This window comes from Pseudidiomarina sp. WS423, from assembly GCF_050750165.1.
Taxonomy (GTDB): domain Bacteria; phylum Pseudomonadota; class Gammaproteobacteria; order Enterobacterales; family Alteromonadaceae; genus Pseudidiomarina; species Pseudidiomarina fusca.
On record NZ_JBOJLN010000004.1, the window covers coordinates 1 to 115,343 of the forward strand.

General features: G+C 47.3%; 108 protein-coding genes and 1 pseudogene (1 of these 109 running past the window's edge). 67 read left to right on the forward strand and 42 right to left on the reverse strand.

The annotated features are described in order from the left end of the window. Nucleotides 1–150: pseudogene (locus ACQ661_RS05370) on the reverse strand (flagellin FliC); the annotation flags it as partial. Between the two features lie 206 nt (nucleotides 151–356). On the opposite strand from ACQ661_RS05370, the gene ACQ661_RS05375 reads away from it, so the two are divergent. From ACQ661_RS05375 to ACQ661_RS05455, 17 genes are all read left to right on the forward strand, one after another. Next, the gene (locus tag ACQ661_RS05375) at nucleotides 357–2,063 is read left to right on the forward strand and encodes an HD domain-containing phosphohydrolase (protein WP_431667854.1); all 1,707 of its coding nucleotides are present in this window, start codon (nucleotides 357–359) and stop codon (nucleotides 2,061–2,063) included. 116 nt (nucleotides 2,064–2,179) lie between these two features. Further along, entirely contained in the window at nucleotides 2,180–3,553 is a 1,374-nt protein-coding gene (gene fliD / locus ACQ661_RS05380; RefSeq protein ID WP_431667855.1) for a flagellar filament capping protein FliD, read from the forward strand. 15 nt (nucleotides 3,554–3,568) lie between these two features. Then, complete coding sequence (gene fliS / locus ACQ661_RS05385; protein ID WP_313932779.1) at nucleotides 3,569–3,967, forward strand: flagellar export chaperone FliS; 399 nt, start codon at nucleotides 3,569–3,571, stop codon at nucleotides 3,965–3,967. A 62-nt stretch (nucleotides 3,968–4,029) separates the two neighbouring features. Further along, nucleotides 4,030–4,332 carry a flagellar protein FliT gene (locus ACQ661_RS05390; RefSeq protein ID WP_162014506.1) on the forward strand — a complete coding sequence of 101 codons (303 nt, stop codon included), beginning with the start codon at nucleotides 4,030–4,032 and terminating at the stop codon, nucleotides 4,330–4,332. After that, nucleotides 4,329–5,135 (forward strand): flagellar hook-length control protein FliK, encoded by an 807-nt coding sequence (locus ACQ661_RS05395; protein ID WP_431667856.1) that lies wholly within the window; start codon nucleotides 4,329–4,331, stop codon nucleotides 5,133–5,135. Before ACQ661_RS05390 ends, ACQ661_RS05395 begins: the two co-directional genes overlap by 4 nt. Then, a complete protein-coding gene (locus ACQ661_RS05400; RefSeq protein ID WP_153826530.1) occupies nucleotides 5,125–5,418 on the forward strand; it encodes an EscU/YscU/HrcU family type III secretion system export apparatus switch protein in 294 nt (97 codons plus the stop codon). Before ACQ661_RS05395 ends, ACQ661_RS05400 begins: the two co-directional genes overlap by 11 nt. 126 nt (nucleotides 5,419–5,544) lie before the next feature. Continuing rightward, nucleotides 5,545–5,844 carry a flagellar transcriptional regulator FlhD gene (locus tag ACQ661_RS05405; RefSeq protein ID WP_153826531.1) on the forward strand — a complete coding sequence of 100 codons (300 nt, stop codon included), beginning with the start codon at nucleotides 5,545–5,547 and terminating at the stop codon, nucleotides 5,842–5,844. 9 nt (nucleotides 5,845–5,853) lie between these two features. After that, nucleotides 5,854–6,399 (forward strand): flagellar transcriptional regulator FlhC, encoded by a 546-nt coding sequence (flhC, locus tag ACQ661_RS05410; protein ID WP_162014507.1) that lies wholly within the window; start codon nucleotides 5,854–5,856, stop codon nucleotides 6,397–6,399. 56 nt (nucleotides 6,400–6,455) lie between these two features. Then, a complete protein-coding gene (gene motA, locus ACQ661_RS05415) occupies nucleotides 6,456–7,322 on the forward strand; it encodes a flagellar motor stator protein MotA (RefSeq protein ID WP_162014508.1) in 867 nt (288 codons plus the stop codon). Beyond that, nucleotides 7,322–8,269: a flagellar motor protein MotB gene (gene motB, locus ACQ661_RS05420; protein ID WP_431667857.1), complete on the forward strand. Its 948-nt coding sequence runs from the start codon at nucleotides 7,322–7,324 to the stop codon at nucleotides 8,267–8,269. The genes motA and motB overlap by 1 nt, the downstream gene beginning before the upstream one ends. Before the next feature lie 100 nt (nucleotides 8,270–8,369). Beyond that, nucleotides 8,370–9,512: a flagellar biosynthesis protein FlhB gene (gene flhB, locus ACQ661_RS05425; RefSeq protein ID WP_110075727.1), complete on the forward strand. Its 1,143-nt coding sequence runs from the start codon at nucleotides 8,370–8,372 to the stop codon at nucleotides 9,510–9,512. Further along, nucleotides 9,509–11,590 carry a flagellar biosynthesis protein FlhA gene (gene flhA / locus ACQ661_RS05430; RefSeq protein WP_153826534.1) on the forward strand — a complete coding sequence of 694 codons (2,082 nt, stop codon included), beginning with the start codon at nucleotides 9,509–9,511 and terminating at the stop codon, nucleotides 11,588–11,590. Before flhB ends, flhA begins: the two co-directional genes overlap by 4 nt. Continuing rightward, nucleotides 11,587–13,731, forward strand: a complete 2,145-nt coding sequence (gene flhF, locus ACQ661_RS05435; RefSeq protein ID WP_431667858.1) for a flagellar biosynthesis protein FlhF — start codon at nucleotides 11,587–11,589, stop codon at nucleotides 13,729–13,731. The genes flhA and flhF overlap by 4 nt, the downstream gene beginning before the upstream one ends. Nucleotides 13,732–13,740: 9 nt before the next feature. Then, on the forward strand, nucleotides 13,741–14,241 hold the full coding sequence (locus ACQ661_RS05440; RefSeq protein WP_431667859.1) for a hypothetical protein: 501 nt from the start codon (nucleotides 13,741–13,743) through the stop codon (nucleotides 14,239–14,241). A gap of 29 nt (nucleotides 14,242–14,270) precedes the next feature. Next, nucleotides 14,271–14,975: an RNA polymerase sigma factor FliA gene (locus ACQ661_RS05445; protein ID WP_431667860.1), complete on the forward strand. Its 705-nt coding sequence runs from the start codon at nucleotides 14,271–14,273 to the stop codon at nucleotides 14,973–14,975. A 63-nt stretch (nucleotides 14,976–15,038) separates the two neighbouring features. Beyond that, nucleotides 15,039–15,536, forward strand: a complete 498-nt coding sequence (locus ACQ661_RS05450) for a DUF4199 domain-containing protein (protein ID WP_431667861.1) — start codon at nucleotides 15,039–15,041, stop codon at nucleotides 15,534–15,536. 123 nt (nucleotides 15,537–15,659) lie between these two features. Next, entirely contained in the window at nucleotides 15,660–16,286 is a 627-nt protein-coding gene (locus ACQ661_RS05455; RefSeq protein WP_431667862.1) for an OmpA family protein, read from the forward strand. 85 nt (nucleotides 16,287–16,371) lie between these two features. Here ACQ661_RS05455 and ACQ661_RS05460 read toward each other — a convergent pair whose 3' ends face one another. Then, nucleotides 16,372–17,520 carry a dicarboxylate/amino acid:cation symporter gene (locus ACQ661_RS05460; protein ID WP_431667863.1) on the reverse strand — a complete coding sequence of 383 codons (1,149 nt, stop codon included), beginning with the start codon at nucleotides 17,518–17,520 and terminating at the stop codon, nucleotides 16,372–16,374. 233 nt (nucleotides 17,521–17,753) lie between these two features. Here ACQ661_RS05460 and ACQ661_RS05465 point away from each other — a divergent pair, with 233 nt between their 5' ends. Beyond that, complete coding sequence (locus ACQ661_RS05465; RefSeq protein ID WP_431667864.1) at nucleotides 17,754–20,222, forward strand: flagellin; 2,469 nt, start codon at nucleotides 17,754–17,756, stop codon at nucleotides 20,220–20,222. Between the two features lie 22 nt (nucleotides 20,223–20,244). Here ACQ661_RS05465 and mnmE read toward each other — a convergent pair whose 3' ends face one another. Genes mnmE through rpmH form a run of 5 tightly spaced genes read right to left on the reverse strand, consistent with a single transcriptional unit; the run spans nucleotide 20,245 to nucleotide 24,043 of the window. Next, a complete protein-coding gene (gene mnmE / locus ACQ661_RS05470; protein WP_313932772.1) occupies nucleotides 20,245–21,618 on the reverse strand; it encodes a tRNA uridine-5-carboxymethylaminomethyl(34) synthesis GTPase MnmE in 1,374 nt (457 codons plus the stop codon). A 3-nt stretch (nucleotides 21,619–21,621) separates the two neighbouring features. Next, entirely contained in the window at nucleotides 21,622–23,292 is a 1,671-nt protein-coding gene (gene yidC / locus ACQ661_RS05475) for a membrane protein insertase YidC (protein ID WP_153826543.1), read from the reverse strand. A gap of 2 nt (nucleotides 23,293–23,294) precedes the next feature. Beyond that, nucleotides 23,295–23,579, reverse strand: coding sequence for a membrane protein insertion efficiency factor YidD (gene yidD / locus ACQ661_RS05480; protein ID WP_110075716.1), 285 nt, complete (start codon nucleotides 23,577–23,579; stop codon nucleotides 23,295–23,297). Then, a complete protein-coding gene (rnpA, locus tag ACQ661_RS05485) occupies nucleotides 23,516–23,908 on the reverse strand; it encodes a ribonuclease P protein component (RefSeq protein WP_110075715.1) in 393 nt (130 codons plus the stop codon). Before rnpA ends, yidD begins: the two co-directional genes overlap by 64 nt. Continuing rightward, complete coding sequence (gene rpmH / locus ACQ661_RS05490; RefSeq protein ID WP_110075714.1) at nucleotides 23,909–24,043, reverse strand: 50S ribosomal protein L34; 135 nt, start codon at nucleotides 24,041–24,043, stop codon at nucleotides 23,909–23,911. It abuts the gene before it with no gap. 300 nt (nucleotides 24,044–24,343) lie between these two features. On the opposite strand from rpmH, the gene dnaA reads away from it, so the two are divergent. Genes dnaA through gyrB form a run of 4 tightly spaced genes read left to right on the forward strand, consistent with a single transcriptional unit; the run spans nucleotide 24,344 to nucleotide 30,415 of the window. Beyond that, nucleotides 24,344–25,735 carry a chromosomal replication initiator protein DnaA gene (gene dnaA, locus ACQ661_RS05495; RefSeq protein ID WP_257119935.1) on the forward strand — a complete coding sequence of 464 codons (1,392 nt, stop codon included), beginning with the start codon at nucleotides 24,344–24,346 and terminating at the stop codon, nucleotides 25,733–25,735. 45 nt (nucleotides 25,736–25,780) lie between these two features. Further along, entirely contained in the window at nucleotides 25,781–26,881 is a 1,101-nt protein-coding gene (gene dnaN / locus ACQ661_RS05500) for a DNA polymerase III subunit beta (protein WP_431667866.1), read from the forward strand. A 19-nt stretch (nucleotides 26,882–26,900) separates the two neighbouring features. After that, the gene (gene recF, locus ACQ661_RS05505; protein WP_313932767.1) at nucleotides 26,901–27,983 is read left to right on the forward strand and encodes a DNA replication/repair protein RecF; all 1,083 of its coding nucleotides are present in this window, start codon (nucleotides 26,901–26,903) and stop codon (nucleotides 27,981–27,983) included. 11 nt (nucleotides 27,984–27,994) lie between these two features. After that, complete coding sequence (gyrB, locus tag ACQ661_RS05510; protein WP_153826547.1) at nucleotides 27,995–30,415, forward strand: DNA topoisomerase (ATP-hydrolyzing) subunit B; 2,421 nt, start codon at nucleotides 27,995–27,997, stop codon at nucleotides 30,413–30,415. Nucleotides 30,416–30,533: 118 nt separating this feature from the next. Here gyrB and glyS read toward each other — a convergent pair whose 3' ends face one another. Continuing rightward, complete coding sequence (glyS, locus tag ACQ661_RS05515; RefSeq protein WP_431667867.1) at nucleotides 30,534–32,600, reverse strand: glycine--tRNA ligase subunit beta; 2,067 nt, start codon at nucleotides 32,598–32,600, stop codon at nucleotides 30,534–30,536. A gap of 3 nt (nucleotides 32,601–32,603) precedes the next feature. Then, entirely contained in the window at nucleotides 32,604–33,512 is a 909-nt protein-coding gene (gene glyQ / locus ACQ661_RS05520) for a glycine--tRNA ligase subunit alpha (RefSeq protein WP_110075708.1), read from the reverse strand. Nucleotides 33,513–33,605: 93 nt separating this feature from the next. Here glyQ and ACQ661_RS05525 point away from each other — a divergent pair, with 93 nt between their 5' ends. From ACQ661_RS05525 to tusA, 3 genes are read left to right on the forward strand one after another with little or no spacing between them, the layout of a single operon-like run. After that, on the forward strand, nucleotides 33,606–34,205 hold the full coding sequence (locus tag ACQ661_RS05525) for a DNA-3-methyladenine glycosylase I (protein WP_431667868.1): 600 nt from the start codon (nucleotides 33,606–33,608) through the stop codon (nucleotides 34,203–34,205). 7 nt (nucleotides 34,206–34,212) lie between these two features. Continuing rightward, on the forward strand, nucleotides 34,213–34,692 hold the full coding sequence (locus ACQ661_RS05530) for a GNAT family N-acetyltransferase (protein ID WP_110075706.1): 480 nt from the start codon (nucleotides 34,213–34,215) through the stop codon (nucleotides 34,690–34,692). 5 nt (nucleotides 34,693–34,697) lie between these two features. Beyond that, complete coding sequence (gene tusA / locus ACQ661_RS05535) at nucleotides 34,698–34,937, forward strand: sulfurtransferase TusA (protein ID WP_153826549.1); 240 nt, start codon at nucleotides 34,698–34,700, stop codon at nucleotides 34,935–34,937. A gap of 51 nt (nucleotides 34,938–34,988) precedes the next feature. Here tusA and fadA read toward each other — a convergent pair whose 3' ends face one another. Then, a complete protein-coding gene (fadA, locus tag ACQ661_RS05540; protein WP_110075704.1) occupies nucleotides 34,989–36,155 on the reverse strand; it encodes an acetyl-CoA C-acyltransferase FadA in 1,167 nt (388 codons plus the stop codon). Between the two features lie 30 nt (nucleotides 36,156–36,185). After that, a complete protein-coding gene (gene fadB, locus ACQ661_RS05545; protein ID WP_153826550.1) occupies nucleotides 36,186–38,327 on the reverse strand; it encodes a fatty acid oxidation complex subunit alpha FadB in 2,142 nt (713 codons plus the stop codon). A 126-nt stretch (nucleotides 38,328–38,453) separates the two neighbouring features. Here fadB and ACQ661_RS05550 point away from each other — a divergent pair, with 126 nt between their 5' ends. The 3 genes from ACQ661_RS05550 to ACQ661_RS05560 are packed head-to-tail and all read left to right on the forward strand — an operon-like array spanning nucleotide 38,454 to nucleotide 42,589. Next, complete coding sequence (locus ACQ661_RS05550; protein WP_431667869.1) at nucleotides 38,454–40,484, forward strand: transglycosylase SLT domain-containing protein; 2,031 nt, start codon at nucleotides 38,454–38,456, stop codon at nucleotides 40,482–40,484. Between the two features lie 30 nt (nucleotides 40,485–40,514). After that, nucleotides 40,515–41,138: a YigZ family protein gene (locus ACQ661_RS05555; protein WP_153826552.1), complete on the forward strand. Its 624-nt coding sequence runs from the start codon at nucleotides 40,515–40,517 to the stop codon at nucleotides 41,136–41,138. After that, nucleotides 41,138–42,589 carry a TrkH family potassium uptake protein gene (locus ACQ661_RS05560; protein WP_162014511.1) on the forward strand — a complete coding sequence of 484 codons (1,452 nt, stop codon included), beginning with the start codon at nucleotides 41,138–41,140 and terminating at the stop codon, nucleotides 42,587–42,589. Before ACQ661_RS05555 ends, ACQ661_RS05560 begins: the two co-directional genes overlap by 1 nt. 21 nt (nucleotides 42,590–42,610) lie before the next feature. On the opposite strand, the gene trkA is transcribed toward ACQ661_RS05560, so the two are convergent. The 4 genes from trkA to def are packed head-to-tail and all read right to left on the reverse strand — an operon-like array spanning nucleotide 42,611 to nucleotide 46,757. Continuing rightward, a complete protein-coding gene (gene trkA, locus ACQ661_RS05565; RefSeq protein WP_110075699.1) occupies nucleotides 42,611–43,987 on the reverse strand; it encodes a Trk system potassium transporter TrkA in 1,377 nt (458 codons plus the stop codon). Beyond that, nucleotides 43,984–45,285, reverse strand: coding sequence for a 16S rRNA (cytosine(967)-C(5))-methyltransferase RsmB (gene rsmB / locus ACQ661_RS05570; protein WP_431667870.1), 1,302 nt, complete (start codon nucleotides 45,283–45,285; stop codon nucleotides 43,984–43,986). The genes trkA and rsmB overlap by 4 nt, the downstream gene beginning before the upstream one ends. Next, nucleotides 45,278–46,261 carry a methionyl-tRNA formyltransferase gene (gene fmt, locus ACQ661_RS05575; protein WP_431667871.1) on the reverse strand — a complete coding sequence of 328 codons (984 nt, stop codon included), beginning with the start codon at nucleotides 46,259–46,261 and terminating at the stop codon, nucleotides 45,278–45,280. Before fmt ends, rsmB begins: the two co-directional genes overlap by 8 nt. Further along, nucleotides 46,251–46,757, reverse strand: coding sequence for a peptide deformylase (gene def / locus ACQ661_RS05580; protein WP_110075696.1), 507 nt, complete (start codon nucleotides 46,755–46,757; stop codon nucleotides 46,251–46,253). The genes fmt and def overlap by 11 nt, the downstream gene beginning before the upstream one ends. Before the next feature lie 81 nt (nucleotides 46,758–46,838). Between def and ACQ661_RS05585 the strand changes: the two genes are divergently transcribed. Genes ACQ661_RS05585 through hemF form a run of 6 tightly spaced genes read left to right on the forward strand, consistent with a single transcriptional unit; the run spans nucleotide 46,839 to nucleotide 51,470 of the window. Then, a complete protein-coding gene (locus ACQ661_RS05585) occupies nucleotides 46,839–47,981 on the forward strand; it encodes a LysM peptidoglycan-binding domain-containing protein (protein ID WP_162014513.1) in 1,143 nt (380 codons plus the stop codon). 50 nt (nucleotides 47,982–48,031) lie between these two features. Then, nucleotides 48,032–49,084, forward strand: coding sequence for a DNA-processing protein DprA (dprA, locus tag ACQ661_RS05590; protein WP_153826555.1), 1,053 nt, complete (start codon nucleotides 48,032–48,034; stop codon nucleotides 49,082–49,084). A gap of 2 nt (nucleotides 49,085–49,086) precedes the next feature. Continuing rightward, on the forward strand, nucleotides 49,087–49,560 hold the full coding sequence (locus ACQ661_RS05595; protein ID WP_110075693.1) for a DUF494 family protein: 474 nt from the start codon (nucleotides 49,087–49,089) through the stop codon (nucleotides 49,558–49,560). Continuing rightward, on the forward strand, nucleotides 49,561–49,956 hold the full coding sequence (locus tag ACQ661_RS05600) for a DNA topoisomerase family protein (RefSeq protein WP_110075692.1): 396 nt from the start codon (nucleotides 49,561–49,563) through the stop codon (nucleotides 49,954–49,956). It begins immediately after the preceding gene. 30 nt (nucleotides 49,957–49,986) lie between these two features. Beyond that, entirely contained in the window at nucleotides 49,987–50,550 is a 564-nt protein-coding gene (locus ACQ661_RS05605) for an L-threonylcarbamoyladenylate synthase (protein WP_110075691.1), read from the forward strand. A 2-nt stretch (nucleotides 50,551–50,552) separates the two neighbouring features. Next, entirely contained in the window at nucleotides 50,553–51,470 is a 918-nt protein-coding gene (hemF, locus tag ACQ661_RS05610; RefSeq protein WP_431667873.1) for an oxygen-dependent coproporphyrinogen oxidase, read from the forward strand. On the opposite strand, the gene ACQ661_RS05615 is transcribed toward hemF, so the two are convergent. Further along, entirely contained in the window at nucleotides 51,467–51,883 is a 417-nt protein-coding gene (locus ACQ661_RS05615) for a group II truncated hemoglobin (protein ID WP_431667874.1), read from the reverse strand. The two genes, hemF and ACQ661_RS05615, sit on opposite strands and share 4 nt — an antisense overlap. Between ACQ661_RS05615 and aroE the strand changes: the two genes are divergently transcribed. Beyond that, nucleotides 51,882–52,727 carry a shikimate dehydrogenase gene (aroE, locus tag ACQ661_RS05620; protein WP_431667875.1) on the forward strand — a complete coding sequence of 282 codons (846 nt, stop codon included), beginning with the start codon at nucleotides 51,882–51,884 and terminating at the stop codon, nucleotides 52,725–52,727. The two genes, ACQ661_RS05615 and aroE, sit on opposite strands and share 2 nt — an antisense overlap. A 5-nt stretch (nucleotides 52,728–52,732) precedes the next feature. Here aroE and ACQ661_RS05625 read toward each other — a convergent pair whose 3' ends face one another. Then, on the reverse strand, nucleotides 52,733–53,011 hold the full coding sequence (locus ACQ661_RS05625; protein ID WP_146204082.1) for a hypothetical protein: 279 nt from the start codon (nucleotides 53,009–53,011) through the stop codon (nucleotides 52,733–52,735). 604 nt (nucleotides 53,012–53,615) lie between these two features. On the opposite strand from ACQ661_RS05625, the gene polA reads away from it, so the two are divergent. Further along, on the forward strand, nucleotides 53,616–56,396 hold the full coding sequence (gene polA, locus ACQ661_RS05630; RefSeq protein WP_110075686.1) for a DNA polymerase I: 2,781 nt from the start codon (nucleotides 53,616–53,618) through the stop codon (nucleotides 56,394–56,396). 225 nt (nucleotides 56,397–56,621) lie between these two features. On the opposite strand, the gene ACQ661_RS05635 is transcribed toward polA, so the two are convergent. Both ACQ661_RS05635 and yihA read right to left on the reverse strand, forming a co-directional pair. Continuing rightward, a complete protein-coding gene (locus ACQ661_RS05635; RefSeq protein WP_153826561.1) occupies nucleotides 56,622–57,530 on the reverse strand; it encodes a DMT family transporter in 909 nt (302 codons plus the stop codon). Further along, the gene (gene yihA / locus ACQ661_RS05640) at nucleotides 57,523–58,194 is read right to left on the reverse strand and encodes a ribosome biogenesis GTP-binding protein YihA/YsxC (RefSeq protein WP_431667876.1); all 672 of its coding nucleotides are present in this window, start codon (nucleotides 58,192–58,194) and stop codon (nucleotides 57,523–57,525) included. Before yihA ends, ACQ661_RS05635 begins: the two co-directional genes overlap by 8 nt. Nucleotides 58,195–58,306: 112 nt before the next feature. On the opposite strand from yihA, the gene ACQ661_RS05645 reads away from it, so the two are divergent. From ACQ661_RS05645 to ACQ661_RS05655, 3 genes are all read left to right on the forward strand, one after another. Continuing rightward, the gene (locus ACQ661_RS05645) at nucleotides 58,307–58,933 is read left to right on the forward strand and encodes a c-type cytochrome (protein WP_153826562.1); all 627 of its coding nucleotides are present in this window, start codon (nucleotides 58,307–58,309) and stop codon (nucleotides 58,931–58,933) included. A gap of 582 nt (nucleotides 58,934–59,515) precedes the next feature. Continuing rightward, nucleotides 59,516–59,974 carry a Der GTPase-activating protein YihI gene (yihI, locus tag ACQ661_RS05650; RefSeq protein ID WP_153826563.1) on the forward strand — a complete coding sequence of 153 codons (459 nt, stop codon included), beginning with the start codon at nucleotides 59,516–59,518 and terminating at the stop codon, nucleotides 59,972–59,974. Beyond that, on the forward strand, nucleotides 59,961–60,443 hold the full coding sequence (locus tag ACQ661_RS05655; protein ID WP_238387590.1) for a DUF2489 domain-containing protein: 483 nt from the start codon (nucleotides 59,961–59,963) through the stop codon (nucleotides 60,441–60,443). Before yihI ends, ACQ661_RS05655 begins: the two co-directional genes overlap by 14 nt. Before the next feature lie 30 nt (nucleotides 60,444–60,473). Here the strand turns inward: ACQ661_RS05655 and ACQ661_RS05660 are convergent, their stop codons facing one another. After that, on the reverse strand, nucleotides 60,474–61,748 hold the full coding sequence (locus ACQ661_RS05660; protein ID WP_431667877.1) for an amidohydrolase family protein: 1,275 nt from the start codon (nucleotides 61,746–61,748) through the stop codon (nucleotides 60,474–60,476). Between the two features lie 206 nt (nucleotides 61,749–61,954). On the opposite strand from ACQ661_RS05660, the gene cysE reads away from it, so the two are divergent. The 6 genes from cysE to ACQ661_RS05690 all read left to right on the forward strand — a co-directional run bounded on the left by cysE (nucleotide 61,955) and on the right by ACQ661_RS05690 (nucleotide 70,344). Then, entirely contained in the window at nucleotides 61,955–62,749 is a 795-nt protein-coding gene (gene cysE / locus ACQ661_RS05665; RefSeq protein WP_431667878.1) for a serine O-acetyltransferase, read from the forward strand. A 198-nt stretch (nucleotides 62,750–62,947) separates the two neighbouring features. Further along, complete coding sequence (gene gmtY / locus ACQ661_RS05670) at nucleotides 62,948–64,405, forward strand: gamma-mobile-trio recombinase GmtY (protein WP_431667880.1); 1,458 nt, start codon at nucleotides 62,948–62,950, stop codon at nucleotides 64,403–64,405. After that, nucleotides 64,405–67,074, forward strand: a complete 2,670-nt coding sequence (gmtZ, locus tag ACQ661_RS05675) for a gamma-mobile-trio integrase GmtZ (RefSeq protein WP_431667882.1) — start codon at nucleotides 64,405–64,407, stop codon at nucleotides 67,072–67,074. The genes gmtY and gmtZ overlap by 1 nt, the downstream gene beginning before the upstream one ends. Continuing rightward, nucleotides 67,074–67,751, forward strand: coding sequence for a gamma-mobile-trio protein GmtX (gene gmtX / locus ACQ661_RS05680; RefSeq protein WP_431667884.1), 678 nt, complete (start codon nucleotides 67,074–67,076; stop codon nucleotides 67,749–67,751). The genes gmtZ and gmtX overlap by 1 nt, the downstream gene beginning before the upstream one ends. Next, nucleotides 67,751–68,188 carry a VPA1267 family protein gene (locus ACQ661_RS05685; protein ID WP_126832266.1) on the forward strand — a complete coding sequence of 146 codons (438 nt, stop codon included), beginning with the start codon at nucleotides 67,751–67,753 and terminating at the stop codon, nucleotides 68,186–68,188. Before gmtX ends, ACQ661_RS05685 begins: the two co-directional genes overlap by 1 nt. Next, nucleotides 68,185–70,344 (forward strand): AAA family ATPase, encoded by a 2,160-nt coding sequence (locus tag ACQ661_RS05690; RefSeq protein WP_431667885.1) that lies wholly within the window; start codon nucleotides 68,185–68,187, stop codon nucleotides 70,342–70,344. The genes ACQ661_RS05685 and ACQ661_RS05690 overlap by 4 nt, the downstream gene beginning before the upstream one ends. 358 nt (nucleotides 70,345–70,702) lie before the next feature. On the opposite strand, the gene ACQ661_RS05695 is transcribed toward ACQ661_RS05690, so the two are convergent. Then, on the reverse strand, nucleotides 70,703–70,915 hold the full coding sequence (locus ACQ661_RS05695; protein WP_431667886.1) for a helix-turn-helix domain-containing protein: 213 nt from the start codon (nucleotides 70,913–70,915) through the stop codon (nucleotides 70,703–70,705). A 229-nt stretch (nucleotides 70,916–71,144) separates the two neighbouring features. Between ACQ661_RS05695 and ACQ661_RS05700 the strand changes: the two genes are divergently transcribed. Beyond that, nucleotides 71,145–71,660, forward strand: a complete 516-nt coding sequence (locus tag ACQ661_RS05700) for a hypothetical protein (RefSeq protein WP_431667888.1) — start codon at nucleotides 71,145–71,147, stop codon at nucleotides 71,658–71,660. Beyond that, complete coding sequence (locus ACQ661_RS05705) at nucleotides 71,657–73,021, forward strand: DEAD/DEAH box helicase (RefSeq protein WP_431667889.1); 1,365 nt, start codon at nucleotides 71,657–71,659, stop codon at nucleotides 73,019–73,021. The genes ACQ661_RS05700 and ACQ661_RS05705 overlap by 4 nt, the downstream gene beginning before the upstream one ends. A 599-nt stretch (nucleotides 73,022–73,620) precedes the next feature. On the opposite strand, the gene ACQ661_RS05710 is transcribed toward ACQ661_RS05705, so the two are convergent. The 9 genes from ACQ661_RS05710 to ACQ661_RS05750 form a co-directional block, all read right to left on the reverse strand. Then, nucleotides 73,621–74,292 (reverse strand): DUF4145 domain-containing protein, encoded by a 672-nt coding sequence (locus ACQ661_RS05710; RefSeq protein WP_431667890.1) that lies wholly within the window; start codon nucleotides 74,290–74,292, stop codon nucleotides 73,621–73,623. A 65-nt stretch (nucleotides 74,293–74,357) separates the two neighbouring features. Next, nucleotides 74,358–75,008 (reverse strand): hypothetical protein, encoded by a 651-nt coding sequence (locus tag ACQ661_RS05715; RefSeq protein ID WP_431667891.1) that lies wholly within the window; start codon nucleotides 75,006–75,008, stop codon nucleotides 74,358–74,360. 49 nt (nucleotides 75,009–75,057) lie between these two features. Continuing rightward, on the reverse strand, nucleotides 75,058–76,605 hold the full coding sequence (locus tag ACQ661_RS05720; RefSeq protein ID WP_431667892.1) for a hypothetical protein: 1,548 nt from the start codon (nucleotides 76,603–76,605) through the stop codon (nucleotides 75,058–75,060). Nucleotides 76,606–76,679: 74 nt separating this feature from the next. Further along, entirely contained in the window at nucleotides 76,680–76,862 is a 183-nt protein-coding gene (csrA, locus tag ACQ661_RS05725; RefSeq protein ID WP_431667893.1) for a carbon storage regulator CsrA, read from the reverse strand. 138 nt (nucleotides 76,863–77,000) lie between these two features. Beyond that, nucleotides 77,001–77,324 carry a hypothetical protein gene (locus ACQ661_RS05730; protein ID WP_431667894.1) on the reverse strand — a complete coding sequence of 108 codons (324 nt, stop codon included), beginning with the start codon at nucleotides 77,322–77,324 and terminating at the stop codon, nucleotides 77,001–77,003. Between the two features lie 40 nt (nucleotides 77,325–77,364). Beyond that, nucleotides 77,365–80,532 carry a type I restriction endonuclease subunit R gene (locus tag ACQ661_RS05735; protein ID WP_431667896.1) on the reverse strand — a complete coding sequence of 1,056 codons (3,168 nt, stop codon included), beginning with the start codon at nucleotides 80,530–80,532 and terminating at the stop codon, nucleotides 77,365–77,367. Between the two features lie 49 nt (nucleotides 80,533–80,581). Then, nucleotides 80,582–81,925: a restriction endonuclease subunit S gene (locus ACQ661_RS05740; RefSeq protein ID WP_431667897.1), complete on the reverse strand. Its 1,344-nt coding sequence runs from the start codon at nucleotides 81,923–81,925 to the stop codon at nucleotides 80,582–80,584. Then, nucleotides 81,922–83,907, reverse strand: a complete 1,986-nt coding sequence (locus ACQ661_RS05745; RefSeq protein WP_431667898.1) for a type I restriction-modification system subunit M — start codon at nucleotides 83,905–83,907, stop codon at nucleotides 81,922–81,924. The genes ACQ661_RS05740 and ACQ661_RS05745 overlap by 4 nt, the downstream gene beginning before the upstream one ends. Further along, the gene (locus tag ACQ661_RS05750; protein ID WP_431667899.1) at nucleotides 83,894–84,508 is read right to left on the reverse strand and encodes a recombinase family protein; all 615 of its coding nucleotides are present in this window, start codon (nucleotides 84,506–84,508) and stop codon (nucleotides 83,894–83,896) included. Before ACQ661_RS05750 ends, ACQ661_RS05745 begins: the two co-directional genes overlap by 14 nt. Nucleotides 84,509–84,951: 443 nt before the next feature. On the opposite strand from ACQ661_RS05750, the gene ACQ661_RS05755 reads away from it, so the two are divergent. From ACQ661_RS05755 to qacK, 3 genes are all read left to right on the forward strand, one after another. Continuing rightward, nucleotides 84,952–85,431 (forward strand): hypothetical protein, encoded by a 480-nt coding sequence (locus tag ACQ661_RS05755; protein ID WP_431667900.1) that lies wholly within the window; start codon nucleotides 84,952–84,954, stop codon nucleotides 85,429–85,431. A gap of 93 nt (nucleotides 85,432–85,524) precedes the next feature. Further along, nucleotides 85,525–86,172 carry a hypothetical protein gene (locus tag ACQ661_RS05760; RefSeq protein ID WP_431667901.1) on the forward strand — a complete coding sequence of 216 codons (648 nt, stop codon included), beginning with the start codon at nucleotides 85,525–85,527 and terminating at the stop codon, nucleotides 86,170–86,172. Between the two features lie 177 nt (nucleotides 86,173–86,349). After that, the gene (qacK, locus tag ACQ661_RS05765; protein ID WP_431667903.1) at nucleotides 86,350–86,682 is read left to right on the forward strand and encodes a quaternary ammonium compound efflux SMR transporter QacK; all 333 of its coding nucleotides are present in this window, start codon (nucleotides 86,350–86,352) and stop codon (nucleotides 86,680–86,682) included. Between the two features lie 687 nt (nucleotides 86,683–87,369). Here the strand turns inward: qacK and ACQ661_RS05770 are convergent. Both ACQ661_RS05770 and ACQ661_RS05775 read right to left on the reverse strand, forming a co-directional pair. After that, nucleotides 87,370–87,576, reverse strand: a complete 207-nt coding sequence (locus ACQ661_RS05770) for a cold-shock protein (RefSeq protein ID WP_034733468.1) — start codon at nucleotides 87,574–87,576, stop codon at nucleotides 87,370–87,372. A 213-nt stretch (nucleotides 87,577–87,789) separates the two neighbouring features. Next, the gene (locus ACQ661_RS05775) at nucleotides 87,790–88,338 is read right to left on the reverse strand and encodes a hydrolase (protein WP_153826566.1); all 549 of its coding nucleotides are present in this window, start codon (nucleotides 88,336–88,338) and stop codon (nucleotides 87,790–87,792) included. Between the two features lie 136 nt (nucleotides 88,339–88,474). Here ACQ661_RS05775 and ACQ661_RS05780 point away from each other — a divergent pair, with 136 nt between their 5' ends. From ACQ661_RS05780 to ACQ661_RS05795, 4 genes are read left to right on the forward strand one after another with little or no spacing between them, the layout of a single operon-like run. Further along, nucleotides 88,475–88,783, forward strand: coding sequence for a hypothetical protein (locus ACQ661_RS05780; protein ID WP_153826567.1), 309 nt, complete (start codon nucleotides 88,475–88,477; stop codon nucleotides 88,781–88,783). Next, entirely contained in the window at nucleotides 88,770–89,792 is a 1,023-nt protein-coding gene (locus ACQ661_RS05785) for a sensor domain-containing diguanylate cyclase (RefSeq protein ID WP_153826568.1), read from the forward strand. Before ACQ661_RS05780 ends, ACQ661_RS05785 begins: the two co-directional genes overlap by 14 nt. A 59-nt stretch (nucleotides 89,793–89,851) precedes the next feature. Continuing rightward, nucleotides 89,852–90,343: a 5-(carboxyamino)imidazole ribonucleotide mutase gene (purE, locus tag ACQ661_RS05790; protein WP_110075676.1), complete on the forward strand. Its 492-nt coding sequence runs from the start codon at nucleotides 89,852–89,854 to the stop codon at nucleotides 90,341–90,343. Beyond that, complete coding sequence (locus ACQ661_RS05795) at nucleotides 90,340–91,428, forward strand: 5-(carboxyamino)imidazole ribonucleotide synthase (RefSeq protein ID WP_431667904.1); 1,089 nt, start codon at nucleotides 90,340–90,342, stop codon at nucleotides 91,426–91,428. The genes purE and ACQ661_RS05795 overlap by 4 nt, the downstream gene beginning before the upstream one ends. Here ACQ661_RS05795 and ACQ661_RS05800 read toward each other — a convergent pair. Continuing rightward, nucleotides 91,425–92,084, reverse strand: a complete 660-nt coding sequence (locus tag ACQ661_RS05800) for an alpha/beta hydrolase (RefSeq protein WP_153826569.1) — start codon at nucleotides 92,082–92,084, stop codon at nucleotides 91,425–91,427. The two genes, ACQ661_RS05795 and ACQ661_RS05800, sit on opposite strands and share 4 nt — an antisense overlap. A 5-nt stretch (nucleotides 92,085–92,089) precedes the next feature. After that, entirely contained in the window at nucleotides 92,090–92,701 is a 612-nt protein-coding gene (locus ACQ661_RS05805) for a DUF502 domain-containing protein (protein ID WP_110075790.1), read from the reverse strand. 54 nt (nucleotides 92,702–92,755) lie between these two features. Here ACQ661_RS05805 and ACQ661_RS05810 point away from each other — a divergent pair, with 54 nt between their 5' ends. Further along, entirely contained in the window at nucleotides 92,756–93,325 is a 570-nt protein-coding gene (locus ACQ661_RS05810; RefSeq protein WP_110075673.1) for a glutathione S-transferase family protein, read from the forward strand. Nucleotides 93,326–93,354: 29 nt separating this feature from the next. Beyond that, nucleotides 93,355–95,502 carry a prolyl oligopeptidase family serine peptidase gene (locus ACQ661_RS05815; RefSeq protein WP_431667905.1) on the forward strand — a complete coding sequence of 716 codons (2,148 nt, stop codon included), beginning with the start codon at nucleotides 93,355–93,357 and terminating at the stop codon, nucleotides 95,500–95,502. Between the two features lie 88 nt (nucleotides 95,503–95,590). Here the strand turns inward: ACQ661_RS05815 and ACQ661_RS05820 are convergent, their stop codons facing one another. Next, nucleotides 95,591–97,639 (reverse strand): diguanylate cyclase domain-containing protein, encoded by a 2,049-nt coding sequence (locus ACQ661_RS05820; RefSeq protein ID WP_431667906.1) that lies wholly within the window; start codon nucleotides 97,637–97,639, stop codon nucleotides 95,591–95,593. Nucleotides 97,640–97,955: 316 nt separating this feature from the next. Here ACQ661_RS05820 and ACQ661_RS05825 point away from each other — a divergent pair, with 316 nt between their 5' ends. After that, entirely contained in the window at nucleotides 97,956–100,049 is a 2,094-nt protein-coding gene (locus ACQ661_RS05825) for a S9 family peptidase (protein WP_153826611.1), read from the forward strand. A 97-nt stretch (nucleotides 100,050–100,146) separates the two neighbouring features. On the opposite strand, the gene ACQ661_RS05830 is transcribed toward ACQ661_RS05825, so the two are convergent. Then, the gene (locus tag ACQ661_RS05830; protein WP_110075670.1) at nucleotides 100,147–100,866 is read right to left on the reverse strand and encodes a YebC/PmpR family DNA-binding transcriptional regulator; all 720 of its coding nucleotides are present in this window, start codon (nucleotides 100,864–100,866) and stop codon (nucleotides 100,147–100,149) included. Between the two features lie 48 nt (nucleotides 100,867–100,914). After that, a complete protein-coding gene (locus tag ACQ661_RS05835; protein WP_431667907.1) occupies nucleotides 100,915–102,948 on the reverse strand; it encodes a TonB-dependent copper receptor in 2,034 nt (677 codons plus the stop codon). A 149-nt stretch (nucleotides 102,949–103,097) separates the two neighbouring features. Between ACQ661_RS05835 and ACQ661_RS05840 the strand changes: the two genes are divergently transcribed. The 8 genes from ACQ661_RS05840 to ACQ661_RS05875 all read left to right on the forward strand — a co-directional run bounded on the left by ACQ661_RS05840 (nucleotide 103,098) and on the right by ACQ661_RS05875 (nucleotide 110,545). Then, nucleotides 103,098–104,174: a HAMP domain-containing histidine kinase gene (locus tag ACQ661_RS05840; protein WP_110075668.1), complete on the forward strand. Its 1,077-nt coding sequence runs from the start codon at nucleotides 103,098–103,100 to the stop codon at nucleotides 104,172–104,174. Then, nucleotides 104,167–104,706, forward strand: coding sequence for a response regulator transcription factor (locus ACQ661_RS05845; protein WP_431667908.1), 540 nt, complete (start codon nucleotides 104,167–104,169; stop codon nucleotides 104,704–104,706). The genes ACQ661_RS05840 and ACQ661_RS05845 overlap by 8 nt, the downstream gene beginning before the upstream one ends. A 4-nt stretch (nucleotides 104,707–104,710) precedes the next feature. Beyond that, nucleotides 104,711–105,295: a Tll0287-like domain-containing protein gene (locus ACQ661_RS05850; RefSeq protein WP_431667909.1), complete on the forward strand. Its 585-nt coding sequence runs from the start codon at nucleotides 104,711–104,713 to the stop codon at nucleotides 105,293–105,295. Nucleotides 105,296–105,361: 66 nt separating this feature from the next. Continuing rightward, nucleotides 105,362–106,072 (forward strand): OmpW/AlkL family protein, encoded by a 711-nt coding sequence (locus tag ACQ661_RS05855; protein ID WP_313932743.1) that lies wholly within the window; start codon nucleotides 105,362–105,364, stop codon nucleotides 106,070–106,072. 156 nt (nucleotides 106,073–106,228) lie between these two features. Further along, nucleotides 106,229–107,098 carry an MBL fold metallo-hydrolase gene (locus ACQ661_RS05860; RefSeq protein WP_431667910.1) on the forward strand — a complete coding sequence of 290 codons (870 nt, stop codon included), beginning with the start codon at nucleotides 106,229–106,231 and terminating at the stop codon, nucleotides 107,096–107,098. Between the two features lie 132 nt (nucleotides 107,099–107,230). After that, nucleotides 107,231–108,160: a YeiH family protein gene (locus tag ACQ661_RS05865; RefSeq protein ID WP_313932740.1), complete on the forward strand. Its 930-nt coding sequence runs from the start codon at nucleotides 107,231–107,233 to the stop codon at nucleotides 108,158–108,160. 149 nt (nucleotides 108,161–108,309) lie between these two features. Further along, on the forward strand, nucleotides 108,310–109,905 hold the full coding sequence (locus ACQ661_RS05870) for an ABC-F family ATPase (RefSeq protein ID WP_110075662.1): 1,596 nt from the start codon (nucleotides 108,310–108,312) through the stop codon (nucleotides 109,903–109,905). A gap of 49 nt (nucleotides 109,906–109,954) precedes the next feature. Continuing rightward, a complete protein-coding gene (locus ACQ661_RS05875; protein WP_431667912.1) occupies nucleotides 109,955–110,545 on the forward strand; it encodes a 4'-phosphopantetheinyl transferase family protein in 591 nt (196 codons plus the stop codon). Here ACQ661_RS05875 and ACQ661_RS05880 read toward each other — a convergent pair. The 4 genes from ACQ661_RS05880 to ACQ661_RS05895 are packed head-to-tail and all read right to left on the reverse strand — an operon-like array spanning nucleotide 110,535 to nucleotide 112,891. Next, a complete protein-coding gene (locus ACQ661_RS05880; protein WP_313932738.1) occupies nucleotides 110,535–111,218 on the reverse strand; it encodes a DUF799 domain-containing protein in 684 nt (227 codons plus the stop codon). The genes ACQ661_RS05875 and ACQ661_RS05880 overlap by 11 nt on opposite strands. 2 nt (nucleotides 111,219–111,220) lie before the next feature. Continuing rightward, the gene (locus tag ACQ661_RS05885) at nucleotides 111,221–111,574 is read right to left on the reverse strand and encodes a DUF4810 domain-containing protein (RefSeq protein ID WP_110075659.1); all 354 of its coding nucleotides are present in this window, start codon (nucleotides 111,572–111,574) and stop codon (nucleotides 111,221–111,223) included. Between the two features lie 22 nt (nucleotides 111,575–111,596). Beyond that, complete coding sequence (locus ACQ661_RS05890; protein WP_110075658.1) at nucleotides 111,597–111,920, reverse strand: hypothetical protein; 324 nt, start codon at nucleotides 111,918–111,920, stop codon at nucleotides 111,597–111,599. Further along, the gene (locus ACQ661_RS05895; RefSeq protein ID WP_431667913.1) at nucleotides 111,920–112,891 is read right to left on the reverse strand and encodes a CsgG/HfaB family protein; all 972 of its coding nucleotides are present in this window, start codon (nucleotides 112,889–112,891) and stop codon (nucleotides 111,920–111,922) included. Before ACQ661_RS05895 ends, ACQ661_RS05890 begins: the two co-directional genes overlap by 1 nt. A 377-nt stretch (nucleotides 112,892–113,268) precedes the next feature. On the opposite strand from ACQ661_RS05895, the gene ACQ661_RS05900 reads away from it, so the two are divergent. Continuing rightward, nucleotides 113,269–113,901 (forward strand): peroxiredoxin, encoded by a 633-nt coding sequence (locus ACQ661_RS05900; protein ID WP_313932781.1) that lies wholly within the window; start codon nucleotides 113,269–113,271, stop codon nucleotides 113,899–113,901. A 25-nt stretch (nucleotides 113,902–113,926) separates the two neighbouring features. On the opposite strand, the gene ACQ661_RS05905 is transcribed toward ACQ661_RS05900, so the two are convergent. After that, nucleotides 113,927–114,415: an META domain-containing protein gene (locus ACQ661_RS05905; RefSeq protein ID WP_431667914.1), complete on the reverse strand. Its 489-nt coding sequence runs from the start codon at nucleotides 114,413–114,415 to the stop codon at nucleotides 113,927–113,929. A gap of 178 nt (nucleotides 114,416–114,593) precedes the next feature. On the opposite strand from ACQ661_RS05905, the gene ACQ661_RS05910 reads away from it, so the two are divergent. Continuing rightward, nucleotides 114,594–115,343, forward strand: partial view of a S9 family peptidase gene (locus tag ACQ661_RS05910; RefSeq protein WP_431667916.1) — the 5' end (the start) only. The gene runs 1,680 nt beyond the window's last position; the window shows 750 of its 2,430 coding nt (coding positions 1–750); it begins with the start codon at nucleotides 114,594–114,596; its stop codon lies beyond the right edge, outside the window.

Here is a 115,343-nt window from a genome sequence, read left to right on the forward strand (position 1 = left end):
AGCGATAGCTTGACCGGCGGCGTCATCTTTAGCGCTGTTGATACGCAGGCCTGAAGACAAACGCTCCATAGAGGTAGCCAAAGCAGACTGTGATTTAGACAGGTTCTGTTGGCCAATCATCGAGGTGATGTTTGTATTGATAACTGACATAGGTATATTCCTTCTGTTTCCAAATTAGGCAACCCAATCGGCCTGCCGTTATTCTTGTTATCGGAAGCAAAAAAAATAACTTTAGAAATTTTCCTTTGATTATTTGTGGATAGGCTAAGCGAAGCCCCAGAGTACGCTAAAGATCTAAGCTCTTATGCCGATATCAACATCAGCGAAGTTAAATTTAGTGACACAAGGAATTTTGCGTGAACGAAGCGCCGGTAACAGCCGACAACGAGTTTACTCCCGTTAATAGTGTGGTAGAGCTCGCCACCTATTACGATGCATTGAGCCAACCGGGGGTAGCAAACCTAACCCTACTGGGACCGGGTGAGAAAAGTCATCCGTTGGTGATAGTTGAGCAGCTAGAAGAAGATTATTTATTATTTGATCTTACCGCCATTCGTGATGTTGCACCTAGTTTACGTCGTGGGGGTAAGTTTATCCTTTCAGGCTATACACCAGGCGGCCTAGTTCGCTCAAACCCCTTGGCGGTTCGTGATTTTTCTTCAGTAGAAGGGCGCTTGTTAGCTTATGTAGATTGGCCCAAAGAAATTCATGTACAACAACGTCGTGCGAGCTTTCGCGCCAGTTTAAGGTTAGGGATGCACGTTGGGGTGCTGGTGCGCAGTGCCGATAACGACAAAGAAGAGTTAGTAGAGCTGCAAGGTGATTTACGTGATTTATCCGCGACAGGCTGTTTGGCTGAATTTTTTATGCAAGATGGTGTATCGCGAGTATTGCCGGATATTGCTACGGAAATTGCACTGCATTTTCCTAACGGCACCTCGTTTGAGGTGACTGCTAGGGTTCGCCATATTAAGAACGACAACGACCGTCAGGTTATGGCGGTGGGTTTTGAGTTTGAAAACCCCAGTAAGGCGCAAGAGCGCGAGGTCTGGAACTATGTGCGGGAGATTGAACGCGAAGCTAGCCGTAGTGCCAGTAATGGGGATAGTCGCAACGAATCAGAGCTGTTTCGAATTCGCGATGAAGATGATGACCGCTTAGGGCGCCGGCATAAGCATCAATATGCGACTCCTATGGCGCGGCGCCTGGCTCGTATCGCTGGTTATTTAGATAGTCAGATGGTGGTAATGCGCCAAGGTGAAGCGGTGAGCTCACAACAATTGTCGCTGCATGCCGATCGATTACTGGATATGTTAGATGATGACCGCGAAGAAGCGCTATTTTCAGTGCACTGTATTCATCGCGAATCGCGGTGGGTGCGACACGGTTTAGCTGTGGCGTTGCGAATGGCTGATATGTTAGGCAGTCAGAAAGTACCGCGTGAATTGCGCAAAGCGGTGGCGGCTTCAGCCATGGTACATGATCTTGGGAAAGGCTTATTGCCACAAGATATTTGGCGAGCAACGACTTTAAGTACAGAAATGTACGAAGAAATGCACACCCACGTGGATGCGCTATTGGATAAAATGGGTGGCGTAAAGTGGTTAGCGCCGGTGGTTCGCGATAACGTGATTGCGCAAATCAATGAACGCCTTGATGGTTCGGGTTATCCGTTGGGGTTAAAGGCTGACCAGTTGGGACAATTAGCGCGTATGGCGGCGGTCGTGGACAGTATGGATGCATTACAGCGCTCGCGTCCAGACCGACCGGCCAAACCGGCAGCGGTTGCGGCTAAGCTTATGCAACCCTTGGTAGATCAGTTCGATGAAAGCTGGTTAAAAAAATATGTTACGCACTTTGGCGTGCTACCCATAGGTTCTTTATTACGTTTTGAGAAAGGCGTCTTTGCCTGGGTGGTTGGGCTAGATAGACAAAAACGAGTAGCGAAAGTACGAGTGTCCCCGCATAAGTATGCTCCGGATGAAAAGCTGGGGCCTGTGATTGCTGGCGCTGCATTGGCCGAGCTCGGACGAATTAGAGATATTTTAGTTCCAGAGACCTAAAGTTGTTTAAATAACAGCCGATAAACATGAAATACAGCGCATAACAGCGGCTATTATCGGTTTTGAATTGATTCGCATCAGGCAAACTGATTAGCAGTTAAATAGGACGTATTGATATGGCATCTATTGCAGCACTCGGAATTGGTTCCGGGTTAGATCTAAATGGCTTACTGACGCAGCTAGAATCAGCTGAACGTCAGCGCTTAGAGCCGTTAGTGCAACAACGCGCTAGCTATCAGGCGCGCATTTCTGCCTATGGTCGTCTAGAAGGTTCGTTATCGGCGTTTCAAAATGCCTTAACCAACCTTGGTAAACCAGAGACCTTTCAAGCCGTTAGTAGCTCAGTAACTGGCGAAGGTTTGCAGGCAGCAGCTAGCGCAAGTGCGGTACCAGGTTCGTATAACGTTCAAGTGAATACCCTAGCGCGGGCGTACAGCAGTGCAACCCTTGGAGTAGACGATAAAAGTCGTGATTTAGGGGCTGGAACTTTTAGCTTTAATCTCGGTGATGGCACCAGTCATAGTATAGATATCGAAGCCGGAGCGAGTTCGTTAGAAGGTATTCGGGATGCTATTAATGCTCAGCAAGGTGATGTCACCGCCTCGATCATTAATGACGGCGACCCTAACGCACCCTTCCGTCTAGCTTTGACCTCGAGTAAAACCGGCGTAGATGCTGCCGTAAGTTCACTAACCTTTAATGGCTTTGGTGATGAGCTAGCCGTTGATGCTGGCTCGATTCAAGCCGGTACCAATGCCAGTTTAACCGTGAACGGGGTTGGCATTAGTAGCCAATCAAACCAAGTGACCGATGCGTTGCAGGGCATAACCCTTACTCTTGAACAAGAAGGGCAGACTGCCACGGTTAATGTCACCCGAGATGAAGCGGCTATCACGGGTGCTGTTGAGAACTTTGTGAAAAGTTATAACAGCTTACAAAGCACCATCAAAGACTTAAGCAAATACAACGCTGAAACTCAAACCGCTGGCCGGCTGTTGGGTGATAGTGGTTTGCGCACCGTAGAAACGCGCTTGCGTAGCATTTTTTCTGAAGCTGTAGATGGCGAGGGGCTTAATACCTTAAGCGAGATCGGTATCAGCAGACAGCTCAATGGTTCGTTAGAACTAGACACAGATAAGCTGAAAGAGCTAACCAGTACACAACTAACGCAATTAAGTAACTTCTTCACGGGTACCGAAAACGTTGGTACTGACGAGGCGAATGGCTTCGTCGCTAAAGCTGGTAGTACGGTCACTCAGTTATTGGACGAAAATGGTCCGATAGCGCTGGGTACCGAAGGTATGAAGAGTGCGATAGAACGTCTTGAAGAACGTTATGCACGAGAAGAAGTCAGCATCGCTCGAACAATAGAGCGGTATCGAGTGCAGTTTGGTCAGCTAGACAGCATGATCGCTAATATGAATTCTACTAGTTCGTATTTAATGCAGCAGTTTGATGCTTTAAATGCGCAGCTAGGCAATAAGAAGTAGCAGGAGTAACTACCTATGTACGGTATGCGTGGAGCGGCCGCTTACGGTCGAGTAGGAATTGAAAGCCATGTTCTTTCAGCGAGCCCGCACAAACTGATTAGTTTGTTATTTGATGGGGCTATTCAAGCCATTAAAGGCGCGAAAGCACACATTGCGCAAAAGAACATAGCTGCTAAAGCTCAGTCGATTAGCAAGGCGTTGGATATTGTGAACCAAGGTTTGTTGGCTGCCGTAGATAAAGAACAAGGTGGTGACTTAGCTGAACGCTTAGAGGCCCTTTACACCTACGTGGCTGAGTTGCTACTGAAAGCTAATTTGCACAATGATGTAGCGAAACTAGACGAAGCTGCAGCGTTGTTGGAGCAAATTGGTTCTGCTTGGAAAGAAATTCAGCCGCAGATTGAAGGAGCATGATCGCAGTGTCAGCATCTGAGCGAGTTGCCCGCACCTATGCTCTCTCTGCGACGGAGGTTATTATGTCGTATTACACTTTACTCGAGCACTCAAACCAGATGTTAGCTAGTGTGCGTAACGAAGACTGGGATAGCTTAATTAAAGCTGAGCTACAATACGTTGAAGAAGTGGAACGGTTGAGCGTTGCTGAAGCAGAAGTTGAGTTGAGTGACCAGCAAAAGCTCGATAAATTGCAGTTGCTAAGCACTATCATGGATCAAGACCGCGAGATTCGCGAACGCTTGGTTGCACGGCGAACCATGCTTGAGCAAACCTTGCGCAGTATGAATAAAAAACAAAAACTAGAGCATAGTTATCGCAATTGAGCAGCATCACACCTCTTCTCGATACGTTAGTCCACCAGGTTGCCAAGCAGCGCAGCCCGGTGGCAGCACTGCCCAGACATCCTTTACCAGTTGCCCCCATTCAAGCCGCCGCAACCACCACTGAATTTAGCCAAGCGGGTCAGCAAGTAGCGCGCTTATTACAGCTAATAGACAGCTGGCAGCAGCAACTCCCACCACGTGGTTCGCAATCTGCCTTTATCCAAACTGCGGGGCAATTATTCCCAGCTCAAGCGACTAACTTGAATGTCGCTGCGTTAGTTAGCAAATTACAGACATTAGTGAAAGATTCCGGCGTATTCTACGAGACGTTATTAGCCCGCTGGGCTGCACAAAAGGCGCCGATAAATTTGCTGCAACAACAGCCGCAAAATCGCACTCCCAGTACTATTCAATCTATTTTAGGGCAGCAAATCGACCTACTTAATAGCGGCATGTTGCGTATTGAAACCGAGTTATGGCCCCAAGCCACGCTGCAATGGTTGGTGCAACCCGAGGTTAATCCTCTAGTGCAACGTTGGCGTGACGAGCAACGGCGACAGCAGGGAGATGAGCCCGAAGCCGCCGCTTGGACTAGTGAGATAAAATTGAGTTTACCAGCGCTTGGAGTATTGCGAGCCAAACTTAGGCTCGGTGATCAACATCTCACGATGCAGGTACAATGCACAGATTCTCAAGTGCAGCTGGTACGGTCTCAGGTAGATATGTTAGCCCAACGCTTAAGGCAAATGACAGGATTGCAGGTCGATCCCATTGCTGTAGGGGTGCTAGCCAATGAATCATGATAAACCAAACAAGAAAGCAGTAGCGCTAAGATATCAAGAATTTGAACCTGCGCCCAAGGTGATTGCTAAGGGGCAGGGGCTAGTGGCGGAAGAGATGATCGCACTGGCAAATGAGCATGGGGTGTTTGTGCATGATTCGCCGGAGTTGGTGGATTTGTTGTCGCAACTGGAACTCGATACCTATGTACCCCAAACGATGTGGGTCATTGTTGCTGAGTTGTTAATATGGGCGAAAGGTTTAGAGATTGATGCTCAAAACAGCTCAAAAAACGAACCAAAATAACAACGTGGCAACATGTGGCTATGAGTGCTTAACCGTTTTAATTATGCCGAAATCTTGACTTGCACTGTTAATATTTGTTAAAGATCCCATTAATTGTATGGATTAATGGATCTGGGACTGTAGTACATGTCTGAAAATAGAATTATCGCTGAGCTACAAGAACTTAATTTAAGTTACTTGATGCTGGTGCAAAAGTTAATTGCAGAAGATCGCGATACTGCTATGTTTCGTCTTAAAATTGACGAGGATCTTGCTGATCTTATTGAAGGCTTGTCGGCCAAAGAACTCACCTTGCTTGCACGCCAGCCACACAGTCTACTTAAACCAAGTTTGGGTCCAGTAGAACAGTTACAAGCGGTGCTTGGTAATAAACGCGACACCGGCATGCAACAAACTCATTTAGCGATGTTGATGGCATCGGTATAAGGATAGCTTGTGAGCTCTACCAAGTTACTTGATGAACTGAACCAAGTGCAACTCGCCATCGAGTTGATAGAGCTGGGTGCCAGATTGCAAGTGCTTGAATCAGAAGTTAGTCTTAACCGTGGTCGCTTGGTTCGCTTGTATAAAGAAGTCGCAGGTAAATCACCAGCAAAAGGTATGTTGCCCTTTTCTACGGACTGGTTTATGACGTGGCAACCGAACGTACATGCATCTTTTTTCTACAACATTTACCTGCGTTTGCGCGAGCAACAAAAATTAGAGCGGATGCAAGCTTTTATCAAGGCCTACAAGCTCTATCAAGAACATATTCGGTTATGCAATGAAGAAGATGTGTTGGCGCTCACCCGCGCTTGGACACTCATTCGGTTTTTTGAAAGCGACATGTTTCAGTTGTCTAGCTGCAACTGTTGTGGGCTAAAATTCGTTAATCATGCTCATACCCCAGATAAAGACTACGTATGTGGTGTTTGCGCACCCCCCTCCCGAGCCGGTAAACCGTTGAAAAATAAATCTCCAAAAGCAACAAAACCTGCTTAAGTTTCGCCTGTTGTGGCCGATAAAATTCTTATAGTAAAAAAGAGAAGGATTAGGTCGTGCTCGTTCCTCTAGGGTTTATCATTGTTATTGCTTCGGTATTTGGTGGTTATGCCTTGGCTGGTGGTTCGTTAGGGCCTTTGTTCCAGCCGTTGGAGTTTGTCATCATTGGTGGTGCTGGGCTTGGAGCCTTTATTGCGGCAAATAATGGCAAGGCTATAAAAGCTACCTTAAAGATGGCTAAGCGAGTTAAGCCCTCGACCAAATACACCAACGAAACCTACCTTGAATTACTGGCAGTGATTTATAAATTACTCAATAAAATGCGCCGAGACGGGATGTTGGCGGTAGAGCGCGATATTGAAAATCCTACCGAAAGTGCCATTTTCAGCGAACATCCTGATGTGCTAGAAGATGAGATGATGCTGAACTTCATCTCAGATTATCTACGCCTCATGATTAGTGGCAACATGAACCCACAAGAACTAGATGAGTTGATGCTGCACGAGATAGAAACCTTTGAAGCCGAAGGAGAAATCCCAGCGGATGCCTTGAGCAAAGTAGGTGACGCCATGCCGGCTTTTGGTATCGTTGCAGCTGTGCTCGGGGTAGTGCGGGCATTAAGTACTGCCGATGTACCGCCGGATGTTATGGGTAACATGATTGCTCATGCATTGGTCGGAACTTTCCTCGGTATTTTATTGGGTTACGGCTTTATCAATCCGCTTGCCAGTCGCGTTGAACGGCAAGTGCAAGAAATGTCGAAAACCCTCCAGGTGATTCGAGTGACTCTCCTTGCCAGTATGCATGGCTATGCGCCGCAATTGGCGGTTGAATTTGGCCGTAAGGCGTTGTTCTCGGAAGAGCGTCCTAGCTTCAACGAGCTTGAAGACTATGTACGTGGAGCAAAATCGGACGCTTCGTGATGAATGACCAGCAACAACGACCGATTATTATTCGGCGCAAGAAGATCATAAAGAAACACCACGGCGGCAGTTGGAAGATTGCGCTGGCGGACTTTATGACGGCGTTGATGGCGTTGTTTTTGGTGATGTGGATTTTGTCGATGTCGTCGGAAAAGCAGAAGCAAAGTATTTCTGAATATTTTCGCACACCCTTGTTAGTAGCTATGGCTGGTGGTGACCGAGCGTCGGCCAGTACCAGTGCTATCAAAGGAGGTGGTGATGACCCCTCTCATAGCGCTGGCGAGCAGGCTCGTATCGATCTGCGTCGTGAGACGCGGCCAGCGGATACGCGCCAACAATTCAATAACTTACGGCAACGGGTAGAGGCTGCGATAGATCGCGACCCTGTTCTGCGTGCACTCAAAGCACAGTTACGTTTTGACGTGACTCGCGAAGGCTTACGCATCATGATGTTAGACACCGAGACCAAACCCATGTTTGAGATCGGTAGTGACACCATAGCACCCTACATGCAGCGCCTACTAGAGACGTTAGCCCCCTTATTAAATGAATTACCCAATGAAATAACCATTGCTGGCCATACCGATAGCTTACCTTATGCCGGTGGTGAGCGAGGTTACAGTAATTGGGAATTGTCAGCCGATCGCGCCAACGAGTCGCGCAAGGCTTTGCTGCAAGGCGGGTTTAACTCGGACCAGTTGTTACTGGTGATGGGAGCGGCGGACCGCATTCCTTTAGACGGTACCGAGCCGGCTGATCCGCGTAATAGACGCATTACTATTGTGGTGCATACGCCAGAATCGGCAGCTTTTATTAAGCGCCAAGGATTTTTCCCTCAAGATCAGCAAGCTGAACCAGCTCCCGTTGCTGACCCTGAAGCTATAGACCCGTCAGTGGTCGACCCGCGTGTTAGCGATCCACCAAGCACCAAACAGTCCTCGAAATAAAGGGTTCTAACCCCGTTATTCAGTCCTTCAAACCGCCTCAACTGCGGCATACTAGAGCGCAATATCCCTAACTCTAAGTTTTTATTGCGTAGCAGCAGCGATGGCAGAAGAACAAACCAGCGATCAGGAAAAAACAGAAGACCCCACGGCCAGGCGAATTGAAAAATCGCGGGAAGAAGGTCAGGTTGCACGATCGCGTGAGTTAACTACATTTGTCATACTGTTTGGCGGCGTTGGCGTACTTTGGGCCGTAAGCGAAACCCTTTATCAAAACTTGGGTAGGGTGATGGAGCAAGCTTTTCTGTTTGAACGCCTACAAGTGTCTGAAGCCGGGCCTATGCTGCAAAATGTTCTAGAGTTGGGCCAATCAGCACTGCTGGCGCTGTTGCCTTTGTTTGCCGTGATGCTGCTGTTGGCCTTGATTGCTCCGGCGCTATTAGGTGGTTGGGTGGTGTCGGCTAAATCTTTGCAGCCGAAATTTGAAAAGCTTAACCCACTAAAAGGACTTAAGCGCACGTTCTCGAGCCAGGCGTTGGCAGAATTAGGTAAAGCTTTGGCGAAGTCGATCTTGGTCGGCGGCGTATTGATGCTGTTTTTATGGCAACACCGGGATACTTTTTTGGCGCTGATGTCACTAAACGTTAAGAGTGCTTTGTTTGAGGCCATGAAACTTGCTGCACTCGCCTGCCTGCTGATGATTCTAACATTAATAGTGGTGGTACTGTTTGACGTGCCCTATCAATTATTCACCCATACAAAAAAATTGCGGATGAGCAAAGAAGAAGTAAAACGAGAAAACAAGGAAACAGAGGGTGACCCGCACGTTAAAGGTAAGATTAGACAGCAGCAACAAGCTATGGCCCGGCGCCGAATGATGAGTGAGGTGCCAAAAGCCGACGTGATTATTACTAACCCAACTCACTATGCCGTGGCTTTGTCGTATCAAGATGGTGCCATGGGTGCCCCCAGAGTGATTGCGAAAGGGACAGATTTGGTGGCTCAGCGTATTCGAGAGTTAGGTGATGAACACCAGATCCCCCGCTTAGAGGCTGCACCCTTGGCGCGAGCATTGTATACTCACGTTGATTTAGGGCATGAGATCCCTGCCGCTCTCTATACCGCTGTGGCCGAGGTTTTAGCTTGGGCGTTCCAGTTAAAACGCGCAGAGCAAGGCACCGTCGCTGTGCCGCCAACGCCTGAAAACATTGTTGTTCCTGCAGATTATGAGGTACCCGCATCATGAAATTAAGCTATCAAGCCCTCGCGGGTAGCTTGACCACTGCACGGCTGCAAGTGCTGGTAGGCCCGGTTCTAATTTTGATGATTTTGGCGATGATGGTATTGCCATTGCCGCCCTTTGCCTTGGACTTTTTGTTTACCTTTAACATTGCGCTCAGCTTGATGGTGTTATTGGTGAGTATGTTCACCGAAAAGCCTCTTGAATTTGCTGCATTTCCTGCTGTATTGCTGTTTACCACGCTATTGCGTCTGAGCTTGAACGTGGCCTCAACCCGAGTGGTGTTGATGGAGGGGCATAACGGAGGTGACGCGGCAGGCAAGGTGATTGAAGCCTTTGGTGAATTCTTGGTAGGCGGTAATTTTGCGGTTGGCCTAGTGGTCTTTGCCATTTTGGTCATTATTAACTTTATGGTGATTACCAAGGGTGCCGGACGTATTGCTGAAGTTGGAGCTAGGTTCACGTTAGACGCTATGCCCGGCAAGCAAATGGCGATTGACGCCGATCTTAACGCCGGCCTGATTGGTGAAGAAGAAGCTCGTCGACGCCGCCAAGAAGTTGCTCAAGAGGCCGAGTTTTACGGGTCGATGGACGGTGCCAGTAAGTTTGTTCGTGGTGATGCTGTAGCCGGTATTGTGATCATGGTAGTGAACATTATCGGCGGCTTATTAATTGGGGTTATGCAGCACAATATGAGTGCCGGTGACGCAGCCCATACTTATGTGTTGCTGACCATCGGAGACGGCTTGGTGGCACAGATTCCTGCGCTGATTATCTCAACCGCAGCCGGGGTAACGGTATCTAGGGTCAACACCGAGCAAGATGTTGGCCAGCAGCTTATAAAGCAACTCTTTGTCAGCCCTAAGGTGTTGTATTTGGCGGCCGGGGTGATTGGTTTGCTTGGTTTAGTGCCAGGCATGCCAAACTTTATCTTCTTGTTGTTCACCGCCATGTTGGGCGGATTTGCTTGGTATTTACAGCAAAAGCAGCAGCAACAGCAAGCCGCAGCCAGCGCCACCGAAGCAGCTCCTGCACCCACCTTCAGTAGCCCTGAAGCTAGTTGGCAAGATGTGCAGTTAGTGGATACTTTGGGCATGGAAGTTGGCCATCGATTGATAGCACTGGTGGATGATAATCAGCAAGGTGAACTGCTAGGACGAATAAAAAGTGTGCGTAAGAAGTTTGCCCAAGAAGTGGGCTTTCTACCACCTGTGGTTCATATTCGCGATAATTTAGAGCTCAAACCAAACACCTATACCATTACCCTGAAAGGCGGTGAGATTGGTCGTGCGGAGATTTACCCGGATCGTTGGCTGGCGATTAATCCGGGCCAAGTAACTGGGGCGATAGAAGGGATAGAAACCACTGACCCTGCGTTTGGTTTGCCGGCCCATTGGATTCAAGCGGATCAACGTGAGCATGCACAAATCTTTGGCTACACGGTGGTTGATGCAAGTACCGTAGTGGCAACCCATTTAAACCATCTGTTACAGCGCTATTCGGCAGATTTACTCGGTCGCCAAGAGGTGCAGCAGTTGGTAGACAAGCTGGGCGAAGAGAATAAGGCGTTAGTTGATGACGTTATTCCTAAGTGCGTGACCGTAACGACCCTACAGCGGGTGCTGCAATACTTGCTAGAAGAAGACGTATCTATCCGCGATTTACGCTCGATTTTTGATACACTGGCAGAGTTTGAAGGACAACAGTCTGATGTGCATGAATTGACGGCCCGAGTGCGTATAGCTTTAGGGCGAAATATCACGCAAAAATGGTTTGGCGGTGAGCGTAATCTGCAAGTAATGGGCTTAGACATGCAGCTAGAAACCATGTTAAGCCAAGCTTTGCAGCAAAATAGCTCAATTGAACCTAGCTTAGCGATGACGTTACAACAACAAACCGAGCAGGCCATGCACAAAGCTGAGGCTATGGGTCTACCACCGGTATTAGTGGTAGCACCTAATTTACGGCCACTGTTGTCTCACTTTTTGCGCCGTCAGCTACGTGATTTGGTAGTATTATCGCAGGCTGAAATTCCAGATGATCGTAGTATACAAGTAGTGACCGTAATCGGAGAAAGGGCATGAGTATTCGGCGCTTTTTAGCGGCCAGCCATAAAGATGCAATGCGCCAAGTACGTGATGCGTTGGGCGATGATGCGGTGATTGTGTTATCCCGCAAAACGGCACAAGGGGCAGAGATTTTTGCCATTGCTGAAGCAGAACTGTTGCAGTTAAGTGACACTACAGCTCCGTCAACGAACGGGCATCAGGCCACCTCGGGTGTTATTGCCGGTAGCGACTTTTCACAAGTGGCACAGCAGCTGTTAAGCGACGTGCAGGACATGCGGGCGATGTTGCACCAACAGCAAGGGCTAAAAGTACCCGACGACAATAAACGTAAGCTGTATCGCAAGATGCGAGCGGGCGGCTATAGCGATGAGCTAGCCCGCCAATTAGTAGCATTGCTACCGGTGCATTTAAATCATTCCGCCAAGCAGTTAACCGCAGCACAAGAATGGCTTGAGCAGCAATTAGGTGCACGCATAAGCCATCATGCTGGAACTTGGGACTTACTTGAGCACCAAGGGGTGCTTGCGTTAGTAGGCCCGACCGGGGTGGGAAAAACCACCACCACAGCTAAGTTGGCAGCTCACTACGTGATGCGCCATGGCCACGATAGCCTGTTGTTAGTAACAACGGATAGTTATCGGATTGGGGCTCAACAACAACTAGCTATTTATGCTGAGCTCCTTAATGTAGAGATGCATGCCTTGGCCGAAGGCGACACCATGAACAGCTTGCAGGAAAAAATGCAGGGCAAGCGTTTGGTGTTAGTGGATACGGTCGGCATGAGTCAAAGAGACCAGCGTTTAGCCCAGAAAATCGCGGCGCTAGGTGCTGATGATTACAAAGATTCTACGCGCGTGGTATTGCTGTTAAATGCCGCGTCGCAACCTGAAACCCTAGCCGAAGTAGCTTCTATTTATCAGCGTTTAGGTACCGAAAGTGGATTACCAGTAAGAGACTGTGTGCTTACCAAACTAGACGAGTCAGCGCTACTTGGGGGCGTGTTAGATACGGTTATTCGGCATAAGCTAACCATTCAATCGTGTTCGGTCGGGCAACGCGTGCCAGAAGATATTCAGGCACCAGATATTGCCGCGCTGATCAGTCAGAGTTTAGCGAACGAGGTGAATGAATCAGTGCTGGCCCAAGCCGAGTGGGAGCAACCTTTGGCTACCGGTTTGGCGGCTAACCAAGTGATCAGTCAAGGCTCGGTGATTCAGTCGAGTATTCAAGCGTTACGAGCGCAACTGGCAGGGTTTACCGAATTTGAGCAAGCTTGGCGCACCCAGCAATGGCCCACTCCTCTACAAGCTATGGCCTTTACGGAAAACGCTAGCACTGCTGCAGCGGCTCCTCCGCTGTTGCGTTGGGCGGCACCACAACCCTTGCAAGGTTGGCAGCATCGCACGCCCCATTTGGCCCTAAACGCCGACGGTGCGCCACAATTACCGGCGGTATTGCAGCAAGCTGATGAGTTGCAACCGGACTATCAGTTGGCACCGGTGCAGTTATTTGATTATTTACCCGCGACCACCCTGTTAGAGATATTTATCGAACATGGAACCGGTTGGTTGGTGAGTTTAAATCTAAACCACAAATTAAGCTTTCAAGGGGCTGAGCTTGCAGCCGTTGATTTGGTTAAGAAGCATGCTATTCCGCTAACCAAACAGAACCTCCTGTATCGTGGCGAAATGCGCCGGTTAGAGTTGCGCATTGCTGCCGCAGACAGTCATCAAGCAGATGCTCCTTATCAGGTAGTTTATGGTGAATTACATGGCGGCAGTGGTAAAAACCCCGTGCAGCGCCGTTATTGGATGCTTGATAGCAGATGTAGTGCGGAGCAACTCGTAGTTCGGGTTAAAGCAATGTTGCAAAGCGAAGAGTACAGTCGTTTGACCAGGCTGGCATGGCAAGAATTGAAAGCTACTATGCGTGAGGCCGGACAGCCATTACAGTTACTGTTGGCTGGAACTCTGGCCGCCGCCGCCTTGCAGTTAGAGTACAGTCAGCACCCTGAAGCGGCCCATTTACGCGGTGAGTTACTTAGCTTAACCGGTAAGCGAGGACGCGTGCAGGGGGATAAATTAGTGCCTGGTATGTTGCGAGTTTTACAGGCTCACCAAGCGTTGGTGGCAGCAGGGCGACAAGCAGGAGCATAACGCAGTAGTATGAGTGATCAAGCAGCAAGTTTGCGCCAGTGGGCTGCGCAGCGGCAAGACCAATCGCAAGACCAGCAGCAAGCGGTGAGTGAACAGGTGAGTCCATCTAATGAGCCGAAACTCAACGGGCAGCAAGTGGTGGTGCTCGGCTTGCCTAGTTTGCATGAGCAACATGCCTTAGCGGCATTAGAGGTCTTTCAACGCTGGGCTGCGGCTGGTAAAAAATGGGTGGGTGATCCGAGTCAATGGCGGGTGATACCCGTTGCATCAGATTATCCTGAGATGACTAGGTTGGTGGGCACTTACCAACGCTGGGCGCTCTGGGTCAATGATGATTTGGATAGTTTCGCACGGGCATATCGAGCCTTGAAAGCCATGCACCAGGCGGGTGCGCCGAAGCAAATTCTTGCATTACACCAAGCAAGCTTGGCGCGGCGAGGTTTACTGGCTAACTTACAAGATGTCGCCAAACGCTACTTTAATATTGAATTATTAGTCTTGTCGTCTTAATTTGGTGCAATAAAACAGGACCCTAACGCATGTATACGGCTGCAGGAAAAATCAACAAACAGAGCTTGATAGAGCAATACTATCCGCTGGTGCGCAAACAAGCCTTTAGCTTGAAGGTGCGGTTGCCGGCGAGTATCGATGTGGACGATCTTATCCAAGCTGGCGTTGAAGGCCTGTTAAGTTGTGTCGAGCGTTTTGATGCTGAGGCAGGTGTGGCGTTTTCAACCTATGCCCATCAACGTATTCGTGGCGCCATGATTGATGAGCTGCGGAGTCGCGATTGGTTGCCGCGCAGTGTGCGCCGCAGCGGACGAGAACTTGAACAGACGATACGCAAGCTAGAACAGCAGTTGGGTCGCAGCCCCGAAGAGCGCGAAATTGCAGCAGCCTTAGATATGTCTTTGAGCGATTATCAACAGCTGTTATTGGATACCAATAACGGGCTTATCATGTCTTACGACGATATGTTGGAGGATAGCTCTCACACCGAGTCTGCGGAAAATCCAGCCAGCCAGCCCGAGAATCTCTTTGGTGATGCCGAACTCAAAGGACTCTTGCTGCAGGCTATAGAAGCCTTACCCGAGCGTGAGCAGTTGGTGATGACGCTTTACTACCAAGAAGAACTCAATCTTAAAGAAATTGGTGCGGTGCTTGATGTCACCGAATCTCGAGTGAGTCAATTGCATAGCCAAGCGATTAAACGTATTCGCGCGCGACTTGGGCAATATAACTAGTTTCTGCTATACCTCTTGAAGTTGTTATCGCAATAAGAACTATAATAAAACAAGGACAACCCTATGAATGCTATCAAACTAGAATTGCGCTGGGCCGTTATCTTTACTCTAGCGATGTGGGGGTGGATGCTGATCGAGCGATTGTTCGGATTGCATAGCACACGTATAGAAGAACATGCGATTTATACGAATGTGTTCGCGATTGTAGCAATAACCATCTATGTGCTGGCGCTACGGGATAAGCGAGATCGTGTTTTTGGAGGCTTGATTAGTTGGGGGCAAGCATTTAAATGCGGCCTATTAATCAGTGTTTTTGTCGCCTTATTAACGCCACTATCGCAATGGGTTATCCATACCCTGATTAGTCCGCATTTCTTCACTAATATGGCAGACTATGCGGTGCAGAACGGACTCATGGAGGCCACGGCTGCGGCCCAATATTTCTCATTGCAAAGCTACATGTTGCAAGCCGTGCTTGGGGCCTTTGTGATGGGGGTTCTCACCTCGTTGGTGGTGGCATTTTTTGTTCGTAGAACGCCGCAATCCCCAGCTACTAAGTAAGCTTGGTTGAGGGTAAAGAACACGCAAAGAAAGCTTTATTGTCAGGATGCATGTGCTACTTTCATTGTAAAGAAAGCTAGTAAGCTATGTTTGGTTTTGAATCAGCATTAAAAGGAACCTTGTATGAAAAAGCTTATATTAGTGGTAGCCATGTCGTCCCTAGTGGCTACCGGTTGTGCCAATATGACCAACGCGCAAAAAGGCGCAGCAATCGGCGCTGTAGCAGGTGCCGTATTAGGTAAAGGCACGGGCGACCATGATAAAAGTCGGTATGCATGGGGTGCTGTCGTAGGCGCTATCGCCGGTGGCGCGATAGGTAACTATATGGACCAGCAAGAAGAGGAGTTTCGCCAAGAGCTAGCAGGTAGCGGTGTTGAAGTTATCCGTGATGGTGACAATATTCGCCTACAATTACCTAGCGCCATAACCTTTGCTACCGATAGCACAGTGGTCAGCGAAGGTTTTTATCCGGTTCTTAATGATGTTGCTAAGGTGTTGAATAAATACAACAAAACCACCATGATTGTGGAAGGTCACACGGATAGCACCGGGGCTGCCGAATATAATCAAACCCTCAGTGTGAACCGTGCAAATGCTGTACGTAATCATTTAGTAGGTCAAGCAGTAGATAGTCGCCGAGTTACGACAGTTGGGTATGGTGAAACCATGCCAGTTGCAGATAACAATACTCAGTCTGGGCGGCAGTTAAACCGTCGCGTCGAGTTACGAATTGTGCCAAATCAAGCTTAGCGCTTAAGCGCATTGGCAACGCTAGTTATTAACCATCAAAAAACCCGCCTTATAAAGGCGGGTTTTTATTTATAAAACCAATTAATTATGCTTGCTGCCGTGACGAATCGACTAGCAGCGCAATCGCACCATCGCCAGTAACATTACAAGCAGTGCCGAAGCTATCTTGGGCCATATAAAGGGCAATCATAAGAGCAATGGCGGTCTCGCCAAAACCCAGCATAGATCCCAGCAAACCAACCGCCGACATCACGGCACCTCCTGGTACTCCTGGCGCAGCCAACATCACCACGCCTAGCATCAAAATGAATGGCAGTATGGTAAGAAATGACGGAATAGCGAGTGCGCTATGTAAATACATTACCGCAAGAGTACAGCTAACAATGGTGATTGTTGAACCTGCCAAATGCACCGTCGCGCACAAAGGCACGGCGAAGTTGGCCACGTCATCATTAACCTTATTGTTTTTCACGCTCTGCAAGGTGACCGGAATAGTCGCAGCGCTAGACATGGTACCAAGCGCAGTAAAGTAGGCTGGCAACATGTTTTTGATAAGCGCAAAAGGATTACGCCCTGATTTCACGGCGGCAAGGGTGTAAATCGCAGTGATATAAACCCAGTGCAGTGCAACTGCCAGTAGCAAGATGACACCAAAGGTTTTGAGTGTGGCGAAAACAGTGCCGGCAGCGGCCATTTCTGCGAATACGCCAGCAATATAGATCGGCAATAAAGGAATGATCACCTTGCCTAACAGCAACTCGATGATGTCACGGCCTTGGTCACTTAGTTGTTTTAAATTTTCAGCCTTGGTGCTTGCAATCCCTAACCCAAATATAAAGGCCAGGACCAATGCTGTCATAACCCCAAATACGGGTGGCATATCTAAGGTAAGAAAAGGTTCCAGTGCGTTAACGTCAGTTTTGTTAGCACTCTTAGCGGCAGTTGTTAAGAAAGGCACCACAATGCTGGCCACAAAATAAGCGACAATGCCGGCGATGATTGTGGATAAATAGGCGATACCAAGGGTGCGGCCGAGTAGTTTTCCAGAGTTTTGTGGTAATCCAGCGATACCACTTGTAATAAAAAAGAGTATCAGCAGCGGAATGGTAAAAAATAACAGCTGACCAAAAATAGCTTTGAAGGTTAGTAGTAGCTGTGTCATCCAATCGGGGGTGTAGAGGCCAATAAGTGTACCTGCAACAATCCCTAGAATGAGTTTGATTATAAGACCCATGATGTTCTCTCGTTATTATAAAAATGTGTCGTGATGACTTATCTATGCAGCGGCATTATCGCAAATAAAGTCACTAAGGGGGAAAAGTTTTAGTTCAGCAGCTAGGGCCTTGCGATTGATGTCGCGTCATGAACTGGCGCATAGAGATTAAAGAATGTCGCCGGCTATCCGATAACTTCTGTATAGCATCATTGAGTTCCTACTTTTACCTATGGAATATGGCAAGGACAGGTATGTCGATAATTAATACCAATATTCTTTCGCAGAAAGGTCAAGCCCATTTATGGCAAGCGAAATCAACGGTGGCAGTCGCTCTTGAACGACTGTCGTCGGGGCTAAGAATTAACCATGCCAAAGATGATGCTGCCGGTGCTGCGATAGCTAATCGCTTTAGTAGTCAAACGCGCGGTTTACAGCAAGCGTCTCGTAATGCTCAAGATGCCATTTCGTTGAGTCAAACAGCCCTTGGTGTGCTTGATAGTATCAATGAGCGCCTGCAACGAATTCGTGAGCTCAGTGTGCAAGGTTTAAGTGATAACTTAAATAAACAAGACAAAGATACGGTTCAGGCAGAAATTAATCAGCATTTAAAAGAAATCGACCGCCTCGCCGAAAAGACCAACTTCAACGGATTAAAGCTCCTTAACGGCGGTGCAAACAGAATCAGCATGCAAGTGGGGGCTAACGACCAACAAACGCTGCAGCTTGATCTGACCGGCCCAGGGTTCTCAACTGATGCGCTAGGCTTGGCCGGATTTAACATCGCTGGTCCACCAACAACCATTACTGAGCGCAATCAGTTAACCGGTGTAGCTCAGCACATTGGCTTGTATGATGCAGCTACAACGCTGAGCGCAGATGGGGTGAATCTGCCGCTGTTCTACAATCCAAGTGTGGGCTATTACGCTAGTGACGGTGCTGAGGGGTTTGTCCGGTTAAATGTTGCGGCGACCCATACTACCGCCACGGATACTAGCTCGGTGACGATCACGCCAGCTTATGACTTATTTAATCCTACGCTGAATGCAGGAAGTAACGATTTGCCAGCGCTTAACCCTAATGAGCGCCTGCTAGAAGCGGATGGCACCTTTTACATTGAGTCTCGCAACGCCGATGATAGTTTGAGTTACCGTGAGGCCAATACCTTGCTGCAATACGAAGAAGACTGGGCGACGGGGTATGACATCGATGGTAACCCCTACACCTATAAAGTGTATCCGGCACAAAGCGGTTATGCTCCATCGAATCCGGAAATGGGGAGCTACACGGCGGTTGAAAATGACTTTACTATTGCTGGTATCGATTACAACCTAGCTGCAGCCGCAAACGTTAGTTTTGTGAGCGAAAGTGGTAACTCGTTACCCTCTGCGGCATTAGTGCAAGCAGATAGCACCAGCGAGTTCTATATTCAAAGTGGTAGCGGGAGTGACATGCGTTATCAACGCGTAGCCGCTATTGAACAAACCGATCGTTTACGCCTGGATGCAGTAGCAAGCGCCACCACCCTGACTGGGTCGGAGACCTTTGTCGCAGTGAGTGATAGCTTTAATTTTGCTGGTAATGACTACGCCTTAACCGCGGTTGATGAAGTGATTCTTAATTATCCTGGGGCCGTTCTTGTAGAAGACACAGCTAGCGGCGATTTGTATCTGCAAGCAGCAGATAATAGCTATTACGCGTTGAGTAATGTAAGTGAAGAGTACGACTTAGCGTTGACGGCGGCTAGCCAAAGCTTTACTGGTGTTGATTTGGCCAGCGCAGCGAGCGTTTCAAGCTGGGCGACACCCGCTACGGATTTTACTGCATTTGCGAACGTAGAATTTAGTGGTGCAGACTTTTCCGGATTATCAAACCTCACTCTCGTGCAACGAAATGATGGGTTGGGGCAATGGGTGATTCGTGGCGAGCAAGCCGATGGTAGCAGCGCCTACTTTAACGCGAATGTTGACCTCGAGTTTGATGGGCAACAGCAACTGAGCGCAGTGCGAGCGGATGCAACCCAAACTACTCCTCTGGTTTTAGGTGCAACAGCTCAGCAGCAGGACCGTGTATCTGGTTATTCTGAAATCCTTATCGATACCCGCAATGTAAGCGTGAATTATACCGATCTTGAAGGACAAACCTATACGGATGTGTTGCGGCAAAGTGACGATGGTAATTACTTTTTTCAACTACCGAGTTCAAGTACTGACTTTAGCGGCTATAAAACAGCGACTTTGGTCGACTTAGATAGTACCGGAGAGGTTGTAATACGGACTAAAAATGGTGGCAGTGAGGTGGTTTTTTACTATCCAAGTAATGTCTCAGCGGGTGTTAATTATAGTGTTACAGCCATCACCGATGCCGATGGCTTTGTCGATGATGGGGTGGCGCATACTCAATTGAATATTCGTGAAATGGGTGAAGACTTCCGTTTGCGTCAACCACCCAACCCATTAGCAGCTTTGGATAGAGCTATTGGTATGGTTGATGCCAAGCGCAGTTACTTGGGGGCGATGGAAAACCGGTTGAGTGCAGCTATTGATCATAATGCAGGGATGGTAACCAATCTAAGTGCTGCCAAAAGTAGGATTATGGATGCAAATTATGCGGTGGAAACTTCTCGATTAGCCAAAGCACAGATAATCAACCAAGCCGCACAAAGTGTATTAGCCCAAGCCAACGCTGTTCCTGAAACGGTTTTGGCCTTGTTGAATAGCTAAGTACTGGCGGTAGATGGTCGTTTTATTTCCCGATACAGAAACTACTAAAAATTTTGCCTAGTAGATCATCAGAGGTGAATTCGCCAGTGATTTCATTCAGATGCTGCTGGGTTAGACGTAACTCTTCAGCGAGCAACTCGCCCGCTAAATTTAGTTCTAACTGTTCTTGCCCTATCAGCAGGTGGTCACGGGCGCGTTCTAAGGCGTCTAAATGGCGTCTACGAGCCATAAAACTACCTTCACTGGTAGCTTGATAGCCCACACAGTGTTTAAGGTGCTCACGCAGCAATTCAACGCCATGCCCAGTTTTAGCCGAAAGATGGAGCACTGGAATACCACCAATATCCTCTAAAGCTACCGGTTCTTGGTTGAGGTCTACTTTGTTGCGAATCACTGTGTAAGGTAAGTCGTCAGGTAATTGAGCGAAAAACTCCGGCCAAATGTCAGCAGGATGTACAGCGTTTGTTTCGGTAGCATCAACCATAAACAGGACGCGGTCAGCGCCGCGTATTTCGTCCCAGGCTCGGGCAATGCCAATTTGCTCAACTTCATCAGGGCTTTCGCGTAAGCCTGCGGTGTCGATGATATGAAGTGGCATGCCGTCAATTTGAATATGTTCGCGTAAAACGTCTCGGGTGGTGCCAGCGATTGCTGTCACTATGGCAGATTCACGCCCCGCCAAAGCATTCAAGAGCGACGATTTACCGGCGTTGGGGCGACCTGCAATCACCACCTTCATGCCTTCGCGTAACAAGGAGCCTTGCTTGGCTTGCACCATCACTTGTTGGAGCCGGTCAATGATGGCTTCTAAATCGCCAGAAACTTTGCCGTCGCTTAGAAAATCAATTTCTTCTTCAGGAAAATCAATGGCAGCTTCGACGTACATTCGCAAGTGAATAACTTGGTCAACGAGCTGATCAATTTCATGCGAGAAACCACCTTGTAAGCTCTGTAAAGCCGCTTTGGCAGCTTGTTCTGAGGTGGTATCAATCAAATCAGCAATAGCTTCGGCTTGAGTTAAATCTAACTTATCGTTTAGGAATGCGCGCTCGCTGAATTCGCCGGGGCGAGCGGGGCGAACATCCGGAAAGTCTAGAATGGCCTTAATGATCATGTCGATCAGGATCGGACCGCCATGGCCTTGCAACTCCAGCACATCTTCGCCGGTAAAAGAATGAGGACCTTGAAAGAATAGGGCAATCCCCTCATCAAGGAGATTGCCGGATAAATCTTTAAATGGCAGGTATTCAGCTTTACGCGCTACCGGGCAGTGACCCAGGATACGTTCAGCCACCACACGTGCAGCGGGTCCGCTCACGCGAACGATACCAACACCGCCACGCCCTGGGGGCGTGGCCTGAGCAACAATGGTGTCGTTAGCCAAATGAAAGCTCATGAATTATTTCTTCTTCTTACGTTCCATCATGCCTTTCTTCTCAAGGCCGCGGTAAATCCACTGCATCTGACCAATAGTGATCAAGTTGCTGCTTAGCCAGTACAGAACTAAGCCTGATGGGAACCACAGGAAGAAGACAGTGAAAATCAATGGCATAAACTGCAGTAGTTTTTGCTGCATCGGATCGGTAGCAGGGGTCGGTTGTAACCGCTGCATGAAGAACATAGATGCACCCATCAAAATCGGTAGAATAAAGAACGGGTCTTTTGCAGAAAGATCTGAAATCCACAGGAACAACGGTGCATGGCGTAATTCAACGCTTTCCAACAGAACCCAATACAAGGCTAAGAAGATTGGGAGTTGCAGTAACATCGGCAAACAACCACCGAGAGGATTTACTTTCTCTTCTTTGTACATCTTCATCATGGCTTGCGACATTTTTTGACGGTCGTCGCCGTAGCGCTCACGTAATGCCTGCATTTTGGGCTGAATCATGCGCATTTTAGCCATAGACACGTATTGTGCTTTGGTTAGCGGATAGAGCACCAGCTTAATCACCACGGTGACGGCGATGATAGACAAGCCCCAGTTAATCAAGAAGCTTTGCAAGAACTGCAGTAACTTAAAGATGGGCTGAGCTAGCCACCATAAGAAGCCATAATCTACGGTGAGGTTAAGGTCTTCTGCAACCAACTCCATAGCGTCTTGGTCTTTAGGACCCATAAACAAAGTTGATTTGATTTCGGCAGTGGCACCTGGAGCAACCACCGTGGTTGGGTACATCATGCCCATGATGGCCTGGTCACCACCAATAACTCGAGAAAACAATGTTTTGGTGCCTTCAGCACGAGGAATCCAAGCAGACACGAAATAATGCTCTAACATCGCAATCCAACCTTTTTCGGTTGAGCGATTCAAGCGTTGGTCACGCATATCATCAAAGGCATATTTTTCGTAGCGATCTTCATCCCAAGAATAAGCACCACCGCGATAGGTTGGCATCATCATATTGCCAGAACCTTCAGTGATCACCTGCTTGAGCTGAGCATAATACTGCATTTGCTTGTGCTCGGTGCCAGCGTTACGGATGCTGTAAATCACGTCAACGGCATACGAACCAGCGGTAAAGACGAAGGTTTTAGTTAAGCTTGAGCCATCTTCTAGGGTTAAATGAAGAGGAACCCGTAACTCATCGCCTTGCATTTCAAAAGAGGTCTGTTCCACGTGGAACGTCGGGCGGCCAGCGGCGGAGTCGGTGCCATCAGTACCCACTAAACCAGATTGAGCAATATAGAGGTTATTGGCTTCTGCGTGGAGCAACTCAAAACGTTCGGTAGAGTCTTGGGTACGAGCAAACTTCAAGAGTTGTGCGTTGACCACATCACCACCTAGGGTATCGATGCGAATATCAAGAACATCTGTTGTTACGGTCACCCACTGGCTGCGTTGTGCGTTTGCAGTAGCTGGCATATCTGCGTTAGTCGCATTAGGTACACTGCTGCTAGTTACGCCTGTGTCAGTACGGGCTTCTGGAATTCCAGAATCTAGTGATTGAGTTTGTTCAGTACCGGCAATTTTCTCAGTGCCGGGAGCGGTATCAATCAGCCAATTTTGGTAGAGAAAAAAACTCACAACCAAAAAAGCAATAAACAAGATAGAACGTGGCGAATTCATAATTAGTGCTTCGTCTCTGTTTTACTTTGATGTTCTTGGTCCGGTACAGGTTCAGTTCCTGGCACCGGGTCGAATCCACCGGGATGGCCCGGATGGCATTTTATAATGCGTTTACTGGCAAGCCAGAAGCCACGCATCATACCATGGTTTTGGATAGCTTCTATGGCGTACTGTGAACAGGTTGGGGTAAATCGACATCTGGGGCCGATTAACGGACTAATTATCAGCTGGTAGAGTCTGATAAAGCCGATAGGTATTGCTCGCAACGCTTGCTTAAAGTTCGCCATAAATAATCCAGACGTTGTTGTAGGTCTTCGCTTGAAAGGTCTACGACACCGTTTTTCGCTATAACGATAATATCGAATGCCGGTATTTTATGCTGTTTTAGCCGAAAATTCTCGCGAATCTTGCGTTTAATGCGATTTCGATCAACTGCACGCTTTGCTTTTTTCTTGGAGATAGTAACGCCAAGGCGTGGATGATCAGAATAATTGGGAACAGCGAGCACGGTAAGCTCAGCCGTAACGGCTTTCACCGGAGGGGAGTTAAATACAGTTTGGAAGTGCGCGGGAGTTAGTAGTCGTAACTCCCGCCCGTAATGATAGTTCTGCTTCAATTAAGCAGTCAGAACTTTACGGCCTTTGGCACGACGGCGAGCCAAAACTTGGCGGCCATTTTTCGTTGCCATACGAGCACGGAAACCGTGAGTGCGCTTGCGCTTCAATACGCTTGGTTGAAATGTTCTTTTCATGACGTTAATTCCGTATTCGAGTTACCTAAAAATTTAGAGCGCGAATTCTAACGGTTAAAAGGATCAAAGTCAACGTAAAAAGCTATCCACAAACCTGAGTTGAGAATGATTCTGATTGTGGATAAAGATGCGACAAGTGCCTAGTTATTTTACCGCAAACGCTAGCGATCTGCGGGGCTTTTCAGTACAATCAAATTCATTATTCGGTGACTGAACAACCAATAAATACAGAGGATCGAGATGATCCGTGGGCAGTCAAATCTAGACCATAACTATAAAAGCAAAATAATGGAGTCAGGTGTGAATAAATCGCTTTGGCAACAATGTGCGGAACGATTACAAAGCGAATTAACAGCGCAGCACTTCAATACCTGGATCCGTCCCCTTCAGGCAGAAATAGCAGATGACACCTTAACCTTGTATGCACCTAATATGTATGTGGTGGATTGGGTTAAAGATAAGTATCTAAACCTCATCAATGATTACCTAGGCGAGTTAGCAGCAGAGCAAGAGGGCAAGGCACCACACGTTGCTTTTACGGTAGGCAGCATTCAGCAAGCGGCGGCTCCGTCAGCAGCCCCGGTAGCACCCACCCCGCAAGCTGCTCCAGCTCGCAAGCCTGCGATGCGGCATACACCATGGACCACTGAAAGTACGCCAGCGCCTGCATTTGAGTGCAATATTGTGCCGGAGTATACCTTTGATAATTTCGTTGAAGGTAAATCAAACCAATTAGCCCTAGCTGCAGCACAACAAGTTGCTGAAAATCCCGGTGGTGTTTATAACCCGCTATTTATTTATGGCGGTACGGGTTTAGGTAAAACTCACTTATTGCATGCGGTGGGTAACGGCATCATGGCGCATAAGAAAGACGCTAAGGTGTTTTATATGCGGGCTGAGCGATTTGTGCAGGATATGGTTAATGCGATTCGAAACAGCACCATCGATGAATTTAAACGTTATTATCGCTCCGTTGATGCATTGATGATTGATGACATTCACTTCTTTGCCAACAAGAAAGGGTCTCAAGAGGAATTCTTTCATACTTTCAATGCGTTACTTGAAGGTAATCAGCAAATCATCATGACCAGCGACCTGTACCCGAAAGAAATTGAAGGGGTAGAAGACCGATTGCGCTCACGTTTTGGATGGGGCCTAACGATTGCAATTGAGCCGCCGGAATTAGAAACGCGGGTGGCGATTCTTATCCGTAAAGCACAAGAACGAGGCATTACCTTACCTCATGAAGTTGCATTTTTTATCGCTAAACGTTTACGTTCAAACGTGCGGGAATTAGAAGGTGCACTCAACCGGTTAGCGGCTAACGTGAATTTAACGGGCCGTCAGATAACCATAGATTTTGTTCGTGAGGCCTTACGCGACTTGATTGCGGCGCAAGAAAAGTTGGTAACCATAGATAATATCCAGAAAACTGTGGCAGAGTATTATCACGTCAAAATTGCGGATTTGCTCTCGAAGCGACGGAGCCGTTCAGTAACGCGGCCACGGCAGATGGCCATGGCGCTGGCGAAAGAATTAACCAACCATAGTTTGCCAGAAATTGGCGATGCCTTTGGTGGGCGAGATCACACAACAGTTTTACACGCGTGTCGAAAAATTAAATCACTAAAAGACACGCAGAATGATATAAAAGAAGACTACAGAAACTTAATCCGTACGTTGTCGGCATAATTGGTACCGCAGCGTTTGGGATAAACACAACAGGGGAATGTGGGGATGAAATTTTCCATCAATCGCGATGCTTTTCTCAAGCCACTTCAGGTTGTAAGTGGCGCGGTAGAACGCCGTCATACAATTCCAATTTTGTCTAATGTGCTGATTCAAGTTCAGCCTGATGGCATTCGTTTGACCGGTACGGATCTTGAAGTAGAGCTGGTGTCGTCTTGTGCCATTGATGACGGTGAAGCGGGGCAAGTGACAGTGCCAGCCAAGAAGCTGGTCGATATTGTCCGAAGCCTACCAGAAGGTGCGCTCGTTCAGTTTAGCGCAGCAGCTGATAAAGCGATGATTCGCTCGGGTCGTAGTAAGTTTACCTTAGCAACATTGCCGGCTGAAGACTTCCCTAACATCGATGACTGGGATAGCGATATTCAGTTAGTGACGAGTCAGTCTACCTTGAAAGACTTGATGGAACGCACGAGCTTCTCTATGGCTAACCAAGATGTTCGGTATTATTTGAACGGTATGCTGTTTGAGACTGATGCAAATACGTTGCGTACTGTTGCAACAGACGGTCACCGCCTAGCGATGAGCAGTTGCTCCATTGGTCAACCTAATTTGGCAGCGCGCCAAGTTATAGTGCCACGAAAGGGTGTCACAGAGTTATTGCGTCTACTAGATGACGTTGATACTGAAGTGAAAGTCTTGATTGGCAACAATCATATTCGTGTTGAAACGAACGGCATTGGTTTTACCAGTAAACTCGTTGATGGGCGTTTCCCAGATTATCGTCGCGTGCTACCAAGTGGCGGTGATAAAGTTGTGGTCGCCGACCGCGATACACTTAAGCAAGCCTGTTCACGAGCGTCGATCTTGTCTAATGAAAAGTATCGAGGTGTTCGGGTTAATTTGAGTGCCGGCGAGATGTGCTTAACTGCGAACAACCCTGAACAAGAAACGGCTGAGGAAGTGATCGAAGTCGATTACCAAGGTGCTAGTCTGGAGATCGGTTTCAATGTCAGTTATTTAATTGACGTATTGAACACCATCCAGGGTAACCAGGTTAAGTTAACGCTTTCAGGTCCTGATGCCAGTGGTTTGGTTGAAGACAACGATGATGATTCGTCGTTGTATGTAGTTATGCCTATGCGCCTCTAAGGCGCATAGCAAGCTTGTTATGTATTTAGATACGTTAGCTATATCGCAGTTTAGAAATTTTGAAAGCGCGAAGATAAAGCCAGGAAAGACCATTAATATCATTTCCGGTCAAAACGGTAGCGGTAAGACAAGCTTGTTAGAATCGATTTATTGCTTAGGTTTTGGGCGCTCCTTTCGACACGGTACCTACAAGCAGTTAATTCGAAATGAGCAAGACCAGTTCGTGGTGTTTGCTAAGGTGGTCGAACAGACAGGCACATTGCATCAAGTAGGTTTTCAGCGCACCATGCAAGGCGATGTTCAACTGAAAATCGACCAGCAGCGCGAAAAGAAATTCTCTGCACTAGCGCGAATGGTGCCTGTGCAGTTAATGACACCAGAGAGTGTTGAACTGATTTTAGGTGGGCCTAAGTTACGACGTCAGTTTATCGATTGGGGAGTGTTCCACGTGGAACATTCGTTTTACCCAGACTGGATAAACTTCAGCAAGGTCCTTAAGCAACGTAATAGTTTGCTTAAAATGAAGCGGTTTGAAAGGGAAAGAGAATACTGGGATAAGCAGTTTGCTCACTATGGCGAGCAGGTGCATAGTTTTCGCCATGCTTATTTAGAAGCGTTTATCCCAGTGTTGTCTGAAAGACTAAAAGAGTTTTTGCCCAGTTATGATTTTAATTTTTCTTTGAGGTCTGGTTGGGATAAAGAACTAAGTCTCGCTGACGCATTGGTAAAGCATCAAGAGCAAGATATTCGATATGGTCACTCAACAGTGGGACCACATAAAGCCGAGATGCGTATGACGGCTAACGGCGAGGATGTAAAAAACATTCTATCGCGTGGCCAGTTGAAGCTGTTAGTAGCAGCCTTGAAGTTAGTACAAGGAGACTATCTTCATCAACGAACCGGTATTCAATGTATTTATTTAGTGGATGATATTACCGCTGAGTTAGATACGGAGAGCCAAGCAAAATTTTGTGGTGCACTGGTTGCATCCAACTCACAGGTTTTTGTATCTGCGATTGATGGAAGTGATATTCACGACCTATTAAAAAGTCCTGATACTAAAATGTTCCACGTGGAACATGGAACCGTTAAGGAACAATAGAGAAGCTAGTTATGGCAGAAAACAATTACGATTCGTCCAGTATTAAAGTCCTAAAAGGACTAGATGCAGTTCGCAAACGCCCGGGCATGTACATTGGTGACACTGATGACGGCACCGGCTTACATCATATGGTATTTGAAGTCGTCGACAACTCCATTGATGAAGCCTTAGCGGGATACTGCAAAGATATTCTTGTGACGATTCACTCTGATGGTTCGGTCTCTGTACGAGATGATGGTCGGGGTATTCCAGTCGATATTCACCCGGAAGAGGGTGTCTCTGCCGCACAAGTTATCATGACCGTCTTACACGCCGGTGGTAAATTCGATGATAACTCATATAAAGTGTCCGGTGGCTTGCATGGTGTTGGTGTATCTGTAGTAAACGCACTGTCAGATACGTTACGTTTGACCATCAAGCGCCAAGGCCATGTTTATGAGCAAACCTATAAACTAGGTGAGCCGGTAGAGCCTATGAAAGAAGTAGGTGACACTGATAAGACGGGTACTGAAATTCGCTTTTGGCCAAGCTCGACAATCTTCACGGATATCGAATTCCATTACGATATTTTAGCTAAGCGCTTACGCGAGCTATCTTTCTTAAACTCCGGCGTATCTATTATTCTGCAAGATGAGCGTAATGAACGCCGTGACCATTTTAAATACGAAGGTGGTATTGCTGCATTTGTTGCTTATTTGAATAAAAGCAAAACTCCAATTCATCAGAACGTATTTAACTTCACCCAAGAGCGTGAAGACGGTATTACTGTAGAAGTATCGATGCAATGGAATGATTCCTTCCAGGAGAACATCTACTGCTATACCAACAACATTCCACAACGTGATGGTGGTACCCACTTAGCTGGTTTCCGTGCTGCATTAACGCGAACCTTAAATAGCTACATGGAAAAAGAAGGACTGCACAAGAAGTTCAAAACCAACGCTACCGGTGACGACGCTCGTGAAGGCTTAACAGCTGTGGTGTCCGTTAAGGTTCCAGATCCTAAGTTCTCGTCACAGACCAAAGACAAACTAGTTTCATCTGAGGTGAAAACGGCAGTTGAACAGGCGATGAATGAACGCCTTGCAGACTATCTGTTGGAGCAGCCAAACGACGCCAAAATCATCGTAGGTAAAATCATTGATGCGGCACGAGCTCGTGAAGCAGCGCGTAAAGCACGTGAAATGACTCGCCGTAAAGGTGCATTAGATCTGGCAGGTTTACCAGGTAAGCTAGCAGACTGCCAAGAGAAAGACCCAGCACTTTCTGAACTTTATATTGTGGAGGGTGACTCTGCGGGTGGCTCAGCAAAACAGGGCCGTAACCGTAAGAACCAAGCCATTCTTCCTTTGAAGGGTAAAATCCTAAACGTTGAAAAAGCACGTTTTGATAAGATGCTATCCTCACAAGAAGTAGCTACCTTAATTACCGCGCTTGGTTGTGGTATTGGACGTGACGAATACAATCCAGATAAGACCCGTTATCACCGTATCATCATCATGACGGATGCTGACGTTGACGGTTCTCACATTCGGACGTTATTGCTAACGTTCTTCTACCGTCAAATGCCCGAGCTTATCGAGCGTGGTTACATGTACATCGCCCAACCACCACTTTATAAAGTGAAAAAGGGTAAGCAAGAGACGTACATTAAAGATGATCCAGGTCTGATTCAGTATCTTACCAGTCTTGCACTTGATGGCGCCTCACTGCATGTCACTAAAGACGCACCTGGCATTAGTGGTGCACATCTAGAGACGCTGGTGAATGACTATCAGTTGGTACAAAACAGCATTAAGTTACGGTTATCTCGTCGGTTGCCAGAAACCTTCTTGCAGCGTTTACTTTATGCTCCACGATTAACGGAGCAATTGCTGAAAAATCAAGAAGATATGCAAAGCTGGGCGGCAACACTCGAAGCTGACTTAACAACACGAGAAATCAACTCTGCTACCTATAAAGTTAGCGTTAAGCAAGATGAAGAGCGGGGCGTTTTCTTGCCAGTTGTTATCGTACGCATGCACGGTATTGATACTGAATACCCATTAACTTACGAGTTCTTGATGTCACGCGATTACGACCAACTTGTTTCCATTGGTGAGAAGATCAATGGATTAGTAGAGCCGGGTGGTTTTGTTCGTCGCGGTGAAAAAGAAAAGCCAGTAGATAACTTTGTTGATGCGGTTGAGTGGTTAATTGCGGAGTCTAAGCGCGGTATCTACATCCAGCGTTACAAAGGTCTTGGTGAGATGAACCCGGAGCAATTGTGGGAAACTACCATGGACCCAGAAACGCGACGCATGTTGCGGGTAACTATCGAGGATGCTATTGCGGCCGATCAGTTATTTACCACACTCATGGGTGATGATGTTGAGCCACGTCGTGCATTTATTGAAACCAATGCACTGCAGGTAGCAAACTTAGACGTGTAGTCTTTAACTGAGTCAAATAGGCATGAAAAAAGGGAGCGTTATACAACGCTCCCTTTTTATTTTGGAAACAAAAGAATCAAGCCAGTTATCAAGTAACTTAATTCTTTATGCGCCTAGTTTAGTTTAAAACGGAGATATCCGCAATTTGAAGAAACAGTTCGCGTAGCTGATTCAACAAGGCTTGTCGATTAGCCCGAATGTTTGCATCTTCGGCGTTTACCATAACTTCTTCAAAGAAGTTATCTACCGGTTGCTGCAAAGCAGCGAGTTCATTCAATGCTAAGCTGTAGTCATTGTTGCCCAATGCCACTGAGGCGGCTTGTGCTGCCGCTTTCATGGCTTGCGCCAATTGCTGCTCAGCTGCTTCTGTTAGGAGCTGCTCATCAACCTGATCAGGGATATCACCTTCTACTTTAGCTAGAATGTTGCTGACGCGTTTATTCGCTGCGGCTAGCGCATCAGCTGCTGGAAGCGAGCGGAAGGCACTGACTGCATGAACACGCTGATCAAAGTCTAGCGGCAAGGTAGGGCGGCGAGCTAACACGGCCTGAATGACGTCCACCGCTATCCCTTGATCTTGATAGAAGGCGCGGAAGCGGCCCATCAAAAACTCAAGCACATCGCTCTTCACGTCGGTGTTAGACAGTAAACCAGCAAAGCTATCAGAGGCGATATCGATCAGGGTGACCAAATCAAGCGTTAGTTTCTTCTCAACCAAAATACGCAGCAGGCCGATAGCACTACGGCGTAAGGCGAAGGGGTCGCGGTCGCCTTTCGGGATCTGGCCAATGCCAAAAATACCTACTAACGTATCTAGCTTATCGGCAAGTGCAACAGCGGCGCCTGCTGTTGAAGCAGGCAGCATATCGCCGGCAAAGCGGGGCAGATAATGCTCAAAAATCGCTTCTGGAACACCCTCAGCTTCGTTGTCGTGACGGGCATAATGCATTCCCATCACCCCTTGGGTTTCAGGGAATTCTAGCACCATCTGAGTGCCAAGGTCTGCCTTACACAGCAAGCCGGCACGTGCGGCTACAGCCGCGTCGGCTCCTAACAGCTTTGCGATCTGCTCAGCTACTGTTGCAATCCGCTCAGACTTATCTTTCACTGAACCAAGCTCTTTTTGGAACAGAATATTGGCAAGCCCGTCGACGCGGCTGTGCAGACTCACTTTTTTGTCAGTCTCAAAAAAGAACTGAGCATCGGCTAAGCGTGGACGCACCACCTTCTCGTTACCTAAAATAATCTGCTGCGGGTCTTTGCTTTCGATATTGGTGATAAAGATAAAGGCAGGCAATAAATGCCCCTCTTTATCGTGTAACGGGAAGTAGCGCTGATCGTCCTTCATGGTCACAATCAATGGCTCTTTCGGTACCGCTAGGAATTTTTCGTCGAACTGTGCAGAGAGCGCTACTGGCCACTCAACCAAAGCTGTCACTTCATCGATTAGGTCGTCATCTTGGATAACTTCGCCACCAAGCTCTGCAGCTAGCGTCGCAATAGCTTCTACGATACGTTGCCGACGTTTAGCAAAATCAGCAATAACCCAGGCTTGTTCAAGGGCTTGTTCGTAGTCACCAGCGTAGCTTAGGCTCGTACCTTGTGGGCAATGAAAACGATGGCCCAATAAGTGATTACTGCTTGCTACACCTAATACGTCACCAGCTATCAATTCATTCCCATAGAGCATGGTAACTGTATGTACCGGGCGAATAAATTGAGCGCTGCCGGCGCCCCAGCGCATCGGTTTAGGGATAGGAAGCTTCTTCAAGGCTTGGCGTACCAATTCTGGCAATACATCAGCCAGTGGTTGGCCTTTTACCGCTGCCTTATAGAGTAACCATTCACCTTTGTCAGTCACTAAACGTTCAGCTTCTGCGACGCTTATACCATTGCCTCGCGCCCAGCCTTCGGCGGCCTTAGTAGGCTGGCCTTGTTCATCAAAGGCGACATTTATCGCGGGGCCACGCTTTTCGACTACTTTATCTGCTTGAGTGGCGGTTAATTCATGAACCTGTACAGCTAACCGACGAGCTGAAGCGAAGCCGGTGACTGTAGCAAAGCTAAAGTCATGTTCGCTAAGTAACCCAGCAAGAGCATCGGTAAAGGCCTCGCTTAAACCCTTAAGCGCCTTTGGTGGCAACTCTTCAGTACCAATTTCTACTAATAAAATATCCCGTTGCACAGCTTATGCTCCTGGTTGGTTTGCTAGTGGAAACCCAAGCGCTTCGCGCGCTGCATAATAGGCTTCAGCACAGCCTTTGGCCATTGTCCTTACCCGCAGAATATAACGTTGGCGTTCGGTTACCGAAATCGCGTGGCGGGCGTCGAGTAGGTTAAATGCATGCGAGGCACGCATCACTTGTTCATAGGCTGGCAAGGGCAAATTGTGTTCTAACAAGTGCTGGCATTCTTTTTCACAGGCCTCAAACCGTGCGAATAGCACGTTAACATCGGCATGCTCGAAGTTATAAGTTGACTGCTCAACTTCGTTTTGATGAAACACATCACGATAGAAAATTTTACCGCGTGGGCCATCGGTCCAAACCAAATCGTAGATGCTATCCACCCCTTGGATGTACATAGCTAAGCGCTCAAGCCCGTAGGTGATTTCACCAGCAACTGGCTTACACTCTAGTCCACCAACTTGCTGGAAGTAGGTAAATTGAGTCACTTCCATACCATTAAGCCAAACTTCCCAGCCAAGCCCCCAAGCACCGAGTGTGGGTGATTCCCAGTTGTCTTCAACAAAGCGGATATCGTGCACTAGCGGATCAAAGCCAAGCATCTGTAGCGAACCCAAGTACAGTTCTTGTAGATTACTTGGTGAGGGCTTCATCAACACTTGAAATTGATAATAGTGTTGCAAACGGTTAGGGTTTTCACCGTAACGTCCATCGGTAGGGCGCCGACAAGGTTGCACGTAGGCAAAGCTAGCCGGCTCGGGGCCGACCGAGCGTAAAAAGGTCATCGGATGAAAGGTCCCCGCACCTACTTCCATATCTAACGGTTGAACCACCGCGCAGCCCTGTTGGGCCCAGTAATCTTGAAGGGCAAGAATAAGCCCTTGAAAGGTTTTTACATCGTAGCTAGCCATGCGATTCTCGTACTGTTTTTTGTGACGAATTAGCGTAAATTATACCCTGTGTTGTGCTTTGGTTACAGGACTGCATACAGGATACCATGCGAAATGACTGAAACAATTCAACGTTGTAGTTGGTGCGGTACTGCAGCTGATTACGTTGCCTACCATGATAATGTCTGGGCCCGCCCAGTTAGCGATAGCCAAGAGCTGTTTGAAAAGCTCTGTCTAGATGGTCAGCAAGCAGGCTTAAGTTGGCTTACGGTGCTGCGCAAGCAAGCTCATTACCAGCAAGCCTTCGCCAACTTTGACCCAGATGAAATTGTTAGCATGCCAGCAAGTTATCAACAGGAGCTCATGCACAATGCAGGTATTATCCGCAATCGTTTAAAGATAGAGGCTATCTTCAAAAATGCTCGAGCGTATATTCAATTACGTGATAGTGGCCAAGCATTCAATGAATTTTTGTGGCAATTTAGCGACGGACAGCCACGGATCTTCGCTAGAACCGGGGGAGATATTCCTACCCGCGATGAAATTTCTGATACTATGGCCAAGGCGCTTAAAAAAGCAGGTTTTAGCTTTGTTGGCACCACAATTTGTTACGCTTTTATGCAAGCCGTTGGTATGGTGAATGACCATCTCGTTGATTGTCATTGTTATCAGCCCACGTGTCAGCTAATGCGAGAATTTACCTTAACCAAATGAGTGAACCATGTTAGAAATCGTGCTCGCTGATTACAGCAACCCGAAACACCGCCAGGCGGTGTTAGATATGCTAGATGATTATGCGCAAGATCCTATGGGGGGTGGCGAGGCGCTACCAGAAGAAACGAAAGCAACCTTAATCGACGAGATGGCTAAGCGCGACCATGTGTTCTCGCTGTTGGCATTTCAGGATGATGAGCCAGTTGGATTAGCTAACTGTGTTGAAGGGTTTTCAACCTTTGCCGCCAAGCCGGTGATGAACATTCATGACATTGCTGTGATTAAAGCTTGTCGTGGTCAGGGCATTGCCAAACGCTTATTACAAGAAGTCGAAACGTTGGCGCAGTTTCGTGGTTGCTGCAAGCTCACCTTAGAAGTGCTGCAGGGTAATGAACCCGCTAAAATCGCCTATGAGAAGTTTGGCTTTAAGCCCTATCAGCTTGATGACGCCATGGGCAAAGCCGAGTTCTGGCAAAAGTATCTGTAGCCATCATGAGTGATGCAATAACGCCGACCGCGACGCTCGATGCTCTAGGTTTACGTTGTCCTGAGCCGGTGATGATGGTGCGGTTGCAAATCCGTAAACTCAACGTTGGCGATGTCCTCGAGATTATCGCCGACGATCCAGCAACTACCCGCGACATACCCAATTTTTGTCGCTTTATGGACCATGAGTTGGTGGCTGCCCAAACCGATACCTTACCGTACCGTTACCTGATTAAAAAAGCATAAAAAAAGCCGCTGCAAGATGGCCTTGCAGCGGCTTTTCGATCTTAACCTAGGTTAGTTAAGACGCTCGTATACAGTGGCAATGCCTTGGCCTAAACCAATACACATGGTTGCCACGCCAAGAGTCGCATCTTTACTTTCCATCAGGTTGATTAGGGTAGTAGAAATACGTGCCCCAGAGCAGCCTAATGGATGGCCTAGCGCAATAGCGCCGCCATTCAGGTTCACTTTTTCATCCATCACGTCTAACAAACCTAGACCTTTCAGTACGGGCAGTGATTGCGCTGCGAAAGCTTCATTCAGCTCCCACAAGTCAATATCCTGAACGCTTAAACCAGCTCGTTTCAGAGCTTTTTGCGTGGCTGGAACTGGACCATAACCCATAATCGAAGGATCGCAACCTGCAACCGCCATCGCACGAATGCGCACGCGCGGGGTCAGGCCGAGGGCTTTCGCTTTATCGGCTGACATGATTAAACAGGCAGCAGCACCATCAGATAGTGCTGATGACGTACCTGCTGTTACCGTGCCGTTAGCTGGGTCGAACACTGGACGTAACGCAGCAAGGCCTTCTACAGTGGTTTCTGGACGAATCACTTCGTCATCTTTAATCAAACGCAGAATGCCTTCGGCATCATGCCCTTCAATCGGCAGGATTTCGTTAGCGAAGCGGCCTTCAATCGTCGCAGCATGAGCGCGGGCATGAGAGCGAGCGCCAAAAGCGTCTTGTGCGGCACGGTCGATTTCAAACTTACGCGCTAACAACTCTGCAGTCATTCCCATGCTACCAGAAGCCCGAGCCACAGATTTATTCATGCCTGGATGAAAATCAATGCCGTGGGTCATAGGAACGTGGCCCATATGTTCAACACCACCGGCGATAAAGATCTCACCATCACCATGCATAATAGCTCGTGCCGCGTCATGGATGGCCTGCATTGAAGAACCACAGAGCCGGTTTACCGTAACCGCAGACACATGGTGCGGAATGCCGGCAATCAGGGCGGCATTTCGGGCGATGTTAAACCCTTGCTCTAAGGTTTGCTGTACGCAGCCCCAATAGATGTCTTCTAATTCATTAACATCCACTTGTGGGTTACGTTCTAACAAACCTTTCATCAGATGCGCAGACAAATCTTCTGCGCGTACGTTGCGAAACACTCCGCCTTTGGATCGACCCATTGGGGTGCGAATACAATCGACAATCACTACGTCTTTCATACAATTCCTCCGTTAGCTCTGCGCTAATGATTAACCGGCCAGATAAGATTTACCTGACTTGGCCATTTCGCGCAGGCCATCGGTTACTTGATACATTTCACCTAAGTGAGCATATTTATCAGCTAAGGCAATGAAGTTCTCTAAACCTACCGTTTCTAAATAACGGAACGGGCCGCCACGGAAAGGAGGGAAGCCTAGGCCATAGAGCAATGCCATGTCGCACTCTGCGGCCGAAGCTACAATGCCTTCTTCAAGGCAGCGTACGCATTCGTTCACCATAGGTACCATACAACGACCAATGATGTCGTCGGCGCTCAGTTGCTTGTCACCAATATTCAGCAGTTCGTAAACCTCAGGGGCTTGTTCTTTACTCGGGCGACCTTTTTTGTCGACGCCATAGTTATAGAAGCCTTTACCATTCTTCTGACCAAATCGCTCAGCCGCAGCTAGTTTTGCAATGGCGCTGCTGGCATCGCGTGGCATGCGGCTAGGGAAGCCATCCGCCATCACGAGCGTACAATGATCAGCGGTATCAATACCTACGACATCACTTAAGTAGGCAGGGCCCATCGGCCAGCCGAATTGGCGCTCCATAACTTTGTCGATACCAGCGAAATCAACGCCTTCATCGACCATGCCGGCAAAGCCTGCTAAGTATGGGAACAGTACTCGATTCACTAAGAAGCCAGGGCAATCATTGACCACGATGGCGGTTTTACCCATGCGCGCGGCATAGGCAACAACTGCAGCTACGGTTTCATCAGAGGTGTGCTCGCCACGAATCACTTCAACTAACGGCATTTTGTGCACTGGGTTAAAGAAGTGCATGCCGCAGAAGCGCGATGGGTCTTTCAGATTTTTAGCCAAACGGTCGATAGAAATGGTCGAGGTGTTCGATACTAAAATGGTATCGGCATCTACCACAGACTCCATTTGGGCAAGAACCTTACCTTTCACATCTGGGTTCTCAACCACGGCTTCAACGACGATGTCGACGCCCTTCACACTTTCATCAAGCAAGCTTGGGGTGATAGAGGAGAGCACCGCTGCCATTTTTTTATGGTCTAAACGGCCGCGCTCAACTAACTTGCCGAGGATTTTACTGGCTTCGCGCATACCTAAATCAAGCGCATCTTGGCGGATGTCTTTCATCACTACCGGAACGCCTTTATAGGCAGATTGATAGGCAATACCACCGCCCATAATTCCAGCACCTAATACCGCTGCTCGTTTGATTTCTTTAGTTGCCTGCTTCGCAGCTTTCTTGGCTTTACCCTTGACCAATTGGTCGGCTAGGAAAATACCTACTTGTGCTTTACAAGCGTCGGTTTGAGTTAAGCTAACAAAGGCTCGGTTTTCAGCATTTAAGGCTTCTTCACGGGTATGACGAGCGCCTTCTTCAATCGCGCGAATCGCAGCATGAGGCGCTGGATAGTGTTTGCCGGCCTGGGCTGCGACCATACCTTTGGCTGTCACCAAAGTCATAGTTAATTCAACATCGTTAGCCTTGAGGGCTTCGAGTTTTGGCTGACGTTTTTGTTGCCAGTTCAATTCACCCGCTGCAGCAGCTTTCGCCATGGTTAGGGCAGCTTCACGTAATTTCTCTGGGGCAACAACTGAATCTACCAAGCCAATTTTCAAGGCATCTTCAGGACGATTGTTCTTACCGGTGGTGATCAGCTCGAGGGCATTGTCCGGACCAATAATCCGTGGCAAACGCATGGTGCCACCAAACCCTGGGATGAGGCCCAGTTTTACTTCAGGTAAACCGATAGTAGCTGTGGTATCTACCACACGATAATCACAGGCTAGGGCTGCCTCGCAGCCGCCGCCTAAGGCAAAGCCTGTTACTGCGGCAACGGTTGGTACCGGCAGGTCTTCAAGCTGATCAAACACACGTGAAGCTTTCGCTACCCACACTTTGGTTTGTTCTACATCAGCGAAGAGCGTTAAAAACTCAGTAATATCGGCGCCAACGATAAAAGTAGATTTACTGCTAGTTACAATCACGCCACGCAATCCATCAGTACTGGCTAGTTGCGTAAGTGCTTGACTGAATTCTTCCAAGGTCTTCTGGTCGAACTTGTTAACTGAGCCGGCTGCAGCAAATTGTAACTCTGCAATTCCGTCTTCAACAAACTCAACCCGAATATTGTCACCCTGATAAATCATAAAATTCTCCTTCAGCGGTTACTGATTCTCAGATAACTTTGGGTTAAAGTGGTTCTTATAGTCGCTCTAGAGTTTGGCCCGAATAGGTTAAATTTTCAATCATTTTTTAAACGAGCGTTTGAAAGTATGTGGAAAGCTCAGATAACATCAAAGAACTCTATCAAAGCTGGTGTGCTGGCTGGCGCCTTGCTGATAGCTCCAATAGCCTTGGCGGCGCCGCCCAGTGCCAGTGTGGTTGATGAAAGCGTGCGTGAGCAGCAGCGCGAACTGTTCAAGCAAGCTGAAGTTGCAGTCAAGCGTCGGCGCATCAAAGAATATCAACAGTTGGTACAGCAACTAGAAGGGTATCCTTTGTTACCCTATCTCGAGCTTGATCGAATTGGGCAAATTGGCTATATCGCCAATGAGGACTACGTACTGAGTTTCTTTGACCGGTATCAACAGAGTCCGTTGGATTGGCAAGCACGACAGCCTTGGTTAGATTACTTGATGCGACAGGGTGACTATCAGCGCTTTGTTCGTGATTTTAAAGCGCCAGGCTCGCAAACTCATCAATGTTTCTTGATTGAAGCTCAGCTGGCACTATTGCCTACAGAGCAGCACACAGCTGACCAAGCGGATGTGAATCGGTTGCAGGTGCTACGTCAAGTCGATACCGTGTGGCGCAATGGCTCATCGTTACCCAAAGCTTGCGACACCATTTTAGCGGCTTGGGCCGAGGCCGGGTTACGCACCCCAGAATTAATCTGGGAGCGGGTGGTACTAGCTGCTGAGGGAGGACAACACACGTTGTTACCTTATCTCGGCCGATTGTTGCCTGAACCTATGCAGTACTTGGCTGAGCATTATCGGCGGGTACGGGTTAACCCATCATATGTCACGCGTTTCAGCGCACTGACTCAAGCCTATCCTGAACACGAAGCGCAAATCTTAAGTTATGGATTACGTCGCCTTATCTGGCGCGATCCCGATTTAGCCTTGGCTACTTTAGCCAAGCTACCATCTCACATTGTCTGGACTGCCGAGCAGCAGCTTAGCCTAAATCAGACGTTTGCCACCGCACTGAGTGTGAAAAACCATCCGCAAGCGGAAACTTGGCTAGCGCGACTAGCACCTAACGAGCACAATGACACCACGCGGCAATGGCAGTTGGCCGATTGGGTACGGCGAGGTGCTTGGCAGCAAATCATTGAATTTATGCCGCGCTTGCCCGATACCGAACGAGAGTCCGATCAGTGGCAATATTGGTTTGCGCGCTCGCTAGAAAGTTTAGGACAGCCCGGGGTCTCGGCACCATTGTGGCGTGAGTTGGCGCAATCACGCAGTTATTACGGGTTTCTCGCTGCCGCCAAACTAGATGTGCCACTTAACCTGCAGCGTCAGCCGTTGCAATTATCAGAACAGCAGCGCCAAGCACTATGGCAGCTTGATGGGGTGCAGCGGGCCTACGAATTACGAGCTTTAGATCGGCATCTAGATGCACGGCGCGAATGGTTTTATATGGTGAATATGGTGACCCCCGCGCAACAGTTGCAACTAGCAGCTTTGGCAAGTGAGTGGGGATGGCATGATCAAGCGATATATACGCTCGGCCAAGCGGGAGAATTTGATGCCGTGGCACAGCGTTTTCCCGAGGCCTATTTAGAGCAACATCAAAAGTTTGCTGACGCTGCGCAGATTGATGTGAACTGGGCGTTGGCGGTGTCACGGCGTGAAAGCGCGTTTCGTCATGATGCGCGTTCGCACGCAGGTGCTTATGGATTGATGCAACTATTACCCAGTACCGCTCGTTTAATGGAGGATAAGCCATTAAACCATCGCGATTTATTTCATGTTGAAACCAATATTCGATTAGGTACTCGCTATTTATCTCATTTACAACAACGGCTAGAAGGTAATTGGTTATTGGCAACGGCAGCCTATAATGCGGGCATCTATCGGGTTTATGATTGGATTCCGGCGCAACCGCTAGCTGCAGATCGCTGGATTGAGACGATTCCATATGCAGAAACACGAAACTACGTGAAGAATGTACTGGCTTACCAGCAGATTTATCGAGCTTTGCGTCAAGGGGAACAGCAACCAGAACTATTTCAGCAGGTCGTACCTATGCGCATTGGTAAGTTGCCGACAACCTCCGCTAACAGTGGCGATTAATCTGAACTACAAGGTGTGTTCAAATAAATCATGAGTGCAAACTATTTAATTCCGGCGCAGCCCATGACCCATGAGCTGGTCATTAAAAACAGTCGGTTTATTGCTCATGCACAGCTCGCTAGTAGTGCCGCTGAGGTGGCTGCGCATCTGGCTTGGTGTAAACAACAGTGGCCGCAAGCAAGTCATTACTGTACGGCGGCTTTATGGGGTGCGCCCAATAACAGTCAAGCTTATGCGATGAGTGATGACGGTGAACCCAGTGGTACCGCCGGTAAACCTATGTTTCAAGTATTGCAAACTAGTGGGGTAGGAGAAATTTCTGTGGTGGTGGTGAGATATTTCGGTGGGGTGAAACTCGGAACCGGAGGCTTGCAACGCGCATACAGCCAAGCTATCGCCGAGCTCATGAAAGTTTTACCAACAGCAGAAAAAATACTACGCAAATCAGCCCGTTTAAACTACGATTACCAGCATCAAAGTGTTGTACAGCATTTATTGCAGCGTTATCAGGCAGATATTATCGAACAAGAATTCACGGATACGGTACGATTAAGGCTAGCAGTGGTTGCCGCATCAGCAACAGAGCTTGCAACCCAATTAAAAAACTCCACTCAAGGTCAACTTGAGTTAATTATTCTAAAAGAGGCAGGCTAGTGCGCTTTCGCGGCATTCTCAGAATTTTAGGGCTACTTATTTGTTTGTTCAGCATTACCTTGGTGCCCCCAGGCGTAGTTGCGTTAATCTATCAAGATGGTGGTGGAGTAGCCTTTTTACTGGCTTTTGTGGTGAGCTTAGTGGTTGGCTTTTGCGTCTGGTATCCGAACCGTCACGAGCGTTCTGATCTTAAAGTTCGAGACGGGTTTCTGCTAACCGTCCTGTTTTGGACGGTGTTAGGGGCCGTGGGTATTTTGCCCTTGTGGTTCACCGCCGAAGTTCCATTGAGTATTACCGATGCTGCCTTCGAGTCTTTCTCTGGTTTAACGACCACGGGCGCTACCATTTTGACCGGCATTGAACACTTGCCCCACAGTATTTTGTTTTACCGTCAGCAGTTGCAGTGGTTAGGCGGGATGGGGATTATCGTTTTGGCGGTGGCAATTTTACCGATGCTTGGTATCGGGGGTATGCAGCTGTATCGAGCGGAAATTCCGGGGCCCCTTAAAGATGCCAAAATGACCCCTAGAATTGCCGATACTGCGAAACATCTTTGGTACATCTATGTGGCTTTAACCGCCGCTTGTGCTATTGCCTATAAGCTTGCGGGTATGGGCTGGTTTGATGCTATTGGCCATGCGTTTTCAACCATTGCGGTAGGTGGCTTCAGTACCTACGATGCCAGCATGGGCTACTTTGACAGTGCCACCATTAACACCATTTGTGTGGTGTTTTTGATCATTTCATCGATAAATTTTGCGGTGCATTATGCGGCCATAACAGGGCGTTCAATTACTGGGTATTTCCGTGACCCTGAAGCACGGGCGTTCGTGTTGATTCAGGTTGCGTTAATTATTCTGGTCTTTCTTACGGTGCTGGTACACGACCTGTTTTCGTCGACCGAAGAGGCTTTTAATCAAGCGATGTTCCAGGCAGTTTCAATTAGCACCACAGCCGGCTTTGCGACCACAGACTTTTCATCTTGGCCGTTGTTTTTACCTATTTTGCTTATCTTTGCCAGCTTTATCGGTGGCTGCGCCAGCTCAACAGCGGGTGGTTTAAAAGTGGTGCGGGTGATGTTGCTGTTTCGGCAAGGGGTGCGTGAACTCAACCGCTTAGTACATCCAGCTGGGGTCTATTCCGTTAAACTAGGTAAGCGCATTATGCCGCAACGAGTGGTTGAGGCAGTGTGGGGTTTCTTTGCCGCCTACGCCTTGGTTTTTGTGGTCATCATGCTCGGCTTGCTGGCAACGGGTTTAGATGATGTGACAGCCTTTTCGGCTACCGCAGCCTGTTTGAATAACTTAGGGCCAGGTTTAGGTGAGGTGGCAGCTAATTACGCTGACATCCCGGACGCGGCCAAGTGGCTATTGGTGATTGCCATGTTATTTGGGCGCTTAGAGGTTTTTACCATCTTAGTGTTACTCACCCCAACATTCTGGCGCAGCTAGCAATAGGGCCTGAACTAGGCCCTAAAAGAATAACGCACTAGGTTGGAATAAGCGTTCCACTTCGCGAATGTACTTTTTATCTACCAAGAACAAAATAACGTGGTCATCGGCTTGTAAGACTGTGTCGTCGTGAGCAATAAGCACTTCATTGCCGCGCACGACAGCACCTATGGTGGTGCCCGGAGGCAGCTTAATTTCGCTGATGGTTTTACCGATAACTTTAGAGGTGTTTTCGTCGCCATGAGCGATCGCCTCAATAGCCTCAGCTGCACCTTTACGCAGTGAATAGGCATTAACAATATCACCTTTACGAATCAGTGATAGTAGTGCCGAAATAGTCGCTCGTTGCGGAGATATCGCAATGTCTATGACGTTATCTTGCACCAGATCGACGTAGGCCTGGCGCTGAATTAACACCATGGTTTTTTTCGCGCCCATTTTCTTTGCAAGCATGGCGGACATGATATTAGCTTCGTCATCATTGGTAACGGCAATAAACACGTCCATGTCTTCAATATGCTCTTCAATCAGTAGCCGTTGATCTGATGCATCACCTTCAAGAATGGTGGTGTTTTGCAGGCTTTCATTAAGCATGAGGGCACGATCTCGGTTGCGCTCAATGAGTTTTACATGGTGATTCTCTTCCAGACGGCGCGCCAATCCAGCACCTATGTTACCGCCTCCGGCAATCATGACGCGGCGATACTGATGCTCAAGCTTCTGCATTTCTTCCATAACCATGCGGACATACCTGGTATCGGCAATAAAGAAAACTTCGTCGCCGGCTTCAATGATGGTTGTTCCCATCGGCTTGATGGCTTGCCCTTGCCGGAAAATTGCCGCGACTCGGGTTTCGACATTAGGCATATGGTCTTTCAAAGTAGAAATAGCATGGCCAACTAACTTGCCACCGTAATAGGCTCGTACTGCCACGAGGCTGGCGCGCCCGCCAGCAAACTCCATCACCTGCAAAGCGCCAGGGTAATCCACTAGCAGCTTGATGTAGTCGGTCACTTCTTGTTCTGGTGAAATGAGGTGATCAACAGGGATGTCATCTTTATGAAAAAGCTTATCTTTGTAATCGCTGTATTCTTCTGAGCGAATGCGCGCGATGCGTTTGGGAGTCTTGTAAAGGGTGTAGGCAATTTGACATGCCAGCATGTTGGTTTCATCGCTTGGCGTTACCGCAATCAGCATGTCAGCATCTTCGCAGCCGGCTTGGCGTAGCGTCCGAGGATGCGAAGCATAGCCCTCTATGGTGCGAATATCATGCAATTCTGATAAATAATTTAAACGCCCAATATCTGAGTCAACCACGGTAATATCATTGTCTTCGCCCACTAGGTTTTCTGCTAGTGTACCGCCTACTTGACCGCCACCGAGGATGATTATTTTCATGTGCGTTTTTCCAGTTTTGCATAATAAAAACCATCGCCATGTTGCTCACCCGGAAGCCACTGCCAATCAGGCTCGGTACCAGGCCCTATAGCTATTTGTTTGGCATCCGCATGGCGCGTCAAAAATGCTGCTATTTGTTGTTTGTTTTCTGCAGGTAACACTGAGCAGGTTGCATAAACTAGGGTACCGCCTGGCTTTAACATTGGCCAGAGGTTATCAAGAATCCTTGCCTGTAATTCAGCTAGGGCGCTAATGTCATTCGCGCGGCGTAGCCATTTGATATCAGGATGACGACGAATCACGCCCGTGGCAGAGCAGGGGGCATCAAGTAAAATCCGGTCAAACAGTTGACCATCCCACCAGTCGGCACTAGTAGCATCACCTTGTTTCACAACGGCTGTTAATTGTAAACGCGCCAAATTGTCATGCACCCGTTGCAAGCGTTGGGCATCGGCATCTAATGCCAAGACCGCGGCCGTAGGAGCTGTCTCTAATAGGTGAGCAGTTTTACCACCAGGAGCTGCACAGCAATCTAGAATGCGTTCATGGGGTTGAGGTTGTAACAGGCTAGCTGCATGCTGCGCAGCAACATCTTGTACCGAAACCCAGCCTTGTGCAAAGCCTGGTAGCTGCTGCACATCTACCGGCTGCTCTAGGCGAATTGCCGAAGCTAGTGGGCTATCAGAGGCTGCCGCTAAGCCAGCGTCAGCTAATAATGCCAGATACTGCTCGCGCGTGTGATGCTGTTGGTTGACACGAAGCCACATGGGCGCTTGCTGATTATTGGCCGCTAAAATAGCTTCTGCGTGTTGTGGGTAAGCATGTTGAATAAGTTCAGCCAGCCAGCGAGGATGGCCATGGGCTAACTCGGCGCGGGCGGCAATTTGTTCTAGTAACTCAGACTGTTGCCGTTGCAGGTTACGCAAGACACCGTTTACTAAGCCTTTTTGCCGATTACGACCTAAAGTAATAGCAGCATCAACGGTGGCGGATACCGCGGCATGCGAGGCAGCGCCCATGTAGGCAAGTTGGTAAGCGCCCACTAACAATAGTGAGTTTAAGATTAGTAATTCACCTTTGAGAGGCTTGGTAAGCAGCTTACTTAGCATAAAGTTAAGCTGCGGTAGATGCCGCAAAACACCGTATGCGAGAGCTTGAGCCATGCCACGATCGCGCGCAGAAAGTTTACTCGCTGCCACCGGCAACGCAGTGCTTAACGAGCGTTGGTGCTCAAGCACTTGAAACACAGCTTGGGCTGCCGCGGCGCGGCTTGCTGCACCAGGACGAAGCTCAGTCATGGGATACCTTATGCGGAGCTGCTAATCGACTCCCTAGTTGAAACCAATCACTGCGACCGTTAAGGAAATCTGCTGCAGGCATAGGTTTTTTGCCGGATGGCTGCAACGTTTGGAGGCACAAGGCCTGTTGACTCGTGCTAATCACGATACCCTGTTTATCTGCGCTGATCACGGTGCCAGGTGCAATAGATTCTGATTGCTCAAAGGGTACCACGGTGGCATGGTAAACTTTTACCACTTCGTTGTTACTGGCAAGCAGCCAACAGATGGGCCACGGATTAAAGGCGCGCACCCAACGCTCTAGTACTGCGGCGGGTTGCTGCCAGTCCAACTGAGCTTCTTCTTTACTTAACTTGGTGGCGTAAGTGGCTAATTGCGCATCTTGAACCTGGGCTTGTGGCAGCAGGTCAGTGAGTTGGTGTAGGGTATCTAACAACGCCGGCGGCCCTAACTCGGCCAGCTTGGCATACAAGGACGCGGAAGTATCGCTTGGACGGATCGGTAACCGTCGTTCGAGTAATACCGGGCCGGTATCAAGACCCGCCTCCATCAACATGATAGCAACGCCAGTTTCGCTATCGCCAGCCCATAGGGCCCGCTGAATAGGTGCTGCACCACGCCAACGAGGCAACAAGGAACCGTGCACATTGATGCAGCCATAGCGTGGTAAATCAAGCACAGCTTGGGGCAAGATGATGCCATAGGCAACCACCACCATCACATCGGCCTGATAATCTGCTAAGGTTTGTTTTGCTGATTCTGATTTAAAAGATTGCGGCTGCTCAATCGTCAGTTGATGCGCTAGCGCTAACTCTTTGACGGTGCTGGCCTGTAATTTCTTACCCCGCCCAGCCGGGCGATCTGGCTGAGTGTAAACAGCCACCACCTCGATGGTGTCATCCTTAAGTAATGCCGCCAGATGTTGCGCTGCAAAATCTGGCGTACCAGCAAAAACTACGCGCAGCTTATTGGCCATATAAACGAGCTTCTTTCTCTAATTTTTTGCGAATGCGATCACGTTTTAACGGCGATAGATAATCGACAAACAATTTACCATCAAGATGGTCAATCTCGTGCTGAATGCAAATAGCTAGCAAGCCTTCAGCGGTAAGACTGAAAGATTCACCGTTTTTATCCAACGCTTGCACTGTTACTTTGCCGGCACGCTCAACATTGGCGTAGACTCCAGGAAAGGATAAACAGCCTTCTTGATTGGTAAAATGGCCTTCTTGTGCTGTAATCTCAGGGTTAATGAAGACGAGGGGTTCGTTCTGATCTGGGCTGCAGTCGGCCACAAACAAACGGCGGTGAATATTCACCTGAGTAGCAGCTAGGCCAACGCCTTCAGATTCGTACATGGTTTCAAACATGTTGTCGATGTCAGCACGCAGGGCATCATCTACCTGCGCAATAGGCTGTGCGACAGTGCGTAAACGCTCGTCGGGATATTTTAAAATTGTTAATTTAGTCATAACCTGTCATTCGCTTGTTTCATATTGGCTAATTTTAACGTAATTTGAGGTTAAACACACGGTTTTACAATGGAGCTCCCCATGACTAAGAAGCATTATTGTACGATTGCGGCTATCGGCTTTTTCAGCCTTAGTTGCCATTCTGCGTTAGCTTCTGCACCGCTGGTTGATTCACAACCGCTACCACAGCCCGCTGTGGGGGCTGAAAGTCGGGGGACGCTGGTGCAAATTAAGCAAGGCGCACCAACCGAATACGTGGTGAAAAAAGGCGATACCTTATGGGATATCTCAGCACTCTTTCTTGATGATCCATGGCTATGGCCCGAGTTATGGCGGATAAATACTGACATCGCCAATCCACATCTCATTTACCCAGGCGACAAATTGTATTTGGTATGGGTAGATGGGCGACCTCAGCTTACTCGCAAACCGCAGCGGACCCTCTTACCTGAGGGTACAGTACAAGCAAAACGACAGCCGATTCCAACCTTTGCGCGCGATATGTTAGAACCATTACTTACGGAACATCGCTTGGTAAGTGCTGAACACTTGGCTCAGCTACCGGTGATTGTCGGCGACAATCGCGGTGCCCCCCGAGTGAACGGCTTAGCGCCAGTCTTTATCGATGCTGCTGCTGGACAACTTGAGCAGCAAGAATATGCTATCTTCACCCCGGTCGCAGAGTTAGCCCAGGGGCAACTGTTACGCTTAGTAGCCAACGTCCAAATTACCCATGCGCAAGATGGCTACTGGCAAGGGGAGGTTAGTAAGTTACAACGCGAAATTCGCCGCGGCGATGTGCTCCTGCCGCTAACGCCTACCGAGCTACCCGAGCTGATAGTTCCTAGTAATGGAGCCGTCCCTATGGGGCACATTATCGGGTCTTTAAATGAGCGCCGTGAGCAAGGTAAGTTTGATTTGGTCGTGTTAGACCAAGGCCGAGCAGAAGGTGTTACTACCGGACAAATGTATCGTGCCGTACGCGCGGGTACTCGGGTGTTTGTCGATGGCGAATCCATCAGTTTAGTGAACCCTTATAAACCCAGCCACGCTATTTCATCGCTGTGGCGAACCACTGCTGAACTGCCGCTGCAACAAACCGCTGAGCTGATGGTCTTGCAAGTGCAGGAGCATAGCAGCTTTGCCATTGTGTTGAGGGCACCAGAATGGTTGCGGGTTGGGGCTACCTTTTTACCCATGCAGGTGGCTGCAATGCAGCGCTAAGCTGGGCTTAGCTCGCTTTTTTACAATTTCAATTGCAAGGATGCAAAGCAATGATGGCACAGGATCATCGCGGTATTTTATTACTCGCTTTTGGCAACGGTAAGCTCCGACGAGAATGTCGCAAAGCCAGCTCATTTACTAACGCCATCGAGCTGGCGCAGAGGTCACCGCACGCAGCTGACGTGGTCATTGAAGCGGCGCACGTGGCCAGGTTAGAGCGTTGGCTTGAATTACCGCAAACCCAGGTTGTGAGTTATTTTGACGCCTCCTACCCAGAAGCTCTACGCTATGTAAGTCAGCCCCCATTAGTGTTGTTTTGTCATGGAGATGTGGCGCTGTTGCAGTGCTGCGCTGTTGCTATTGTCGGCAGCCGCAATGCTAGCCCTACCGGGCAACATACAGCGGATTATTTTGCCCGTGGTTTAGCGAGTAGTCAGGTAGTGATTATTAGTGGGCTCGCCATGGGGATAGATGCCGCCGCCCATCGTGGTGCGTTGGCGACTGGCCGCACCATTGCGGTACTAGCGGGTGGGCCAGACGTTTACTACCCAGCCCGAAATCGGCAACTACAACAACAGATCGCGCAAGCGGGCTTACTCGTTTCAGAGTTCGCGCCCGGAGTACCAAGTAAGCGCGATCATTTTATCCGTCGCAACCGTATTATCGTCGCCTTAGCCCAGTTGGTGTTGGTGGTAGAAGCCAAACCACGGAGCGGTTCGCTGAATACAGCAAAACAAGCCCTTGAGCAAAATCGTAGCCTCTTTGCCGTGCCCGGAAGCATTTGGGACCAAGGAATGGGGGGCTGTCTGATGTTATTGCAACAAGGTGCAGGGTTAGCGATGTCGATTAATGATGTGCGGCAAGAATTGAATTTACCAAGTTTGCCCCCATCTACTTCAGCAGAGGACGAAATTAATTCGCAACCGAGCTTGGCAAACACGCAATTGTTGGCTAATGTGGGCAATGAGGTCACTTCAATAGATACCATAGTAGCGCGCAGCAAACTTCCAGTTGCGATTGTATCAGAGCAACTGGTATTGCTTGAATTAGAAGGGAGAGTGACTTCTGTTGCCGGCGGCTACATAAAAGTGGGGAGGCGCTAACCATGTTTGATATCCTCATGTATTTATTTGAAAACTACATTCATTCTGATATGGAAGTAGTCGTGAATCATGATGAGTTAACCGATGAGTTAACTCGGGCGGGATTTCATCGGCAAGAAATTCAGAAAGCTTTAGCATGGTTAGAGCGCTTAGCTGATCTGCAAGAAAGCGATCTGAAGGCGGGTCTGAATCGTAGTCAAAGCAAATCGACGCGGGCTTACACAGCAGAAGAAGTAGCTCGAATTGATTGCGCCAGCCGCGGCTTTATCATGTACCTAGAAAATCTTGGGGTGTTGGATTTTGCTACCCGAGAAATGGTCATCGATAGAGTGATGGAGCTCGATGCAAAAGAGTTCACTCTAGATGATTTAAAGTGGGTGGTGTTGATGGTGTTGTTCAACGTGCCCGGCCATGAAGATGCCTATAATCAAATGGAAGGTTTGTTGTTTGAAGAGCCAGATGGTTTATTGCATTAAATGAGTGACAACTTTCTAGAGCCCCAAGCACTCGGAGTTCCTTGCCCCAAGTGTCAGCGAGATTTACAACTCAAAAAAGGCCGCTATGGCCTTTTTGTTGGTTGTAGTGGTTATCCCGCTTGTGATTACATGACTGCCGCAGATTTCGATCCCGGTACCGATGCCCGCTGTCCTGAATGCCAGCAAGGTAAGATGGTACAAAAAACTAGCCGCTTCGGTCATTCCTTTTATGCTTGCGATCAATACCCCTCATGTCGTTATTCCGTGAAGTTACCGCCGGTGGCAGAAATTTGCCCGAGTTGTGGTTACGGGTTGTTATTACGCAAAAAAACCAGTGCGGGTGAGCGCCTAATTTGCGCAAAAGATACCTGCGACTACAAATCTCCAGTAAAATAATCCGCAGTTTTAGCGTTAGCGAGAAAGAACATGTTAGACAGTGAACAATGGCTAGCAGCCAAGCAAGCGTTTCAAGCTGGGCAGGTGTTGGCTTATCCTACTGAAGCCGTATTTGGGTTAGGTTGTGATCCTCGTAATGAAAGTGCAGTGCGCGCTGTACTTGCCTTAAAACAGCGCCCTGAAAGTAAAGGCTTGATTCTTTTGGCTGCCGATTACAGTCAGTTGGTGCCCTATGTTGATGATCTTGCGATTCCACAGGATAAGCGGTTTGCGGTGTTCTCAAACTGGCCAGGTGCCGTCACTCTATTATTGCCGGCAGCCGCTAATGTCCCAGAATGGCTGCGTGGCGACCATAATCAAATTGCGGTACGTGTAACCGCACATGAACCAGCGCGGCAGTTATGTAAGGCACTCGGCTCAGCAATCGTTTCGACCAGCGCCAATCGCTCCGGGCAGCCAGCCTTAACCACAGCTGCGCAAGTAACAGCAGAGTTTGGTGAGGGAGTGGCGTGGGTGATGCCTGCGGATGTGGGCGGAGCAAGTAAGCCGTCACGTATCATCGACCCTTTAACCCAGCAGGTAATACGAGATTAATCATGCCAGATTCGATGTTAGAGCAAGTAAAAGCCTATTTAACTAATCTTCAAGACCAGATCACCGAAGCATTGGAACAGGCAGATGGAAGCGGGCAATTCACCGAGGATGCTTGGCAACGCCCTGGTGGCGGTGGTGGGCGCTCGCGGGTGTTACGTGATGGTGCCGTATTAGAACAAGGCGGGGTGGGTTTTTCGCATGTGTATGGCGAACAAATGCCAGCATCTGCTACGGCGCATCGACCTGAGTTAGCTGGTCGTAACTTTAATGCCTGTGGGGTGAGTTTAGTGATGCACCCGCGTAATCCCTACGTACCTACCAGCCATGCTAACGTGCGCTTTTTTATTGCCGAAAAAGCGGATGCAGAACCGGTATGGTGGTTTGGAGGCGGGTTTGACCTAACTCCGTTTTACGCCAACGATGAAGATATTAAGCATTGGCATCAAGTTGCTTATGAGGCCTTGCAGCCCTTTGGTGATGATTTATACCCAGCCTATAAACAATGGTGTGATGAGTATTTCTATTTGAAGCACCGTGGCGAAACACGCGGCGTTGGTGGTTTATTTTTTGATGATTTGAACGAACGAGGATTTGATGAGAGCTTTGCCATCATGCGAGCCGTTGGCGATGCCTATTTAGCGGCCTATTTGCCGATTATCTCCCGCCGTAAAGACATGCCTTATGGCGAGCGCGAGCGGCAATTTCAGCTCTACCGTCGTGGCCGCTATGTTGAGTTCAATTTAGTCTGGGATAGAGGGACTTTGTTTGGCTTGCAAACCGGCGGCAGAACCGAATCTATCTTAATGTCGATGCCACCGTTAGTGCGTTGGGAGTATGGTTATCAACCAGAACCAGGCTCACCTGAAGCTCGGCTCTATGAGGATTACCTTAGGCCGCGCGATTGGCTCGCCGAACTTTAATCGGTATTTATCATGTGATGAGCCAGTGCCGTGTAACGACTTTTTAGCTGCATCTTCAGTAAATCATCGTGCACTTGCTCATCTAAAACTTGATACATACACATCAACCATTGATCGCGCATGGCTTCGTCTATGCGAAAAGGCAGGTGCCGTGCCCGTAGCCGAGGATGCCCATATTTTTCTTCGAAGAGTGCCGGGCCACCCAGCCAACCACTAAGAAACTCGAAAAATTTCTGCCGAATTTGGGTGAGGGGTTGTGGATGCATGGCCAACAGTTCAGCTGCGCGTGGGTCTGTTTCCATGATATCGTAAAAACGCTCAGCCATAGCTCGTACGGCGTGTTCACCGCCAAGCTGATGATAGAAACTACTATCTGGGGCTGCTTTCTTTTGCGAACGGAGAAAATTAAACATGGCGCTTTTTACCGTAGTTGGAAATCCAATTGCACAAAGCCTATCGCCACAAATCCATCAATTATTTGCTGAACAAGCGCAAGTAAGCCTCAACTATTCGCGCAGTTTAACATCTCCGGCACAGTTCTCACGAGCTGTTGCGGCATTTTTTCGCAGTGGCGGCGCAGGAGCCAATGTAACGTCACCGTTCAAACAACAAGCCTATCAGTTGGTGACCCATGTTACAGCTCGAGCGGCCAGTGCTGGCTCGGTGAATACCATAGTTGCACTCGGACACGGCCAATTATTGGGAGATAACACGGATGGCTACGGATTGGTGCGTGACTTACAGCGCTTAGGGTTTGATCTGACCCAGTTAACTATCGTGCTGCTCGGTGCGGGGGGAGCAAGCCGTGGCTGCTTACAGCCTTTGCTAGATGCTGGCGCGGCTAACTTAGTGTTAGCTAATCGAACGCTTAGTAAGGCTCAGCAATGCGTGGAAGGCCTTGAGCATGCGCGCCTTAGTGTTGCTAGCTTAGCCGAACTGGAGAACCAGCTAGAACCCTTACAACAACCCTATCTGTTAATCAATGCGACGAGTGCTGGTCTTCATGGTGATCAACTGGCCTTAGCGCCCGCGATATTTGCCCAGGCAACGGCTTGTTATGATATGAGTTATAGCCCAAATCCTAGTCTGCTCACGCCTTTTCGCCAGCAAGCACAGAAAGCAGGAGCACCACGCACCTTTGATGGGCTAGGGATGTTGATTGAGCAGGCGGGCCTGGCGTTTCAGTTATGGCATCAGGGGATAGAACTTGATACTAGGCTGGTACATCAGCGCTTACAGCAACAACTGCAACAATGATAGGATTAGTCACGCAACACAATATTGGGGCTTAAATCGACATCACCTTCATGGTTTACGGTCGCAAACTCACTGCCGCGCCTAACCACAGCAAGCGGACCTGCCTCGGTGTTGCGAATAAAGGTGAGGTCATAGCCAAACTTCTGTAACTGGTAGACACCAAATTTCTGGTCCATCGAGAGGCGTTCCCACCATTCTGACTGATTCAATGCAATACGTCGGCGCTCAAAATCTTCAAGTTGCCGAAGTTCTTCTGTGCTGAGTTTCATTGATTCAGTTTCCATAACACCACGTGCGTAGCTAGTTACCCAAGTTTGGCGCAAGTATAACCTATGGATGATAGGTTGATCAGCTTTGGCCACTGTCATCTTAAAACAATAGTATAGATCAGATATCGCCGAACTATGACAGTGAGTATATACGAAAACTAAGCAAATGTTGATTCCTTTTAAATTTATAAGGAAATCAGCAAGGTTAAAAAATGATCTAAAAAGATCAAAAATTAGGCTGGTATTCCATTTTCTTTATGGTAGTCTTTCAGACCGGTTAGCAAAAAACCGCATAAGCTTAGCGCCCATTTGGCTGTAGCTTTAAATCAGTTTCCACAACTGAAAGAAAAATAAAAATAAAACGCAGTTATGGGGATTTCTAGTTCGTAACCCCTTGTTTTAAAAGCCCTTGATTCAAAAATGCACACCAGAGGTTGATTGCCTTTAGCTGGTGCGATAGGTCGTTGCACACAGACTTATGCACAGGTTGTCCACATTTGTATTCAAGTTGAGCTAAGGTATCATTCTGGCGTCTTAACGGCGCCTGTGGCATCCTAGCAACACGACTGGCATAACACCTATGCACCCTAAAGCAACTAAGCTCAAGTAGAGACACATCATGGCTGAAGTTCCAAAGAATCCATTCATATTAGTTGATGGCTCATCTTATTTATTTCGCGCATATTATGCGCCGCCGCATATTACCACCGCAGCAGGTGAGCCAACTGGAGCCATTTATGGTGTCGTTAATATGCTACGCAGTTTATTGAAGAAATATCAGCCATCGCATATGGCCGTTGTTTTTGACGCCAAAGGCCCCACGTTCCGAAATGACATGTATGCTGAGTACAAGGCTAATCGGCCACCTATGCCTGATGACCTACGTCAGCAGATTCAGCCGTTACACGACATAGTACGGGCATTGGGATTACCCTTGCTGTGTATTGATAATGTAGAAGCTGATGACGTGATTGGTACCCTTGCTCGTCAAGCCGGTGAGGAGGGTCGTTTTACCTTGATCAGTACCGGTGACAAAGACATGGCGCAATTGGTGAATGACCATGTCATGTTGATTAATACCATGACGGATACCTTATTAGACCAAGCGGGTGTCGTTGCTAAATACGGGGTTGAACCTGAACAAATCATCGATTATTTGGCCTTGATGGGCGATAGCTCAGATAATATTCCAGGGCTACCTAAAGTAGGTGAAAAAACCGCATTAGCCATGTTAACAGGTATGGGTTCGATCGATGCGATGCTGGCCGACCCTGATGCGCTAGCACAACTAAGTTTCCGTGGGGCAAAGACCATGCCCGACAAGCTGCGTGAGCATTGCGATATTCTTAAGCTCTCGCGTGAATTAGCTACCATTAAGCTTGATGTAGCCCTAGATTTTACTCCAGATCAACTAGCGATAAAGCCGGCCGATCAGGAGCAGTTGGTAAGCTTGTATCAAAGGTATGAATTTAAACGCTGGTTAGCCGAGGTCTTAGCTGAAGGTGCTAGCACGGACCAAGCGCTCGGATTGGCTGCAACTCCGGCAGCGGCCGCTGCTGCACCAACAGCAGGAGCGCCATTCCAACCGGACCAATATCAGCTTATAACAAGCATGCCCCAGTTGCAGCAGTGGTTGGAGAAATTACAGCAGTCCGAGTATTTCGCGGTTGATACCGAAACTACTAGCTTGAATTATATGGAAGCTGAACTGGTGGGTATGTCTTTTGCGACTTCGGCAACCGAGGTTTGCTATATTCCATTAGCTCATGATTATCCCGGTGCTCCAGAGCAGCTAGACCGAGCCGAGGTCTTAGCTCTGTTTAAACCTTTGCTAGAAGACACAAAACGCCAAAAGATTGGTCAAAACCTGAAATATGACAGCCATATTCTACACCGCTATGGGATTAAATTAGCGGGTATCAAGAACGATACCATGCTCAATAGTTACGTCTTGAACAGTGTGGCATCACGCCATGACATGGATAGCCTAAGCTTGCAGTTTCTTGGTCACAAGTCTATCTCGTTTGAAGAGATTGCTGGTAAAGGTGCCAAACAGCTCACTTTTAATCAAATTGCTTTAGAACAAGCCGCACCTTATGCCGCTGAAGATGCCGATGTCACCTTGCGCTTGCATCAACAGTTGTGGCCCCAAGTTGCTGATGTGACAGAGCTTAAGTCAGTGTTAGAAACCATCGAACTGCCACTCGTGCCAATCCTTGTGGCTATGGAGCAACAAGGCGTGCAAATCGATGCTCAGCAGTTAGCGCTACAAAGTCATGAGATAGCTAAAGAATTACAGCAGTTAGAAACGCAAGCTTATGAGATTGCGGGCGAGACTTTTAATTTAAGCTCTACCAAGCAACTCCAGACGATTTTATTTGAGAAACTGCAAATTCCAGTGCAGAAAAAGACGCCCAAGGGTGCACCCTCGACAGCTGAAGACGTGCTGCAAGAATTAGCCTTAGATTATCCGCTACCAGATATTATTCTACGCCACCGTGGCCTAAGTAAGCTGAAATCAACCTACACGGACAAGCTACCTAAGATGGTGAATCCCCGTACCGGACGTATTCATACTTCTTACCATCAGGCGGTAACTGCCACCGGTCGTTTGAGTTCAAGTGATCCTAACTTGCAGAATATTCCTATTCGAAATGAAGCCGGGCGGAGAGTTCGTAAAGCTTTTACCGCGCCTGCGGGTTACTCCATTATGGCTATCGACTACAGTCAAATTGAGCTGCGTATTATGGCTCATTTATCGCAAGACCCAGCTTTGGTTGAGGCGTTTTCTAAAGGTCGGGATATTCATAAAGCTACAGCCGCAGAAGTTTTCGGTGTCGCCTTAGATGCTGTCACTAGCGAACAGCGGCGTCGCGCGAAAGCGGTTAACTTTGGCTTGATCTACGGCATGTCAGCGTTCGGTTTAGCCCGTCAACTGGATATTCCGCGTCATGAAGCTCAGCTGTACATGGATAAGTATTTTGACCGCTTTCCTGGAGTGCTGCGGTACATGGAAGAAACCCGCGAACAAGCCAAACGAGATGGTTACGTGAAAACTATCTACGGACGTAGACTGCACTTGCCAGAAATCAAAGCTCAAAATGCGATGCGCAGAAAGGCCGCTGAGCGAGCCGCGATCAACGCCCCAATGCAGGGCTCTGCTGCGGATATTATTAAGCGTGCGATGATAGCGGTGGCTGATTTTATCGAGACAGAAGCGACGACTGACGATGTTCGAATGATCATGCAAGTACATGATGAATTGGTCTTTGAAGTAAAAACCGACAAGGTCGCAGACTATCAAGCTAAGCTGGTAGCAGTGATGGAGCAAGCCGCGGAACTACAAGTGCCATTGATAGCCGAAGCTGGGGTAGGCGACAACTGGGATGAAGCCCATTAATTTTAAATCCTTTAAAAACAAATATTTATGAGATTATTGGCAAATTAAACAAAAAAAATTCAGGTTTTTGGAACTTATCAAAATTTAGCCAGTCTGAATTAGTGAAAGGCGCATTAAACGAGTTTTTAAGTGTCGTTTGATTAACCTTTCAGAGATGTTCTCTCCCTGGATTGTAGTATGACTTTTGCCCGGCCTTGTGCCGGGCTTTTTCTTTTCTAAGCGAGGTTAAAGCGGCTTTTTACGCGACCGGCGATTGGCAATCCAAACACCGAATAAAATAGCAGCCATACCAAACCCATGGGCCATTAAGAACGGCTCACCATCAAGTACGCCTAAAATGAGGGCAACAATCGGAATCAGGTAGGTGACTGAACTAGTAAAGGTGGTGTCGGTTAATTTCACGACCGTGTTAAAGATAACCAGAGCTGCTGCCGTACCTACAATACCCAGCACTAATACCGCCGCCAAGGATAGCTGAACGCTCTCAAAATCGCTCACTTGGGCGATGAATGGCGTGGCAAACAGCAGATACAACAAAGCTGGTGGCGCTACTAGAAATAACGACACGCCAGTAATGGTTAGCGCACTAAGATCAGGAATATGGTGTTTGATGAGGTTTAAATTGAGGCCGTAACACACGGTGGCAGCAAGAATCAGTAATCCATACTGATTAAACGCAAACGCTCCGGCTTCTCCTGCAGTTACGAGTAGCGTCGTACCTACTAAACCTATAGCAATACCTAACCATTGTTGCGGCTTTGCTACTTGCTTGAAAATAAAGACCCCTATCACAAGGGTCGCAAGCGGAGTAAAGGTATTGAGGACGCCGGTAACGCCGCTGGGTAACTGAGTTTGAGCGAAGGCGAATAGAAAGGCTGGAATAAAACTACCAACCAAGCCAACACTTATGAGCTTGGGCCAATGATGACGCTGCACATTATGCACTCGCTTCACTATGAGCGGAAGCAGTACCAAGCCAGCTGAGGCAATTCGCAACGCAGCCAACTGATCTGGACTAAAAGTGAGCAACCCTTTTTTGATCAACAAAAACGAGCTGCCCCAAATCAGGGCCAAAAGTAACAGCAGCAACCAAGCCTTTAATGGCGGTACCTCAGGAGACTGTGTGCTATTCATGATCCGGTGATACTGACTCCGTGTCCAAGCTGTCATCAAGCTCTACAGCTTCGTCAACGACGGGCTGATTTAACCAGTCACTCAGTTTTGCCTCAACTGCTGGCAGGCCTAAGCGATTCAGCGATGAGAACATTTCAATGGTGATGTCACCACCAAACACCATAGCGGCCTCGCGTGCCTGTAATAAGGTTGACTTACGGGCTCCTGGTTTAAACTTGTCCGCTTTGGTAAGCAGCACCAGCACCGGGATTTCGCTCTCGGTGGCCCAATGCAATAATTCTTGATCGACATCACGGTAGGGGTGACGGATATCCATCAATAATACGAGGCCTTTGAGCGAGCGACGCTTTTGTAAATACTCGCTTAGCGCTTGTTGCCATTTTTCTTTGATCGCAATCGGTACTTTTGCGTATCCATAACCAGGTAGGTCAATAAGACGCTTACCCGGAAGTACCTCAAATACGTTGATTAGTTGGGTGCGGCCAGGAGTCTTACTGGTGCGAGCCAGCGCCTTCTGCCGTGTGATAGTGTTTAATGCGCTAGATTTACCGGCATTAGAACGCCCAGCAAAAGCAATCTCGACCCCTGAGTCATCAGGTAATTGTCGAATATCGGCTGCGCTGGTGATAAATTTTGTTGGTTGAAAGTTTAATATGGTGCTCATAGACGTGCCAGACCTCAATAGAAAGCGTATACTAGCATGATTAGGCGTTTAATCCTTACAACTTTTGTGTAAAATAGCGTCTGTTACAACATCCAGAGCAGAGATATCGATCATGAAAAAAATTGCATTGTTCGTAGGCCTCTACGTTGGTTTGACCGGGTTTGCCATGGCGGCTACTGGTAATGCCGAAGCAGGTCAACAAAAAGCCGCCGTATGTGCCGCATGTCACGGACCTGATGGTAATGCTCCATCGGATATGTACCCGAAAATTGCGGGTCAGCATGAAGGGTACCTGTTTAAACAATTAAAAGATTATAAGCTAGCTGCTGAAACCGGCGGCTCGCAAGGCCGTGCTAACGCAATCATGCAGGGCCAAGTAATGATGTTAAGTGAGCAAGACATGGCTGACTTGGCGGCTTTCTATGCTGGTAAAGACATGAGCGGTGGCGAAGCACCTGAAGATGTCATTGCTGCCGGTAAAAAGCTATTTATCGCTGGTGATGAAACTCGTGGTATTGCAGCTTGTGCAGCTTGTCATGGTCCGCGTGGCGACGGCATGGGTTTAGCTAATTTCCCAGATATTTCTGGTCAGCATGCGGCTTATATGAAACAACAGTTAGAATTGTTCCGCAGCGGTGAACGTGCCAACGATATGAACAATATGATGCGTGACGTTGCCAGTAAACTGACCGATAAAGATATTGAAATTTTGTCTCAATACATCCAAGGCTTGTACTAAGCCTAGCGGATAACGCACAAAATATGAGCAAAAAGGGCAGCTTGATAGCTGCCCTTTTTATTTTTTTGTTGCATTTAAATGACTGTTAAACCCGCGTAAAATAACGATTTGTCAATTATGGTTATATGAAATGCCTTTCTTATAACATAAAAGTCATTGATTAAATTTTGTGAATCAGTAGTCTGAATGCCATTGAAATCAAGCAAGCCCACGTGATTAGTGGCATAGCGAGAATCAAGCGGGTTATTAATTAAGGCAAGAATGACCCCAAAAGGTTCAAGTAGAAAAGAATAATAATCCAGGGAATAACAACACGGCCAGGAGGCCGCCTTTTAACCAAGCACAATAAAAATAACAGAGCTCGGTTAATGCGCTTAACATAATAACAATAATAATAAAAAGCTCAGGGACGTTATAATTAAAAACAAGGAAGATAGTGACAACCGTTCTCGAAAATCGCACGTGCGCTGTGTGGAAAGATGAGAATAAATCAGGCGATGGCAACATCGCCTTTTTTATTGCCGCCAAGATAAGGTAAACTAGTAGCCAGTTTATTCACTTCCACAGTTGGAATGGCACTATATGACACGCCGTAAAAAAACCCGCAAAACAGGGCCATTAGCCCCTTCAAAACGCGTTATTCCCGAGTGGGAAAAGAGCAAACCCGATGCCTCAGGCGCGCACGCTGGCAAAGGTCGTAAACCTGGGAGTAGATTCAACGTTGCACCAGCCAGTAAAGCTCAGGCAACGGCTCAGGCTAATGTCCATGATCCACGGTTAGGTAGTAAAAAACCCATCACCCTTATGGCCGCAGATGCAGTGGCACCCGTAGTACCAAGTTTTGACCGTAAAGCAGCTATGGCGGAACTCGCAGCCATAGAAAATGATGAGCGGTTGCAGGATCTATTGGACCGTTTAGATGAAGGCGATGAACTATCTGTAGCTGAATCTCGTTATGTAGATGAACGTACCACGCGCTTTGAGCAACTAGCAGAGCTATTGGGCTTAGATCTAAACGACGATGAGGATGATGATGATTGATGCAAACATGCCCTGGTGGGGTTGGCTAATACTTGTTGCTGGGGTTCTGATCATTGCCGGCTTAGCTTTTTATGCTGGACGTTTGATTGCGCAAGTCAAGCTTCAGCGGCGTCAGTTGGATCAGCGTCGCGATGAAGCCCTAGCGGGACGTAATGAGCGCCTGCTAGAAAGCATTGTGACCATCGCCAAGGCCATGGAGCAGGGGCAATGTCCGCATTCTGAGGGGGCACTACGATTAGTGGTGCTGCTTGATTTGCGGGTCGAATCCAATACGGCAAAGTATGCTGAGCGTTATCCAGCGTTGCATGATATGTATGAACGGATTAAGCACATGCCTACTCATGACGCCCGCAAACAGTATCCAAAGCGAGAGATCCGTAAAATGGATCGCGAGCGTGAAGGCTATGAAGTGGAGCTAGAGCAGCAGATTTTGAATGATGTACGCCAGTTACTGAAGGACTTTGCTTAACTAGCAAAGTCCTGCAGTTTGCCAAACACGTTATTGCTTATAGACCTGCCCGTCTTTGATAACCAAATTGATCTCACTCATCAAGCTGATATCTTCAAGTGGATTACCTGGGACAGCAACCACATCGGCCTTATTGCCCACTTTAAGGGTGCCAATGTCACTTACTCCGAGTAGGGTAGCAGCTTCAGCCGTAGCAGCGCGAATGGCCTCAAGAGGTGGCATGCCAGCCTCAACCATGTACTGAAACTCACGATAGTTCTCGCCGTGGTCATAAACCCCCGCATCGGTACCAAAAGCTATTTTGACACCGTATTTATAGGCTTCAGCAAAGGTGTTTTGAATCTTAGGGCCAATCTCGGCAGCTTTAGGTCGCACTAACTCGGGAAAATAACCGTCTATCTTGGCGCGGTCTGCTACCGAACGTCCGGCGGTGATGGTTGGCACATAATAGACGTTATTCTTCTTCATCGCACGCATCACTTCTTTATCCATGTAGGTGCCATGCTCAATAGAGTCTACCCCGGCCTCAATGGCGCGTAACATGCCTTCTTTACCATGGGCGTGGACGGTGACTTTCATGCCGTAGTCTTTGGCAGTTGTTACAATTTCGCGCAGTTCATCCATCATGAACTGTGGATTGTGGCCACTTTTTGCAACACTCAAGACACCACCGGTTACGGTTAGTTTGATCAGATCCGCACCATCTTGATAGCGAGCTCTGACCGCTTTCCGTGCGTCATAGGGGCCATCAACGACACCATCCGCTGGGGTTGGTTGTTCATATAAGCCTTCTTTGGCACCATTGGTGGGGTCTGCATGGCCGCCTGTGGTCGCAATGGATTTACCCGCTGAATAGATACGAGGACCTCGCACCTTACCAGCCTGAATAGCATCTCTTAAGGCGATACTGGCATTGTAGGAGTCACCTAGCTCGCGCACTGTGGTGAAACCTGCTAACAGCGTCTTCTCGGCATAGCTCACTGCATCTAGTGTGACATCCGCCGCGCTTTTGGTGAACTTATTCATGTAACTGCCAGGACCCAACTGCGAGGTAAGGTGAGTGTGCATATCAATAAATCCCGGCATAACAGTACTGTCTTTACGGTCGATGACGAGATCGCCAGCGGTAGCGGGTTTGTAGCCTTGTTCTATGCCAATGATACGGCCCTCATCAATAACAATAGTCATTTGTTGCTGTGGTTTATTTTGGGTGCCGTCTATTAAGGTTCCCGCATAGACCAGGGTGTCCGCGTAGGCGCTGCCTGATAGAGCTAAAAGGATTGAAGCTGATAGTAATGTACGCATGCTGTAGTCTCGCTGTTATTGTTGTTCTGCTGGTGCAACAGGTGCGCCAGTGCTGCCTGAGCGGCGGCTGACTTTCACCATAGCGCTGTCTTGGGGGTTAGGTCAAATGTTAGACAACAGTCCCACAAAAGCACTTGCTTAAGGTAACGCTAAAGAGCAACTTTTGTTATACTAGCCGTCGTTTAATTCTTACTGGCCACAACCCTATGTTTAAGCGTATTCGAGAAGATATTCGCAGTGTTTTCGCTCGCGACCCTGCGGCACGCAACAGTTTTGAAGTTCTGACGACCTATCCAGGCTTACACGCTATTTGGTGGCACCGTATGGCGCACAAATTGTGGGGTTGGCGGTTCTATTGGTTAGCGCGTTTTATTTCTACCTTAGCGCGCTGGCTTACTGGCGTTGAAATCCACCCAGGTGCGCGTATTGGGCGCCGTTTCTTTATTGATCACGGCATGGGTGTGGTGATTGGTGAAACTGCTGAAATTGGTGACGATGTAACCATTTATCATGGGGTTACTTTGGGCGGCACCAGTTGGAACCAAGGCAAACGCCATCCAACGCTAGCCGATGGGGTGGTGATTGGGGCAGGGGCCAAGGTCTTAGGCCCTATAACTATTGGTAAAAATGCGCGGATTGGCTCAAATGCGGTGGTCGTAAAAGATGTACCAGCTGAAAATACCGTCGTCGGCATTCCGGCGCGAGTAGCAGGCTCACCAGTCAATGCTGAAGTCACCAGGCGGCGCGAACAAATGGCTAAGCAATACGGCTTTGATGCCTACGCCATCTCAGCGGATAATCCGGACCCAGTAGCAACCGCCATTGGTCGCATGCTCGACCATGTGCATGTACTGGACCAGAAGGTTAGTGACTTATGCTGCGCAGTAAACAAGCTAGGTGGTAATGTCTGCGAAGAAATACCCCAAGTGCAACTGGACGATGAAGATTTTATTGATGCTGAAAAAGCAGCTGCAGAGCAGCGCAAGCGCGAACAGCACTAACATCTCTGGATCGGCACCTTTGGATCGGCGCCTTTGAATATGGGTCTTTAGACGAAAAAAAGCCGCTCATTGATTATATATAGTACCTTGAACTATGTATATTGTGTATTAAGGCAGAGAAATCTGCCTTTTTATTTGACAACAAACACTTTAGCATTATAGTGTATTGTATGTTTTATGTGTATAAAGGAATGAACCTTGTCATCGGTTAAAGTCAAAGCAACTATCGTAGAAGATAATACTGGCATTAAAAGTCAGCTCCCCATCTTGATCACCGAACAAGGTGAAGTTGGTTCAGTTACCGATTACTTGCTAAAGATGGAAGCTGATGGTGCTAGTAATGCTTTAATGAATGGTTTTATACAAGCCACTTCTTTGCTCTTGGATTACATGGAAGCCAACAAAGGATTATTTGAAGATCCTAAAATGCTATTCCAAACCTTTGCTAAGCGTCTTTACACAGGCACCATCGGTGAAGATGGTTTAGATCCCTCTGGCTTGTACTGGGTGCCAAGCTCAACTGATAACGTCAATAAACATATTCATCGATTAACGGCATTTACTGATTGGCTGGCTAACAAGCTTGGCGAAGAGTCAATGAACCCTTTGCGAGATGCCACACCTCATGAGCAACGCTTGAATTATGCGGCATGGTATCGAAAAAACCAAAATGACTTCCTTGGGCATATTGAAGATAAAACCGTTAATAGAACCATCCGTAAAGCTCGCACAATGAAAGGACGCACTCCATTGATGAAAGCCGAAGACGATGCTTTAGCATTCCCAGATAAGCATTGGGAATCATTCTATAAAGATGGTATTGGCGGAGCAAAAGATCCGCGAGTTGCGTTGAGAGATAAGCTTATGTTGCTCTTAATGCACGGTGGCGGTTTGCGTGAAAGCGAAGCTATTATGCTGTGGGTGACTGATGTACTTGAAGATCCGTATGACCCTGAAAAAGCGATAGTTCGAATTTACAACGAAGTCGATGGTAAAGCACCCGAAGGTTGGCGTAGTCGCTCAGGGACAAAAACCAGAGAAGCCTATTTACAAGAAAAATACGCTCGTATACCACGCAAACGAATGAAAGGCACGGCATACGTTGGCTGGAAAACAAGAGTTGTAGACCATCGAGATAACTACATACAAGTTCAGTGGTTTCCAACGGATTATGGCAAGGTTTTTATGTCACTGTGGAAGAGTTATCAAAAATATCGAGCCAGTATTGACTGCCATCACCCCTATGCGTTCATTTCATTCCATCACAGCGCCCTTGGAAACCCATACACTTTGAATGCGTTTCACCAAAGCTATGCAGCGGGATTAAGGCGCATTGGCTTAGAGCCAAACAAATCGGAAGGGTTCGACCCGCACGGTCATCGTCATAGCTATGGCAGACGCTTAGAGCGTTCAGGACTTAACCCGTTGGTGATACGACGATGTATGCACCATAAATCACTGGAGTCTCAAGTTCCCTACACAGGTAAAGGGCAGCAGGAAATTTCCGATGAACTCAACAAGGCCACGCTACAACTGGCAAATCCTGAATCCAAAGTCAAAGCGCTCGACTGGAAAGAGTTGGTCGAGCATGGTTTTGACGACATTGACCCGCAAGGGTATTTCACAGGTAAGCACCCCAAATTGCGAGGTAAATAATGGCTAGAACTAAAGGCAGAAAAAATGACGGACGTGCATCGGACTTAACGTTTAAATGGATGCTCACCACCCTTGGCCCTGAGTGGGAGCAATGGCAGGAATTAGCCGCTGAGTGGATGGCGACACAGCATGCGGGGGTTAACGACAAGCGTAACGCGTTGAGCCGTTTTTTTGAGTCCTACCTGTTAGAGTGCGCTCCCTATGCAACTGATATTGGTCTGTTTTTCAAGGGCTACAATGGCCATATCTGCTCCACTGAAGAGCTAGAAGCTACTGTGAGAAAAACTCTTAACTCCCCCGAGGAAGTATCAAAATCTATCAACCACCCCTGTGACTTCATTAATTACGTCATTGAACATCATCTATCTGAAGAAGATGATAGCGGCAACTTAATGCCACTGGTTCGCAATCCGCTGAGCAAAATTAAGAAGCAATCCTCACACACTGAAACCGTACGTAACCCACTTCCGTATCGCTACATCCAAGACCTGCGCCAAATTCTGTGTCCATTGCCAGACAAAGCGGAACTGACAGTGATTGAGCAAAACCTACCACAAGGCGAGTCGTTACTGCCTAGCTATCACTACCGCCATTTCAAGCATTGGGCATGGGCACAAGAGCAGACAGGGCAAGGCAAAGTAGGTCAAAGTGGCGACTGGTTCGAGGTCGAGCCTGACTTGATTGATAAAACCGACCCCGATTGCGTGTGGCGCACCAAAGAAGTGACTAGAGATAATAAAAGAATCACCCTCCACCAAATCTGGTCACCTGTCAAAGCGATGGTTATATTTATGAAGCTGCATCTGCCACTGCGCACCTATCAAGTGCGTATGTTAGACAGTGGTGAAGCGGATACGTGGCGTTATGAAAGCGGTCATTGGAAGCTCAATGACAAGCATGACTTTGCGCTCGGTAGCGAAAAACGCCCTTTTGGTAAAGGCATCTTTCGCCGTATCCATGACACTATGACAGGCCAGTATTCCACAGGTTTATATATCAACACCAACAAAACCGCTGACCAAAATAAAGACGAACTTGAGCGGGGTTACATCATCCCTTGGCAGAATGAGGAAGTATTATATTGGCTGGAAAAACTGCGTAACTGGCAGGAAAAATATAACCCTATAGTTAAGCCAACAGACTGCACCGCACTGCTAAGGAAACATATTTCGAAAAAGAAGTCACAAACCCAGCTAGAGAGCATGGGTGAAGTCGCCTTTCTCTTTCGGGATGCGTCAGCGAAAGGAGAAGATAAATACAAACCAATTTGTGGGGATGCGAATATAGCACATTTCTGGTATCAATTGTTACTGGAATTGGAAAACCAGCTCGCTGAGCAAGGTAATACGCTTGATAATGGAGAGCGACTTAAACTGGTTGTGGATTACCCAGAAGACACTAACGAAAGGGCTAAGGTTGCCACAAATTTCCCCCTGCACAGCTTGCGTGTATCGCTGATAACTGCCTACACGATGGATACCCAATTGCCACTACCTGTCATATCCAAACTACTGGCAGGGCACTCACGTATCCTAATGACCATCTATTACAACAAAATCACCCCGTCCGTGATGGCGGAAAAAATGAGTGAAGCTGAATGGGAGCTTGAGGGTAAAGCCAAGCAGTCAGTGCGCAACTTCCTCAAAGATGCCTCACTAGCGCAAATTCAATGCAAAATGGTCTACCACAAAGAAGATAGCATTCAGGCAGCACTGGTTAACCGTAATCCCATCGGCTGGGAGGAGCGTTCATCTGGCCTATGTTTGGTCGGAGGCAACACCGTAAAATCCGATGAAGTCAGTACGCTGGGCGGGTGTTGGAACGGTGGTGAGTTGATTAGAGATGCAAGTGCTGCCGCCAATCGCATCTATGACAGCGTATCGCATGGCCCTGAAAACTGCATTCGTTGCCGTTGGTTTATTACCGAGGCGCGATACCTGCCAGCGCTTAACGCGCAGTTTAATCAACTCAGTTACAAGGCGCACCAGGCGGCTAACCTATCGGTTGAAATCGAGGGTGAGTTAGAAGCGCTCAAAGACGAGCAGTTCTTCTGTGAAGAGCAAGGTACGCCTTTTACCAAACATAATGACATGCAGGTTCTACAGCGTCGCTATGAAAAGCAACAAGTAGAGGCCGATGAATACACCAAAGACTGGATAGCGTGCTTCGAGCTAATCAGCAAAATCATTCGTGTCGAGGAAGCCAGAAATGAGGATGACACCAAAGATAAGCTGATTGCCGTGGGTGCGGAGCAAGATATCAGCTACGCCTTGAAGTTTATCGAAACCGACTCAGAACTTTTACACCTCTCCTTGCTATGTGACGATGCCGAATTCTTCCCTGACTTGCAGGATGATCTTCGTAAAACGCCCGCCATTCAAAAGCGCTCCATTGAACTCAGTCGCATGCTGATGAAAAAGGGTTTTGAACCTATCTTCTTGGAAATGGATGAAAAGCAGCAACTCATTGCTGCTAATGCCATGTTGCGTCACATGACAAAAATAGCAGACCCTCATGACAAATTAGAGGGCTACCGCAAAGTCGCCAACTACATTGAGGCAGGTGAGTACCTTGAAGAAAACAAACTATTTAGTGCAGGCATGAGTGCGCTCACTGGTAAAGCATTGCACCTCGAAAATCTCACCCAACCTGCGCTCTTGGAGGGTTAATGGACATTAATATTGATATCATCTTGGCTGACTTAAAAGACGACAAAGTGCCAAGAACCCAAAAAAACCTAGATAAGCTTAACGACATCCTGAAAGCCTATGTAGAATCGGGGCAGCGTGATTTCTCCATTACACAAATGGGGCGAGTATCAGCAGCAGAGGGTGGCCCAGGTTACGAAGCGTTACGAGCAACCAAAAACAAGCACTACCGCACCTTGATTGAAGCATGGGCAGCAAAGTGCAAAACAACCACCAAAAAGCCGTTATCGTCAACCTCACGCTCTAAGTCTGTTCCACAGGATAATAAACTGCTTGAGCGTATTCCAGACGCTGCGGTACGGGCTTTGTTTGGTCAGATTATTGCCGAGCGCAACCGTTATCGCAAAGAGGTTAATCTACTAAAACAGCACGCGAATATTACCATTGATAAGCGTCCTGTACGTCAGTTTGATGCAAGCGCAGAGCCGAGTGTTGAAGTCTTGCCTTCACTATCTGGCATCTTGACCGAATCCGAGAAGAAAGCCTTAGCCTACGCTATCTCTGACGAATGTATGGAAAAGCATAACTGGCAAACCACACAAGCTGGCCAAGTTAAAGACATGGAATACAACATAGAAATATTCCCTAGAGGCTTTGCGACAGGTCTACGCAAGTTGCTAGGTGAGGTAGATGATTAATGGCGAACGGTCAGCAAAGAGCGCAGCAAAACCTCGAAGCATTTGAAGTATGGCAAGCCACTCAAACTGATGATGACTTTAAGCAGATCGCCTTTAAAGGCAAGCTCAACCGCATCGAAGTAGCAAAAGGGGTCGGTTGCGGCAAGTCTGCCCTTAACCAAAATCCAGCGCTTAGAAAAGCGCTCAAGGCATTAGAAGACAAATTGCGTGATAAAGGTATACTCCCGCCACTGACCGAATCTGCAAGGAACAATGCTGACAAACCAAAGCAATACGACAACACGGCTAATCGCAAGCTGCTCGACTCAAAACGAGTATCGACCTTAGAGGCTGAAAACATTGAGCTAAAAGCCAAAGTTAAAGAGCTGGAAGGTAAACTAGAGCGGTTTGGCGAACTGAATGAAACCTTGTCAGAAATGGGGTTCATGCCACGATGAATGTTGCACTCCATCAAGACCAAATGCGTGTCACGAGTATTCCTTACAGCTCTACCAAAATGGTGATATTCAGTGGTGTGCCACTGAAAAAAAACTCATACAAAACTAACAGTGGCAAGTATTACGTCACCATCAAAGCTGATCCAGATGCCATCCCCGTTCAACCAGCCCTCGGCCAACACTGGTCGGTTAAAGGCCATCGTTTAATAGAAGAAATGGAAACGGGTGATTACGTGATGCAGGAGCATACCTATGAATCACCAGAGCACATCGAATGCAGCCTGCCAGAAACGGGTGAACAGCTTATTCGCTTTATTGCCAGAGAAAGTGATTTCAAAGGTATCGGTGAAAGTAAAGCTAGAGCACTCTGGGAACTGTTAGGAAAGGATTTTCACCCAACGGTTGGAAAAGACACTCATGAATCAAGAGAACGGCTCAGAAGTGTCCTGAGTGAAGATTCTATCAATGCGTTATTTGAAGGTTACGCCAAATATAAAAATCTTGCCTACTGCAACTGGATGACCGAACACAAGATACCAGCAAGTATTCAGCAGCGCTTATTGAAGCATCATGGAGAAGAGTCTATTGAGGCTATTAAACAAAATCCGTATGTCCTTATTGGGTTTGGAATGTCGTTTACGGATGTCGATAAACTGGTCAATTTCGACCAGTTTAAGATCACAGTTTGTGATCACCGCAGACTAAGTGCCGCACTTGAAACCGCGATTCGCAAAGAGATTGAGAAAGGCCACACCTATACAACTCAAGCGTGTTTACGCCCATACCTAACCAAATTACTCAAAGATAAGGAACTGGTGACCGAAGCGTTTAAAGCAGGTCACAACAAAGCGCAATACATCCTAAACCCCGACACTGGCTCTTATCATCCAACCGCCCAGTTGTTAATGGAAAATGTCGTTGCAAAACGACTTAAAGCACTAGCTAATCAAAACAACCTTTATGACGAAGTTGCAAATTCTGCATATTGCTCTTCGGTTGGTGAATTACCATACGAGCTAACCAAGAAACAGATTGAAGCAGTGACAACGTGTTTGGATAACGCCGTGAGCTGTATTACGGGCGGAGCTGGCACAGGTAAAACCACAGTCCTTAGAACCGCACTTCGAGCCTACCATCAAATGGGATTTGAAATACATGCGGTCGCGCTGAGTGGCAGAGCCGCTATGCGCTTGCATGAGTCAATTGGCTTTATCACCTCAACTATCGCTAAGTTATTACGTAGAGAGCCTATTGAGCCAAGTTCAGACCAGCCAAAGCATTTACTGGTAATAGATGAAGCCAGTATGATTGACTTGCCAACCATGTATCGCCTGGTCAACCATATTCACCCATCGGTTCGTATTATCTTTACTGGCGACCCTGACCAGTTACCACCTATAGGTTGCGGCAAGGTTTTGGCTGATATCGTTCTATCTAAAGCCATTGCTAATACTATGCTAGATATCGTTAAGCGTCAGAAAGGCTCAACGGGTATTCCTGAATACTCCAAGCTCATTAATCAAGGTATCGTGCCTGAAAAACTAAGTACGGGGGCTATTCACTTCCACGAAACGGCAAAGAGCGACATTGCTCAAGCCTGTTGTGAGTTGTATCAGCAATCACCTGAAAATAGTCGCGTCATGGCACCGACCAAGGCACTCGTTGCTGAAATTAATAAACTGACCCAAGAGGCTGTTAATCCAAGCGGTAGAAGGCTTGAGTTTGAAATGCACGGTGAGAGATTCTTTCAAAACCTCAGATTGAATGATGCGATTCTATTTACGCAAAACCACTATGATAAAGGCATTCAAAACGGCTCTCTTGGTACGCTTACCAGTATTGACTCATCAGGTGAAAGTTATGGTGAAGTAACGCTGGATACGGGCGATAAAGTTGAGGTCACACAATCCGTGCTCGATTGCATGGAGTTGGGTTATGCAATAACTCTTCACAAAGCCCAAGGTTCTCAATTTCCAAGAGTAATCGTTGCACTTCAAGCGGGACGCATTGTTGACAGGGCTTGGTTATATACAGCAATCACAAGGGCCGAGGCTGAAATTCATCTTGTTGGCACAGAGGATGATTTCAAGAAAATTATAGAGACGATGAGCAACTCGCATAAACGCAATAGCTACTTGGCTGAGCTTCTAATGTGACAACCAGCCGAAATATCGTTAAACCGTTCACGATATCAATCATGCAAAGACTTTCTGGGCCATACCATCCAACTTAGCTTTTGTCGTTTCCACAACACAGGTTAATTGCGTAAGTAGTGACATTGGTTTTAAGCTTTTGTTTAAAGCGATCTATCCATTTTTAGGAATGTCACTTGCTTTCATAACTTACTGGTGACAAAAAGACATCTTTGTCACCATCATTCTGAGCTAATGAATTAATTATAAAAAACCATCAGTGGGCGGGAATATGCTTGAAGCTATGCACTAAAGGATTTAATCAATACGAGGCGGGACATTCGATTTTGAGTTTTTGCTTTTCGAAACCAAGACTGTACCGCTAAGCTATATCAACGTCACTGTTTGTGTGGCGGGCCAGCAGGTCATCTAATATCTTCAGCTCAGGAGGTTCAAGTTTGGCAATTTTTAATAGCCGTTCTGCATCGCTATCATTTTCGCAGTAAAAGTATGCAACCGGAACTTGTAATTCGCTCGCAATTTTACATGCAAGTGAGTAATCCGGTACGTGCCGCCCTTTCTCATAATGATTCATCCTGCTACTTGCAGAGCCAGCATCTAAACCGACTCTTATGCCTAGCTGTCGCTGGCTCAAATTGGAAGCAAGTCTCGCACTTTGAAGGCGCTTAGGAAATGGGTGTCCAGTGTGCAATTCTATTTCATCTTATGTGACTTATGATGATTTGATTGTCACCTGAATAAAACATCCTATATACTTAGGATTCCTAAGTATAATTAACCGGAATTAGATGGAGCGCACTCGAGTGTCTTTTCGCCAAGCAGTAATTGAAGCTATCTGTACTATTTCCGATCATGATTTTAGTGTTAACGAAGTAAGGGAGATCTGCGAAAGTTCATACCCTTCAATGCCTTACAAGAAAATTCACTCTAATGTTTACAAATACATGTGGGCGTTGACGCAAGAAGGTTACTTAGAGTGCCACGTTAACGAAAAGAATAATCGAAATAATCGCTATTCCATCACGCCGGTGGGCTACCATAAGATGGGACTAGGCGTTAACGAGCCTTCTACTCAGGATGAATACCCTGAGCCTGTGATTCCTGAGGTTGAGCAGACATTATTGCAGCGACTATCCGATTACAGTGCTGAATTAGCAGCGCATAGTGCGGAGGTGCAGGAGTATCAAGACCTTTCACATCAGTTTCCTCAGCTCACCGCGATATTACAAAGCAAGTATCAAGCGGCCAAAGAGAATGCTCTTCGTCTTCAAGGGCGAGTAAAGGCATTAGAGAGCGCGATAGAAGAGCTTGGGTTATGAATTTACGGCTTTGGCAGCTTGATTGTGTGCGATCAGCTAAAAAGTCTTTCTTGTCGGGGCAAAAGAACTTTCTTTCACTTGCGACACCTGGTGCGGGTAAAACCGTTATGGCAGCTGCTTTGGCAAAAAGCCTGCTCGATGATGGCCTTATAGATTATGTCATTTGCTTCGCTCCTTCAAAAAGCGTAACCATGGCCATAGCTGAGACATTCACCAATGTTTTAAACCGTGGCATGGATGGCGTTATAGGTGACGTTGGTGCTGTATATACCTATCAGTTTCTAGTAATGAATAGCTCCAAGAACTGGCAAATCTTGCGCAATCATCGTGTACTGTTAGTGTTTGACGAAATCCATCATGCTGGCGGAGCGGTGGAAGCTTTGGCTAATGCTTGGGGCCGAGAGATTTTAGCTAAACTCAAAGATAACGCTACGTTTATTCTATCCATGACAGGAACTCCATGGAGGAGCGATAGCACGCCCGTTACGCTTGCCCGTTATATTGAACCAGACTCTAGAATTGCTTGCGATTACACGTATGGACTTACTCAGGCAGTCCGTGATGGTGTATGCCGCGTGCCTGAAATATGCCTGTTTGATAATAGCTCCCTGACGGTTGGTGATGAGCGTTACTCGTCTATCACAGATGCGCTCGAAAATTCCGATATTCGGTATGCTGATATACTCGAAAACACGGATGCCCTGCATTACATATTGAAACAAGCCGTCGGAAAACTTAAAACGGTAAGATTAACTCATTCGGATGCCGCTGGGGTTGTGGTTGCGAAGTCCATCGAGCACGCACGTCAAATCCTTAACATACTCAGGCACAAGTACCAGCAGACCGCTGTTTTAGTGACATATCAAGAGCACAATCCAGAAGAAATCATTGAACGTTTCAGACATGATAAAACACAGTGGATTGTAAGTATTTCGATGGTTTCCGAGGGCACCGACATACCTCGTTTAAGGTTGTGTGTGCATCTGAGCACCGTCAGAACTGAATTATTTTTTAGACAGGTTTTAGGCCGTGCCCTTCGCGTCATGCCTCACGTTAGCAACAAGAAAGGCTGGCTATACACATTCGCCGAACCGAGATTACTGGAATTTGCAGAGCGTATCCAACGAGACTTGCCTGAGCACAAGTGCAAGCTTGTAACGATGATGGAAATTGAAGAAGAGTTTGATAAAAGCGCGTCGATAAAGATCCCTCCAATTAGTGAGGGGCAAGCAAAATCGACTGGATTGGAGCTCGAATTGCTGGATGAGAACAATACAATGTCCGATGTGACGCTTGACGCAACTCCGCTGCTTTTTAGGCTGGACGGCCAGTTTCGGCATGAAGTGTTCTCGATATTTTAGAGTTTAAATGAAATATCATTGTTAATGGCCATTGATAATTCTCATTAGCCCACACTTGTCTGTTAATCATACAGTAGTGGCCAACCACCGCGAACACCACAAGAAACTGCTTTAGCTAAATCCAAGGTGCACGCCATCTGCTTTGCGCACTCAGTTAGTGGCAAATAATTCGCTGAACTGGGGGCTTTCTCGTTGGAATGCCGCTGTTACCACACTGTTCAATATAGTTTCACGCTTCATCCAAAGCTCTTAACCAAGGCTAATTCAAGCATTAATTCCTAAACTTACCGTTCAGGCTTTCCACAAAGGTATTGTGTGTCGGTTACTGAGTGAAATAAAGCTCATTCCAACGCATTTTTCTTGCACCAAGAGAGCATTGCCATGCTGGTAAACTCGGCTTCAACCAACCCAGAAATTTACCGAAAACTCGGCCTAGATAATTGAAACTTGCTATGCCAAGGGACCATTTATTGCCCGCGCACTCATAAACGTCAAATTAGTGAGCTCGTTTGTAAGAAATATCTGCTCTTCAAGAAAGCCTAGTGTAGTAATTATAATGTCATTGATGTGCCTTATGGCTTGTTCTCTATTCTCTGTGGTTAAATTTTACTCTTCGCGTCTGCTGCTTCAGCGGCATTTCGCGGCCCTTCTGGAACCTTGCGGTATAGCTCATCTAGTTCGCGAGGCTTGGTGATGCCTTGCTCAATAATGAGGTTTATGAGGCGAAACAATCCAGCACAGATTTCGTTTATATCGTCATCGCTCATTTCACCCGGATGAACAGCCTTATTTCCAACGATGCGTAGCGTATCAGCGGCAGTGACTATCCTTTGAGAGAAGTCATCCTTCTTGGCGAGAGAGCGGATATCTGTATTAAGGTCCTTTCCTGGTTCGCCCAAAGAAACACATAGCTTTTGGAGAGCTAAACGAAGCAGTGCACATGCAGCCTTAGCCGAATAGATGGAAACTAAGCGAGCCTCCTCATAATCCGGTATGATCTCTTCTGGCATATCAGGGTGTGGTTCTGGATGCTCTGAAACAATAGGATGAACCAGCGTTATAGTTGCTGGACCTCTTCGGTGTCCATTATTTTCCTTTATCCAAAAGGAAATTTGGCCGCATGCGTGGCAAGAGACCCCAAACATTTGAGTGTGTCTTACTGCCATCTGCCCACCAAGCCTATGATATTCAAAGCGGCTCTCCATTCGACAAATTGGACAAGTAAACTTGGTGTTAACTTGATTACACTCTGTTTGAACCAGTAATTGCATCGACTACCTCCCAGTTATAGTATTTATTATCTAAATTCAGTTCTTATTATGTTGCTAGGTATGCGCTAAGTTCGTAAGTAGAGCACTACAGCGACTATGCTGAGTAAGTACGGTGAGAAAAGAAAGAGGGAGTCAGGTTCGCGAAGTTGCTCGTCGAGCCAATATGTTAGCGTCAATTTGATAGCTAAGAAGTACTTAGACTTATATTCTTTCCATAATGCTAAGATACTCACTGGCCGGGTAATTACATCATGAGAAACATCAATTTCGTATATAAACTCGGCATTAAAGATGAGTCGTGGATGGAAGTTTAATGTAGGACTAGAACTTTCGGGATCGTCATAACCTGAATCTCCTGGTGCGATCAAATACGCAATACCATCTAGCTCATCACTGTGTTCACATTTCGTTAGAACACGTTGATCACGAACTAGAGTTTTTGTCCATCGCTCTCTAATAGCTGAGTGATATTTAGATGCATGATTGTAATAACGAATTGTAAGCAGAATGGTGGCAATACAAAGTACCGTGAGTAAACGCTCTGGGCTTTCAAAGGTTAACTCAAAAATCAAACCGTTAACCTTCGTGAGAGTTGCACCGGCGAATGTCATAACGATAAGTACGGATGAAACGGCCAGCAAATTTCGACGACTTTTTGCTAATCGGTTGTCATCCTGCATCTCTTGTAATATTTGACGCACTAGTGATTTCCCCATGAATTTCTCCAGCTTAGATCGCTTAGGACATTGTCTTATAGATTACTAATCAATCCTTTAAAACAATTACTTGTTGTTCACGATATACTGCCTTAGCCTCTTCAAGCATCGCTGCTTGCTGTTCGTCAGTTAGAACATCTGAAGGTTCAAGGAATGCCATTCTATGAACGTTACACATTTCAGTTTCTACCCTGTAGCGATTTTCAGAAAGCAGGGATAATTCTCCCGGCAATACAAGCACTCCAACCAATCGAATAGATCCCACCTTCAGAAGGTGCAATGTTACGCAGGTAGTTGATTGGTCTTCATCCAGCTCCTCATCAACATTAAACTCTGCTCGCATTCTATGGGGTTGACCAATGTAAATAGGTAAAGCGTGGTGAATACTCGGTGCGTTTTTAAGAATGTCTTCACAACTAATAAAGACCTCACCGCACTCTCCAGCAACACTCAGGATGGAACTGAGTGCATCAAGGCCAGAAAGAATTTCATCTTGCTCGAATGGGATCGCAGGATTGGATATCGTTGCGTTATTAAGTGGAATATCAGAGAATTCGAACCTTAATGTTATCAAAGCTTCTTGCTTTGAAAGTAACTTGAGTAATTTTAAGGAACGATGTAATAACTCGAACCTATACCTTTCTTTCATGTCAATATTCACATCAACGCCGGCTCGACCTGAACTCAACTGAAAACGCAAATCAACAAGCCCTAAATTAAGGCGAAATTCCAAAGCCTCCTCAGGGAAAATTCCTAAACCTATAGGCATGTATAAGTCAGCTGCAAAATCTATACGAGCTCCTAATGGCTCATCTCTAAACGATGCTTTTCCTTGCGCGGTCGGCTGAACGTTAGGCATTGTAAGTTTAGCATTCTTCATACTGCTTAGGGACGGCCAGGCTTCCTCTCTGAAACCAAACCGTTCGATGAAGTGCTTTACTTCAAAATCTTCCAGAGATTCGTCATAACCAAGAGACATACGCACAAGCTTTTCTGGTAAGTCGGACCTTTTTGATGAAATATTCATTATCAGTCCGTTTTGCTCAAACCCTGCGCTTTTAATTAGCTTACTTTTCCATGAACAATAATCATTCATATTTGGGCTAATGTATCGCCCTAGGCTTTCTCTCATCTTATCTGGAGTCATTGGCTCGACCCGCTCTTCAGGCATGCTATTAATCGTTCTCCGAACTTGATGCAGCTCTTTTCCAAGTTTTCCTGAATCGACCTCGTAACGCAACTTTAACGCAGCTTCGATGAGTTCTTGTCCGAAGTGTTTTATGTAAAGCTCTGAGGGTTCGTCGTGCTCATTTAAGACTATAAAAGCAATAAAGTATGGGTGGGGTGATGTTGCCATTCTTACGAGGTTACTACCTTTGATTTGAGCACTGGGGCGCTTCTTGCTCGTTTTGACTTGGACGTAGCAAGACTTGGGTGCCAAGTGCGCAAAAGCTAGGGAGATGGCAACTTCGAGAGGAAATTCAATTAGGTGGTCCCAACCCGTTTTATCTCGGTGAGATAAATTGCGTATTAGACCGGCTCGTGAACACAAGCTAGAAAAGTAATCCTCTCCGACATCACCAATATCAACGGTCATTGCCTCCTCCCTTCAAGGTAGCCCCGAAGAGGAATCAACTCTTCGGCTCAAAATTTGAATATATAGCTTGTCCATTATTCTGCATAAACATATTGTTTCTCATGAATGCGCAGGTAAATTTCTTCGCGATGCACCGCAACATCGCTTGGCGCCTCGATTCCAATCTTAACCTGATTCCCATTCACTCTTAGTACAGTAACCGATACGTCATCACCTACCTTCAATGTCTCACCAACTCGTCGCGTCAAAATCAGCATAAAGCCTCCCGTGCTTGTGTTGTTAGCTCTTGTTGTTAATCTAAAGGCTAGCCTATGACAACAACCAAGCACGCTCAATACAAAAACTGGTGGGCAATCGCTGAATTCAGTGGCTCTCGTAACATTTACTATCGACTATCACTTTTCATCATGAATTCGCTTCAGTTCTTCTACTTTGCTGACTATCAAATCAAAACACCGTTCGCAGAAATCTAACTTAAACTCTTCGCCATCGCGCTTTGATCCATAGCCGAACGACGCTTTGAGCGTCGCATAGTCACTAAACTTAGTGACGTCATCAGCATTTCCTTTGTAGGCGTTTGGGATTACACTCGAGCCACAAATATCGCACAAAATATCAACCGTTACAGTGATAGCTTTAACGCCTTCAATTTTCATTAAGTTCCCCCCTAATGCGAGTAGAATGCGTTGCGACGCCAGCAGCCAGCCAACCCGACTCATCTAAAAACTTGAACATTTTGACTACATTATTTTGATGGATTTATCGAATGCTCGCTTGGCTTTGCGACGTCAATAACCGCAATATCAGCATTGCAAAGGCTTTTTGGTTATCTTCATTTTCAAGAATTCCCATCGACAGCTTTTCATGGTCAGCCATTGAGTCGAGCACCAAATCTGTCAGGCGTTTCGGGAATAGGCCATGCATGACTTGGTCTGATGAATGGCTATTCACCTGCGCCATCACTGCATCATCGCGGCGAACACGCTCTGCGATTCCGTTCGCGAAGTGCAGTTGATCCTCATCACTGACTTCCGCGCCGAAAATATCGTTCAATGCCGCGATAATTTCTGAAAGCCGTTTTTTCTCTGGGTCATGGGCCTTACCTGAGCCGAGTTCGGTGATAGGATCTAGGCCGTATTCTGCGTCATCTTGAGCAAGGCGCAACTCATGCTCTTTTCGCTTCGTAATCCGGTAGTGGCTCAATGCCAGCTCTGAAATGTCGATATCATCGTCTTCGAGCGCTTCCTGGCGAAGCAGTGGTAATAAGTGTTTTGCGAACACACAAAGTTGCTCAAGCTCCGCATCTTCAAAGAATATGATTTGCGAGAGGAATTCGTAGGCACGAACAAAGCTGCCAAGGTTCTTTTTAAAGAGGTCCAGCGTATCCAGCGCTTCACCGATTTCTTTTAATGTTGAATCTGCGTGCTTAACGCCGACTGTGTTGCCATCTGCTTCGGCCTGTTTACGCGTATGACGCGCATCATTGCGCTCATCTCTGAGTAGCTTGTAGCGCTTGTTAAAGCGCTCTCGCGCTGGTTGGCAATAGTAGGAAAGCTTCGATGAATCAGCTTTTGGGTCAAAGAAGGCGAGTGCAAACGCCTCGACTTCATTCCATTGATACACTTGCTCTTTATCAAGCGCGTCTTGCAGGTCGTAAACCACCTGCGCATCCGAAACTCCAGTAAGCTCAGCTTTGTTGTAATAGGGTAAAAACGAATCAAGAACGTCTTGGGTGTCGTTGACGAAATCGAGGATGAAGGTTTCTTTACCGGGGAATAGCCGGTTTAGGCGCGACAAGGTTTGTACGCACTCAACGCCTTGCAGTTTCTTATCCACATACATGGCGCAAAGCTTGGGCTGGTCAAAGCCTGTTTGAAACTTATTGGCCACTAGCATCACGTTGTATTCGTCAGTATCAAATGCCTTTGCATGGTCGCGGCCATTCAACCCCGGATTTAACAATTTGCTAGTTTCTGTCACCTCTTCAGGGATAACATCATCGGGCGGCAAGCTCCCAGAGAACGCAACCAACGGGTGTACGTCTTGATAGCCTTTGTCTTTGATGTACTGCTGCATCGCTAACTGATAACGAACCGCCTCTTGTCGGCTGCTCGTTACCACCATCGCTTTTGCTTGGCCATCGAGTAGGTGCCGCACATTCTCACGGAAATGCTCAACAATCACTTCGACTTTCTGACTGATATTGTATGGATGCAGCCGCACCCATTTTGCTAACGTGGTCCGTGCTTTCTTTGAATCGACTTCATCGTCTTCACCATTGCCGTGTGCAAGCTTCCACGCCACTGCATAGGTGGTGTAGCGCCGCAGAATATCAAGAATAAATCCCTCTTCGATGGCTTGGCGCATGGAATAAAGATGAAAGGCTTCTGGCTTATTGGTTTCACTTCTTGGCTGGGTCGGGTCAGGCTCGCGACCAAAGAGCTCTAATGTTTTCGCTTTCGGCGTGGCCGTGAATGCATAGTAACTGATTTGCTCGCTTGGTTTACGTGAAGCCACAGCAGCGCCTAGGAGCTCCTCTGCGCTCAATTCTTCGCCTTCGGGTAGCTCACCACCTAAAATGGCTTTTAACTTGCTTGCAGACGAGCCTGTTTGCGAGGAATGAGCTTCATCAGCGATAACAGCATAGCGACCGGACGCCAGTTTCGGGTATTTCTCCAACGCATCGAAAAGTGCAGGAAAGGTCTGAATGGTCACGATGATAATACGCGTTTGCTCGGCCAGTGCTTCGGCTAGTTGTTCTGATTTGCTTTGGTTGCCAATGTCACGACTAATCGGACGTACTACGCCTTGCGCATGTTCAAACTGATAAATTGTGTCTTGAAGCTGACTATCCAAAACGGTTCGGTCGGTAACCACAATGACTGAGCTAAATAGCTTATTTCCATCTGCATCATAGAGCTGAGCAAGTTGATGTGCGGCCCATGCAATTGAATTAGATTTACCGGAGCCAGCGCTATGTTGAATCAAGTAACGCTTACCCGCACCTTCGCTGCGCGTTGTCTCGACGATTTGATTAACTACATCCCACTGGTGATACCGCGGGAAAATAAGCGTCTCTTTTGACTTGCGGTTGCCATAAAAGTCCTCTTCCGTTTTCTTCTCTAAGTGCAAGAATCGCCCTAGAACTTTGAGCCAAGCGTCCTTTTGGAATAACTGCTCCCACAAATACGCAGTTGCATAAGTACCTTCATGCTCAGCGCGCGGGTTGCCGGCACCACCATCTGCGGTACCCCGGTTAAACGGCAAGAAGAAAGTATCTTTGCCAGCAAGCTTCGTCGTCATGGCGACCTCATCTTGGCTCACGGCAAAATGAACTAACGCGCCGCGCTTGAATGTTAAAAGCGGCTCAGATTTGCGTGTTACCGGATCTTTAACCGGACGGTCTTTTTTGTACTGGCGTTTAGCATGCTCAACGGTTTGCTTAAACTCGCTTTTGAGCTCCAATGTCGCTGTGGGAATACCGTTAACAAAAAGCACTAAATCAAGCCTTGGGTTGTAGTCACCGGGACGTGCGTGAGGTGAATAAGATACTTCCTCAACCACGCGAAGCCGATTTGCAGCGTAGCGTCGTTCGGTATCGGGGTTCATGCTGTGGTCGGGTTTAAAGCTACACAGGTCAATTTTAACACCGGGCACTTTAAAGCCGTGGCGCAGCACATCTAATGTGCCTTTTCTTTCCAGTTCGCGAACAGTTTTCTGTACGAAGACTTTCTCAGGGTTTTGTGGGTTGCTCTTACAGAACTTCTCCCAGCGCTCAGGCCATGCGTCTTTAAAATACCCAATCAAATCTTCAGGGTATAGCGCATGCGCTTTGTCGTACTCGGACGCTTTACCAACAAGCCATCCCTGCGCACTCAAAGCCTTGATAATATCGTTTTGAAAAAACCGTTCGCGACTGTCTGCCATGACTAATGCTCCGTGACTTGTATCCGAATTTGTGCGACTGCTGCTCCGTTCATGCTGATGCCTCCAGGCCTGCTTTACGCACGTCCTCGTCAAAGGCACTTTCGTCAACCGGAGGCTGCCAATCGCGCACATCGATTTTGCCTGTGACGGCGGCGGAGATTAGTGCGGAACGGCGTTCACTCATTAAGCTAATTGATTTTTCGGAAGCAGCCATCAAGTTATCGAGCATTAACTCTGTTTGCTCTAATTCCCGAGATATGAGGCGTTGCTCTTCAATAGGCGGAACAGCCATAACTGAATTTTTGATGTCCTCAGCATGCACGTTTTTGTTTACCCCTCCATGAACTTGAACCTCTAACTGCGTCTGAAAGGAACTAGAGAGAAGAAACTGGCGTAGAAACCTAATGTTAATCGAATCCTTATTGAAACTGAAACGAATCAAATAAGAAGCAAAAGCAACTCTCTCATGCTCTTCAAATACTCCAAATAAACCTGCCCCGCCAGTTCGCGCAAACACAACGTCATCTTGTTTTAGAATGTAATTTTCAACACCAGGGACATCTGACACTTTTGGGCAACTTTTTGTGGTTAAACCACCCCTACCATTGAGGTCAGTGATTCTCAATAGCTTAACCCCAACGTCAACATAGCTTTCCGTCGTATAATATCCCTGTTTGTGTTCATGAATTAAGCGCCTAATTGGAGCAACCTCCCAATGCGCCGGCACTTCCCCAAGCCACTCTACACCTGAATCTTTCATCGGAACATTCGGATCTAGGCCTTTGGTCACAGCATGCGAAATAACGGCTTGGCGCTTTTCTTGAAGCAGTTTTATCAAGCGCTTCTGCTCAGCAATCAAGGCATCGATTTTCGCGGTTTCGTGGTCGAGGAAACGGGCGATTTGGGTTTGTTCAAATCTTGAGGGGACTGGAATTAAGATATTTTTCATTTCTGAAAAATTCGTACTCCAAAGGTCAGCAACAATCCCTTTTCCAAACCTGTAAAACTCTTCTTGAAATACAGTCGAGCGGAGTAAATGATGTGCATACCTCCCGAATACCTCTTTCATCTCTAAAACAATGCAGATGAGAGAAACAGAGCCGTCTAGAGCAGATAGTCCAGAGGAACCTTTTCTGTCCGAGCGGCTGTTAATGACAAAATCACCAGCTACAACTCTTTTTCTATTATCACCATCTTGCGTTTTGGCGGCGGTATCTAAGCGCGGGACTATCCCATTCTTTGTCACTGAAAGGGGAGTAAATTCTTTATCGCTTACTTTCTCTCTTCGCTCCGAAAAGAAATGTCCCAGACGCTTTATTAGCCAAGTCGAAGGAACCTGCTCAAGCCACTCCACGCCAGAATCAACATATTCCGCATACCTTGGAAAACTCATGCCGACAACCCCTCAATCATCTGCTTGATACGGTCGGTGCACTCTTTCAAATCCGCATCGATTTCTTCAAGTGGACGTGGCGGGGTGAACTCGTAGAAATGACGGTTAAACGGGATTTCAAAGCCTACGATACCGACTTCACCATCTTTCTCATCGCGCTTCGACTCATCAATCCATGCATCAGGAACATGAGGCTTCACTTCACGCTCAAAGTAGTCATAGATAAACTCAGTAAGCGGCACGTTCTCGTAATCACGCAAGCTTGTGTCAGCTTCAACATTGCCTTTGCTATCAGTGCAGACATCGGCCTCGGGGTCACGCTCACTGAGCGCATTAAGCACCGCCTTTAACTGTGGTGCACTCAAAGAAACATCATACTGCGATAACGCCGATTTAAGGTCTTTTTGGAATTGCTTACGATTTAGGTATAGCGTCTCTGAGTTAAGGGACTGACAGGCCGCTATGAGGCTGTTTTGAGCATCCTTCGATAGCTTCTGAATTGCGTTTTCGTCTTTAATTCGCGCAATACGCTCTTCGGATGCTTGGAAGTTAAGTTTAAGTGGGCGCTCAACCGTAATGCGTCGATAGCCAAACGCTTCGTTAGGGAAGATTTTGCTTTTCTTCGATGCTTGGAAATCACCATACATGCGAACAATGTCGTCTTGGTCGATTTCACTGACAAACTGACGCTTACTCCCCAACGATTTACGCATTTTGGTGGCTCGGTCACTGGCGTCAATGAGCTGAACGTTGCCTTTTCGCTCTGCGGTTTTATTGTTTGAAAGCACCCAGACATACGTTGAAATACCCGTGTTGTAGAACATATCGGTGGGCAATGCGACGATGGCCTCAACCAAATCATTTTGTAGCAGATAGCGACGAATCTCAGACTCACCACTGCCAGCACTACCAGTAAATAACGGACTACCATTTAAGATGATGCCAATACGTGAACCGCCTTCACGGGCATCACGCATTTTGCTGACCAAGTGCAATAGGAATAAAAGCGAGCCATCAGAGACACGCGGCAACCCGGGGCCGAAGCGCCCATCAAAGCCGCGATGCTTGTGCTCGTCCGAAACTTGTTTTTGCACTTTCTTCCATTCCACCCCGAAAGGCGGGTTAGACAGCATAATGTCAAATTTACTTGTAGCAAGCTGGTCATCCGATAAGGTGTTGCCAAGCTTGATGTTACTGACATCTTGGCCCTTAATTAACATGTCCGCTTTACAAATCGCGTATGACTCTGGATTAAGCTCTTGCCCATGCAATGAAACGGTCACCCCGTCGCTGATTTGCTGAATGTATTCATCACCCTCAGATAAGAATCCACCCGTTCCAGCCGTGGGGTCGTAGATTGTCACAATGCTACTCGGGGACAGACGCTTCTCTTGCCCTGTAAGCACTAAAGACGTCGTTAAGTGCACAATGTCGCGCGGTGTAAAGTGCTCACCGGCGGTTTCATTCGAGCTTTCAGCAAACTTACGAATTAGCTCCTCGAAGATAAGACCCATACCAAAGTTGCTGATTGAGTTCGGGCTAAGGTCAATGCTGGCAAAGCGCTGCACCACCTGATAAAGCAGGTTATTGGCGCTAAGTTGCTGAACAAAATCCTCAAAGTGAAAATGCTCGAATATCTCACGCGCATCTTTACTAAATGACTGCACGTAGCTCATGAGGTCATCAGCGGTCTGGCTATCAGAAAGACTTCCTAAACTCAGTGGTGACGCATTGAAAAACTGCAAGTCGGCAGCGCGTAGCAAAAGCTTCTCCCGAACAGCATCCGGCTTGGTTTGATGCTCTTTCGCGGCGGCAAGCACCTGTGTTTTATTTGGCTCTAGTACGCATTCTAAGCGTCTTAAAAGCGTAAACGGCAGAATCACTCGACCATATTGGCTTTGCTTGAAGTCACCGCGAAGAAGGTCGGCTACAGACCAGATAAAAGCAGCGGTTTGTGAGTGATTGGTTTTATCGTTTGTCATCCGTGGGCTCCGTTGAGGTATTTATTGTCCCTGTTGCTTGGGAGGCTGAATCAATTCTTTGTAGTGATGCATTTAATGTTGTTCGAGTTACACCAAAATGGGCAGCAACTTCGGTCTTTGTCATCGTGGGCTCCAGCAACATCGCAGCAGCTTTGCGTACATCGGCGTCAGACATTGAAGGCTTACGTCCACCTTTACGACCGCGAGCTCTTGCTGCAACGAGACCGGCTTTAGTTCGTTCGCGAATCAAGTCATGCTCAAATTCCGCAAGTGCGCCGAATATATGAAACACCAAACGGCCACCTGAGCTCGTAGTATCAATGGATTCAGTAAGCGACTTAAATCCGATTTCTCGATCATGCAGGTCTTGAACAATCTCAACTAAATTCTTCAGAGAGCGAGCAAGGCGGTCCAGTTTCCAAACAATAAGAACATCACCTTTACGCAGCATACGCAGGCACTGCGACAGTTCAGGTCGCTCCCGAAACTTCCCAGTGATTTTTTCTTGAAATATTTGCTCACACCCAGATTTCTCGAGTGCATCGACCTGCATCTGCAAGTTTTGCTCTTGCGTGCTTACACGTGCATAACCTATGAGCATTATACGCCCCTTTTCTAGACATAGTTTGTTGTACGTGATTTTTGGACATATTTCAACGTAAAAGAGGGAGTAACTGGGGATTCATTAGGATGTATAGAAAACGAGGGTTTTCTAATCACCTATTTTAGGCCTAACCTTTCATGATTATATTTTATACGCTACGTTAATCGTTATAAAAATAACGCTTAAAAGAGGCGTGTATGAGTAGAACACTTACAACAAAAATTAGCGTTGCTGACTTAGACTTCGTAATTCAGTATTTGTATTACCCCGTTTTGGGGTGAAGACATTACTGAGAAGTCTCAGTAATGTCGTAAATTAAAAGTAAATTAAGTCCTTAACTAGCTTCTTAAATTATTGATTTTCAGTAAACTCATAGGTATAAATTTGTTTTGCCTTTCGGATGTTACTGAGAGGTCTACATAATAACTGTTAGGCACACTATGAATTCAGCCAAATACTTTATCATTTTTGCTATTCCACTCATGTATGCGCACGCGGTAGTTGCGGAAAGTGATGAGCTATGCCCAAAATTGACGGATTTTCTTAGCTCTATAAGTGTTGATCAGGCCGCGTCAATCGAGCTGCATACATCATGGGGTTCAAATTTTAGTGGCGTTGATGACGACGGCGAATATGTCATGGCAGCTAAGCGGTGCATTCATGGCGATGTGCCCTCGGCAAAGAAAGCTTGCGAGTATCTAATGAGTAACACTTCGACGGAGTTTCCAGGACTTAACTTTAAAAGATTCCTTCTCTGCCTTTCTCCAAAAACAAAAATTGAAAAGGACGTTCAGTTTAGTCACGCGGCGGTTTCATTATATTTTGGCAGTAAAGATCGTGGGGCACTGTTGAATCTTTCGCTTGAGGAAGATGAACATATTGGCGGTATGGTTTTAAAGCTAGAAGCGGAGGGCTACTAAAATGCCTAACCATTCAATCAACTTCGCGCCTGCGGCGCCGGACGCTCGTACCTCGCGCCGGTTATTTAGGCGTTAAGCATCTAGGGATACACCGTGATTCGACAAGTACTTACAATTTTGATTTTGCTCTTTCTTTCGGTTAGAGCTGAAGCTACAGCACAGAGCCCAGATAAAATATTAATTAAAGGCGAGGAGTTTTCTTTAAATACAAATCCATTGGAATCATTTTTAAAAAGTGTTAACTGGGAACCACCAGAAGAAGCCGCGATATGGTCCTCTAACTGGAGGGGATACCTAGCAACATGGGAAATCAAAAATGGCGGGCTTTTCCTTGTTGACATGACTATAGAGATTGTCAGTGACCCATCCAAGGATAAAAGAGAACGTAAAAGCATAATAGAAACACTCTTTCCTGAGAAAAAGCAGGTTGTTGCTGACTGGTTTAGTGGTGCTTTGATTATACCTGATGGTGAAATGACAAATTATGTTCATATGGGCTACGGTTCTACATATGAAAAATATCAGATCATAAATATTAAAAGCGGCTCAGTCATTGGTCATTTAAATATGTCTCATTCAGAGTTTCTTGCATATAGAGATAAAAAGTTCCATGCATTTAAACAAACTGAGATGTTTAAAACAGAATTTACTGACCTAGTAGATGGTGAATATGATTGGTCAGAAGAGCAGGCTTTGGAATTCATGCAAAGCTACTATGCAGAATATTACCTGTCCTTATGAAAAGATGCTTAACAAAGCCATCAATTTGACAGCATTTCGCTTCGCGTCATGCTGCAAATTATGGCAGCGTTAGATGTAATTAACCGGAAAGTTGCGCACGAATAATTTTTTTCTTCAAGACTGCAACTTTAAGAGAAAAGAACACATAATCCTTTCGAATCATATTGGAGGCGGATCATGAAAAGCTGGTTATTTCTTACTGTTGCAATTCTTGGAGAGGTAGTTGCAACATCTGCATTAAAGTCCAGTGAAGGTTTTACGAAGCTCGTACCATCTTTCATCGTAATTGTTGGCTATGGAATTGCATTTTATTTCCTTTCATTGGTCATGAAGTCTATTCCTATAGGGGTGGCCTATGCAGTTTGGTCTGGCCTTGGCGTAGTATTAGTCACTGCTGTTGCATGGGGGCTTTACGGGCAAAAGATTGATGCATGGGGTTTCGTGGGTATTAGTTTAATAGTTTGCGGTGTATTGGTTTTAAATTTGCTTTCTAAAGCAAGCGTTCATTAAGTGGCACTGGCATCTAACAATCGGCAGCAGACGGACAGCCTATACTACGCGGTTTTGTGTTATTCGCTGCGCTCAAACATTAACACAAAACCGCTCCGTTACGGCTGCCGCTGTGCCGGGCGTTCTGCTAACACCTAAAAGCCGACTTTAATTCCTGCATAGTAAAATGCCTGCTTTTGGCACAAAGCCGAGATCCGACGAAGTGGTACTTTCCGTGAAAGTTGTGGTGCGATTAATTTGCAATACGTGGTAAGGAGCGGTTGCAATGTGGTGGTAAATTAAGTGCAATTAATCAAGAAGGTGAATCAATGAGTGAACAACTGAACTGTCAAAGCCGCATGGATGCGGCGACAACTCTGTACTTGCCGCAAACAACTATCCCCGTCCTGCTAAACCAATGACGTAAACTCCTATCTCTCCCGACTTGTTGGAACAAGTCGCACTCACAAGGTGCAATTAAACACTGAACAAAAATTCATGGATGAATGGTTACCGCCGAAGGACTCGGCGCAAATAAAAAACGTACATACCATTATACACAGTATGTACGTTTGAAATAAAAGCCGCTGACCTTATATGTAAAGCCCTGTCACTCACTCACACGCGAATAGACACTGTTTTTACTATATACTCCTTCGGGCGGCTTTTTAGAATGCGTTTCGCTAAATGCGTTGCTAAGGCAACGTCTTACATAGGTACTACGTTTTCAGCTTGTGGGCCTTTAGGACCTTGAGCGATAGTGAACTGAACAGTTTGACCTTCAGCTAAGGTTTTGAAACCGTCAGACTGAATAGCGCTGAAATGTACGAATACGTCTGCGCCTTGCTCTTGCTCGATGAAACCGAAACCTTTAGCTTCGTTAAAGAATTTTACTTTACCAGTTACTGTAGACATGCCGTGATTCCTCGTATTGCATGTGAAAATCTAGGGTAATGCTAATAAAAATACGTGTATTACTTGGGACTTACAAAACGAGGTACAGCAATAGACTTCGTAACAGGCCACAATTAGACAGCCGAATTTTTTCTAGCGACCGCCAGTATACGCTGATCACCTAAAGAGTCAATTAAAGATTTATTAACGCTTGTTTATTGCTTAACCGCCAACTTAGCCCCTAATCCAGTTTTTAGTAATATGGCGGAAAGTATCTGTGCCGGAACGGTGTAGCCATTCGTAAGCAGCCATCTCCGACGTGATGATGATGGCACCGGCTTGGCGTAAACGATGCAGAGCGGCTTGTTTGTCGCTATCGCGGCGAGAACTCACGGCATCTTCCACCACATACACTTGCTTGCCGGTACTAATGAGGTCGATGGCGGTTTGTAGAATACAGACATGGGTTTCCATCCCCATCAACACCACTTGATTGCGATCCATGTCGGCTAAAGCAGAGGTAAAATTAGGTTCTTGCATGGCACTAAAATGCATTTTCTCGATAACCTGGGCGTTTTCAATCACCCCAGCCAACTCGTCAACACTGATGCCTAACCCTTTAGGATATTGCTCAGTGACCAGAATCGGAACATTGAGCTCGTTAGCAATTTCACCTAACCAGCGCACTCTTGCCACTACTTTATCGCTTTGGTGAATCACCGGAGCGAGTTTCTGCTGTACATCAATGATAAGTACAACTGTATCTTCAGCACGAAGTAACATGTCATCTTCCTTTTCTAGAGGTAATACAAGTCAGCCAAAAGCTATTGCGTTTAATAGAGGTTAGTTATAGTTTGATAGAAACCATAGTAAGTTGTTAGTTTAATTTAAACAAGAACATCACAAGGATGCGGTCCAGATGCAACCGATTTCCGCTGATGCGGTGCTGCAAGAGTTTAGAAACAAGGTAACCGGCAATATCGTCTGGTTTATTGCGGGCACCACCCTGTTGTTGGCTGCAGTGCAAGGCTGGATGGGGCACTGGTGGCAAACTTTGATGATTCTAGTGGCCGGAGCTATTGCCGCGGCGGTGGCAGAATTGGCAGCAGAAATGACTTGGAGCCAATGGATTAATCAAGCAGATACTGCTTTACTTGAAGCCAAGAAACAGGGTCGTAATCAAGTGAGTCAAGTGCCGACAGGAATGCCAACCCATGACCGAATTTAGCTCCTTTATGCCTACCGCTGCAATCATGCCAACGAACGTCTGGCAGCGTTTTCGCTTAGTTGCGATGCGCACCATCTACTTTGGCGTAGGAGCAATATTGCTCATGCTAGCGGTCTTAGCAGCCATGGACAAGGCTTGGTGGCAAGCATTGGTATTACTTTTGGTGGGCGGTGCCTTTGTGGTGACCTGGTGGAGATATCAACAGCACTTGGCCCCACAGTGGATTAACTTCGTGTTTGTTTGTGCGCTAGGCGCATTGGTTAGTTTTAGCATGAAAAGTGCCGGCATGATGGCGGTGTATTGGATGTACCCGGTATTGGCGATGGTCTTTTTTATGTTCGATAAAACCATCTTCATTCTGGTCATTATGCTGGTGTACGCGCTTTTTGCCGCGGCAATGTATCAGTTTTTACCGTTCGACTACGCGTGGCGCATCGGTCTCTCCATGTTGGTTCTAATTGCGGTTGGCGCAACCTTTTTAGTGATGATGCTGAACATGCAGCGTAATCTGATTAAGGCGACCACCTCAGACCCTCTCACTGGTTTTTACAAACGCGAATATTTAGATGAATTACTGCAACACCACCTACAACAAGCTGAGCAGCGTCAGCACTCTTTGTGTTTGATGTTAATAGACTTAGATGCCTTTAAAGCGGTCAACGATAAATTCGGCTATATGTTTGGCGATGCAGTATTGCAAGATACGGCTCGCCGTATTCGCGCATGCTGTCGTCCAGATGATATTTTTATTCGCGGCAATGGCGCAGAGTTTATTGTGATTTTTCCTAATGCCAGTTTACGGGAGGCCGCGCAGTACAGTGGCTGTGTACTGGATAATTTACGCCATGAACCTTTTGCTATCAAAAGCATGATGGCACGGGTAACGGCCAGCGCTGGGGTCACTCAATGGCGTCCCGGCGAAAGCTGGGAGCAACTGTTAGAAAAGGCCGACGATGCTATGGATACAGCGAAGAGCCAAGGTCGAGATCGGCTTAGAATTGCGCAATAAATTTGCACCGAGCGCACAGCATGGCTACAATTCGCTCCTTTAAAACAGGAGCAGCTAGCATGGCACCGGTATTAATCTTAATGGGGTCGAAATCAGACTGGCCCGTAATGAAGAACGCAGCAAAAATGTTGGAAGACTTAGGCGTTGCTTGGCAAGCGCAAGTGGTCTCTGCCCACCGTACTCCCGATTTACTGCAAACCACGATGCAGCAAGCTGAACAAGATGGGGTGCCCGTGGTGATTGCTGGCGCCGGCGGCGCTGCGCATCTGCCAGGAATGTTAGCTGCATTCACTGCTATTCCGGTCTTTGGTGTGCCAGTTCCGAGCAAACAACTTAAGGGTTTAGACAGCTTGCTATCTATTGTGCAAATGCCAAAAGGTGTAGCCGTAGGTACTCTTGCGATTGGTGACGCCGGTGCCGCAAACGCTGGTTTGTTGGCGGCTCAGGTTATCGGTTCGTTTGATCCCACCGTACGCGCTAAGGTTCAGGCTTTTAGAGCCCACCAGCGTGAGCAAGTATTACAAGGGTCTAAGCTGGAGTTAGATGCATGAAAATTCTGTTTATCGGTGACGGCCAGCTAGGTCAGATGCTTGGCGCGAGCGGGATTAGCCATGGCCATGAGTGTCTACTTTTTAGTACCCGTAGTAACACCGTTAAACCTTTGAGTGCACAACTAGACTTGAGCATGAGCTTAGCCGAAGCTATTGCTTGGGCGGACGTGGTTAGCTGGGAACACGAGGATATTCCGGCGGATATCATCGCTGCAGCGCATGATAAATTTTTGATGGACCCCGCGCGCATTAAGAGCCTTACCGATCGCCGCGCCGAGAAGAAATTATTTGATGATTGCCAAGTCCCAACCTCTCCGTGGCAAACTTACCACAACGTCGATGAGCTAACCAAGATCCTCCAGCAGGCGGAACAGCCGTTGGTTCTTAAAGCAGCTCGTGGCGGCTATGACGGTAAAGGGCAGTGGCGTTTTGGGGTGGCTGATGAGGTAGCAGAAGTAGCTGCTGCTGCCGGCCAAGCGCCCGGTATCGCTGAACAAATGATAGCGTTTGAGCGCGAAGTATCGCTGGTAGGAGCGCGCAGTAAGGATGGTAGTATTTGTTGCTATCCACTGATTACCAATGTTCATGAGCGCGGTATTTTAAGTTATAGCTTAGGTGCGATAGACCCTGTGTCAGATGCATTGCAGCAGCAAGCTGAGGCATGCTTTAAACGTCTTACAGATGCGTTAAATTATGTCGGTGTGCTTGCGATTGAATTTTTTGTGGTGGAAGAACAGCAACAAACTAAGTTGTTGGTAAACGAGATTGCCCCGCGCGTACACAATTCGGGTCATTGGACCATGACCGGCGCCAATAGTAGCCAATTTGACCTGCATATTCGGGCGCTAACTGGCATGCCATTGCCGTTATTAAGATTAACGCCCACGCTGATGTTAAACGTGATTGGTGCCGAACAAATTCCAGCTGGATTGTGGCACCATGCCGATACCGATTGTCATTGGTACAACAAAGAAGCTCGCCCGGGCCGTAAGGTTGGTCATGTCAATATTCGTACAGCCAATCGTGATACGGCCCAGCAATGGGTGAGCCAATGGGCGCATAAGTTGCAGGTCTTGGCTGATTAAGCCAATACCTGCTGCAGCCATTTGCTAATGGCGGCTATCTGTTCTGGACACACCTGGTGTTGCATCTGAAACGTCTGATATTGCACTTGATAGTTATGCTCAGCCAGCCATTGCTGGGCATGTCTACCAAGAGCTTCAGCGACGACCGGATCTTGGCTGCCATGTTGCACTAAAATGGGCAGATCAGCATTAGCGCTGTGTGGTTGAATGCTTTGATGTGTCGCTAAGTAACTTGATAGCACCAGCAACCCGGCGAGGCGCTTGGGATAACTGAGAGCTGCTTCGTAAACTACCGCACCGCCTTGAGAGAAGCCTGCAAGAACAATGTGATCAGGTTTAATTCCGCGTTCTAGCTCACGTTCAATCAGTGCCTGTACTTGCGCTGCGGATTCACGCAATTGCTGTTCATCGACTTCACGCTCAATACTCATACTCAGAATATCGTACCAAGCGGGCATGCGCATACCACCATTAATGGTTACTGGCAGGTGCGGAGCATGGGGGAAGATAAAGCGTGCATGCACCCCCGCAGGTAACTGCAGGTGAGGCACCAAGGGTACAAAATCATGACCGTCGGCACCAAGGCCATGTAACCAAATGATGGCATGAGTTGCGGGCTGCTGAGGTTCAATTTGCTCGCAAGCTAAATACGACATATGAGTTATTCTCCAGATTTGTTGTTGCTGCGGTTTTTACCTAAACCGCCGCTGATAGTTAATTGCATGGCGTCAGCTGCCGACATGTCCAAGGGGGTCACGGCGCTACGCGGTACCATGATCATGTACCCGCCCACGTTGTAGCTCATGGGGAGAAACACCGCAATGTGGTCATCATCTAAAGTTTCTGACAGGCGGTCGCCTTTAATTCCACTCTTTTTGGTGACGATGCCAATCAAACGAATATCGCCGCCGGGCAAATGCACCAGCACCACCGACTCGTCGGAGAAACTTTTGCCCGACATCAGATCAAAAACATCATTGATGGTGCCATAAATACTGCGAAGTAATGGCATCCGCTCCATAATATTTCCTGGCAACTGCCAGAGCTTATTCAGTGCTGTCCATTGCGAGCTAAAGCCGACCGCTGCGGCCAACACCAAAAAGCTGACAAAAGCCAGCCCGGGCAAATAATACTTATCCCCAAGCAAGGCTTTCCAGATCGGGCTTAACCAGGTTTCGATGGTCACCAATAACCAATGAGCTAAAGCGATTGTTACCACCAGCGGCAACAAAATAGCCAAGCCTTTGAGTAAATACTGTATGGCGGTTTTCATTGTGATAATCTCTAGCGACATGTTTCTATAGCTTAACGTCTTTTGAGGGCGATTATGAAGTTATTTGGCAGTTATACCTCACCTTATGTACGGCATTGCCGCATTGTGTTGGCATTACAGCAGCAACCGTACCAATTTATTATGACCGATCAACAAGCAAGTGGTCAGCATTCACCTACGTATCGGGTGCCCTTTTTACAACATAATGAGCAGACCTTTTATGACTCTGCCTCTATTGTTCGTTACCTACGTGAGCAAGCTGGACAAGCTTTTTGCCAAGATGCAGCGGACTATGACCTGTTTTGCATGGTGAACACCGCATTAGACACTACCATTAATCTCTTTTTGCTTGAACGAGATGGCTTAACAGCTGAGCATAGTGCCTACTTGCAGCGTCAGCAGCAGCGTATTGAGGCCATTTTAGCGTTGTTGAATCAACGCACGTGGAGCCTACCAGAACAGCCAGAGCAATTATCAGATGGGTTGTTACGGTTGGCTTGCTATTTGAGCTGGGCCCAATTTCGGCAGCAAATAGATATTTTGCATTACCCGAATTTACAACAATTTTTATTGGCACTAAATGGTCAGCCTTGGTTTGCTAACACACACCCAGCGCTGAGCTAATAATAACAATCGAAGGGAGTTATTGACCTATGAAATATATCGCCGCGGTGGCTAGCTTGGCACTCTTAAGTGCTTGCTCGCCGCAACCAGAAGAGACCTCAACGGAGGCTTCCATGCAGACATCCGTACCGTCGTCTATCACTTATCCAACCACGGTTCGAGGCAACGTCACTGATACCTATTTTGGTACGAGCGTAGCTGACCCATACCGTTGGTTAGAAGACGATCGTAGCGCAGAAACTGAAGCTTGGGTGAAAGCTCAAAACGAAGTAACGTTCGCTTACCTAAATGAAATCCCATTACGAGCGAAGATCAAAGACCGCTTAACTGAGCTGTGGAACTATGAAAAAGTAGGCTCACCTTTTAAAGAGGGTAACTACACCTATTTCTACAAAAACGATGGATTACAAAACCAATACGTGGTTTACCGTACCGATGCAGAAGGGAACACGGAAGTCTTTCTTGATCCCAATACCTTCAGTGAAGATGGCACCACCAGCTTGGCTAGCTTGAGCTTCTCAAAAGATGGTTCGATTGCTGCTTATGCGATCTCTGAGGGCGGCAGTGACTGGCGTAAAATCATTGTGATTGATGTCGAAACCAAAGAACAGCTTGAGCCTGTGCTGGTCGACGTGAAGTTCAGCGGTATTTCTTGGTATGGCAACGAAGGCTTCTATTACTCGAGTTACGATAAGCCGGAAGGGTCTGAATTATCAGCGAAAACCGACCAGCATAAACTGTATTATCATAAACTAGGTACTGCACAAGCTGACGATGCCGTGATTTTTGGCGGTACTGAAGCTGAAAAACACCGTTATGTGGGTGGCTATGTCACGGAAGATGACAACTATTTGCTGATTAGTGCATCGGTATCTACATCTGGTAACAAGTTGTTTATTAAAGATTTAACCAAACCAGAGAGCGAGTTAGTGACGATCGTGGGTGACACGGATAGCGATACTGGTTTATTAGATAACGTAGGTAGCAAGCTGTATCTGGTTACTAATCGCAATGCGCCCAATCAAAAAATCGTGACGGTTGACGCCAGTGCGCCGCAACCAGCTAACTGGCAAGATTTTATTGCCGAAACTGATTATGTGTTAAGTGCCTCAACGGGTGCTGGTTACATCTTTGCTGAATACATGGTGGACGCGATTGCCCAAGTACAGCAATACGATTACGACGGTAATAAAGTACGTGAAGTTGCGTTACCAGGGGTAGGGAGTGTCGGTGGCTTCTCTGGTAAGCGTGATGAAGAAACGTTGTACTATTCATTCACCAACTACAGCACACCAAGCACCATCTATGCTTACGAGCCGGATGCAGGTGAATCTGAGGTGTATGAACAGCCACAAACCGCGTTTAATAGCGATGATTATGAATCAAAACAGGTTTTTTACACCTCAAAAGATGGTACCAAGGTACCAATGATCATCACGCACAAAAAGGGCTTAGAGCTCGATGGCAACAACCCGACCATTCTCTATGGTTACGGTGGCTTCAACGTCAGCCTCACGCCTTCATTTAGTATGGCCAATGCCATGTGGTTAGAGCTTGGTGGTGTGTATGCCGTAGCTAACTTACGTGGTGGCGGTGAGTACGGTAAAGCATGGCATGATGCCGGTATCCAGTTACAAAAGCAGAATGTGTTTGATGACTTTATTGCTGCGGCCGAGTATTTAATTGCTGAAGACTTTACCTCAAGTGAGCGCTTGGCGATTCGTGGTGGCTCTAATGGTGGCTTGTTAGTAGGTGCGGTGATGACTCAGCGCCCAGACCTGATGCAAGTTGCTTTACCAGCCGTTGGGGTACTAGATATGCTGCGCTATCATACCTTTACCGCTGGCGCTGGTTGGGCCTATGACTACGGCACTGCAGAAGACAGCAAAGAGATGTTTGAGTATCTTTATGGCTATTCGCCAGTGCATAACGTCAAGTCTGGTGTGGAATATCCAGCCACCTTGGTCACTACGGGCGACCACGATGACCGCGTCGTACCTGCGCACTCCTTTAAGTTTGCCGCAGAGCTTCAAGCTAAAGCCGGTGGTAGCAATCCTCAGCTCATTCGGATTGAGACCAATGCCGGTCATGGTGCTGGTACTCCGGTATCAAAAACCATTGAGCAATATGCTGATATTTACGGCTTTACCCTGTGGAACATGGGGATTAAAGAGTAATCCATAAGTGCATGAAAAAAGCCCTTGTTGGTTTATCCAGCAAGGGCTTTTTAGTACGTGTAATAACTGGTTTGGGTGCTAATCAATACTAGGCTTTATAGCTAGGAACTTTAGGGCCATGTACCACTTCAACACTCAACATGCCTTGGTCGATTGCCGCTGGCAGGTCTGTTTCTAACAGCGGCTGAGCCTCAGCAAAAGGTACAGTTAACGCCATGACGCCCCAGGCTTGATTACGGCCGTGCACTTTACCGGCGTAGAGCACCATATCGGCAAGCTGTAAGGTATCTTCCCAGTCCATTTGATTCTCGTTTAAATCCGCAAATGGATAACTGATAAAGCCTGCCGTCGCGGTAACATGCAGCTCTTTATCACCAGAGTGGATTGGCTTTTCGCTAATGGCAGCCAGTAATCTTGCGGTGAGGGCTGGTAAGCGCTTCTGTTCGGTGTTGCTAAGATAAATTAAGAACTCTTCACCACCCCAACGTACCACCAGATCGGAATCTCGCGAAACCTCTAATAAGCGCTTTGAAACCTCAAGTAACACATCGTCACCCACGGCATGGCCAAGATTGTCGTTGATGCGTTTAAAGTGATCGATATCGAGCAAAATCATCGCATCACCGTGCGCATCATGCTGGTCGTTTAACTTATTTTGTAAGGCTCGGCGGTTTAACAGCCCGGTAAGAGGATCACGAATAGATTGTTCAGCTAGTTTTACGTTCGCCACTTTAAGTTCTTGGTTAGAGCGACGCGCTGAGCGGTACAACATAAAGACTAAGACTGCGCCAAACAGTGCCACCACGACCAATAGCAGCAAGATTGTGCGCTTTTGCTCTTGGTTCTGAATGAGCTGCTGGTTCAACTCGTTTTTTTGCTCTAGTAGCAAAATTTGCTGAGCTTTATCTTTGCTATCGTACAAATTCTGTAACTCGGCAACGCTTTTCTGTTGCTCCGCTTTATAAATTTGGTCGCGTAGCTCTCGTTGCTCGAGCAGGATAGCAGCCTTTTCTTGATAGTTGCCGGCAATTCCAAGGGCTTCAGCATACTCACCAAGTAAGACTTCAGTGTCTACGGGCGCCCATTCAGCTCGTGCTAGTTCGACAATCTCAAGCATCTTACTCAGACCGTTAGCATAGTCGCCTTCGTAAACTTCAATAAAACCTAAGTTAAAACGAATGATGGTTTCGTTAAACTCATCGTTATTTAAGTTAGCGATAGCATAGGCTTCGTCGAAAGCTTGGCGCGCTCCGGCAAAGTCACGCACCTTCATATCGATATCACCAATATTATTAAGCACCGTTAAATAAGTGCTCTGATAATCGGTGTCGTCAGCTATAAGTTTTTTTACTTGGGCGTAATGAGCTAAGGCTGCATCATAATTTTCGCGGGCTGTTTCGATGACGCCACGCTGGAAGGTGACTTCTACCAAATAGGCTTTTGCATTAGGAAGCTCTGCCGTACGAACCTCAAGGTCATCCAATTGCTCTAGCGCAAGGTCATAGCTCTTCTGCTGATTATAAATGTTGGCGATGCGCAACTTGAGACTAGCTTGGCGCAATATAGTGCGCTCAGTATTGGTGCCGCTAATGGCATCTAGGGCATAGATAAGATGCTCGAGCGCTGCTGCGAATTGGCTACGAGCTGAATACACATAAGCAGCAAGATTATGCACAAAATACTTAACTCGAGGCATGGTTGCTTGTTCAACTGGCACTAACGCGTCATTAAGAATCGCTAACGCCTCAGAAACTTTATTATCTAACAGTAAAATATAGATTTCGGTGCCACCAGTTTCAGCTAAGGCATCGGGTAGGCCGCTGCGCTGCGCAAGTGCTTTCATTTGTTGTAAATAGTCTTGCGCCTGCTCGGGCCGTTTATTGTAATGATGATTAGAGGCGATGTAACCAAGCAGTCGAATGCGAGTCATGACCGGCGTTTGCTCGCTGGTGCTCTCATGCAGCTCAAGTAAACGAACCAGCGAGGCCTCATAATCAGACTCATTTAAGAGACCTTCGAGCTCTTCTTCTATTGCAGCATCCGTCGGCGGAAGCATGTCTGCATAACTCATATTGGCAAAGGTCAATGCCACCAATAAAAGCATGCTCAAAGTAGCCGCATGAATGTACCGAACCATGAATTCTCCCGCTGTTCTTCTTGGGTTATTAAGAGCACCTTATCGCACTGGTTGGGCCAGTGACAGACAAATGCGTTGAATAACCGCTATGACCGCTTATATGCTGTAGTGTTAATTGTTTGTAATCAAGCCGTTTGTTATACCACAAAGATACAAATGGTTACATATCGAAACAATGAAAATTTGCCTGTCAGCCAATTCAAGTTATAGTGCTGCAGTGAAAATATATCTTTACAGTTTCGTGTTTACCTTGAAGGAATCACACATGGCTTTAAGAAATAAATTTATAATCAGTGGCTTAGCGTTATCAACACTGATGATTTTTGGTTGCAGCAATGATGCGGCGACAGAATTAAAAGCGACACCGCCTGTCGCTGAGAAGATCCCGTACCTGGTTAAATCACCTCATGGCGACCGTAATGATCCATATTATTGGTTGCGTGATGATGAGCGCAAGGCGCCGGCTATGATCGCTCATTTAGAGGCAGAAAATGCTTATTACGATGCTTACCGCAGTAGCTATGCTGATTTAACCGCCACGGTTGAACAAGAAATCATCGGTCGTATCAAACAAGACGATAGCTCATTGCCTTATGTGAAAGGCGACTACGAATATTCAACGGTATACGAAGCAGGTAAAGAGTATCCTATTTACCAGCGTCGCGATTTGCGTGTTGCTGATGCTGAGCCTGAAGTGATGCTGGATGTGAACGAGTTAGCCCAAGGGCAAGCGTTCATGCAAGTAAGCAATATGCAGGTGAGCCCAAATCAGCAATTGTTAGCCTACATGGTGGATCCAACCGGTCGTCGTCAATACGAGCTACGTATTCGTGATTTAACCACCGGTGAAGACCTCCCTGACCGGCTACAAGGCTTATCTTCCGCTATAGCTTGGGCTAAAGACAACGAAACCTTGTTTGTGATTGAAAACGATCCGCAGACGTTACTATCAACTCGGGTATTGAAGCACAAATTAGGTCAACCTGCGGCACAAGCAGAATTGGTTTATGAAGAAACCGATAACACCTTCTACATGTACGTTAGTAATACCAAAGATGGTGAGTACATTACCATCAGCCTGTCCCAGACGGTATCGAGTGAGTTGCATATCTTAGATGCGGACACACCTAATGCTGAATTTACTTTGTTTGCACCACGTGAGCGCCATCTGAAATACAGTGCTGACCATATTGATGGGCGCTGGATCATTCGCACCGATATGGATGCTCCGAATTACCAAATGATGCAAGTGAGTCATGCTGACATTGGTGATAAAGCTAACTGGCAACCATTGATTGCGCCAAGTGATGACGTCTTTATCCAAGATTATGAGGTGTTTACCGATTATCTGGCGCTTAACGAGCGCAGTAACGGTTTGCGTCGAATTCGCATTGTGCCTTGGCAAGACCCAGCCGCCGCGCAAGTAGTAGCAGCTGATGAGCAAGCCTACGTGATGTCGTTTGAGCGTAATGTCGAGCAAGCTACCGATACCCTGCGTTACACCTACAGCTCGTTGACCACGCCAGCGACTATTTACGCATATGATATGAGTAGTGGTGAACAACAACAGCTCAAGCAAACGGAAGTACCTAACTACAACGCGAGTTTATATAGCACTGAGCGCACTTGGGCTAAAGCTGATGATGGCACCATGGTGCCAGTCACCTTGTTGTACAAAAAAGGCTTTAGCAAAGATGGTACCGCGCCGCTCTATCAGTATGCCTACGGCTCATATGGTTCTAGCTCAGATCCGTACTTCCGCTCGACGGTGTTTAGCCTAGTAGATCGCGGTTTTGTTTATGCAATAGCCCATATTCGTGGTGGCCAAGAAATGGGGCGGCAGTGGTATGAAGACGGTAAACTGCTTAATAAAATCAATACATTTACTGACTTTATTGATGTTACCGAGCACCTCGTGGCGGCGGGCTATGCGCATCCAGATAAAGTGTTTGCGATGGGCGGTAGCGCTGGTGGCTTGTTGATGGGTGCTGTAGCCAACATGGCTCCACAACATTACCGCGGGCTGATGGCACACGTACCTTTTGTGGACGTGGTCACCACCATGCTGGATGAAACCATTCCGTTAACCACCAACGAGTTTGATGAGTGGGGTAATCCTAAGCAAAAAGCTTACTACGATTATATGTTGTCGTATTCTCCATACGATCAAGTGAGTGCACAGGACTACCCAGCGATCTTGGTTACAACCGGTTTACACGATTCACAGGTGCAATATTTTGAGCCAGCTAAATGGGTCGCTAAATTACGGGAACACAAAACCGATGCTAACCCGCTGATGTTCAAAACCAACATGACTGCTGGACATGGCGGTAGTTCAGGCCGGTTTGCGCGAATGAAAGAAATTGCTGAAGAGTATGCTTTTATCTTGAATTTGCTTGAAGCTAAGTAGACTCGATTTAAACCTGCGATAGCTTCAATAAGAAAAAGCCAGTAAGCGCTAACTTACTGGCTTTTTTATTTTCTATGCGAAGGGATTAGCAGTTATCTTAAAACTCTGCGTTGTGATAAATGTTCTGCACATCATCACAGTCATTCAGCATGTCTAAAAACTTCTCCATCAACGCAATATCGTCGTCCCCGCTAAGCGTAGTACTCACTTGCGGCAGATACTGAATTTCGTCAACTTCAAAGTCCAGATCAGGAAACGCATCCAATAAGGCTTGCTTAGCTTTGTACGACTCTGTATGAGGCGCAAATACGGTGATAAAACCGCCTTCAGCCTCAACATCAGTCACATCGACATCAGCCATCATTAAGGCTTCAAGCACGGCATCTTCATCTTCGCCAGCAAAGCGCAAAATGGCGCAATGGTCAAACATGTGCGCCACACTGCCCGGAGCCCCTAACTTACATTTAGTTTTGGTAAAGCAGTTGCGCACTTCACCGATGGTACGGTTAGGGTTATCCGTTAAACACTCCACCATCACCATGCAGTTACCAGGGCCAAAACCTTCATAAATGGCTGGCGCATAGTCTTCGCCCGCGCCACCTTTTGCTTTATCGATGGCCTTTTCAATAACGTGGGCTGGCACTTGGTCTTTCTTGGCACTGTCAATTAAGCTGCGCAACTGCAAGTTACCGACTGGATCAATCCCACCTTGCTTTGCTACAACGTAAATTTGGCGGCCATATTTACTGTAAACTTTGCTTTTTGCCGCAGCAGTCTTGGCCATCGACTCTTTGCGGTTTTGATAGGCACGACCCATAATTGCTCTCGCTATTGTTTTTTTAGAAAGGCGCAATTTTAAACTGAGTTACAGGTGATAATCCAGTTTAAACCACCAGATTCGTCCGGGTTCGTTAACTTGAGTTATCTGCTCAAAGCCTGCAACCATGGCTCCAGCACTGCTTAGATGTTCCGCATAAGCTTTATCCAACAGGTTATCAATGCCAAAACTTAGCTTCAATTGCTCGTTTAGTGACCAATGGGCGTTGATGGCTAAGGTGCCAAAACCAGCAGTCGCTTTGAAGTCGTTGCCAACAATATTACCTTGCCCAATGGCGACGCGATGTTGATTATCAACCACCCGCCATAAGCCGGCAAAGGTCCAATCTTGCAACTGATATTCGGCTCCAAACTTAAGCTCTAACGGTGGCTGTTGGGCTAACGCAAGATGGTCGGTTAAGTTACTACCATGAGTGTAGGCCACCGAAGCATCAAGTAATAGGTTATCAGACCAACGATAGTTGGCTAGCAGCTCACCACCAAAACTCTCTGCTTTGATGGAGCGGGCTAAATCAGCTGCCATGTGTTGGCCATTTTCAATCAGAATGTAGTTATCAACACGGCTATAGAACAACGAGGCCATGAATTCAAGGTTGTGCTGACGCAGATGGTAGCCAACATCCAATTGATGGTTAACTTCAGTGTCTAAGAAAAACGAGGACAAAGAAGCTTCACTACGGGTTTTGTTGCCAATGATCTCCCAGAAATCAGGGAAACGTTCGGCTCTGCCAACTCCGACAAACCATTGATGGTCGCCAACTTTAGTTTCTGCACGCATAAACGCACTCACTAAATCAGCATCGCGCTCGGCATTGGCAGTAGGGTTCACAACTGGGCTCATCATAGTGCCTAGTTGCTGACGTTGGTCAAGGGCTTGCCATTGATCAAAGCGTACTCCCGATAACAGCAAGGTGCGGTCTGTCAGGGCATAGCTAGCTTCCGCAAAAAAACCTGTTTGCTCAAAAATGGCATCTGCAATTCTTGGTTTTTCTTCATAGGGCATCAGCGGTTGGTTCATGCTAACGCGCTCGCGGTGCTCATGATATTGATGGTCTAACCCGACCTTTAACGCAGACCAAAACTCGCTATCGATGGTGGCAACTAAACGGCCACCGCGAGTGTATCGGTCGGGGTTACGAGCCGCTGGGTTCGGCATCATGCCAGTTGGCCGAAAGTCTCGTAAACTGTAGTTATCCATCACGTGATCGACATAGCCGTAATAGACTTGTGCATCAAACTCAGCTAACCAATCGGTGAGATACGCTTGGCGCCAACGCAAGCTGGCACTGTCGCGATCAAAAACTGAGCCATCCATCGCCCGGTCAGCATAGGCAGCTTCTGCACCACTATTGCCCAAGGTTACCATCAGTAGCGTATCGGCAGACGGGGTCCAGCCCAACTGTAAATCGGTACCCCAGCGCTCGTAGGCACTATTCACAGCCACCCCATTACCATCCTCATAAGCATCAGCTTCACTGTGGGTGGCGCTTAAACGCATAAAGCCGAGCTCGTTGCCGATACCGTAGTCGGCATTAAATTCGCGGCGACCGTAAGCGGCGCCAATCAAGCTTACTTGGCCAGGGCTTTGGCTGGCATCAAACTGATAATTTTCGCGTTCGAACAATACGGTGGCAGAGGCGGGTCCATACAGCACGCTCTGAGGGCCTTTGATGATTCGAATGCGGTCAAAATTTTGTGGATTAATGTAGGCAGTAGGAGGGTCCATACGGCCACTACAACCACCCAAGATCATTTGGTCATCACCGGCTATGGTTAGTCTGGAGCCAGCCGCACCGCGGAACACGGGGTCACCACTGGTGCCACCTTTACGAATAATTGAAAAGCCCGGAATCGACTTCAAATAATCAGCACCATCATGTGCCGGTATCGGTTGCTGTGGCGCTTTAGTATCTTTTGCTAATTCAATACTGTTGAGCGGCTTTACCCCAGTAATAATAATACGCTCTAGGTCTTTGTCGGTTTCGTCCTGAGTTGGCTCATTGGCTATAGCTGCAGTTGCTAAAGTGGCCATAAATAATGCGAGAGCTGATTTTGCGAACATGGTAAATACCTCACCCAACAATGGTCTGTGTCATAGTGTGCGCTATTATCAACCTATTGAAAATTATACCGATGTGGCAAAGTGTCGCAGCTGGATTTATTGCCATTTGCATGCATACTTAAGAGGTATCTAAAAAGAGGTGGGTGATAGTGACGAAACGAGATAGCATCGTAGCCTTATTGCTACTCCTTATTACATTAACGGCAAGTGTAGTGATTTGGCAGCATGGTGCTGCGGCTAACCCCTATGCGGTGCTAGCCTTGGTGCCAATGGCCGCAGCTATGCTACTACTGCCGTTCCGGCTGGCCTGGCTGGTGATGGGATTAGGCATCGCAGGGCAGCTGTGGCAGCTGCAAGCCGAGCTACCCACTCATCATCAGATGGATACCCATTATCGGGCAATGGTTTATGGCCAAGTTTTTGCTGCGCTGCTGCTGGGAGTGACGTTACATTGGCTGCGAGTGCGTATTGTGCGCCAACAACAAGCGATTCGCTCATTGCAACAACGCCAACATCGTGATGAACAGTTGGTATCGATAGGTACGGCCGCAGCTCAGTTTAGTCATGAGGTAGCCAGCCCTATTCAAACCATCCAGTTCTTATTAGAAGACGCTCGCCAGCAATACCCCAACGATGCAGATTTGCAATTAGCGGAACAACAAGTCAAACGTATTCATAATTTACTGTTAGATTGGCGCCAAGTTGCTGAAGATGTTCGTACCCATCGGCTGATGCCGTTTGAGGTGCATCAGTTACTGCAGCAACTCCAAGATGCTTTGCTTATCGCACGACCTGATATTCACGCTAATTGGCACGATCAAGTACAACAGCCCGTTGCTGTGCGTGCTGATCGAACCTTATTACCCGCCTTATTGAGTTTATTGCACAACGCAGCCGATGCCGCGCAAGCAACGCAACAGCAACTCGAGCCCGAGCCGTTAGCGCATCCGCTAGCGATTGAGGTGCTAGCAGCCTTAGATGGTAACGATTGGGTATTAACTATCAGCAACACCGGCAGCGCTGATGAATTACCACCGGCCCCTCAGTTAGGCCAGCAGCTGTTACCCAGCAGCCGCGGTGCAGGCGCAGGCACCTTGCTTAGTTATTCCACCATTGAAAGGTTTCAAGGCCGAGTCAGCTGGCGCCGCGAACTCATTAGCAGTGCAGAGAACCTGATTCAAGTGGTGGCTGAAATACGTTTACCGACGGAGCCTTACAGTGACTGAACGACTCTTGATTATTGATGATGATATTACGTTATTACAAACCCTGGCTGCGCGTATGCAGCGCTATGGCTACGAGGTGATGACGGCGGCCAGCGAAGATGAATTGAAGCAGATCACAGTGTCGCCAATTGCCAACATCCTATTGGACCTAAAATTTGGCCATGCCAATGGCCTAGAACTGATAAAAACATTACAGCAACGATTTAAACCTAAGCACCTAGTAGTGTTGACAGGCTATGCCAGTATTGCAACCTCGGTTGCTGCTATCAAAGCTGGCGCTACAGACTATTTAGCAAAACCGATTCAAACCCAGACGCTATTGCAAAGTTTAGAACATGCAGAGAGCTCGCATGCGGATGAACTGCCAGAGCTGGCTGAACATCACCTCAGCCCCGCCCAGTTAGAGTGGGAGCACATTCAACGCACCCTGCAAGAATACGACGGTAATATTTCCGCTACGGCCAGAGCTTTAGGGATGCACCGGCGTACGCTACAACGCAAATTAGGTAAGTATTCACCCCTTAAGGAGTAACAGTATGAAAGCCATTAAAATAATCGCTGCTAGTGTGTTAGCAGCCTTGTCGTTAACGAGTTTTGCGCAAACCAGTAGCGCAGATGAGCAACAGCGCTTAGAGCAATCGCGTGCCATGAGTAAGGCACTCGGAAGCCAACTAAGTGCTACGCTCATGAAGGCCATGCAAGAACAAGGCCCGGTGCATGGTATCCAAGTATGCAATGAACAAGCACCAGCCATCGCTGCAGCCGTTAATGCTGCGAATCAAGGCGATACAAAGGCGGTAGTTTCGCGTACCGCTTTGAGGGTACGCAATACCAACAATGCCCCCACCGCCGAACAGCGCGCTGTGCTAGAGTACTTTCAAGCGCAGATGAACCAAGGCGAAACAGCACCAGAACTGATGTTTTCATCAAGTGACGGCAACCAGTACTATATGAAAGCGATTGTAATGCAACCGCAATGTGCTGCTTGTCATGGGGGCTCAATTAAGCCAGAAATTGCGCAAGCAGTACAAGCGAAGTATCCCGCAGATCAAGCTACCGGCTTTGCCGTAGGTGATTTGCGCGGCGCCTTTTTAGTACAGTGGCTTGACGCAAAAAATTGATCCTGATCAACATCTGCGCACCAATAACCTTATAAAATTTAGGGTATATCAACCAAGGAGTACAGTATGAAAAAATCAGCAATCGCAGCCAGTGTCGTTTTAGGCCTTTTAGCAACTCCAGCAATGGCAGAATTCAACGCTGACAATTTCAGCGTTAATGTTGGTGCGATCAGTGTTATGCCTGACGATAGCAGCAGCTCATTAAATGTTGTCGAAAGCTTAGCAGGCTTGCCCGCAGGCACGACCGGGGTAAACGTCAATACCAATACTCAGCTAGGTTTAACTTTTGACTATAAGTTAAACACCAATTGGACCTTAGAATTAGTTGCGGCAACACCATTTAGCCATGATGTGTATGCAACCGGAGCTTTAGCTGGTTTAAAAGTAGGTAAAGTAAAGCAATTGCCACCTACATTGTTAGCTCAATATCATTTTGATCTTGCAAATGATGCGATTGACCCGTTCGTTGGTTTTGGCGTGAACTACACTACTTTCTTTGATGAGCAAGCATCATCTGAGTTGGTAGGTGCGTTAACTGGCCTAGGTGCAGTCACCGCGTCAGATAGCGTTACTCTAGCTCTTAAAGACAGCTGGGGCTATGCCTTGCAAGCAGGTGTTAACGTTGCAATTAGTGACAATTGGGGCTTACACTTCATGGTCAGTAAAATGGATATTGACACCGATGCCGATGTTCGTATTAACAACGCAACCGCGCAGCGTGTTAACGTAGATATCGACCCGTATGTAGCGATGGCTGGTATTCGCTATCGTTTCTAAGCGATGGAAACTTATCGATACAAAGGCGGCTTCGGTCGCCTTTTTTTATGGTTGCAGTTGGTGAAAAATCATGTATTTTAGGATAAGCCGAAATACGAATGAGTTCGTATTATAGTTAACAAGGCCATTTTAGCTAAATACGACAGGAGCCCTACAATGAGCACTAGAATTCATGTTGAACCTTTTTTAGACGACGATAGCGAAACTTTTAGCTACGTTATCCACCGCACCGATGAAAAAGCTGCAGCTGTTATCGACCCTGTACTTGATTTTGATTATAAATCTGGCCGCACTAAAACCAATGGCGCGCAGCGCATGGTTGATTACATTAAGCAAAACGACTTGTCCGTAGAGTGGATCTTAGAAACACATGCGCACGCCGACCATTTGTCAGCAGCCCCGTTTATCCAACAAAACGTAGGTGGCAAGATAGGTATCGGTGAGCATATCAAACAAGTGCAAACGATTTTCAAAGAGATCTTTAATCTTGAAAAAGAGTTTTTACCCAACGGTACCCAGTTTGATCATTTATTTGCTGATGGCGAGCAGTTTCAAGTAGGTAGCATGCAACTGCGGGTTATGCATACTCCGGGACATACGCCAGCAGACCTAGCATACATTGTGGATGAGCAAATGGCTTTTGTTGGCGACACCCTGTTTATGCCAGATGTGGGTACGGCTCGTTGTGATTTCCCTGGTGGTAGCGCCACAACGTTATATCGCTCGATCAAAAAGTTACTAGCGTTGCCAGAAACGACGGATATTTATATTTGTCATGATTACCCACCAGCAGGTCGTGGCCACGAGTATCGCACCACAGTGGCTGATCAGCGCAAACATAGTAAACACGTGCATGATGGCGTGATCGAAGCAGAGTTTGTGAAAATGCGTGAAGAACGCGATGCAACGTTAGAGATGCCACGGTTGATTTTACCTTCTATTCAGGTGAATATTCGCGCCGGTAAAATGCCCCCAGCTGATGACAATGGCAAAGTGTACTTAAAACTACCCATTGACCAGTTGTAACAAGAGTTGGGGCATCCTAGTTTATTAACGGAGAACATTCATGGCCAAGAAGTTACCAGCTAAGTATGAAACCAAAGTCATGCCGCTGATATTGCCGATTGTAAAACGCTTGACCAAGTTGATCGTTGACTAATGCAAGTTGCCATTTTTTGGTTACTGTTATTGAGCTGTTTAACCCCATGGATGAGTGCACCCGTTGCGCTAGTTATGGGGTTTGTTGCAACTGCACTGGGATTACACCCAGGCCCTGTAGCAATAACCAGCTGGGTTAAGCAATTACTCGGGATAGCCATTGTCGCTATGGGGTTTGGCGTGCAGTTACAAGCGGCCGTTAGCTTAACGGGGAGCTATTTGGGGCTGATTGTTGCCTCAATTGTACTGACGTTAGTCGCAGCTTGGTTGCTTGGTAGGGCCTTTCGAGTTCACCCCACCACCAGTTATTTAATTGGCTCTGGTACAGCTATTTGTGGCGGTAGTGCAATTGCCGCTATTGGGCCTGCCATTCATGCTAAAGCCGACCAACTGGCGTTAGCTATGGCAACAGTTTTTACGCTGAATGCGGTGGCCTTGGTGGTGTTTCCGCTTATCGGCCATGCCCTTGATTTAGACCAGCATACCTTTGGCGTTTGGGCTGCCATTGCTATTCATGATACTTCGTCGGTAGTAGGGGCTGCGCAGGCCTATGGTAATGAGGCTCTGCAGGTCGCCACCACCCTTAAGTTAGCACGAGCTCTGTGGATTGTGCCGCTAGCGCTGTTATCAGCATGGTGGTATCAGCGGATGCAGCCGAACGCCGGGCGGGTTAAGGTAAGTTTGCCATGGTTTATTGTAGGCTATGTGCTGGCCATGTTAGTGCATTATGTTTGGCCGCAATTTACTCCTGCTTATGACCTCCTCTTTCATGGCGGTAAACAACTTCTTGTGGTTTGTTTGTTCTTGATTGGAGCTAGCATGAGTTGGACTAAGCTCAAAGCCGCTGGCGGAGCAGCCCTGTTATTAGCCGTGTTGCTGTGGTTGTTGATTGGCGCTGGTTCTTTAGCCTGGTTGTTACTAGCGAGTTAATAGAAGCCAACTTCATTTACCTTAAGTTAATTCTCCATGGGGTTAACGCGATGTTGGCCTATGATTATCGCGTTTTAATGAAACTTCCTTTGTAATTTGGCGCGAAACCACGTAGATTACGCGCCTAATTTTTGTTCGGGTGTACTATCGTGATCTCTGCTGCAAACATCACCATGCAATTTGGTGCAAAACCTCTTTTTGAAAACATTTCTGTTAAGTTCGGTGAAGGTAATCGCTACGGCTTGATTGGCGCTAACGGCTGCGGTAAATCTACCTTTATGCGCATTCTTAGTGGTGAGCAAGAGCCGTCTGCGGGCAACGTGTCCATAGAACCGAACTTACGCGTAGGTAAGTTACGCCAAGATCAGTTTGCCTACGAGCAATACACGGTTATTGATACGGTGATTATGGGTCATGCCGAGCTTTGGCAAATCAAGGCTGAACGCGACCGTATTTATAGCTTACCGGAAATGAGCGAAGATGATGGCATGCGGGTAGCCGACTTAGAAACCGAGTTCGCCGAGCTTGATGGCTATACCGCTGAATCAAGAGCAGGTGAGTTGTTGCTAGGAGTAGGGATACCACTTGAAGCGCATTATGGCTTAATGAGTGACATAGCTCCGGGCCTAAAGCTGCGGGTGTTATTGGCGCAGGTGCTGTTTTCTGACCCTGATATTATGTTGTTAGACGAACCGACCAACAACTTAGACATTAACACCATTCGCTGGCTAGAAACGGTACTGAATGACCGCCAAGCTACCATGATCATCATCTCGCACGACCGTCATTTTTTGAATAGTGTTTGTACTCATATGGCGGACATTGATTACGGCGAATTGCGTGTGTATCCAGGTAATTACGACCAGTATATGTTTGCGGCCACCCAAGCGCGTGAGCAGCTGCTGAACGAAAATGCTAAAAAGAAAGAGAAGATCGCAGAACTACAACAGTTTGTGAGTCGTTTTTCAGCAAATGCTTCTAAGGCAAAACAAGCAACCTCTCGAGCTAAACAAATTGAGAAGATTCAGTTAGCAGAAGTGAAAGCTTCAAGCCGAATCAGTCCGTATATTAGGTTCGAGCAAGAGAAGAAGCTGTACCGATTAGCCCTTGAAATAGAAGGCTTAAGTAAGTCCTTTGACGAGTTGCAGGTGCTTAAAAATCTCACCGCCATGATCGAAGTGGGTGAGAAGGTCGCAATTCTGGGTGCAAACGGTATCGGTAAAACGACGTTATTGAAGTGCTTAGTGGGGCAACATACGCCCGATAGCGGCATCATCAAATGGTCTGAAAATGTCAATATTGGTTACTATGCCCAAGACCATGCCGATTGGTTTAAAGATAAAGTTACCGTGTTTGAATGGATGAGCCAATGGATGCAGCCGCACCATGATGAGCAAGCTGTACGCAGTGTGTTGGGGCGGATGCTGTTCTCTCAGGATGATATTAAAAAGCCGGTGACCATTTTATCGGGTGGTGAAAAGGGGCGTATGATCTTCGGTAAATTGATGATGCAGCGGCCTAATATTTTGATCATGGATGAACCTACCAACCACTTAGATATGGAGTCTATCGAGGCATTAAACTTGGCCTTAGAACATTACGATGGTACGTTGATTTTTGTTAGCCATGACCGCGAATTCGTGTCATCGTTAGCATCTCGCATTATTGAATTAACCGACCAAGGCATGCGTGATTTCTCTGGTACTTACGATGATTACCTCCGCCAACAAATGCAGCAGGGCTAAGCCTCAGCTACCACAACTATTAGCAGTGTACAGCACGGACCTAGCTGCCGTGCTGTGCGCTGACCAACAGCTACATGGGCTATCTGTTCATGAACTGCAGCAAGCCGCTCAATACGCCGCACCACAACGTCAGCAGCAATTTCTGGCAGGCCGGGCATTAATTCGTGCTGCGGTAACACAGCTCAAGCCTCAAGTGTCTAATCAGGATATTGTGATTGTACGTGCGAGTAATGGCGCGCCAGAACTCATGGTGCAAGGCCAGCGTTGGCACTGCTCCATTAGTCACACTGAGGGTGCGGCCTTGGTTGGCGTCAGTGCTAGCCATGCCATGGGGGTGGATATTGAACGCAGCCGAGCGCCTAAACAGCTACCGTTATTATTGAAACGTTTTGCGGATGGCTTTTTGGCCGGGTTATCAGCTACCGTCAGTACCTCTGAATTTAGTCGGCGTTGGACCTTAGCTGAAGCCGTGACTAAATATCAGCAAGGGTTACTCATGCGTACCTTGCAGCAGCCTTTTGACGTTTATCAAGCAGCTGCTACTTGGCACCAGGTAGCAGTTTTTCAGTTGGCTATTTATCATCCTGAATTACCCGCTGAAAAACTGCGACTGGTAGATTTCAACCAGCTTACTGAGTAGCCTTGGGTTGCTCTAATTTTTGATAATACTCAGCATATTTGGGATGGTAAGGACCTGGTGGTAATCCCGTTTCTGCGCCATAAAAGACTTGACCGTTGGCAGTTCGGGTTAATGGCAGGTAGTTAGGAGCAGCACGTTCGATAGCTGCAGTGATAGCCATCGCCACTAAATCCGCCAATGGATTACCTGAGCTATTTTGTTGCTGCGGTGCATAAACCAACTCTTTGCGTGCTTGCCATAATAATTGCCCTTGAGCATTAACTAAACGATACTCAAAGTCGATTTTTGTATGTGTCGCAAGCACCATGTATTGGGCTGTCCATTCGTGAATGGTGACATACAAAATCGCATCAGCGCCAAACAACGCAGCTAAATTATCAGCTGGCGCTGCATGCACTTCAGCCGCTTCATAATAGCCTTCCGCTTCAAGTAACATTTTTACGGTATTGACCGGATAAGTGTAATAGCCTTTCTCGGCGAGCATAAAGGGTAAGGTTGCTAACACCGAGGTTGGTGCCTGCACATCAATGGTGTTGTTATTTACTGGCACCACTAAAATCGATTGCAGTTTAGCCTGATGCAATGGCTCGAGGTGCGTGGTATCTGGAGCACTCGCACAAGCCCCCAACACAAGGACAGTAACAAGCATGCTAACACGTTGGAGTAATGTCATGATTATTGTCCTTGTTGAGTTTGCAGGTTACGAATCAGGGCGGCCATAAACAACTGACTCTCAGGCCACGTGTCATGTTCTAGTTGATAAAACTTAATCGCCTCAGCTCGTTTACCTTGCTCTAGTAAAAAAGTACCAGCTTCAGCAAAGAGGCCAGGAGCAACAGGCTTTGGCTTTTGCTGGGCCGTTTCAATAAATTCTAAGTAATCAATCAGAATTTCTTCTTTAACTTCAGGTTCATGATAATAAACAAAAAGCGCTTCTTCGTAATTGCCCCATTGGTAAAGATTATTATTGGTGACACAGGCAGATGCCAGTAGGCTGCCTAAAACAACCAAAAGCAGTTTTAATTTCATGTATGCCAGTTCTCGTTAGGTACTATTCGTTGATGGTTATGGTGCTTTGCGTTGCTTCACTAAAGTAACGTGATTCTTGGTAGACCACTTGCTCCCCTTGGCGCACAATAATCAAATGCTGCCCAGGCACCAATTGAACTGCCCGCTCTGGATAGGTGTATTGGGCAAGGTCACCATAGCTGACGCCGTCAACAACCAATTCTAAGCCCGCAGCATCTGCAACTTTAAAGCTTACCTGCGGAGCCGTATCGGCAATGGTGGTGGTACGAGTCGGTTGTTTGGCACAACCAACAGCTAAGGTTAACGCCAACAGGGTTGCGGTTAGGGCTAAGCTGAGATTCTTCATTATTGTTGCTCTCTTACTTCGAGGGTTGAAAGTTCCAGATCCGTAATGCTGCCTGAGGTAATAGTACCTGCTGCGCCTTGGTCTAAATCTGTGCTGCCAAACAAACTTTGAATGGTAAGTTCAGCCACTTTTTTACCTGGTAACGTGATATTGCCACCGGTAGTGGGTGAGCGCACTACCTTACCTTTGGTTAGCACATCAAACACCATACCCGGCTTAACCCCTTGTTTTTCGCCGCCGCTAATAAACACCAGTTGGTCTTCGCTCGCCAATACATCAGCAGACCATGGTTTGGCTAGAATCAATTCCAGCATTTTCTCTACCGCAGCATTAACGGCAGCACCAATAGCTCGGTCATTTAAGCTGCCATCGTAGCCAGCAACCGAGCCAAAACCCATGGTGCGAGATTGCTCTAAGGCTGAGTTTCCGCTTCCTGATACCGAGGCAATCACTTGGCCCGTATTGGTGTCGACCAAACGTAAGTCTACGGTAGCAGTGGCCTCCTGCTTCGAACTACTCGATAAAAAGCCACGTTCACCGGTAGTTGAGCGACCAAATTCGGTGAGTGAGCCGATAACTAAGGTATCTACGCCCACTAAGTTATTAGCTTGCCCAGTAAGTTGCTGTTCTGCTGTTACCGCATTTAGATCGGGGCGTTCAAACACTAAAAATCGATTGGTATTGGCGATGGCCTGAGTAAACATATCGGATATTTTTTGGTCATGCTGACCACTACTGGCTTCGCGCAGAAGGCTGCGTCCGTAGTTAGTTTCATTGGTTAATCTACCTACCGCCAGCTTCCGCTTAAGGCCCAACTCAATGGGCTGTTCAGCCTGTTGCTGCGCCTGTGCCGCCAACTGTTGTTGCTGATTGACTGGCGGTTTGGTTGGTGTGGGTTGCGGCGCTTGGCTAGCGCAGCCAGCTAGGGCTAAAGCCGCCACAGCTGGTACTAAAAGATGTGCTTTGTTCATGGAGGACCTTGTTGATTATTGTTCTACAAACCTCCGTAGAATATCACACGGGCTAACAATAACGCATGGATTAAACAACAAAATTGTAAACAAGTGTCATCATCTGGTCATGCTAACGCTGAATCATTCAGGGTTAATACGAAGGCTTTGAGTTAATGGAACATATGTTATTGCAAAGCTGTCTAAGCAGAAGCTTACTAATTCGATAAAATAGATGGCATTAATCGATTTACAAAACTGGCCATTTTCGAATGGATTGACTATATTTTAGAAAGTTACGAAATAGAGCCGGTTGCATAGACGTTTGTTATTCTGGTCGACACCTCAAGCAGTTGGCTGCCACAACCTAAACAAGCAAAGTAAACTAGGAGAATATGATGGGATTACGTATTGGCGATATCGCCCCAAATTTTGAAATTGAAACCACTCAAGGCAAGATTAACTTCCACGATTGGTCGCAAGGTTCTTGGGTATTTTTCTTCAGCCACCCAGCTGATTACACTCCAGTTTGTACTACTGAAATGGGTCGCACGGCACAGTTAGCTGGCGAGTTTGCTCAGCGTAACGTCAAACCTTTAGGTTTATCGACTGATACCGTAGAAGAGCATTTAGGCTGGATTAAAGACGTTAACGAAACTCAGAATACCACTTTGGAATTTCCTATCGTTGCAGATAAAGATAAGAAAATCGCTGAGTTGTACGACATGATTCACCCAGGTGAAAGCGAAACTGCAGCGGTACGTTCAGTGTTTATCATTGACCCGAACCATAAAATTCGCTTAACCATGACTTACCCTATGAGCGTTGGTCGTAACTTTACTGAAATTCTTCGTGTGATTGATGCCTTACAAACCGGTGATCAATTTGGCGTGGCTTGCCCAGCTGATTGGCAAGTAGGCGGTGATGTTATCATTCCACCCAGTGTATCGATGGAAGATGCCGAGAAGAAGTTCCCGCAAGGGTTTAAAACAGTGAAGCCTTACTTACGCTTTACCAGCGTTAACAAGTAAGCGCTTATCTAAGTGAAAAAGCAGCTCAATCGAGCTGCTTTTTTGTAACTACAGTAAAACTCATCAATGGCGAAGCCGTTGTATTGCGCCCCAAGAAATGCAGCGTATCAGCCTCAATTTTGAAACTTTGTACTTGGTTTAAAGCCTCCAAGAATGCTTGTTCCGCTTCCATTTGATCTGGAGCGCACATCATTTTGGTAACTGCTATCGGGCTAAAGCTAAGTTCGCTGCCGTTTTTTCCAACAGTATAGGTACCGTGGAAACGATTGCAGCCAGTAGATCCAAACACTTCTGTTTTCTGATTAAACTCAATGGTAGGTGGCTGTTCTAATGAGCTCCCTTGTAGCTGCCATGCTTGCTGCAGGTTGGCGCTGCTTGGCTCTGCGCAGGCGCTGACGAGTAACGTGGCGCATATAATTAAGCCTAGACGGCTGATAACGGATTTGACGGACTGCATAGCGGACCTCATAGGTAACAAAAGAATGAGCACAACAAGAAGATCTAGTATAGCCAAACACCCCCTCTTTTTATGTAGCAAAATAAGTCAGTTTGGCAAGCTTTACGTAAAGGATTCTGCATTCATCTCTTTTTTAGGCATGTATATCGCTTGCCACGGGATGATTGGCTGGAGAAATTTAGTGGCTGTGTTAGCTTAGAAGCTATCTACTATAACTATCAACAAGGTAAAGGCTATGATCAAAGGTTTTCCCTTATCGGCTTGTGCAAGCGTTTTAGCCGCAGGCATACTCGCACTTTCCGCTCCGATGGCAGCAGCTAATCCGGTTAAAATTAACTACCAACAACCAGCCCAAGACATCATTGATATTGTTGATGCAGCGCCATCACCTGGGGCTAGCTTAAGCCCAGATGGCTCCTTACTGTTGGTGACCGGTTATCCTGCCTTACCCGATATTTATGATATGGCTGCCGACCAATTGAAGTTGGCTGGTCGTCGTATTAACCCGGCCAACTATACGGTCAGCCAAGCACGATATATCAGTGAGTTAAAGCTGGTTGATGTAGCTACCGGTAACAATCAATCCATTCAAGGGCTGCCTGCTGATCTGAAGGCGTTAGCGGTAAGCTGGGCGCCTAATGGACGCTACATAGCTTTGGCACAGCAGACAGAAAAGCACGTGGAGTTATGGCTGGTGGATGTTGCCAAGGCCAAAGCAAAACGCTGGTCAAAAACCGCGCTCAATGCGGTATGGGGCGCGCGCTTAGCGTGGTTGCACGATAGCTCCGGTGTGTACAGTTACACTGTGGTTGACGGATTAACCAAACCTGCTGCAAAAGTTGTCCCTACCGGGCCGGTGATCACTGAAAGCAAAGGCCGTACAGCACCTGGGCGCACCTACCAAGATTTGTTGCAAAACAAACATGATGAAGACTTGTTTGACTATTATTTTACGAGCCAAATCAAGCTGTTTAGTGTGAAAGGT

What these genes read in the sequence shown, in the direction of transcription:
- ACQ661_RS05465 (WP_431667864.1), top strand. Translation starts at nt 17,754, where the DNA reads ATGTCGATAATTAATACCAATATTCTTTCGCAGAAAGGTCAAGCCCAT.
- ACQ661_RS05755 (WP_431667900.1), top strand. Translation starts at nt 84,952, where the DNA reads ATGAATTCAGCCAAATACTTTATCATTTTTGCTATTCCACTCATGTAT.
- ACQ661_RS05390 (WP_162014506.1), top strand. Translation starts at nt 4,030, where the DNA reads ATGTCGTATTACACTTTACTCGAGCACTCAAACCAGATGTTAGCTAGT.
- ACQ661_RS05655 (WP_238387590.1), top strand. Translation starts at nt 59,961, where the DNA reads ATGATGATGATTGATGCAAACATGCCCTGGTGGGGTTGGCTAATACTT.
- ACQ661_RS05555 (WP_153826552.1), top strand. Translation starts at nt 40,515, where the DNA reads ATGAGTGCAAACTATTTAATTCCGGCGCAGCCCATGACCCATGAGCTG.
- ACQ661_RS05525 (WP_431667868.1), top strand. Translation starts at nt 33,606, where the DNA reads ATGACTGAAACAATTCAACGTTGTAGTTGGTGCGGTACTGCAGCTGAT.
- ACQ661_RS05405 (WP_153826531.1), top strand. Translation starts at nt 5,545, where the DNA reads ATGTCTGAAAATAGAATTATCGCTGAGCTACAAGAACTTAATTTAAGT.
- ACQ661_RS05445 (WP_431667860.1), top strand. Translation starts at nt 14,271, where the DNA reads ATGTATACGGCTGCAGGAAAAATCAACAAACAGAGCTTGATAGAGCAA.
- dprA (WP_153826555.1), top strand. Translation starts at nt 48,032, where the DNA reads ATGATGGCACAGGATCATCGCGGTATTTTATTACTCGCTTTTGGCAAC.
- ACQ661_RS05865 (WP_313932740.1), top strand. Translation starts at nt 107,231, where the DNA reads ATGCAAGTTGCCATTTTTTGGTTACTGTTATTGAGCTGTTTAACCCCA.
- fliD (WP_431667855.1), top strand. Translation starts at nt 2,180, where the DNA reads ATGGCATCTATTGCAGCACTCGGAATTGGTTCCGGGTTAGATCTAAAT.
- ACQ661_RS05455 (WP_431667862.1), top strand. Translation starts at nt 15,660, where the DNA reads ATGAAAAAGCTTATATTAGTGGTAGCCATGTCGTCCCTAGTGGCTACC.
- ACQ661_RS05890 (WP_110075658.1), bottom strand. Translation starts at nt 111,920, where the DNA reads ATGAAGAATCTCAGCTTAGCCCTAACCGCAACCCTGTTGGCGTTAACC.
- ACQ661_RS05805 (WP_110075790.1), bottom strand. Translation starts at nt 92,701, where the DNA reads ATGAAAACCGCCATACAGTATTTACTCAAAGGCTTGGCTATTTTGTTG.
- rpmH (WP_110075714.1), bottom strand. Translation starts at nt 24,043, where the DNA reads ATGAAAAGAACATTTCAACCAAGCGTATTGAAGCGCAAGCGCACTCAC.
- recF (WP_313932767.1), top strand. Translation starts at nt 26,901, where the DNA reads ATGTATTTAGATACGTTAGCTATATCGCAGTTTAGAAATTTTGAAAGC.
- ACQ661_RS05800 (WP_153826569.1), bottom strand. Translation starts at nt 92,084, where the DNA reads ATGTCGTATTTAGCTTGCGAGCAAATTGAACCTCAGCAGCCCGCAACT.
- qacK (WP_431667903.1), top strand. Translation starts at nt 86,350, where the DNA reads ATGAAAAGCTGGTTATTTCTTACTGTTGCAATTCTTGGAGAGGTAGTT.
- fadB (WP_153826550.1), bottom strand. Translation starts at nt 38,327, where the DNA reads ATGATTTATCAGGGTGACAATATTCGGGTTGAGTTTGTTGAAGACGGA.
- purE (WP_110075676.1), top strand. Translation starts at nt 89,852, where the DNA reads ATGGCACCGGTATTAATCTTAATGGGGTCGAAATCAGACTGGCCCGTA.
- flhF (WP_431667858.1), top strand. Translation starts at nt 11,587, where the DNA reads ATGAGTATTCGGCGCTTTTTAGCGGCCAGCCATAAAGATGCAATGCGC.
- ACQ661_RS05735 (WP_431667896.1), bottom strand. Translation starts at nt 80,532, where the DNA reads ATGGCAGACAGTCGCGAACGGTTTTTTCAAAACGATATTATCAAGGCT.
- ACQ661_RS05460 (WP_431667863.1), bottom strand. Translation starts at nt 17,520, where the DNA reads ATGGGTCTTATAATCAAACTCATTCTAGGGATTGTTGCAGGTACACTT.
- motB (WP_431667857.1), top strand. Translation starts at nt 7,322, where the DNA reads ATGAATGACCAGCAACAACGACCGATTATTATTCGGCGCAAGAAGATC.
- fadA (WP_110075704.1), bottom strand. Translation starts at nt 36,155, where the DNA reads ATGAAAGACGTAGTGATTGTCGATTGTATTCGCACCCCAATGGGTCGA.
- ACQ661_RS05860 (WP_431667910.1), top strand. Translation starts at nt 106,229, where the DNA reads ATGAGCACTAGAATTCATGTTGAACCTTTTTTAGACGACGATAGCGAA.
- ACQ661_RS05830 (WP_110075670.1), bottom strand. Translation starts at nt 100,866, where the DNA reads ATGGGTCGTGCCTATCAAAACCGCAAAGAGTCGATGGCCAAGACTGCT.
- cysE (WP_431667878.1), top strand. Translation starts at nt 61,955, where the DNA reads ATGTTTAAGCGTATTCGAGAAGATATTCGCAGTGTTTTCGCTCGCGAC.
- ACQ661_RS05850 (WP_431667909.1), top strand. Translation starts at nt 104,711, where the DNA reads ATGAAAGCCATTAAAATAATCGCTGCTAGTGTGTTAGCAGCCTTGTCG.
- ACQ661_RS05625 (WP_146204082.1), bottom strand. Translation starts at nt 53,011, where the DNA reads ATGGAAACTGAATCAATGAAACTCAGCACAGAAGAACTTCGGCAACTT.
- ACQ661_RS05660 (WP_431667877.1), bottom strand. Translation starts at nt 61,748, where the DNA reads ATGCGTACATTACTATCAGCTTCAATCCTTTTAGCTCTATCAGGCAGC.
- ACQ661_RS05715 (WP_431667891.1), bottom strand. Translation starts at nt 75,008, where the DNA reads ATGGGGAAATCACTAGTGCGTCAAATATTACAAGAGATGCAGGATGAC.
- dnaN (WP_431667866.1), top strand. Translation starts at nt 25,781, where the DNA reads ATGAAATTTTCCATCAATCGCGATGCTTTTCTCAAGCCACTTCAGGTT.
- ACQ661_RS05605 (WP_110075691.1), top strand. Translation starts at nt 49,987, where the DNA reads ATGTTAGACAGTGAACAATGGCTAGCAGCCAAGCAAGCGTTTCAAGCT.
- ACQ661_RS05855 (WP_313932743.1), top strand. Translation starts at nt 105,362, where the DNA reads ATGAAAAAATCAGCAATCGCAGCCAGTGTCGTTTTAGGCCTTTTAGCA.
- ACQ661_RS05880 (WP_313932738.1), bottom strand. Translation starts at nt 111,218, where the DNA reads ATGACATTACTCCAACGTGTTAGCATGCTTGTTACTGTCCTTGTGTTG.
- ACQ661_RS05780 (WP_153826567.1), top strand. Translation starts at nt 88,475, where the DNA reads ATGCAACCGATTTCCGCTGATGCGGTGCTGCAAGAGTTTAGAAACAAG.
- ACQ661_RS05710 (WP_431667890.1), bottom strand. Translation starts at nt 74,292, where the DNA reads ATGCAATTACTGGTTCAAACAGAGTGTAATCAAGTTAACACCAAGTTT.
- ACQ661_RS05645 (WP_153826562.1), top strand. Translation starts at nt 58,307, where the DNA reads ATGAAAAAAATTGCATTGTTCGTAGGCCTCTACGTTGGTTTGACCGGG.
- ACQ661_RS05900 (WP_313932781.1), top strand. Translation starts at nt 113,269, where the DNA reads ATGGGATTACGTATTGGCGATATCGCCCCAAATTTTGAAATTGAAACC.
- polA (WP_110075686.1), top strand. Translation starts at nt 53,616, where the DNA reads ATGGCTGAAGTTCCAAAGAATCCATTCATATTAGTTGATGGCTCATCT.
- ACQ661_RS05815 (WP_431667905.1), top strand. Translation starts at nt 93,355, where the DNA reads ATGAAATATATCGCCGCGGTGGCTAGCTTGGCACTCTTAAGTGCTTGC.
- ACQ661_RS05705 (WP_431667889.1), top strand. Translation starts at nt 71,657, where the DNA reads ATGAATTTACGGCTTTGGCAGCTTGATTGTGTGCGATCAGCTAAAAAG.
- ACQ661_RS05615 (WP_431667874.1), bottom strand. Translation starts at nt 51,883, where the DNA reads ATGTTTAATTTTCTCCGTTCGCAAAAGAAAGCAGCCCCAGATAGTAGT.
- ACQ661_RS05440 (WP_431667859.1), top strand. Translation starts at nt 13,741, where the DNA reads ATGAGTGATCAAGCAGCAAGTTTGCGCCAGTGGGCTGCGCAGCGGCAA.
- rsmB (WP_431667870.1), bottom strand. Translation starts at nt 45,285, where the DNA reads ATGACTGAGCTTCGTCCTGGTGCAGCAAGCCGCGCCGCGGCAGCCCAA.
- ACQ661_RS05820 (WP_431667906.1), bottom strand. Translation starts at nt 97,639, where the DNA reads ATGGTTCGGTACATTCATGCGGCTACTTTGAGCATGCTTTTATTGGTG.
- yidC (WP_153826543.1), bottom strand. Translation starts at nt 23,292, where the DNA reads ATGAATTCGCCACGTTCTATCTTGTTTATTGCTTTTTTGGTTGTGAGT.
- mnmE (WP_313932772.1), bottom strand. Translation starts at nt 21,618, where the DNA reads ATGAGCTTTCATTTGGCTAACGACACCATTGTTGCTCAGGCCACGCCC.
- fliS (WP_313932779.1), top strand. Translation starts at nt 3,569, where the DNA reads ATGTACGGTATGCGTGGAGCGGCCGCTTACGGTCGAGTAGGAATTGAA.
- ACQ661_RS05635 (WP_153826561.1), bottom strand. Translation starts at nt 57,530, where the DNA reads ATGAATAGCACACAGTCTCCTGAGGTACCGCCATTAAAGGCTTGGTTG.
- csrA (WP_431667893.1), bottom strand. Translation starts at nt 76,862, where the DNA reads ATGCTGATTTTGACGCGACGAGTTGGTGAGACATTGAAGGTAGGTGAT.
- ACQ661_RS05770 (WP_034733468.1), bottom strand. Translation starts at nt 87,576, where the DNA reads ATGTCTACAGTAACTGGTAAAGTAAAATTCTTTAACGAAGCTAAAGGT.
- glyQ (WP_110075708.1), bottom strand. Translation starts at nt 33,512, where the DNA reads ATGGCTAGCTACGATGTAAAAACCTTTCAAGGGCTTATTCTTGCCCTT.
- hemF (WP_431667873.1), top strand. Translation starts at nt 50,553, where the DNA reads ATGCCAGATTCGATGTTAGAGCAAGTAAAAGCCTATTTAACTAATCTT.
- ACQ661_RS05740 (WP_431667897.1), bottom strand. Translation starts at nt 81,925, where the DNA reads ATGAGTTTTCCAAGGTATGCGGAATATGTTGATTCTGGCGTGGAGTGG.
- tusA (WP_153826549.1), top strand. Translation starts at nt 34,698, where the DNA reads ATGAGTGATGCAATAACGCCGACCGCGACGCTCGATGCTCTAGGTTTA.
- ACQ661_RS05885 (WP_110075659.1), bottom strand. Translation starts at nt 111,574, where the DNA reads ATGAAATTAAAACTGCTTTTGGTTGTTTTAGGCAGCCTACTGGCATCT.
- ACQ661_RS05450 (WP_431667861.1), top strand. Translation starts at nt 15,039, where the DNA reads ATGAATGCTATCAAACTAGAATTGCGCTGGGCCGTTATCTTTACTCTA.
- ACQ661_RS05825 (WP_153826611.1), top strand. Translation starts at nt 97,956, where the DNA reads ATGATTTTTGGTTGCAGCAATGATGCGGCGACAGAATTAAAAGCGACA.
- ACQ661_RS05685 (WP_126832266.1), top strand. Translation starts at nt 67,751, where the DNA reads ATGGCGAACGGTCAGCAAAGAGCGCAGCAAAACCTCGAAGCATTTGAA.
- ACQ661_RS05595 (WP_110075693.1), top strand. Translation starts at nt 49,087, where the DNA reads ATGTTTGATATCCTCATGTATTTATTTGAAAACTACATTCATTCTGAT.
- fmt (WP_431667871.1), bottom strand. Translation starts at nt 46,261, where the DNA reads ATGGCCAATAAGCTGCGCGTAGTTTTTGCTGGTACGCCAGATTTTGCA.
- ACQ661_RS05795 (WP_431667904.1), top strand. Translation starts at nt 90,340, where the DNA reads ATGAAAATTCTGTTTATCGGTGACGGCCAGCTAGGTCAGATGCTTGGC.
- aroE (WP_431667875.1), top strand. Translation starts at nt 51,882, where the DNA reads ATGGCGCTTTTTACCGTAGTTGGAAATCCAATTGCACAAAGCCTATCG.
- flhA (WP_153826534.1), top strand. Translation starts at nt 9,509, where the DNA reads ATGAAATTAAGCTATCAAGCCCTCGCGGGTAGCTTGACCACTGCACGG.
- gmtX (WP_431667884.1), top strand. Translation starts at nt 67,074, where the DNA reads ATGGACATTAATATTGATATCATCTTGGCTGACTTAAAAGACGACAAA.
- gmtZ (WP_431667882.1), top strand. Translation starts at nt 64,405, where the DNA reads ATGGCTAGAACTAAAGGCAGAAAAAATGACGGACGTGCATCGGACTTA.
- ACQ661_RS05835 (WP_431667907.1), bottom strand. Translation starts at nt 102,948, where the DNA reads ATGTTCGCAAAATCAGCTCTCGCATTATTTATGGCCACTTTAGCAACT.
- ACQ661_RS05720 (WP_431667892.1), bottom strand. Translation starts at nt 76,605, where the DNA reads ATGACCGTTGATATTGGTGATGTCGGAGAGGATTACTTTTCTAGCTTG.
- def (WP_110075696.1), bottom strand. Translation starts at nt 46,757, where the DNA reads ATGACTAAATTAACAATTTTAAAATATCCCGACGAGCGTTTACGCACT.
- yihI (WP_153826563.1), top strand. Translation starts at nt 59,516, where the DNA reads ATGACACGCCGTAAAAAAACCCGCAAAACAGGGCCATTAGCCCCTTCA.
- gyrB (WP_153826547.1), top strand. Translation starts at nt 27,995, where the DNA reads ATGGCAGAAAACAATTACGATTCGTCCAGTATTAAAGTCCTAAAAGGA.
- ACQ661_RS05690 (WP_431667885.1), top strand. Translation starts at nt 68,185, where the DNA reads ATGAATGTTGCACTCCATCAAGACCAAATGCGTGTCACGAGTATTCCT.
- ACQ661_RS05730 (WP_431667894.1), bottom strand. Translation starts at nt 77,324, where the DNA reads ATGAGTCGGGTTGGCTGGCTGCTGGCGTCGCAACGCATTCTACTCGCA.
- flhB (WP_110075727.1), top strand. Translation starts at nt 8,370, where the DNA reads ATGGCAGAAGAACAAACCAGCGATCAGGAAAAAACAGAAGACCCCACG.
- yihA (WP_431667876.1), bottom strand. Translation starts at nt 58,194, where the DNA reads ATGAGCACCATATTAAACTTTCAACCAACAAAATTTATCACCAGCGCA.
- ACQ661_RS05785 (WP_153826568.1), top strand. Translation starts at nt 88,770, where the DNA reads ATGACCGAATTTAGCTCCTTTATGCCTACCGCTGCAATCATGCCAACG.
- ACQ661_RS05775 (WP_153826566.1), bottom strand. Translation starts at nt 88,338, where the DNA reads ATGTTACTTCGTGCTGAAGATACAGTTGTACTTATCATTGATGTACAG.
- ACQ661_RS05695 (WP_431667886.1), bottom strand. Translation starts at nt 70,915, where the DNA reads ATGAATCATTATGAGAAAGGGCGGCACGTACCGGATTACTCACTTGCA.
- ACQ661_RS05400 (WP_153826530.1), top strand. Translation starts at nt 5,125, where the DNA reads ATGAATCATGATAAACCAAACAAGAAAGCAGTAGCGCTAAGATATCAA.
- ACQ661_RS05745 (WP_431667898.1), bottom strand. Translation starts at nt 83,907, where the DNA reads ATGACAAACGATAAAACCAATCACTCACAAACCGCTGCTTTTATCTGG.
- ACQ661_RS05600 (WP_110075692.1), top strand. Translation starts at nt 49,561, where the DNA reads ATGAGTGACAACTTTCTAGAGCCCCAAGCACTCGGAGTTCCTTGCCCC.
- ACQ661_RS05550 (WP_431667869.1), top strand. Translation starts at nt 38,454, where the DNA reads ATGTGGAAAGCTCAGATAACATCAAAGAACTCTATCAAAGCTGGTGTG.
- trkA (WP_110075699.1), bottom strand. Translation starts at nt 43,987, where the DNA reads ATGAAAATAATCATCCTCGGTGGCGGTCAAGTAGGCGGTACACTAGCA.
- ACQ661_RS05750 (WP_431667899.1), bottom strand. Translation starts at nt 84,508, where the DNA reads ATGCTCATAGGTTATGCACGTGTAAGCACGCAAGAGCAAAACTTGCAG.
- ACQ661_RS05585 (WP_162014513.1), top strand. Translation starts at nt 46,839, where the DNA reads ATGACTAAGAAGCATTATTGTACGATTGCGGCTATCGGCTTTTTCAGC.
- ACQ661_RS05810 (WP_110075673.1), top strand. Translation starts at nt 92,756, where the DNA reads ATGAAGTTATTTGGCAGTTATACCTCACCTTATGTACGGCATTGCCGC.
- ACQ661_RS05895 (WP_431667913.1), bottom strand. Translation starts at nt 112,891, where the DNA reads ATGAACAAAGCACATCTTTTAGTACCAGCTGTGGCGGCTTTAGCCCTA.
- ACQ661_RS05530 (WP_110075706.1), top strand. Translation starts at nt 34,213, where the DNA reads ATGTTAGAAATCGTGCTCGCTGATTACAGCAACCCGAAACACCGCCAG.
- yidD (WP_110075716.1), bottom strand. Translation starts at nt 23,579, where the DNA reads ATGGCGAACTTTAAGCAAGCGTTGCGAGCAATACCTATCGGCTTTATC.